This window comes from Psychrobacter proteolyticus (assembly GCF_039762275.1).
GTDB lineage: Bacteria > Pseudomonadota > Gammaproteobacteria > Pseudomonadales > Moraxellaceae > Psychrobacter > Psychrobacter proteolyticus_C.
This window is the reverse complement of record NZ_JBDLOB010000002.1, coordinates 576,713-663,569: the sequence shown is the minus strand read 5'-3', so window position 1 is coordinate 663,569 and position 86,857 is coordinate 576,713. Positions and strand designations below refer to the sequence as shown.

Annotated in this window: 71 protein-coding genes and 1 tRNA gene (1 of these 72 only partly in view); 36 read left to right on the top strand and 36 right to left on the bottom strand. The window is 42.6% G+C overall.

The genetic code is table 11. The annotated features are described in order from the left end of the window. Positions 1–833: 833 nt before the first annotated feature. The 4 genes from thrS (at position 834) to rnr (ending at position 7,362) form a co-directional block, all read left to right on the top strand. Positions 834–2,768 (top strand): threonine--tRNA ligase, encoded by a 1,935-nt coding sequence (gene thrS, locus ABFV72_RS05845; RefSeq protein WP_347162781.1) that lies wholly within the window; start codon positions 834–836, stop codon positions 2,766–2,768. Positions 2,769–2,791: 23 nt separating this feature from the next. Next, positions 2,792–3,295: a translation initiation factor IF-3 gene (gene infC / locus ABFV72_RS05840; protein WP_057762155.1), complete on the top strand. Its 504-nt coding sequence runs from the start codon at positions 2,792–2,794 to the stop codon at positions 3,293–3,295. Positions 3,296–3,701: 406 nt separating this feature from the next. Then, positions 3,702–4,946 carry a toxic anion resistance protein gene (locus ABFV72_RS05835; protein ID WP_347162780.1) on the top strand — a complete coding sequence of 415 codons (1,245 nt, stop codon included), beginning with the start codon at positions 3,702–3,704 and terminating at the stop codon, positions 4,944–4,946. A 139-nt stretch (positions 4,947–5,085) separates the two neighbouring features. Then, positions 5,086–7,362 carry a ribonuclease R gene (gene rnr / locus ABFV72_RS05830; RefSeq protein ID WP_057762158.1) on the top strand — a complete coding sequence of 759 codons (2,277 nt, stop codon included), beginning with the start codon at positions 5,086–5,088 and terminating at the stop codon, positions 7,360–7,362. Positions 7,363–7,479: 117 nt separating this feature from the next. On the opposite strand, the gene ABFV72_RS05825 is transcribed toward rnr, so the two are convergent. From ABFV72_RS05825 to hisA, 3 genes are all read right to left on the bottom strand, one after another. Beyond that, positions 7,480–7,761: a hypothetical protein gene (locus ABFV72_RS05825; RefSeq protein ID WP_134292657.1), complete on the bottom strand. Its 282-nt coding sequence runs from the start codon at positions 7,759–7,761 to the stop codon at positions 7,480–7,482. An 81-nt stretch (positions 7,762–7,842) separates the two neighbouring features. Beyond that, positions 7,843–9,516, bottom strand: a complete 1,674-nt coding sequence (locus tag ABFV72_RS05820) for a mechanosensitive ion channel family protein (protein WP_347162779.1) — start codon at positions 9,514–9,516, stop codon at positions 7,843–7,845. 65 nt (positions 9,517–9,581) lie between these two features. Then, positions 9,582–10,319, bottom strand: coding sequence for a 1-(5-phosphoribosyl)-5-[(5-phosphoribosylamino)methylideneamino]imidazole-4-carboxamide isomerase (gene hisA / locus ABFV72_RS05815; RefSeq protein WP_347162778.1), 738 nt, complete (start codon positions 10,317–10,319; stop codon positions 9,582–9,584). Positions 10,320–11,415: 1,096 nt separating this feature from the next. Here hisA and ABFV72_RS05810 point away from each other — a divergent pair. The 13 genes from ABFV72_RS05810 to ABFV72_RS05750 all read left to right on the top strand — a co-directional run bounded on the left by ABFV72_RS05810 (position 11,416) and on the right by ABFV72_RS05750 (position 26,398). Then, a complete protein-coding gene (locus ABFV72_RS05810) occupies positions 11,416–12,768 on the top strand; it encodes a Na(+)-translocating NADH-quinone reductase subunit A (RefSeq protein ID WP_347162777.1) in 1,353 nt (450 codons plus the stop codon). Between the two features lie 5 nt (positions 12,769–12,773). Next, positions 12,774–14,009 (top strand): NADH:ubiquinone reductase (Na(+)-transporting) subunit B, encoded by a 1,236-nt coding sequence (locus tag ABFV72_RS05805; RefSeq protein WP_057762164.1) that lies wholly within the window; start codon positions 12,774–12,776, stop codon positions 14,007–14,009. Further along, the gene (locus tag ABFV72_RS05800) at positions 13,990–14,892 is read left to right on the top strand and encodes a Na(+)-translocating NADH-quinone reductase subunit C (protein WP_057762167.1); all 903 of its coding nucleotides are present in this window, start codon (positions 13,990–13,992) and stop codon (positions 14,890–14,892) included. Before ABFV72_RS05805 ends, ABFV72_RS05800 begins: the two co-directional genes overlap by 20 nt. A gap of 1 nt (position 14,893) precedes the next feature. Next, complete coding sequence (locus ABFV72_RS05795; RefSeq protein WP_101204727.1) at positions 14,894–15,565, top strand: NADH:ubiquinone reductase (Na(+)-transporting) subunit D; 672 nt, start codon at positions 14,894–14,896, stop codon at positions 15,563–15,565. Further along, positions 15,565–16,173 carry an NADH:ubiquinone reductase (Na(+)-transporting) subunit E gene (gene nqrE, locus ABFV72_RS05790; protein ID WP_011281361.1) on the top strand — a complete coding sequence of 203 codons (609 nt, stop codon included), beginning with the start codon at positions 15,565–15,567 and terminating at the stop codon, positions 16,171–16,173. Before ABFV72_RS05795 ends, nqrE begins: the two co-directional genes overlap by 1 nt. Positions 16,174–16,295: 122 nt before the next feature. Beyond that, positions 16,296–17,531, top strand: a complete 1,236-nt coding sequence (gene nqrF, locus ABFV72_RS05785) for an NADH:ubiquinone reductase (Na(+)-transporting) subunit F (protein WP_102078341.1) — start codon at positions 16,296–16,298, stop codon at positions 17,529–17,531. 177 nt (positions 17,532–17,708) lie between these two features. Next, on the top strand, positions 17,709–18,509 hold the full coding sequence (locus ABFV72_RS05780) for an SDR family oxidoreductase (protein WP_347162776.1): 801 nt from the start codon (positions 17,709–17,711) through the stop codon (positions 18,507–18,509). A gap of 123 nt (positions 18,510–18,632) precedes the next feature. Continuing rightward, positions 18,633–19,787, top strand: coding sequence for an FAD:protein FMN transferase (locus tag ABFV72_RS05775; protein ID WP_347162775.1), 1,155 nt, complete (start codon positions 18,633–18,635; stop codon positions 19,785–19,787). 200 nt (positions 19,788–19,987) lie between these two features. Next, positions 19,988–20,233, top strand: coding sequence for a (Na+)-NQR maturation NqrM (gene nqrM, locus ABFV72_RS05770; RefSeq protein WP_057762175.1), 246 nt, complete (start codon positions 19,988–19,990; stop codon positions 20,231–20,233). A 394-nt stretch (positions 20,234–20,627) separates the two neighbouring features. Beyond that, positions 20,628–21,860, top strand: coding sequence for a CynX/NimT family MFS transporter (locus tag ABFV72_RS05765; RefSeq protein WP_347162774.1), 1,233 nt, complete (start codon positions 20,628–20,630; stop codon positions 21,858–21,860). A gap of 295 nt (positions 21,861–22,155) precedes the next feature. Continuing rightward, positions 22,156–23,019, top strand: a complete 864-nt coding sequence (locus ABFV72_RS05760) for an arylesterase (protein ID WP_347162773.1) — start codon at positions 22,156–22,158, stop codon at positions 23,017–23,019. 12 nt (positions 23,020–23,031) lie between these two features. Then, complete coding sequence (locus tag ABFV72_RS05755) at positions 23,032–23,751, top strand: ABC transporter ATP-binding protein (RefSeq protein WP_347162772.1); 720 nt, start codon at positions 23,032–23,034, stop codon at positions 23,749–23,751. Positions 23,752–23,770: 19 nt separating this feature from the next. Next, on the top strand, positions 23,771–26,398 hold the full coding sequence (locus tag ABFV72_RS05750) for an ABC transporter permease (protein WP_347162771.1): 2,628 nt from the start codon (positions 23,771–23,773) through the stop codon (positions 26,396–26,398). A gap of 141 nt (positions 26,399–26,539) precedes the next feature. Here ABFV72_RS05750 and ABFV72_RS05745 read toward each other — a convergent pair whose 3' ends face one another. The 3 genes from ABFV72_RS05745 to ABFV72_RS05735 are packed head-to-tail and all read right to left on the bottom strand — an operon-like array spanning position 26,540 to position 28,406. Next, positions 26,540–27,106, bottom strand: a complete 567-nt coding sequence (locus ABFV72_RS05745; protein ID WP_347162770.1) for a TIR domain-containing protein — start codon at positions 27,104–27,106, stop codon at positions 26,540–26,542. After that, positions 27,096–27,938, bottom strand: a complete 843-nt coding sequence (locus tag ABFV72_RS05740) for a macro domain-containing protein (protein ID WP_347162769.1) — start codon at positions 27,936–27,938, stop codon at positions 27,096–27,098. The genes ABFV72_RS05745 and ABFV72_RS05740 overlap by 11 nt, the downstream gene beginning before the upstream one ends. A 51-nt stretch (positions 27,939–27,989) precedes the next feature. Further along, entirely contained in the window at positions 27,990–28,406 is a 417-nt protein-coding gene (locus ABFV72_RS05735; RefSeq protein ID WP_058025252.1) for a DUF6530 family protein, read from the bottom strand. A 391-nt stretch (positions 28,407–28,797) separates the two neighbouring features. On the opposite strand from ABFV72_RS05735, the gene ABFV72_RS05730 reads away from it, so the two are divergent. Continuing rightward, on the top strand, positions 28,798–30,120 hold the full coding sequence (locus tag ABFV72_RS05730) for a valine--pyruvate transaminase (RefSeq protein WP_347162768.1): 1,323 nt from the start codon (positions 28,798–28,800) through the stop codon (positions 30,118–30,120). A 32-nt stretch (positions 30,121–30,152) separates the two neighbouring features. Then, positions 30,153–30,620, top strand: coding sequence for a hypothetical protein (locus ABFV72_RS05725; protein ID WP_201547571.1), 468 nt, complete (start codon positions 30,153–30,155; stop codon positions 30,618–30,620). Positions 30,621–30,642: 22 nt separating this feature from the next. Here the strand turns inward: ABFV72_RS05725 and ABFV72_RS05720 are convergent, their stop codons facing one another. From ABFV72_RS05720 to hisB, 3 genes are all read right to left on the bottom strand, one after another. Continuing rightward, positions 30,643–31,011 carry a hypothetical protein gene (locus tag ABFV72_RS05720; protein ID WP_347162803.1) on the bottom strand — a complete coding sequence of 123 codons (369 nt, stop codon included), beginning with the start codon at positions 31,009–31,011 and terminating at the stop codon, positions 30,643–30,645. A gap of 204 nt (positions 31,012–31,215) precedes the next feature. Continuing rightward, complete coding sequence (gene hisH, locus ABFV72_RS05715; protein ID WP_347162767.1) at positions 31,216–31,851, bottom strand: imidazole glycerol phosphate synthase subunit HisH; 636 nt, start codon at positions 31,849–31,851, stop codon at positions 31,216–31,218. Between the two features lie 175 nt (positions 31,852–32,026). Continuing rightward, positions 32,027–32,692, bottom strand: coding sequence for an imidazoleglycerol-phosphate dehydratase HisB (gene hisB, locus ABFV72_RS05710; RefSeq protein WP_347162766.1), 666 nt, complete (start codon positions 32,690–32,692; stop codon positions 32,027–32,029). 386 nt (positions 32,693–33,078) lie between these two features. Between hisB and ABFV72_RS05705 the strand changes: the two genes are divergently transcribed. Both ABFV72_RS05705 and ABFV72_RS05700 read left to right on the top strand, forming a co-directional pair. Then, complete coding sequence (locus ABFV72_RS05705) at positions 33,079–33,501, top strand: hypothetical protein (RefSeq protein ID WP_347162765.1); 423 nt, start codon at positions 33,079–33,081, stop codon at positions 33,499–33,501. Positions 33,502–33,624: 123 nt separating this feature from the next. Continuing rightward, positions 33,625–33,700 (top strand) — tRNA-Phe (locus tag ABFV72_RS05700). 124 nt (positions 33,701–33,824) lie between these two features. Here the strand turns inward: ABFV72_RS05700 and ABFV72_RS05695 are convergent. Next, positions 33,825–34,181, bottom strand: coding sequence for a hypothetical protein (locus ABFV72_RS05695; protein ID WP_347162764.1), 357 nt, complete (start codon positions 34,179–34,181; stop codon positions 33,825–33,827). A 206-nt stretch (positions 34,182–34,387) separates the two neighbouring features. Here ABFV72_RS05695 and ABFV72_RS05690 point away from each other — a divergent pair, with 206 nt between their 5' ends. Both ABFV72_RS05690 and ABFV72_RS05685 read left to right on the top strand, forming a co-directional pair. Beyond that, positions 34,388–34,888: a DUF4385 domain-containing protein gene (locus ABFV72_RS05690; protein ID WP_347162763.1), complete on the top strand. Its 501-nt coding sequence runs from the start codon at positions 34,388–34,390 to the stop codon at positions 34,886–34,888. A gap of 117 nt (positions 34,889–35,005) precedes the next feature. Beyond that, positions 35,006–35,689, top strand: coding sequence for a phosphoglycolate phosphatase (locus ABFV72_RS05685; RefSeq protein WP_347162762.1), 684 nt, complete (start codon positions 35,006–35,008; stop codon positions 35,687–35,689). A gap of 49 nt (positions 35,690–35,738) precedes the next feature. On the opposite strand, the gene ABFV72_RS05680 is transcribed toward ABFV72_RS05685, so the two are convergent. Continuing rightward, on the bottom strand, positions 35,739–37,319 hold the full coding sequence (locus ABFV72_RS05680) for a YifB family Mg chelatase-like AAA ATPase (protein ID WP_347162761.1): 1,581 nt from the start codon (positions 37,317–37,319) through the stop codon (positions 35,739–35,741). Positions 37,320–37,750: 431 nt separating this feature from the next. Between ABFV72_RS05680 and hemN the strand changes: the two genes are divergently transcribed. Further along, complete coding sequence (hemN, locus tag ABFV72_RS05675) at positions 37,751–39,244, top strand: oxygen-independent coproporphyrinogen III oxidase (protein ID WP_431192082.1); 1,494 nt, start codon at positions 37,751–37,753, stop codon at positions 39,242–39,244. 78 nt (positions 39,245–39,322) lie between these two features. Here the strand turns inward: hemN and ABFV72_RS05670 are convergent, their stop codons facing one another. The 3 genes from ABFV72_RS05670 to ABFV72_RS05660 all read right to left on the bottom strand — a co-directional run bounded on the left by ABFV72_RS05670 (position 39,323) and on the right by ABFV72_RS05660 (position 41,450). Beyond that, a complete protein-coding gene (locus tag ABFV72_RS05670; RefSeq protein WP_057762202.1) occupies positions 39,323–40,183 on the bottom strand; it encodes an SPFH domain-containing protein in 861 nt (286 codons plus the stop codon). Positions 40,184–40,199: 16 nt separating this feature from the next. Further along, a complete protein-coding gene (locus ABFV72_RS05665) occupies positions 40,200–40,679 on the bottom strand; it encodes an NfeD family protein (protein ID WP_347162759.1) in 480 nt (159 codons plus the stop codon). A 231-nt stretch (positions 40,680–40,910) separates the two neighbouring features. Then, the gene (locus ABFV72_RS05660) at positions 40,911–41,450 is read right to left on the bottom strand and encodes a porin family protein (RefSeq protein ID WP_201547565.1); all 540 of its coding nucleotides are present in this window, start codon (positions 41,448–41,450) and stop codon (positions 40,911–40,913) included. Between the two features lie 304 nt (positions 41,451–41,754). Here ABFV72_RS05660 and ABFV72_RS05655 point away from each other — a divergent pair, with 304 nt between their 5' ends. Both ABFV72_RS05655 and ABFV72_RS05650 read left to right on the top strand, forming a co-directional pair. Further along, entirely contained in the window at positions 41,755–42,987 is a 1,233-nt protein-coding gene (locus ABFV72_RS05655; RefSeq protein ID WP_347162758.1) for an 8-amino-7-oxononanoate synthase, read from the top strand. Positions 42,988–43,058: 71 nt separating this feature from the next. After that, positions 43,059–43,868, top strand: a complete 810-nt coding sequence (locus tag ABFV72_RS05650) for a methyltransferase domain-containing protein (protein ID WP_347162757.1) — start codon at positions 43,059–43,061, stop codon at positions 43,866–43,868. Positions 43,869–44,097: 229 nt separating this feature from the next. On the opposite strand, the gene dnaK is transcribed toward ABFV72_RS05650, so the two are convergent. Beyond that, entirely contained in the window at positions 44,098–46,038 is a 1,941-nt protein-coding gene (gene dnaK, locus ABFV72_RS05645; protein WP_057762214.1) for a molecular chaperone DnaK, read from the bottom strand. Positions 46,039–46,221: 183 nt separating this feature from the next. After that, positions 46,222–46,821, bottom strand: coding sequence for a nucleotide exchange factor GrpE (grpE, locus tag ABFV72_RS05640; RefSeq protein ID WP_057762215.1), 600 nt, complete (start codon positions 46,819–46,821; stop codon positions 46,222–46,224). A gap of 433 nt (positions 46,822–47,254) precedes the next feature. Here grpE and ABFV72_RS05635 point away from each other — a divergent pair, with 433 nt between their 5' ends. Continuing rightward, positions 47,255–48,667: an alpha/beta hydrolase gene (locus tag ABFV72_RS05635; RefSeq protein ID WP_347162756.1), complete on the top strand. Its 1,413-nt coding sequence runs from the start codon at positions 47,255–47,257 to the stop codon at positions 48,665–48,667. Positions 48,668–48,715: 48 nt separating this feature from the next. On the opposite strand, the gene ABFV72_RS05630 is transcribed toward ABFV72_RS05635, so the two are convergent. From ABFV72_RS05630 to fmt, 8 genes are all read right to left on the bottom strand, one after another. Next, complete coding sequence (locus ABFV72_RS05630; protein WP_347162755.1) at positions 48,716–49,849, bottom strand: metallophosphoesterase; 1,134 nt, start codon at positions 49,847–49,849, stop codon at positions 48,716–48,718. 86 nt (positions 49,850–49,935) lie between these two features. Next, positions 49,936–50,946: an epimerase gene (locus ABFV72_RS05625; protein ID WP_347162754.1), complete on the bottom strand. Its 1,011-nt coding sequence runs from the start codon at positions 50,944–50,946 to the stop codon at positions 49,936–49,938. A 289-nt stretch (positions 50,947–51,235) separates the two neighbouring features. Beyond that, positions 51,236–51,865 carry an L-threonylcarbamoyladenylate synthase gene (locus ABFV72_RS05620; protein ID WP_347162753.1) on the bottom strand — a complete coding sequence of 210 codons (630 nt, stop codon included), beginning with the start codon at positions 51,863–51,865 and terminating at the stop codon, positions 51,236–51,238. Between the two features lie 117 nt (positions 51,866–51,982). Then, complete coding sequence (gene dprA, locus ABFV72_RS05615) at positions 51,983–53,227, bottom strand: DNA-processing protein DprA (RefSeq protein ID WP_347162802.1); 1,245 nt, start codon at positions 53,225–53,227, stop codon at positions 51,983–51,985. 75 nt (positions 53,228–53,302) lie between these two features. Then, positions 53,303–54,400 carry a LysM peptidoglycan-binding domain-containing protein gene (locus tag ABFV72_RS05610; protein WP_347162752.1) on the bottom strand — a complete coding sequence of 366 codons (1,098 nt, stop codon included), beginning with the start codon at positions 54,398–54,400 and terminating at the stop codon, positions 53,303–53,305. 325 nt (positions 54,401–54,725) lie between these two features. Continuing rightward, the gene (thrC, locus tag ABFV72_RS05605; protein ID WP_347162751.1) at positions 54,726–56,147 is read right to left on the bottom strand and encodes a threonine synthase; all 1,422 of its coding nucleotides are present in this window, start codon (positions 56,145–56,147) and stop codon (positions 54,726–54,728) included. 45 nt (positions 56,148–56,192) lie between these two features. Beyond that, entirely contained in the window at positions 56,193–57,767 is a 1,575-nt protein-coding gene (locus ABFV72_RS05600; protein WP_347162750.1) for a transcription antitermination factor NusB, read from the bottom strand. Positions 57,768–57,832: 65 nt separating this feature from the next. Then, complete coding sequence (gene fmt, locus ABFV72_RS05595) at positions 57,833–58,903, bottom strand: methionyl-tRNA formyltransferase (RefSeq protein ID WP_347162749.1); 1,071 nt, start codon at positions 58,901–58,903, stop codon at positions 57,833–57,835. 326 nt (positions 58,904–59,229) lie between these two features. Here fmt and ABFV72_RS05590 point away from each other — a divergent pair, with 326 nt between their 5' ends. Further along, positions 59,230–61,983 carry a response regulator gene (locus ABFV72_RS05590; RefSeq protein WP_347162748.1) on the top strand — a complete coding sequence of 918 codons (2,754 nt, stop codon included), beginning with the start codon at positions 59,230–59,232 and terminating at the stop codon, positions 61,981–61,983. A gap of 105 nt (positions 61,984–62,088) precedes the next feature. On the opposite strand, the gene ABFV72_RS05585 is transcribed toward ABFV72_RS05590, so the two are convergent. The 8 genes from ABFV72_RS05585 to rpmH all read right to left on the bottom strand — a co-directional run bounded on the left by ABFV72_RS05585 (position 62,089) and on the right by rpmH (position 69,548). Beyond that, positions 62,089–62,763, bottom strand: a complete 675-nt coding sequence (locus ABFV72_RS05585) for a riboflavin synthase (protein ID WP_347162747.1) — start codon at positions 62,761–62,763, stop codon at positions 62,089–62,091. A 432-nt stretch (positions 62,764–63,195) separates the two neighbouring features. Further along, a complete protein-coding gene (ribD, locus tag ABFV72_RS05580; RefSeq protein ID WP_347162746.1) occupies positions 63,196–64,242 on the bottom strand; it encodes a bifunctional diaminohydroxyphosphoribosylaminopyrimidine deaminase/5-amino-6-(5-phosphoribosylamino)uracil reductase RibD in 1,047 nt (348 codons plus the stop codon). A 126-nt stretch (positions 64,243–64,368) separates the two neighbouring features. Next, positions 64,369–64,827 carry a transcriptional regulator NrdR gene (gene nrdR, locus ABFV72_RS05575; RefSeq protein ID WP_057762240.1) on the bottom strand — a complete coding sequence of 153 codons (459 nt, stop codon included), beginning with the start codon at positions 64,825–64,827 and terminating at the stop codon, positions 64,369–64,371. A gap of 86 nt (positions 64,828–64,913) precedes the next feature. Then, positions 64,914–66,302, bottom strand: coding sequence for a tRNA uridine-5-carboxymethylaminomethyl(34) synthesis GTPase MnmE (gene mnmE / locus ABFV72_RS05570; protein WP_347162801.1), 1,389 nt, complete (start codon positions 66,300–66,302; stop codon positions 64,914–64,916). A gap of 280 nt (positions 66,303–66,582) precedes the next feature. After that, positions 66,583–68,265 (bottom strand): membrane protein insertase YidC, encoded by a 1,683-nt coding sequence (gene yidC, locus ABFV72_RS05565; protein ID WP_160021025.1) that lies wholly within the window; start codon positions 68,263–68,265, stop codon positions 66,583–66,585. A gap of 215 nt (positions 68,266–68,480) precedes the next feature. Then, entirely contained in the window at positions 68,481–68,861 is a 381-nt protein-coding gene (gene yidD, locus ABFV72_RS05560; protein ID WP_347162745.1) for a membrane protein insertion efficiency factor YidD, read from the bottom strand. Between the two features lies 1 nt (position 68,862). Next, on the bottom strand, positions 68,863–69,234 hold the full coding sequence (gene rnpA, locus ABFV72_RS05555; protein WP_347162744.1) for a ribonuclease P protein component: 372 nt from the start codon (positions 69,232–69,234) through the stop codon (positions 68,863–68,865). A gap of 179 nt (positions 69,235–69,413) precedes the next feature. Further along, positions 69,414–69,548, bottom strand: coding sequence for a 50S ribosomal protein L34 (rpmH, locus tag ABFV72_RS05550; protein WP_007394757.1), 135 nt, complete (start codon positions 69,546–69,548; stop codon positions 69,414–69,416). A gap of 590 nt (positions 69,549–70,138) precedes the next feature. On the opposite strand from rpmH, the gene dnaA reads away from it, so the two are divergent. From dnaA to ABFV72_RS05525, 5 genes are all read left to right on the top strand, one after another. Further along, a complete protein-coding gene (gene dnaA, locus ABFV72_RS05545; RefSeq protein WP_201547546.1) occupies positions 70,139–71,578 on the top strand; it encodes a chromosomal replication initiator protein DnaA in 1,440 nt (479 codons plus the stop codon). A 160-nt stretch (positions 71,579–71,738) separates the two neighbouring features. Next, positions 71,739–72,914: a DNA polymerase III subunit beta gene (dnaN, locus tag ABFV72_RS05540; RefSeq protein ID WP_347162743.1), complete on the top strand. Its 1,176-nt coding sequence runs from the start codon at positions 71,739–71,741 to the stop codon at positions 72,912–72,914. A gap of 133 nt (positions 72,915–73,047) precedes the next feature. Next, complete coding sequence (gene recF, locus ABFV72_RS05535; RefSeq protein ID WP_347162742.1) at positions 73,048–74,259, top strand: DNA replication/repair protein RecF; 1,212 nt, start codon at positions 73,048–73,050, stop codon at positions 74,257–74,259. Between the two features lie 511 nt (positions 74,260–74,770). After that, entirely contained in the window at positions 74,771–77,386 is a 2,616-nt protein-coding gene (gene gyrB, locus ABFV72_RS05530) for a DNA topoisomerase (ATP-hydrolyzing) subunit B (protein WP_347162741.1), read from the top strand. Between the two features lie 126 nt (positions 77,387–77,512). Continuing rightward, entirely contained in the window at positions 77,513–78,136 is a 624-nt protein-coding gene (locus ABFV72_RS05525) for a manganese efflux pump MntP (protein WP_347162740.1), read from the top strand. Positions 78,137–78,242: 106 nt separating this feature from the next. Here ABFV72_RS05525 and rlmF read toward each other — a convergent pair whose 3' ends face one another. Both rlmF and ABFV72_RS05515 read right to left on the bottom strand, forming a co-directional pair. Next, complete coding sequence (gene rlmF, locus ABFV72_RS05520; protein WP_347162739.1) at positions 78,243–79,280, bottom strand: 23S rRNA (adenine(1618)-N(6))-methyltransferase RlmF; 1,038 nt, start codon at positions 79,278–79,280, stop codon at positions 78,243–78,245. Positions 79,281–79,367: 87 nt separating this feature from the next. Beyond that, positions 79,368–80,123, bottom strand: a complete 756-nt coding sequence (locus ABFV72_RS05515) for a LysE family translocator (protein WP_347162738.1) — start codon at positions 80,121–80,123, stop codon at positions 79,368–79,370. A gap of 229 nt (positions 80,124–80,352) precedes the next feature. Here ABFV72_RS05515 and ABFV72_RS05510 point away from each other — a divergent pair, with 229 nt between their 5' ends. Then, positions 80,353–81,153, top strand: coding sequence for a crotonase/enoyl-CoA hydratase family protein (locus tag ABFV72_RS05510; RefSeq protein WP_290176641.1), 801 nt, complete (start codon positions 80,353–80,355; stop codon positions 81,151–81,153). A 199-nt stretch (positions 81,154–81,352) separates the two neighbouring features. Here the strand turns inward: ABFV72_RS05510 and ABFV72_RS05505 are convergent, their stop codons facing one another. Further along, on the bottom strand, positions 81,353–82,171 hold the full coding sequence (locus ABFV72_RS05505; protein WP_347162737.1) for a hypothetical protein: 819 nt from the start codon (positions 82,169–82,171) through the stop codon (positions 81,353–81,355). Positions 82,172–82,537: 366 nt separating this feature from the next. On the opposite strand from ABFV72_RS05505, the gene ABFV72_RS05500 reads away from it, so the two are divergent. Continuing rightward, positions 82,538–83,698, top strand: a complete 1,161-nt coding sequence (locus tag ABFV72_RS05500) for a MalY/PatB family protein (protein ID WP_347162736.1) — start codon at positions 82,538–82,540, stop codon at positions 83,696–83,698. A 201-nt stretch (positions 83,699–83,899) separates the two neighbouring features. Here the strand turns inward: ABFV72_RS05500 and ABFV72_RS05495 are convergent, their stop codons facing one another. Next, the gene (locus ABFV72_RS05495; RefSeq protein WP_347162735.1) at positions 83,900–86,068 is read right to left on the bottom strand and encodes a YadA-like family protein; all 2,169 of its coding nucleotides are present in this window, start codon (positions 86,066–86,068) and stop codon (positions 83,900–83,902) included. A 694-nt stretch (positions 86,069–86,762) separates the two neighbouring features. Here ABFV72_RS05495 and guaA point away from each other — a divergent pair. Continuing rightward, positions 86,763–86,857, top strand: partial view of a glutamine-hydrolyzing GMP synthase gene (gene guaA, locus ABFV72_RS05490; RefSeq protein ID WP_347162734.1) — the 5' portion only. It continues 1,516 nt past the right edge of the window; 95 of the gene's 1,611 nt are visible here — the first part of the coding sequence; it begins with the start codon at positions 86,763–86,765; the stop codon falls past the right edge of the window.

Below are 86,857 nucleotides of genomic sequence, written 5' to 3'. Positions count from 1 at the left end.
ATTTAGCGAGCTGACCATCATATCATGTTTTAATAGTCTGTCAACTTCTTTTTTTAATTTGTTTCAACAAGTTAACTGGGTTATTTATATGTAATTAACATATAAGCTTTCCAGCTCGTCTTGATGAGGTGCGTATTATAGACGGTTTATCTTTTGTGTCAACCCGTTTTATTAATGTTTTTAATCTTATTTTAATAGATAAATAAATCTGTATTTCTTTCAATGGGTTATAAACTTGAGGTTGTTTATATTCTTAAATACTAGTGTGCAATATGATTTAGCTCACCAATTTTTAATAAAGGTAGGTTTTATTTAATCATAATAACTAGGCTTATTCATCCTGATCTTCTTGCATGTCCCTTCTAAGTAAATTATCTCTCATATTTCTCAATGTTGATATTCATATAACTAGCACTATATAGAAGCTAAGTTATTCGGGTTTATATGATGCTTTCAATGTATTGTTCTATATATTGCAGTATCTGATACTCCCTTTGTTATAAGATATGGCTCTTATATTAGTCGTCGCGCAATCTCTTGATATCTAGTGTTGAGAGACGGTTTTTGCTATAATAGGTATTCTGCTGCATTACTTATATATGTTGCCTGTTGTATTATTCATATAGCGAAATGCATTTTGCTGTAATGCTATTGATTAACTGGCTTTAAGCCTTACATCAGCTCTAGCTTATATAGTCATAGTACGACTCTAGGTAATGCGTCCCTTTCACAACATATCACGATGATTAGATATAATTGATGTGGTCTCACGGTTATATGATTGATGGTTGCAATCATCACTGCCAACGGACCCAATAATAGGCGAATAGATTATGGTAGCGATTACTTTACCCGATGGTAGTGTAAAAGACTTTGAAGGTCATACAACAGTCATGGAAGTGGCGCAAAGTATTGGGGCAGGACTCGCTAAAGCGACGGTTGCTGGACGTGTAAATGGTCATCTGGTAGATGCACATGATCCTATCATCGCTGATGCCAATGTTGAAATCGTAACGCCAAAAGACGACGACGGTGTCGATATTATTCGTCACTCATGCGCTCACCTATTGGGTCATGCTGTTAAACAGCTCTACCCTGATGTAAAAATGGTCATTGGTCCTGTTATTGATGATGGTTTTTATTACGATATCTTTAGTGAAACGCCATTTACGCCTGAGCATATGGAAGCGATTGAAAAACGCATGATGGAGCTGATCAAGCAAGATTATGACGTTATCAAAAAAATGACGCCACGTGCCGAAGCAATTGAGATATTTGAATCACGTAACGAAGACTATAAGCTAAAACTTATTAATGATATGCCAGGTGAAGAAGCCTTTGGTTTGTATCATCATCAAGAATACGTCGATATGTGCCGTGGCCCGCATGTGCCAAACACGCGTTTTTTGAAAGTCTTTAAACTGACCAAAATGTCAGGTGCTTACTGGCGCGGCGATGCGAAGAATGAGCAGTTACAGCGTATCTATGGTACTGCGTGGGCTGATAAGAAACAGTTAAAAGCTTATATCCAACGTATTGAAGAAGCAGAAAAACGTGACCATCGTAAAATCGGTAAAGCGTTAAACCTATTTCATATGCAAGAGCAAGCGCCAGGTATGGTGTTCTGGCATGCTAATGGTTGGACGATTTATCAAGTACTTGAGCAATATATGCGCAAAGTACAATACGATAATGGCTACGAAGAGATTAAAACCCCTCAAATCGTTGATCGCAGTTTGTGGGAGCGCTCAGGACATTGGGGCAACTATGCAACCAATATGTTCACGACTTCTAGTGAAAACCGTGATTATGCGGTAAAACCAATGAACTGCCCTTGTCACGTGCAAGTGTTTAATCAAGGCCTAAAGTCTTACCGCGATCTCCCATTGCGTATGGCTGAATTTGGTTCTTGTCATCGTAATGAGCCATCAGGTTCATTGCATGGTTTGATGCGTGTGCGTGGCTTTACTCAAGATGACGCACATATCTTCTGTACGCAGGCACAGATTCAACAAGAAGTTGCTGATTTTATTAAGCTAACGCTTGCCGTTTATGAAGATTTTGGCTTTGATAATATTATCATGAAGCTCTCTACCCGCCCTGAAAAACGTGTTGGTAGTGATGAGTCTTGGGACTTTGCAGAAAAAGCGCTAGCAGATGCGCTTGACAGCTCAGGGCTAGACTGGGATTACTTACCTGGCGAAGGTGCATTCTATGGTCCAAAGATTGAGTTTAGTTTAAAGGATTCATTAGGTCGTATTTGGCAGTGCGGTACTATTCAGGTTGATCCAAACATGCCTGAACGACTAGATGCTGAGTTCGTCAATGAGCAAAACGATCGTGAAGTACCTATTATGTTGCACCGTGCAATCTTAGGTTCGTTCGAGCGTTTCATTGGTATTTTGATCGAAAACTACGCAGGTTGGATGCCAGTATGGTTAGCACCGCAGCAAGTTGTGGTCATGAACATTACTGATAAACAAGCTGATGTATGTGAAAACGTGGTTAGCGAGCTTAAAAATGCAGGTTTGCGTGCTATTAGCGACTTGCGTAACGAAAAGATTGGATTTAAGATACGAGAGAAAACATTAGAACGTATTCCCTATATGCTAGTATTAGGGGATAAAGAAGTCGAATCGGGCAGTGTTAACGTCCGAACTCGCGAAGGTGAGAACCTTGGCGTGATGAGTGTTTCTGAATTTATTACATTAGTACAGACCGCTGTCAGTAAAAAAGGCCGACAGACCCCAAAAACAGATGAGGAGTAATACCTATTAAACAGTCCAACCGTTTGAACATCAACGAAGATATCAATGTCAAAGAAGTCCGTCTCGTTAAAGAAGATGGCGAGCAAATGGGCGTGGTTGATATCGCAACCGCGATGAAAGCGGCACGTGATGAAAATCTAGATTTGGTTGAATTAGTTCCTGAAGCTAAGCCGCCAGTGTGTAAGATCATGGATTATAAGCATTTCCTCTATGATCAAAAGCAAAAGGCTAAAGAAGCTAAGAAAAACCAAAAGCAGACTCAGCTTAAAGAGATGAAGCTACGTCCTAGTACCGAAGAGGCCGATTATCAGGTTAAACTGAGAAAAATCGTGAGCTTCTTGGAAGATCAAGACAAAGTTAAAATTAGCATCCGTTTCCGCGGACGTGAAATGGCGCACCAAGATATCGGTCGCAAACAACTTGATCGTATCATTGAAGATACTGCTGATATCTCAAACGTCGAACAGTACCCTAAGATGGAAGGTCGTCAGATGGGTATGCTGCTTGGACCCACTAAGAAAAAGTAATCTGCCCATTGGATTGCTTTGAGTGGTGGCTGTTAGTCTATATAGCTATTTATAACTCTAACCATCAATATGCTGCGGGATATTGATGGTTTTTTATTATCTAGGTTCAAAAACTGCTGTAATAAACATAGCTATATTGAACATAAATACCCTAGCATTATTGACTGACGCTATTTTACAAAATCTACCTTCTCAACTTTCTGATTACACGGTAATCTAAAGGTCTAGTGATATTTACTAGTCAGTATTAGCAGTAACTAGTGATTATTTGATAGAAATTAGTATGAGCTAAAGACAAATCTATAAATATATAAAAGCTAAGTGTATAAATAAAAACAATGTATATCACGGCTGTCAGCGTCGTTGACAAAAAACACTTCCCTTCTCCGATATCAGAGGATATTTCATGCAAGAATTGACGCCACCAGAAAACGCTACAAATCCCAGTATCTCTCTAACAGCACCTGAACCTGTCAAAGAAATACAGAAAAGTGAAGCAGATCAGATGGTCAAATTGGATGAAAGCCAAATTCCTGAGCTCGATGCCAAGGTTGATGCTTTTGTTGATCATGTGCTTACCAACTCTGTGCATAGCGATGAGTTTCGACAGAATGTGCAGTCTATTCATAATCTAGGTACCAAAGAGATTCGTGAATCTGCACAAGTATCTAACCGAATGTTAGATTTGCCCGCAAAAAGTCTGAATGACAGCTTATTCGACAACTCTCCTATTGCTAAATCGCTAACGGAACTACGTGGTATTGTTGAAGACTTAGATCCGAGCAAAAAAGAGCTAACCAGCTCACGCAAGCTGTTCGGTCTCATTCCATTCGGTAATAAAGTACAAGATTATTTTCGACAGTATGAGTCGGCACAATCACATATTAATGCGGTCGTTACCAGTCTCTATAATGGTAAAGATGAATTGCTTAAAGACAATGCGATGATTGAGCAAGAAAAAGTAAATATGTGGGAGCTGATGCAGTCTATTCGTCAGTATGTCTACGTTGGCAAAAAGATTGATGAGCAACTTGAGCAAAAGGTCTATGCGATAGAAGCAACAGATCCAGAAAAAGCGCGCATTATTAAAGAAGAGATGTTGTTTTATGTCCGTCAAAAAAACACTGACTTTTTAACTCAGTTAGCAGTGAATGTACAAGGCTATTTGGCGCTTGATACCATTCGCCGTAATAATTTAGAGCTGATTAAAGGTGTTGATCGCGCAACCACGACTACAGTGTCAGCTTTACGCACGGCTGTTGTTGTTGCCCAAGCAATGACCAATCAAAAATTAGTACTAGATCAAATCACTGCCTTGAATAAAACCACCAGTAGTTTGATTGAATCAACCTCAGCGATGCTCAAGCGTCAATCAGGTGAGATTCATGAGCAGGCGACCAGCAGTAGCATTGAACTTGATAAACTGCAAAATGCCTTCAATAATGTCTATGACACTATGGATATGATTAGTAATTATAAAATTGAAGCGCTAGAGAATATGAAGCAAACGGTCAATACACTGACCACGGAAGTCGATAAAGCACAAAAATACTTGGATAAATCAAATCAGACTACGGTATTAGAAGTCTCAAAAGAGTTGGATAGTAAAAAGATCACTAACCAATCGAGCAATGTCGATATTGATATTTGATTTATCCCTATAGCGGTCGCCAGAAAACTGACCGCTTCCTGCTACCGAATACACATAAGACAATTGACGCAAGATATTGCGACGTCGTTCGTGTTAAGATAGCCACTATTAATAATTTTAAAAATAGATACGGTAATTTATGAGTTGGAATGATCCAAACGCCTCAAGTGAGGCAAAAAAATATGACAATCCGATTCCTAGTCGTGAGCTGATACTCAGCACGATTAATGAGCATGGGGAAGTCACGCATCAACAATTGGCAAAAGCCTTTAACATTGATGATCCAGACCAATTTGACGCTTTGGGCAATCGCCTAAAAGCAATGGCGCGTGATGGACAAGTAAATCGTGATGGTCGTCCTTATCGCTATCGCACAGTGACCAAGCAAGATATCGTCTCAGGTACAGTTTCTGCCCATCCAAAAGGTTTTGGTTTTGTAGTGCTAAGTGATATGCCAGATTTGTTTTTACATGAAAAACAAATGCGCTGGGTATTCAATGGCGATACAGTAGCAGCTGTCGGCACTTCGACAGACAATCGTGGACGTACCGAAGGACGTATCGTTGATGTTGTCGAACGTCGTCAAAACAACTTTATCGGTACACTTGCTCGTGATGAAGACGGCTATTGTGTTGAGCTTGGTAGCCCAAACAATCATCAACCGATTACGGTTACTGATGACAATGTTCAGGCGCTAAATATTAAGCAAGGCGCTCCTGTTAAAGTCGATATCATTGACTGGCCAAACCAGCATGAATTTGCCACTGGTAAAATCACTGAAGTGCTGTCTGATGACAATGACCGTGAATTGATTATTGAGACCACCCTGCTCAACTATGATATTCCATCAGATTTTAGTGAAGCTGCGCTTAAGCAAGCTGATGATTATCAAGAGCCAACTGAGAAAGACATAAAAGGTCGTACAGATATACGTCATCTACCGCTTGTCACTATCGATGGCGAAGATGCTCGTGACTTTGACGATGCTGTATTTGCTGAAAAGCGTTCTGGTGGTAACTACCGTGTCGTGGTTGCGATTGCGGATGTCAGCTATTATGTGACACCGAATTCACCACTTGACCAAGATGCCTATGAGCGTGGTACTTCAGTATACTTCCCGCATCGCGTGATTCCAATGTTGCCTGAAGTGTTATCTAACGGTCTATGTTCATTGAACCCTAATCTAGATCGCTTATGTATGGTTGCTGATATCAAGATATCGCGCGCCGGTAAAGTGACTGGATATGAATTCTATCCGTCAGTGATGCACTCACAAGCACGTCTCACCTATAATCAAGTAAATGATTATCTTGTGAACCCGAATGATAAGAGACTACCTAAATCATTAACGGGTAATAAAGACGTTAAAAAATCTGTTGATACGTTACATCAATTGTATGAGCTACTGCTTAAAAAGCGTGAAGAACGTCATGCAATGGAATTTGAAACGGTTGAAACGTATATCAAGTTCAACGAAAAAGGCGGAATCGAAGCGATTTTACCACGCACTCGTGGCGACTCTCAGAAGCTAATCGAAGAATGTATGTTGCTTGCCAATACTTGTGCTGCAAACTTCGCACTTAAACATGAGTTACCAGTTTTATATCGTAACCATGATAAGCCTGATAATGAGAAGTCGATGCGTATTCATGAATATGCGAAAAACTTTGGCTTACCATTTCCAGAAGAGAACCCGACTCAAGCGGACTATCAGCGCATTATTGAAGCGACTAAAGATAGACCAGATGCCATCAGTATTCATAGCATGCTACTGCGTTCAATGATGCAAGCAAACTATGCACCTGACAATATTGGTCACTTTGGCTTAGCATATGACGAATATAGCCACTTTACCTCGCCGATTCGCCGTTATCCAGATTTGATGCTGCATCGCGCGATTAAAGCGAAAGTCACCAACAGCCAACAACCTGTCATGGACTTTTCTCTTGAAGGTGCTGGTACACAAACATCAGATACAGAACGTCGTGCAGAAAAAGCATCACGTTATGTAGAGTCTTGGCTCAAGTGTCACTATATGACCGATCATGTCGGTGAAGAGTTCGAAGGCGTTGTGACTACGGTTACTAGCTTTGGCCTATTCGTCACATTGACTGACTTATATATCGATGGTTTGGTTCATATCTCCAACGTTGGCGATGACTTCTTTGTCTACGATGAGCAGCAACAGCAGCTTATCGGTAAAGATAAAGGCACGCTATTTGGACTCGGCGATTCAGTTAAAGTGAAGGTTGCGGGTGTCAACATGGATCTGCTACAAATTGATTTTGATTTGAAGGCTAAATTGCAATCTAGTGCAATGAACCAAAGCAAAAAAGGTCAACCGAAGAAAGAGCAGCCTAAGAAAGCCCCAGCAAAAAGAAGCAGTAACCGCAGAGGTGCTGCCAAAAAAAGCTAAGTTTAGACTAATACTTAGATACTGGTGTTGTAATACAATAAAAAAGGCTAACGTAATCGTTAGCCTTTTTTATGCTGTGTACTTTTCAATTGTAGATAGCATAGCTACTTATTGTGCCTATTGCGCATCGTCCAATTGGTCTACACGGTCTTGCTCGGCTTGCTGTGCTTGGTCAATTTTGCTGGTAGCACTATCTACGATCGCTTTCGGCTGTTGACTAAGTGGCTGGCTAGTAATATCTGTATCGGAGGTAGCTACTGTAGAATCAGGCTGTTCAGCCGCTACACTACTGGTTGCAATCTCTCTATTTTGTTCGCGACTATTGCCATTGATAATGTTAAAGCCAAGCAATGCCACAATACCAATTATTGCAAAGATAATAACGTGTTTCATTTCCATAAAAAGCCCCGTATTTGAATAACCATCAAATATAGATTCTGTTGCACTTTTTATGCCTAAACTTTATTTAACATCTAATACCTATTCTTGAGGACTATTATTATTCAATAAATCCGTCTCATCTGAGCTTTGAGCAATCTCTTGCTCGACTTTTTCCATCAGCTTATCGTCAGGACGGGCGTCGAGAACCTCATTAGCACTGCGACCTTGCAAAATGGTTTTGGCTCGAGCCTTGGCTTGTTTTTTATCTTGGTCATCCGTATGACTCTCGCTGACCTGATTTGTTTCAGCAGGTTTAGGAATCGTCGGCGTAATCGTTATATCAGATTGAACATTATTAGTATTGTTGGCACTGCTCTGCATGTGCTCAAAGGCTTTTTCTAACTTGTTGTTGAAGCGCAGACGATAGATAGGCTCAGGTAAGCTAAAGCCTTTATCTTCTAGTGCGTGCTTGGTCTCACGAATGGCGATACTGCGTGCTTTGGCAAAGTCAGTCTCTGATTGATCTACCCAAACCTGAAACTCCAAAACAATATTAGAATCACCCACATTGGTAATGACCGCAATCGCCTTTGGTTCATTTAACACAAACGCTAACGTATGTATCGCATCCAGTCCGACTTTGATTGCTGCTAATGGATCATCATTGGCATCAACGCCCAATTCAAAAGTAAATCGGCGCTCAGGGTTTTTGGTGTAGTTTAGAATGGTACCTTTAAAGACTTCAGCATTAGGAATGCGCAGCTGATTACCATCCAGTGTCATCAGTATCGTCGCGCGCGAGGTCAAACGAACCACGATGCCCTCTTGTCCATTAATCACGATATGATCACGGGCACGAAAAGGTTGGCGAATGCTCAGCATTAATGAAGCGATATAATTCTCAATGGTATCTTTGACTGCGAAACCAACCGCAATACCAATGACACCTGCCCCACCAAGCAATGTACCTAAAATAGTCTCTGCACCTATCAGACTTAGTCCTAAAATCAGACCAAAGATAATAAAGATGACTTTGACCGTTTGTGACAGCAGCTCAGCGACAAATGGATTGGGCGTCAGACGTTGCCACATCTTTTTGCGATTAGATAACCAACTGCCAAACCATGCTACCAAGGCAAATATAACGATGCCAACTAATAGTAGTGGTAGCGCCTTCACTAGATTGGTCACCTGCGCTTTTAGACCTTGATAGACCGTTGAGACATTCTCTTGAACATCTAGTGTGCGGTTAATTCTATCTTCTACAGTGACGACATCTGTTAGTCGGTTGGTTAAGTTGATCGCTTGTTGTGCTTTTTTTTCGTTGGCTGTTTCTCCCGTTAGGGTAACGACCCCTTGGGTGACACTAACATTGACGGCTTGTAAGCCTTCGATTTCAGAGAAAATACCGCTGATACGTTGACGAATATCGTTGTCTTTTTGCGGTGTGGGTGTGGTCTCGATTTGTGCGTTATTAGTGCTTTCGCCACTGATTATTGGTGGCGTAGCTGGCGTTGGCAATGAGCTGGCAGGTTCTGTGACTTCACTGTCTGATGTCTCATTTTCTGATATAGCAGAATCATCGTTAGATACGCTTGCCTCTGTCGTATCTACACTTTCAGTTGTCTCTATACCTAGCGCTGCTGCGATACCAGAAATCTCTTCACTGGCAGCATGCGCTGAGGACGCAAAAAGGATGCTTAGTAACAACACTATTTGACCCCACGCTTTTATAAAACTGCGTACTATCGGACGGTCAATATAAGTGGCCATAAGCATCCTTAATTTTTTACGGATTTTTCTCGCTTAGCTTGTTGTTGGTAACTGGCTATCTGGATTTAGCTATCTAAATAAATCTGCGCTTCGCTCAAATTCAACGTGCCTTCATAGATAGCACGACCAGTGATGATACCTTCGATACAATCACCATAAGGCTTTAACAGCTCGATATCTTTCATATCGGTAACGCCGCCTGATGCAATCACAGGTAGTCCGCCTTCACGCGCCAAATTAACAGTTTGTTCAACGTTGACGCCTTGCATCATGCCATCACGCGCGATATCAGTATAAACGATTGATGATACGCCTACATCTGCAAAGCGCTTAGCAAGCTCGGTCGCTTTGGTATCTGTCACGTTTGCCCAGCCATGAGTGGCTACCATACCGTCTTTGGCATCGATACCGACGATGATATGCCCTGCAAATTCGCGGCAAGCTTCAGCGACAAAATCAGGATCTTCAACAGCTTTTGTACCGATAATGATATACGTCAAACCTGCGGTAATATACTGCTCGATAGTGTTCATGTTACGTACACCACCACCCAATTGAATAGGCAGGTTCGGATAGGCTTTGGTGATATCATTGACCACTTGTCTATGTACTGGCACGCCATCAAAAGCACCATTCAAATCAACCAAATGTAAGCGACGCGCGCCTTCATCTACCCAACGTGCTGCCATGGCAACTGGGTCATCAGAGAACACCGTATCATCTTCCATACGGCCTTGTTTTAAACGTACACACTTACCATCTTTTAAATCAATAGCCGGGATAATGACAGGCACAGCACACATATAGCATTCCTTATAAAGCACAAGATTGGCAATAAATTTAGTAAATTAAAATTTTGAGAATGAAACGTTATCAAAGCGTCAAATAACGAGAGAAAACGCTGCTTAAAAGTAGCATAAATTATGGACAGATCGAAAACTAAGACATCGCTAAGTTAGCAATCTGTTTGAATACAAATAAGAAAGACAGAAACTAGACAATCATAACCATAAGTTTTAGCACGTAGAATCACTACCAACAATCGTTAAATTCTATTACTGACTGGCAATTTTAGGTCAATTTAGCGTATAATCCTAGGTAAATTTTTATTTGTTTCTATGTGATAGTAACCATGTGTTACGCTTTTTGTTGAGTTGTTACAACTCACTAATACAGCATGGTGAGCAAGATGGATCGAGCAATCGCTTAATACGCCAATAAAATATTGGTCAAGAAATTGCCAAAAAGGACTATCTGAAAAAATCTCAACCAATAGTCTCTAAACCATCGATTCTGCGGTATTTAACCTTAATTAGATGTCTTGCAAGTCCCTATCACTAGCTAACTATATTAAAACCGTTACGATTAAAACTATAGCAGCTTATAACAAGCGAGGTTTGCTTATCAGTTGCTTAGCTAGTTTGTCTTTTAACCAGTATATCATCTACCTTAATAGATCGTTATTTGGCCACACTCTTATTCTACCGAATATCTTTAGACGATATTAGTGAACGAGAGATGGTCAAGCATACTGGTGTTACAAGTTTTAAATTTCAATGAAACGTGTGATAAAGCCATTTGTATTTAAACCAGTCTCTTTTAGCCATGTGCTGCGGTGATTGGTTTCGATAAAACGGTTTTAGCATACACCTTGGTAGCCAGTCGCCACTTTGGTAATTCGAATAAGACATTAACGTGTTGTTAAGGAGTCTAAGGTCAGCGTTAATACTCTTACTAGTAGTTATGATCATGTATTGTCTTCACAGAGCTTTCATCTCTATTTCACTATAAAGGAAATAGACGATTGAAGGCTTTGTTGAGTGATACAAACGTTCATGCTACCGATATACCAAACAGGACGTCTGGTATCGTTTTAGACTATGGACTAAGTTTTCGCTTATGATTACCATCAAAAAAGGTTTGGATTTGCCCATCACTGGTGAACCCTCCCGCGAGATATCTGAGCACCAACCGACACATGTAGCACTTGTTGGCTATGATTATGTGGGCATGAAGCCCACTATGAATGTCAAAGAAGGTGACATTGTAGCCAAAGGTCAGCCCGTTTATGAAGACAAAAAACGTGTTGGCGTAATCTACACTGCCCCTGCTGCCGGTAAGGTCGTCGCTGTTAAACGTGGCGAACGTCGAGTGTTTGAGAGTCTTGTGATTGCGGTCGACCCCAATGGTGAAGAAGTAGACTTTGAGCGCTATGACTCACAGCAGCTTGCTGACCTAGACTCTGAAGTCGTTGAAACCCAACTGATTGCCTCTGGTGAATGGACGGCGTTCCGTACGCGTCCTTATAGCCGTGCACCCGAAATCGGCGCTCGTCCACATGCCATCTTTGTCACAGCAATGGATACCAATCCACTTGCCTTTGACCCGATGCTTGTGATCAATGAGCAGCTACAAGCGTTCAATGATGGACTTGCTGTATTATCTACGCTTAGTCCAAAGACCTTTGTCTGCCATCGTGGCGATACCCAACTGACGCCAGTTACAAAAACTGCAGCAAATAACGTCACTGAGTATCATGGTTTTGCTGGTAAGCATCCAGCTGGTCTTGCTGGTACGCACATTCATTTCTTACATCCTATCAGCCGCGGTGTGACCGTATGGACGATTGGTTATCAAGACGTGATTGCAATCGGTAAATTATTCACGACAGGTCGTCTATATACCCGCCGCATGGTGAGCTTAGCAGGTCCTGCTGTCACCAACCCGCATTTGATTATGACTGAACGCGGTGCTGATATTACTGCATTGACCAAAGGTAAACTGGCTGCTGGCGAAAACCGTATTATTTCAGGTTCAGTATTGTCTGGTCGCAAAGTGTTTGAAAACATCGCCTATCTGGGTCGTTTTCACAATCAGATTAGCGTGTTGACTGAAGGCCGTGAGCGTCCTGCGTTCCATTTCTTTACTCCAGGTAAAAACCGCTTCTCAAAACTGCCTATCTATATTTCGCAGTTCTTTGGTGGTAAAAAGTACAACTTTACTACGACCAGTAACGGCTCACCACGAGCGATGGTACCAATCGGTGTCTACGAAGAAGTCATGCCACAAGATTACCTACCAACTCAGTTACTACGTGCATTGATTGTCGAAGACATCATTAGTGCCGTAGATTTGGGTGTGCTTGAACTGGACGAAGAAGATTTGGCACTATGCACCTTTGTATCTCCTGGCAAATATGAATTCGGTGATATTTTGCGTGATAACTTAACGCGCATTGAGCTGGAGGGCTAACCACGATGAAATTTTTACACAATATGTTCGATCGTATGGAGCCATCTTTCACCAAAGGCGGCAAACACGAAAAGTACTACGCTATTTTTGAGATGTTTGATACGTTCTTACGTCAACCAAGTTCAACCACTTATGCATCATCGCATGTACGTGACGGTATTGACCTAAAGCGTATTATGATTACTGTATGGCTATGTACCTTCCCAGCGATGTTTTGGGGTATGTACAACATTGGTCATCAAGCACTAACCGCTATCGCTCAGCTTGGCTTGCAGCCTGAAGGCTGGCGTACTGTAATCACTAGCATGGCAGGCTATAACCCGGACAGTATCTGGGCCAGCTTCGTCTATGGTGCGATGCAGTTTTTGCCTATTTATATCGTGACGTTTGCAGTGGGTATTCTCTGTGAGATTATCTTTGCTGTCGTCCGTGGACACGAAGTTAACGAAGGTTTCTTTGTGACTTCAGTTCTATTTGCATTATGTCTACCACCTGATATTCCTTTATGGCAAGTTGCCCTAGGTATTATCTTCGGTGTAGTCGTCGCAAAAGAAGTGTTCGGTGGTACTGGTAAAAACTTCCTTAACCCTGCCCTATCGGGTCGTGCATTCTTATACTTTGCTTATCCAGCCTATATGTCTGGTGACTCAGTATGGACGGCAGTAGACGGTTTCTCAGGTGCGACGCCTCTTGGCCTTGCGGCCCTTGGTGTGGTTCCTCAGGACTTCGTCGACGTCTATGGTAATGCCATTACGTGGAGTGATGCATTCTTAGGCAACATGCAAGGTAGTATCGGTGAAGTATCGACGCTAGCCATCCTAATGGGTGCTGCAGTGTTGCTATGGACGCGTATTGCTTCTTGGCGCATTATGGCAGGTTGTGTGGTCGGTCTGATTGCTACGTCTCTTGTGTTCAACATGATTGGCTCTGAAGACAACATGATGATGAGCTTGCCGTTCTACTGGCACTTAGTTATCGGTGGCTTTGCTTTCGGTGCTGTATTTATGGCAACGGATCCAGTATCAGCTGCACATACAAACAAAGGCCGCTGGGCTTACGGTATCTTGATTGGTTTTATGACCGTATTGATTCGCGTCATCAACCCTGCTTTCCCAGAAGGCATCATGCTGGCCATTCTATTCGCCAACTTATTTGCTCCATTGTTTGATTACTTTGTGACTCAAGCAAATATCAAACGCCAAACCGCTCGGAGGGTTCGCTATGTCCAAGCCCAAAAGTAATAACGCGAAAACCATCAGTGTGGCTTTGACGCTATGCTTGGTGTGTTCAGTGTTGGTTTCAGCAGTGGCTGTTGGTCTAAAGCCTGCGCAAGTCGAAAACGCACGTTTAGACCGTAACAAAAACATCTTAGTCGCGGCTGACATGTATGACGCTGAGTCTGATACAGCAGATGATGTTGCCGAACGTTTTAAAGACTTTGAAGTAAAAATCATTGATCTAAACGAAGGTACTTATCTCGATGACGACGCGCTAAAAACTGCTGGCATCCCTGATCGTAATGCTTATGACGCCAGTCAAGCGACAAAAAACCAAGCTCTAAGTGAAGACTTGGGTGACAACGATCCTGCTGGTATTGGTCGTAAGCCAAAATATGCCAAAGTCTATGTCAAAAATGATGACGCAGGTCAACCAGAAACGGTTGTATTGCCAATTCAGGGCTACGGTCTATGGGGCACTATCTATGGTTTCTTAACGCTCGAAAGTGACATGAATACCATCAAAGGTATCAGTTTCTACGAGCATAAAGAAACCCCAGGCCTTGGCGCTCGTATCGAAGAGCCAGAGTGGCGTGCAAAGTGGAGCGGTATCGAGTCTTATGACGAGAATGGTAACGTTGCCACTGGTGTAACCAAAGCTGGTAACCCAAAAGAGAACTGGGTTGATGGCATCAGCGGTGCGACATTGACTAGCCGCGGCGTCAGCAACATGATTCAGTTTTGGTTAGGCGAGCAAGGTTATAAGCCTTATCTAGATACGCTACGCGAAAAGAGCGGCCAAACGGTTGAAGGTGCAGACACGCAAGCAAATCAATCAAAGCCGGCAGCTCAACCTAAAACCGAATTGGCAGCCAAGCTACCAGTAGCAAACGGCAAGGAGGCATAACATGGCTGACACTAAAAGCATTTTAACCACGCCTATCTTTGATAATAACCCTATTGCCCTACAGATCCTTGGTATCTGTTCGGCATTGGCTGTCACCACCAGCATGGCTAACGCTATGGTCATGTGTGTGGCATTGACCTTGGTAACGGCATTTTCAAGCTTCTTTATCTCGATTATCCGTAAGCAGATTCCATCAAGCATTCGTATCATCGTACAGATGACGATTATTGCTTCGTTGGTTATCTTGGTTGATCAGGTACTAAAAGCAGTTGCTTATGACGTCAGTAAGGGTCTATCTGTCTTTGTTGGTTTGATCATCACGAACTGTATCGTTATGGGCCGTGCTGAAGCATTTGCTATGAGCAACCCACCAGTCCCAAGCTTTTTAGATGGTATTGGTAACGGTCTTGGTTACTCAGCAGTATTACTATTCGTTGCAACTATCCGTGAGCTATTGGGTGCTGGTACTTGGTTCGGTATTACGATTCTACAGCCAGTTACTGATGGCGGTTGGTACATACCAAACGGTCTATTACTGTTACCACCATCAGCGTTCTTTATCATTGGTTTGTTCATCGCTGTTGTCCGTATCTGGAAACCAGAACAAGTTGAAGAAGCTGAGTTTGTAATGAAGCCGCAGTCTAAAGGCATGGCACATGGAGGCGGTCACTAATGGGACATTATGTTAGTTTATTTATAACCTCAGTCTTTATTGAGAACATGGCACTTGCCTACTTCTTAGGCATGTGTACTTTTTTGGCCGTATCCAAAAAAGTCTCTACAGCGATTGGTCTAGGTGTTGCGGTTGTTGTCGTGATGGCAATTACCGTTCCACTAAACAATTTACTATTCCAGTTCATCCTAAAAGATGGTGCGCTGGCATGGGCAGGTTTCCCTGATATCGACTTGAGCTTCTTAGGATTGCTAAGTTATATCGGTTTGATTGCAGCCACCGTACAGATCCTAGAGATGTTCTTGGATAAGTTTGTACCGAGTCTATATAACGCGCTTGGGGTATTCTTACCACTAATCACCGTAAACTGTGCCATCTTAGGTGGTGTACTATTTATGGTTGAGCGTGACTATAACTTTGGTGAATCTGTTGTCTATGGTGTGGGTGCAGGCTTCGGTTGGGCACTTGCTATTACAGCATTGGCGGGTATCCGTGAAAAGCTAAAATACTCAGACATTCCAGCACCGCTGCGTGGTCTTGGTATTACTTTTATCACGGTTGGTCTTATGTCGCTCGGCTTTATGTCGTTCGGTGGTATGTCCATCTAAACCGCTAAGCTCAAAGCTTTCATTAGCTATTTGACTTATTTAATTCATTTATTCGGTAGAGGTTTGGCTACGGCATAGATTATGCCCCCACACCCCTACCCCATAGATTAAGGATACCTACCATGGATTACGCTACGGCGATTGGTGGCGTTGCTATGTTTACCTTGATCATCATGGGCCTCGTCGCTATTATTTTGGCGGCACGCTCAAGACTGGTCAGTTCAGGCGATGTCACTATCCATATTAATGATAATCCCGATAATGATGTGGTGACACCAGCTGGCGGCAAACTACTACAAACGCTAGCGGGCGAAGGTATATTTTTATCTTCAGCTTGCGGTGGTGGTGGTACTTGTGCGCAGTGTCGTTGCCGCGTTATTGAAGGTGGTGGTTCTATTTTGCCCACCGAAGAAGGCTACTTTACCCAAGGTGAAATTCGCAATCACATGCGCTTAGCTTGTCAGGTAGCTGTTAAGCAAGACATGAAAATTGAGATTGATCCTGAGTTCTTTGATGTACAGAAATGGGAATGTGAAGTTATCTCTAACGATAACGTTGCCACTTTCATTAAAGAGCTGGTACTAAAAATTCCAGAAGGCGAAGAAGTAAACTTCCGCGCTGGTGGTTATGTACAGTTGGAAGCGCCACCGCATGAAGTGCACTACAAAGACTTTGTGGTTGATGAAGAGTATAGAGAAGATTGGGAAAAATTCGGTATCTTCAACTATGTCTCAAAAGTTGATGAGCCTGTTATCCGTGCTTACTCAATGGCTAACTACCCTGAAGAGAAAGGCCTCATCAAATTTAACATCCGTATCGCAAGTCCACCGCCACGTGGTCCTGACGGTATTCCACCAGGCAAAATGTCTTCATGGGTATTTAGCTTAGTACCTGGTGACAAAGTGACGGTTTCAGGTCCTTATGGTGAGTTCTTTGCCAAGAAAACCGAAGCTGAAATGATCTTTGTCGGTGGTGGTGCTGGTATGGCACCAATGCGCTCGCATATTTTTGATCAGCTCAAACGCTTGAATACTGATCGTAAGATTAGCTTCTGGTATGGTGCTCGTTCTATTCGTGAGATGTTCTACGTTGAAGACTATGATCAGCTAGAAGAAGAGTTCGATAACTTTGAGTGGCATGTTGCACTGTCTGACCCATTACCAGAAGATAACTGGGAAGGTCCAACAGGCTTTATCCATAACGTATTGCTCGAAAACTATCTGAAAGATCATCCAAACCCAGAAGACTGTGAATACTACATGTGTGGGCCACCGATGATGAACGCTGCCGTAATCGACATGCTACACAGCATGGGCGTGGAAGACGAAAACATCATGCTTGATGATTTCGGTGGTTAAGTTAGATAATTAATCTAGCAAAGTAAGGTTTAAGAGTATAAAAAAGAGTCTCAACTGAGGCTCTTTTTTTGTGCGATTTTTACATATAGTCGTGGCTTCTTAGGCTACAAATCTAGCTAGTAGAGTTGCTTTATTATCCTATATTATGGACTATCTAAACATTGAGAAAGGATTCTTATGAAAACGAAATACAAAGATTTGACCATTTGGATTACAGGTGCTTCTAGTGGTATTGGGCAAGCATTAGCTGTTGCCTTCGCCAAACGCGGCGCTAGAATTATTCTAAGTGGACGTGACAGTGATAAATTAGAGGCAGTCAAAAATAGCTGCAAACGCGCTAACAAACATATTGTCGTTCCTTTTGATATCAGTGATGCCAACCAAACCAAAGAAGCTTATGCTGCTGCTAAAGCTCAGGCGGGAAAAATCGACTGGCTCATCAATAATGCTGGTATCAGTCAGCGTTCGCTCATCATGGATACGGCTGAAGAAGTTGAACGCCAAATCATGGAAATAGATTACTTTGCTCAGACGCGTCTTACCAGACTTGCGTTGCCTGATATGATTGCACAAGGCGGCGGCAAAGTCGTGATGGTTTCAAGTGTGGCAGGTTTGTTGGGTACACAATATCGCGGCGCTTATGGAGCAGCCAAAGCAGCGCTGCATATGTGGGCAAACAGCTTACGTGCTGAGCTACATGACCAAGGTATCGAAGTAGCCACGATATTCCCCGGGTTTATCCAGACTAATATCTCTATCAATGCGTTGACTGGCGACGGGAGCGCACAAGGTACGATGGATGAGGCAACCAATAATGGTCTGACTGCGACTGAGTTTGCCAAACAAGTCGTGAAGGCGCTCACCAAGGGAGAGGAATATATCATCGTCGCTGGGCGTAAAGAAAAACTGGCCACACGGGTCAACCGCGTCTCTCCGCCAAAACTCTATAAGCTCATACGTGAGTCACAAGTAAAATAATCTGCTCAACCGAACGAATTGTCGCTGAATGGTGCCTTCATTAGTATTTTTGGGTTCAAGGGGTGTAAAATAAGCGTGGCTTGTCTTACACCCTACTCATTTCTACGCCATACCGAAAATATTATGAAAAACACTATATACCGCTCATCTTCCAAAAAACCTCTGCACCTTACCTTAGTAGGTGTCGTCAGCCTTACTAGTACTTTAGGACTCAGCGCTTGCCAACAAACCCCAGACTATAACTATCTGATCGGTGAGACGATGGGAACGAGCTATCATATTAGCTATCAGTTGCCTGATGATGCGGATGAAGCTGCCATACAAGCTGCGGTAGACGATCGCCTGAAACAAATTAACGATAGCATGTCTACTTATCAAAACGACTCGACCATATCTACATTCAATCGTTTGGGCAAAGACAAACCTATCACTATCGATGCGGATTTTAGTCGTGTGCTCGATGTCTCACAAATTGTCTATCAGCAGTCTGGCGGTGCCTTTGACCCTACCGTTATGCCACTCGTAAATACATGGGGCTTTGGGAGTACCATGACGGTCGAGCGCCTACAAAGTCCACCGACTGCCGTTGAGATTGCGCAAGCCAAAGCATTGGTTGATTTTGAGAGCATCATAAAGAAAGATGATACCATCTATAAAACCAAAGACGGCGTTGGTTTAGATTTTTCTGCTGTTGCCAAAGGTTATGGCGTCGATGTCATCGCTGATGTGCTGAGAGATGATTATCAAATTCGTAACTATATGGTTGAAATCGGTGGTGAAATTGCCACCTCTGGTGTGAATAACCAGCAGCAGCCATGGCAAATTGCGATTGACGCCCCTATTGAAGGCAGTACTGTCAGTGAACGTCAAACCATATCTGCTATTCGCCAGCCAAAAAACACGGCTAGTCAAATGCATCTAGCGACCTCTGGCAACTATCGCAACTCTGTCATATTCGATGGCAAACGCTATAGCCATACTATCGACCCGACAACGGGCAACCCTATTGCAGGCGGCGCACCTTCAGTTACTGTCGCAGCTGATTCGGTTGCATTGGCAGATGCGTGGGCAACTGCCCTTACAGCGATGCCTTATCACAAAGCACTAGATCTCGCTAAAACGCAAAAACTGGCGGCTATGTTCGTGGTACTAGCTGACGATGTAAAAGCAAAGGGTTCTGATGATATGTCTAACGAAGCTGCTGATGATGATATTGACGATTGGCAAGTGGTACAGACACCAGCGATGAAAGCGTTACGTGCTGATAAAAAGCTCTAAACGTTCTTCAAGCTCTAGACGGTCTACTCTAAAAGCCACTGGTAAGTGATAGATGTGAAACAAGAGAATACGTTAACGTACAACGAGTCGCACTAAAATTTGCTATACTATTATACAGTTGTTATTAACCGTGTTTAGCTGTCATGAACTTAGACAACACCACTAATAACTGCCCTATTTTTTAAAATGAGGTTTCCTCTATGCTTAGCCAACTGCTTCCTATGCTTGCCATTACTTTCACCGTATTTGTCCTATTCTTTATTTTTATGGGCGTCGGTTATATGGTCAAAAAAAAGCCGCTTAGAGGATCTTGTGGCGGTGTTGCCAAATTGATGGGCGACGAAAATTGCTCGTTTTGTGGTAATGATCCCAATAAGTGCGATTCACTAATCGCTGAACAGCAAGAGAATGCATTAAGAGCTGCTCAATTGGGTAAATCGGTTTAATAGCCTATTGGTTACCATACGCTGGTAGCATTTACCTGACATATGTTCTTATAATAGCGTCAAGTCATTCAAAAGTGACTTGGCGCTATTTTTATTGTGCGATAAGACTGCTTATTTGAGATTCCTTATTATCGCCATCTCTTATCATCACGATTCTAAAGCCTTAACTCGAAGTAACCACAAATACATTTTGACTAACTTGCCTGCCAATTTAGCAAAGTCAGTTAAGCAAATTGTATGTCTTACGCGCTACATATATTTTTCGGTCTCATTTAAGAGATCGATTACCGTCTAGGTACGTTTAGGTAAATGCTCTCTGGTGTTATTTTATAAGCGGCAATTGCTTGACGCTGTTTAATAACGTGTTCTTTTTCGCTGTCATCGTTGTGCTGCTATGTCTACCTCGTCCAATCTATCTGCTTCATCTAGCCTGCCCTCCTCACGCTTTACCTTTTGGTTGGTTCTCTGTGCCATGATTCTGCTAGCCACCAATATGCGCGCGCCTATCGTCGCGCTAGGTTCTATCGCCCCAGTGGTAAAAGACGCGCTTGATATCTCTGAGTTTCAGATAGGCTGGCTAGGAGCAGTGCCTATGCTGAGCTTTGCTGTAGGTGCGCTGATTTCTCCAACCATTGGTAAGCGATTCGGGCTAGAAAATACACTGATTGCTATGATTGGACTGTTAACGGTAGGGATGATTATTCGTACCGCTATCCCGACGTGGTGTGGGTTTTTAATTGGTACTTTATTGCTTACCCTTGCCATCGGCTTCGCTAATACTTTAGCAGCGCCTGTTATTAAGCAGCGTACCCCGCAACATATTCCGTTGATTACTGGTCTGTTTAGTCTAACGATGACCACAGCAGCAGGTATCGTTGCAGGCGTCGTATTACCGTTATCTGAGCAAGTTGGTTGGCAGTGGGCATTAGGTGGTTGGACGATACTAGGTGTGTTTGCTTTCGTGATTTGGCTGTTCTTACGGGTTCGTTTGGGTTCATCCAACCATCAAGCGGTTATCCCTGCGGCCTTAGGTTCTTCTGATATCTCTATGTGGCGCACCACCTTTGCGTGGCAGATTGCTATTTTTATGGGATTACAGTCATTATTGTTTTACACCGTCGCCAGTTTTTTACCATCGATTTGGGTCAGTAAGGGACTATCTGCCGTCAGTGCTGGACAAATGGGTTCTGTATTTCAGTTTATGGCACCAGTCTCTATCTTAAGTTTAACTTGGCTAGTCAATCGCGGCCGCCCTATTCAAGCGCTAGCGGTATTTGCTGCTGTGCTAAATGTCGTTGGCATATTGGGCGTCAGCTATCTATCGACTGATTTAGCATGGTTATGGTCAGGCATGATGGGCATGGGCTGTTCAGCGATTTTCACTTTGAGCATGATGCTGTTCTCTATGCGCACCTATACGACCAATCAGGCAAGTGAGCTGTCTGGTATGGCTCAAGCAGTTGGTTATGTCATTGCGTTTTTTGGACCATTGGGTACAGGTTGGTTGCATGAGATGACTGGTAGTTGGAGTATGCCGCTGTTTATTATGCTGATACTGATGATTGTCAACGTCGTGATTGCTTGGCTTGTTAGTCGTCCAGTGATGGTCGATGGAAAATATATTTGATTGCTATAAGCCTTTGTTATTCATAAGGCCATAATTGCTAACGCGCAATAAAGCGGCCTTAAATTAACCTTAGGGCAATATAGGTCACTGTCTTATTTTGCTATAGTCAGTTCAATATAATTTCAATACTGAATATAAGCTGGATACTCAATATAATCCGGATAAAAAGACGGCATGTGAAAGTACTACCAATAGTAGACTGAGCGAGCCTGACGATTTATCCGACTAATACTGTATCTGGTTTAGATAGGATTTGACTATACCCTGGTTTGATTGCATATAGGACATAACACCCATGATGAAACTTCCCTCTCGTTTTGCTCAGCGCTTGCCTGCTATCGCCATGCTCGCGGCTGTAATGGCTGTCAGTGGCTGTCAAAAAGAAGCTGAAACGACATCTGCTACCGACACGCAGAGTACCAGTACTGAAGCGACTAACAGTCAAGCCAGCACTGCTCCAGTAGCCCCTGAAACCGCAGCAACAACTGATCAACAGGTCAAATCCTCATCACTTACTATTCTAGCGCTTGGTGACTCACTGACAGAAGGTCTGGGAGTGGACAAAGACGACAACTATCCTGCTCAGTTAGAAGATCGTCTGCAAGAGATGGGCTACGCTAACGCCAAAGTTATCAACTCAGGTCTAAGCGGTGAAACCAGTACGGGATTGGTCAATCGATTGGACTGGGTATCGCAAACCAAACCTGACATCACCATATTGACTATCGGTGCCAACGACGCCATACGTGGTATCGATGTGGCAACCATTGAAGCCAATATTCGTACTGCGGTTAAGCACCTACAGGACAATGGCAGTGTCGTCATCTTGGGCGGTATGTCGATCTATGACAATCTAGGCAGTGAATATGTTGCGGCATTCTCAGACATTTATCCTCGTATTGCGAAAGACATGAATCTAACGCTTATTCCGTTCTTCTTAGAAGGTGTTGGCGGTGACCGAGAGCTTAACCAAGCGGATGCGATTCATCCGACTAAAGAAGGCTACGAGATTATCGTTAACAACAATATCCTGCCTATTCTAGAGCCGAAATTAAATGAACTAGAAGAGCTAAAAGAGTTAAAAACAACCGATACCGATAATACAGCTACAACGGCTCAAGACGACACGACAAAAAATACGACAAACGAGACCATTTAACGAGACACTGTAATGACATCATCATCTTCGACTGCCACAGTAACGCTACCCGCAGACGCTAAGACACAAGCTCTACTGACCGCCTCACAATTAAATAAAACCGTGCAAGTCGGTGAGCAAAAACTGTCCATCATTAAAGACGTGGATATCTATGTTAATGCTGGCGAGTTTGTGGTCATCATGGGCAAATCAGGATCAGGTAAATCTACTTTGTTAGGTTTACTCGCAGCATTAGACTATCCCGATAGTGGTACGGTGTCGCTGGCAGGTCAAATGCTTAGCAGCCTCGACGAAGATGCGCTTGCCGTTATTCGACAGCAGGATATGGGCTTTGTCTTTCAGTCATTTCATCTACTTCCCACACTGACCGTCGCTGAAAATATCGCCTTTCCACTTGATATTGCCAGACGTCCAAATCCATCACGAGTAGACGCGCTGATAGATGCGGTCGACTTAGGGCATAGACGTAACAGCTTACCCAATCAACTATCTGGTGGTGAACAGCAGCGTACAGCAGTGGCGCGAGCACTAGTATCGCACCCAAAGATTGTGTTTGCGGATGAGCCAACGGGTAACTTGGATGAGCAAAACGCCGATCAAGTCATGCAGCTGTTATTGGATTTACGCCAACAGGTTGGCTCGGCACTGGTGGTCGTGACTCATGATCCTGCACTTGCCGAGATGGCAGATCGTGTCATCACCATGCATGACGGCCGCATTGTACCTACATGAATAACTGGATTGTATCTTAATGAATAGTAAGCCCACAGACAATAAATCGACTGATACAAAAAATACTGATACCAGTATGCATCAAGAGTCCAGTTATCCTAGCCGCATCCTTAGTCAACTTTTCACCAAAACACTAGGTTCTCAAGCACTCAGCCGTAGCTGGTGGCAGCGTTGGGTATACCCCGTGTTGTTTCTACTGACCTTGACCTTGTCTCTTGCAACCTACTTGACCCTCGACTCGGTGCAGCAGTCTGTCGATAGCTACATCAATGACAATCAGCGCGCGCTCGTTGGTGGGGATCTAATCCTAAACAGTAAACAAGACTGGCCAAGCGAAGTATTGTCACAGGTAGAAACTATCGCTGACACACAGACAGTGTATGACTACCAGTTTAGTGCCATGCTGGTCAATGATGAGCAAACCTTGCTTGCTAGCGTCAAAGCTGTCTCGCCTTCTTACCCTTTATACGGCACAGCGGAGCTTGCCTCAGGAAAGTCGCTGTGGGATCAGCTAACATCTGACAGTGTGATCGTCGCGCCAGAAGTGCTCAGTAGTCTACAGGCAGATGTCGGCGACCGCATCACCATTGGCGATGCGCAATTTACGATCGGTGATGTACTGACCAAAGAGCCTGACCGTCCGCTGACCACCTTTGGTTTTGGTGGGCGTGTGTTAATGAAACAAGATGCACTCCCGTCAACCAATCTATTGGGTCAACGTAGCCGAATAAACTATCGTATCGAGATGGCAGGCGACCCAGAACTGATAACCACGCAGCGTGACAAGCTTACAGATATCCTAACCAATTATCCTGATATTGAGCTATCTGACGCTGAGTCCGCAGACACTTCTGTCTCGCGTATCTCTGACAATGTGCTGATGTTTTTAAAATTATTGGTCATCGCGGTGTTACTACTATCTGCGGTCGCCATGTACGGCGTCATTAGTGCGTTTGTTGGCAAGCAGCAGTCTAATAATGCCATTCGTTTGGCGTTAGGCGAGCCGCTTGGCTCACTCAAACGTAGCTACTATCAGCTGCTTATCATCACGACCGTCATTGCTTGTGTCGCAGCGGTTGCCCTTAGTCTGGGCTTACTCAAAATAGGCCAGCCGTATCTGGTGGCTATCTTGCCTGCCGATGTCGGTCTAGCCATCAACCCAATCAGTGCCATCAAAACTATTGTGATTGCTTTAGCCCTGACGCTACTGATTGCGCAGCGTGGTCTAAGCGCACTTAACACGACCAAACCCGCTACCCTACTCAATCAAGGAGCGAGTACGCAAACGCAAAACTTGCCTTGGTATCGACGCGTGCCGCTACTATGGTATGGCTTGGTGCTGGCAGGGCTGTATGCCTTCTTCGCTTATGAAGTGGGTTCACTGTCCTTAGGCGCACAGCTATTGAGCGGTTTGATCGGCTTTGTAGCGATATTTTGGCTATTGGCCCGTGGGTGGTTGTGGCTGCTTAACAAGTTGGCAAGCAATACTAAGGTCAGTTGGATGCAGCGTATCGCCATCCATAACCTTGCACGTAAAGGCAACCAATCAGCGTTGTTCTTTGTCACCTTATCGCTATCGGTAGCAGTGCTGACGCTTATCACCACACTCAATCACAGTATCAATGCGCAGTTTATCAACGCCTATCCTGAAGATGCGCCCAATCTGTTTTTGCTCGATGTGCAAAGCGATCAACATGACGATATTGATGCAATCATTGAGGCGCCCGTCACTTATTATCCCGTCATTCGTGCCCGTGTGGAGACGGCTAATGATGTGGCGGCAAAAGATATCGTGCCTGCTGATGGGTTTGATGATCCTACGCGTGTCTTTAACTTGAGCTATGCAGATACGGTCATGGAGACCGAATACATCATGGAATCGCTCACAGAAGACGCGCTATATACCCCTATCGATGCGACAAATGAGCAAGTCAAACCTTTATCTATCTTGGACACTGCTGCAGGTATGCTCAATGTCGGTATGGGCGATCAGGTACGTTTTAACATTCAAGGTATCGAAATCATCGGGCAAATTACCAGTATTCGCACACGCTATGAGCGTGGCCCAAGTCCGTATTTCTACTTCTTGTTTGAGCCGTCCGTGCTATCTGCTGCCCCGCAGATTCAGTTTGCCACTGTGCATGTGCCAGAGAGTGACATTCCAGAGCTGCAAGGCAAACTGGTACGCGAGTTCCCTGCTGTCACTACGATCGATGGCACTGCTATTGCGAAACAAATCCAAGAGCTGGTGGTACAAATGAGCCGCTTGGTCTATGTGTTCACCTTGCTTGCCCTACTCACTGGGGTCATGGTGCTGATTAGCTCGCTGCTTTCTACTTCGCAAGACCGTATGAAGGACAGCGCATCCTTTAGACTGCTCGGTATGCAAAAGCGCGATTTGTATATGCTTAATATCTTAGAGCTGGGCGTGCTTGGGATTAGCGCGGCGACCTTTGCCGTCGTCATCGCTAGCGTTGGTGCATGGGCGGCAATCACGCAGTGGTTTAATCTACAGTTTAGTGTGCCGTGGACGAGCTTGGCTATTGGCGGTGTGGCATTAGTCGTATTGCTGTTTGCCATTGCCATTATTTATGTGAGACTGGTGATTGGACGTGGGATTATGGCAAGGGTAAGGGCGATGATTTAGGGTTAAAAGTTTAACAAGGGTTAGTTATAGCGGAAAATTTCTATCCACTATAACTAACCAGTCTAGGCGAAGTGGGTATTGTCATTTGAGTGTTTCCTGCTACCTTAATATTGTCTTAAAACGATATATTCTTAACATATACTATTCCCATGTAATATTAAAAAAATCATATGCATCTCTATTATAAAAACCTAAAGATTCTAACTTCTCATTGCTATGGATATGAAATCTTGGAATAGCATCTAAAACTGGTTTCTTTTTAAAAGGTATATGAATACACTGAACTTCTTCTTTTCTAATACCTTCGGCTAGAGCTAGAGGCCAATAATCTGAGTAATATTTTGGATTAAATATAGGTTGTCGTACTTTTGGATAGCATACAATAATTGGTAAACTCATCTTTATAGCTTTTTCTATTTCGTAGTTCAACATTTCTCTGTCATATCTAGTTTTTTCGGTTAAAATTAAAACCATATTTTTAGAGTTTTTCAGACGCTCTAAGAGCACTCTCTCTAGCGTATTCCTACTACTGGTGTCCCTAACTTGAGATGTTTTTTGATGGCTGTCACTAAATTTGAAATCAATTAATGATTTGCTACTTATATTTTTCCACATCTTGAGCATATTGAAGTACTTTATATCTCCAATTGTAGGGTTTGTAGTATCTAAACCATCAAACGCTACATAAGTCCCATTTCTATAAGCCATTGCCTAGTCCTTTAATGTCATTTAAATTAATTGCTTTTATTTTCTCAGGATGAATTATTATCGTAAGCCTAGCAGGATGTTTAAACCGCATTTCACTAATTTTAAAAGTCCAAAGCATGATTTTAAGTAGCTCTTCATCTGAAATAGTTTTATGCTCTTTAAACCTAGTAATACCACCACCAAATATAGGAACACTTACTGACCTTTGAGCGTATATAGAATTAACGTTATCCCAAAAATTGACTAAAAACTCTAAGTACTCTGACATAGTAAGCCTAGCTTCGTTTCTATCATTAAATTTTGTAAATGCAGTTAAAATATATCTATCGTCAAGTAGATAAATTGCTCCTAGCTTATATCGTTGTAACTTCCCTTCTGCTTTACGCTTTTTCCCTTTAGCTTTGTGTTCGTTCTCTACGCCGTTCTCAATGAGTACATCAAGTTCGTCAACTTCTTTACCAGTATGAATTAGATATGTGTCAATGAAAATTCCATTCAAAGATTTTTTAGATATTATTTTGTCGTCTACAACTGTATCAAAATATTCATTAAAACCTATAGCAATCAAACCTTCTTGTTCAAATAAATCACCTTCTTTAATTTCTACACTTGTTGAATCAATTTTTACTTTTACGTATTTCAATCTATTGGCTCTAAACCATAAAGCTAGAAACACTGTGAATATTGCTATAGATAAGACTCCTCCTGTAATAATCTTGAAATTATCAGAAGTAGTGATGAACAAGAAGGTAGTACTCGTTACTAGTCCTATAGCTGACAGGTATTTGTAAAAATCATTCCATAAACTTCTATCATAAAAATGTACTTTCATATTATCCGTTTACCTTAATTTCTAATTAAACCCGCAGCTTCTATAAATTGACTAATAACCTAGGTTTTTTAACAAACGTGATAAGCGTGTCAGAGGCTCATTTAAGTTATTTTTTACATATTCAGGATGCAGCTTTTGTTTTAAATTATTTAGCAAATCTGCATCATTACTTGTCGTAATACTAAACTTATCATCACTTAGTAGTATATCGCTTTGCGCATAGGATAAAGCTGAGCAAACTAAACTAGCCAAATCTAAAACTCGATGTAGTGGTAATTCTTCAGACATTCGAGACCACTTTTTGCCCGAATGACGCCAAACTTTAACTGATAAATCTTCATCACTCCACTGCGATACTCCAAGCGATAAACCTTGGACATCTGTATCATTTCTATATGCGCCATCAATTTTTGAATAGTTTTCCAGCTTTACGATCGGTTTGTGATTTAGATGAGTAGGTATATCCATATTTAGACCTTAGTATAGTATGTTGAAGTTTATGTTAGTACATTTTACTAACTAAGTTAGTAATAGATTTACTAACTTAGTTAGTAAAATGTACTGCTTTAAAAAACTATTGTCAAGAAATAAAATTTTATATACGACTTTTAATTGAGGACTCTCTTGTGCTTAGCCAGTAGGCTCAACATATGAACGAATATTACGATTGTCTAAAAACCTCAAACCACAACGCCTTCTATTCACATAGAGGGCGTTGTTGCTTCATAAGCTGTATAGACATATAAGTCAATATCTACCTCGCACTTTGCTTATTTTATACTTCCCATTTGCTATACTAGCCCCACTTTATCGGTTAAATACCCACTTATAACACCCTCCCAAACAGCATGGTAGCCTTATGAAATTCTCAAAGTTCGGTCAAAAATTTACCCAGCCCACTGGCATCTCACAATTGATGGATGATCTGGGCGATGCACTAAAAAGCGATCAGCCTGTCAACATGCTGGGCGGTGGTAACCCTGCCAAAATTGATGCCGTTAATGAGCTATTTCTAGAGACCTATAAGGCGCTGGGCACGGACAATGATACAGGTGAGGCCAATAGTAGCGCGATTATCAGCATGGCAAACTACTCTAATCCGCAAGGAGATGCAGGCTTTATTGATGCCTTGGTTGGCTTCTTTAACCGTCATTATGATTGGAACCTCACTTCAGAAAACATCGCCTTGACCAATGGCTCACAGAATGCGTTTTTCTATCTGTTTAATCTGTTTGGCGGTGCGTTCAAAGATGAAAAGAACGAGTCTATCGACAAATCCATTCTACTGCCATTGACCCCTGAATATATTGGCTATAGCGATGTGCATGTAGAAGGTCAGCATTTCACCGCTGTATTACCGCATATCGATGAAGTGACTCATGATGGTGAGGAAGGCTTCTTTAAATATCGTGTGGATTTTGACGCATTAGAGAACTTGCCAGCGCTAAAGGAAGGACGTATCGGCGCGATTTGCTGCTCACGCCCGACCAATCCGACTGGCAACGTGCTGACCGATGATGAAATGGCGCATTTGGCTGAGATTGCCAAACGTTATGACATTCCCCTTATCATCGATAATGCCTACGGTATGCCCTTCCCCAATATCATCTACTCTGACGCGCACCTGAATTGGGATAATAATACGATTCTGTGCTTTAGCCTGTCGAAGATTGGTTTGCCTGGTATGCGTACGGGTATTATCGTGGCCGATGCTAAAGTAATCGAAGCGGTCAGCGCGATGAATGCCGTGGTCAATCTAGCGCCGACACGCTTTGGTGCAGCGATTGCCACGCCATTGGTAGAAAACGATCGTATCAAGCAATTGTCAGATAACGACATCAAGCCGTTTTATCAAAAGCAGGCGACACTCGCGGTGAAGCTATTAAAAGAAGCCTTGGGCGATTATCCTTTGGTCATTCATAAACCTGAAGGCGCGATATTTTTATGGTTATGGTTTAAAGACTTGCCGATTAGCACGCTGGATCTATACGAGCGCCTAAAAGAAAAAGGTACGCTTATTGTACCAAGTGAGTACTTCTTCCCCGGTGTCGATGTTAGCGATTATCAGCATGCGCACGAGTGTATCCGCATGAGTATCGCGGCTGACGAGCAGACACTAACGGATGGTATTAAAGCAATTGGTGAAGTCGTACGTGAGCTGTATGATCAGGCTACTAGCTAATAAATATAGCTAACATATAAACCTAGAGTCTGATGGCTATGTACCCAATATTTTTACTCTATGGCATATTTATATTTTCAGCTATTTTTTTGGTGTGGATCTTAATAGCGATCATAACTGACTTTATATTTTTATGTTTTCCAAAAGTAGATTCAAAGGTTTTAAGCAAAAGAGTAGTGATTACTTCTGCCAAATTCTCTTATCTGGATGATGTGCATGAGCTTTTTATTAAGTATCAATATGAGTTCGAAGGTGTCATCTATACCAGCACATTACTGAATGCTTTTGGAGGGGTGCGTAGTTTTGGTGAAAAAGGAGTTAGAAAGGCAGTAGCGAATTCGATAACTTCAGAAGACAGAATAGCTGTCTATGTCTGCCCTTTTTACCCGAAGCTGGCTTATGCTTTGCCGTTTGGATGGAGTAAATTTTTGGTGTTGCCGATAATTGCTGTGGTATTAGCTTTGTTCCTCTCCTCAAGCAACAAACTAAATATTTTTTGAGGTACAACAAAAAACGGACTTATTAATAGTCCGTTTTTTTATGGCGTTTGGTCAGTGAAGTCGATTTATTGGTTGGTCGAAATATAGTCGTCCACTTATTCAGCGCAAAGAGCACATACGGCAGCATACAGGTATTAATCAAATCACGGATACTCGCAAGTATTTGATCACGGCTCAAGCTTGCCAAGCCAAGCGATTCAATCGTATCTCGATTGTCTAAATACTCACCCAACAGCGCAATGCAAGTCACGACGATCAAAGCGATAAATGATCGAATACCTTGGCTTTTGATGATAGGACGCAGCGCAACCAGACACAGCAGATAAACACCAACACCGACATAGATATGTAAGGCATCTTTGGCAAGGCCCGTTGTTTCCACAACATTCATTTTAAAGGCAGTAAAATCCACTGAGATATTCCAAGTATAAGCAAGTAGAAAATAACTGAGCGTATCACTAAACCATGATGGCTAAACTATAATAGCTAAAGAATGGCAGCTACAAAGTGATGGCTGAGCATAAAAAAGGCAGATTATACAATTGATAATCTACCTTCTACTAAATTAAATATTCACTTCACGTTTATCAACTACTTACACATTCCACTCTACGAAGTTCTTGAGCAGTTGCAAGCCAGCAGTATGGCTCTTTTCTGGATGGAACTGGGTGGCAAATAGATTGTCTTGGATCACACTAGCGCAGAACGGTTGCCCATAGTCACATACCGCCGCCACTTGTGAGCTATCGGCAGGCTCACAGTAATAACTATGCACAAAGTAAAAGTGCGCATTGTCTTCGATACCGTGCCAAAGCGGATGGTCAAAATCCATACCGCTAATGGTATTCCAACCCATATGCGGTACTTTTATCGTTGCGCCCTGCTTGTCTTTCCACGTAGGGTCAAACGCTTCTACAGTGCCGTTTAAGACGCCCAGGCAGTCCGTGCCACCATTTTCAGCTGACTGCTCAAACAACGCCTGCATGCCCACACAGATGGCCATAACGGGCTTATTAAACACTGCATGGCGTATCACTTCATCAATGCCCGCCTCGTGCATGCCAGCGATACAGTCACGCATCGCACCCACACCAGGGAAAACGATTTTATCAGCCGCCGCGACGACTTTTGGATCGTTGGTGATAGAGACTTCTGCCCCCACTACCGATAGGGCTTTGCTAGCAGAATGTAGGTTGCCCATACCATAATCTAATAGTGCTACTTTAGTCATCGATTGGTTCTCATTTTTAAATATTTTGACTACTGTACTATTTATATTATTGACCATTTATATTGTTGGCTATTACTAAGGTGTAGATAAGGTTTTGCTACAAGGAAGTCAAGCGCAGGCTGTACAACTAGTACGCCAAGCTTGACTGACACCGTAGAAGAGCCTTAAATGCGCCTTAGAAAGCTTCTTTGGTCGATGGCAAGGTGTTCAACGCACGCTCATCATACTCACAAGCCATACGTAACGCACGAGCAAAGGCTTTAAAGGTTGATTCGATCTGATGATGACTGTTTTTGCCCTTTAGATTGTCTAAATGCACCGTCATCCATGAGTGATTGACGAACCCGTAAAAGAACTCACTGAATAGGTCAACATCGAAACGGCCGACGTGCGAGCGCGTAAATGGGATATCCATATGTAAACCAGGACGCCCTGACAGATCGACGACAGCACGGGTCAATGACTCATCTAGCGGCGCATAAAAGTGCCCATAACGACGAATGCCTTTTTTGTCACCCAATGCTTTGTTGAATGCTTGACCAAGGGTAATACCAGTGTCTTCGACGCTATGATGGTCATCAATAAACGTATCACCGGTACATTTGATATCTAAGTCAAACAAACCGTGACGCTTAATTTGATCAATCATATGATCCAAAAATGGTACGCCAGTGTCCACCACGCCTTTACCCGTACCATCCAGATTGACGGTACAAGTGATTTGCGTTTCGGCTGTATTACGCTCAACAGTCGCGATACGTTCAGGGCGACCATATAGGTTTACGTTTTTTGACTCAGTTTGCTCAGGTGTGGCAGCAGTCGTCGTTGCATTGGCTGTCATGGCTACTCTCTATCAGTTTTTATCAGTGAAAAGCGGTCAATAAATAAGGCGAAAACCTGCCCAAAATATTTTACTAGTGTCTGGGTCAGACCTTAGCAAAAAATGTATTAGGAAATGATATATACAAAAGATATCAACATATTAGGGATTATACATACTAAATATTATATAGCCTCATCATAGCAAACCCTAACATTTACTGCCACGACCAAGCGGTAAACCACGCACAAAATCACCTCATTCTGCTAAAATAGTGTGTTCAGTATTATCAATCATGACTTGCGCCGACTTTGAAGACCTTTACTTACGGCACTACACGCTATGACATCGTGCTGTCTTATATTGCTAATTTATACTATAGAAACCCTCTATTTATAGGAACTGCTATGCCTTTAGAAGCGATCGCCATTAATAGTTTGGATGCGCCACTTATCAAAAAACCTGCTCGCGACAATGAGCTAGTAGAGCGTTTGCAGGCGTTGTACGATAGTGATGATGCGCAGCCTGACGGTATCGAGGTATTAAATATCGTTGAGCAAGGGTTTAAACGTGGACAGTACCTGTATGTTGGGATGTTCAATGATAAGCCTATCGCTGCGGTCGCCTGCTTTGATGACGGGCAGACCAATGCTAAGCGTCTACAATATCTCACTGTGCATCCAGAGAATCGTAAACGTGCTATCGATGCCAAGTTTATTAAACTGGTCTATGATTGCGAAGTTAGAAAAGGCGTACGTGAATTTGTCCCCGCGGACGCCGATATTCACCGTATCATGAGTGAGTACGAACTGTTGCGTGTAAAAGACTAAACTGAGCGCTAAAATGGTTAATTTTGCCAATATCTAATTATTTATCGTCTTTTATCAGATATAATGCAAAAACAGCTTGACAGAAGCGCGTATATTTAGTTTAATAGCGACCTCAACGAAGACGGCTCGATAGCTCAGTAGGTAGAGCAACGGATTGAAAATCCGTGTGTCGGCAGTTCGATCCTGCCTCGAGCCACCATTCGTTAATAGAATTCTAAAAAGCCCTGAACAGCAATGTTTGGGGCTTTTTTTATGTTTAAATTTTACCGTACTCTTTAGCTTTCATTCTATTCATGCGTCGCTTTCATTCGTAGAACCGACCACTATTCGTACAACCGACCACGCAGTAGTAAATTGCAGCGCTCACGCGAATCCAAGTCGTATATAGTTGCGCGGTAATCAATACCGTGACGCCCCTCAAAGAATATCACTCGGTCACCTACTGCCAAAAAACAAGACGTACGCGCATCATAGATAAAGCCGTCTATCACAAATGCCAAATCGCGATCTATCTCGCGCACTGTGTAGGTCTCACCTTGCGGAATCAAACGTTCAAACCATGCGCTATGGGCAGTCGTATTAGCCAGTACGCTTATCGTTAACAATAGCCATGCCACCAGTGTATTTTTGGGCAATCGCAAACGGCTGAGCTTATTTACACTTATCTTATTTCTCAACATAACATTTCTCGTAGCATTGTATTTATCATACTCATAGCCTTCATACGTCTCACAGCTGACTTTACCATAACCATTTCTACTTAACGCTCTTGATGTTAAATACCTACTGTCACGGTTGCATAACATTTTTGTGCTTTTTTCTAAACAGCTTGGCTAAGTATACTCAATAACCATATACGAATAGATAAAAATAATAGGTCATAGATATGAGAGAGTTTGATTACGACTTGGATTATAAGAGTTTGGATTTGCGCGCTCAGCCTGAGTTGTACCGTGTCGGTCGCGGTGAGCAAGGCGTATTACTGGTAGAGCCTTATAAGTCTGAGATTTTACCCCATTGGCGTTTTGCGACTCCTGACATCGCCCGCGAGAGTAGTGAAGTTATCTATCAGATGTTTTTAGATTACTTGGCTGACGATGACTTCGTCGGTGCAGATATGGCGCGAAAATTTATCCAAATGGGCTATACCCGTGCTCGTCGCTATGCCAATCATAAAGGCGGCAAAAAATATAAAGGCGCGGTACCTGATGATAAAAAAGGTCAAAGCGGCGCCCATGGCCGCGAAGAATTGCCACGACAAGAGGAAGACCCAATCAAAGCAGAATCCGCACGAATCTTTAAAGTTAAATGGGATGAGTGTCGTGAGAATGAAGACTATTTAAGAATGAAAAAAGAGCATCGTGAACGCTATAAAAATGTCGAATAGTTGCTAATACTCAAGACATTCAGCACAACAGGCAACTAAATTGACTGGTCTCGAAATACTACTGTGCTAAGGTATGGCCAATATAATAAATATAACGATTTTTAATAGTGAGGAATAATGAATAAGCAGCTTTTAATTTTTGATTTTGATGGAACACTCATTGATAGCGTACCCGATTTGGCCGACGCAACCAACGCCATGCTAACCACATTAGGCAAAGATACTTACCCTATCGAGACAATACGTAACTGGATAGGAAATGGTTCACGCCTGCTCGTAGAGCGCGCTTTGGTTGGTAAAGTGGAAGTAGCAGAAGGTGAGCTAACGGTCGAAGAAGCCGATCACGCAGAGCAAATATTTTTTGAGGCTTATAAGAATCTTAGTGGTAGTAAAACCGTTGCCTATCCAGATGTCGATGACGGACTCAAAAAACTGCACGCAGCTGGCTATACGCTTGCTTTAGTCACCAACAAGCCTATTCGATTTGTACCGAAAATATTGCTGTCGTTTGGCTGGCAAGACTTATTTAGTGAAGTGATGGGCGGTGACAGTTTGCCTGTCAAAAAACCAGACCCAACGCCCCTACTACACGTCTGTGAGACTCTCAATGTCAGTGTCGAGCAGTCAGTGATGATTGGGGACTCTAGGAACGATATGTTGGCTGGACAGAACGCCAATATGGACACGCTCGGCCTGTCTTATGGTTACAACTATGGGCAAGATATTCGCGAACTAAATCCGACCGAAGCGTTTGACCACTTTTCTGACTTGGTTGCTTGGATTATGAAAGATAAAGCCTAGTCTATATAAAGTCTATCAATCATCACAGTGTAACTTACTCAAACAGAGATTACGCTTTACTGCGATAGCTCAGCGCCTCAGATACATGGGCGCTGTTGATATCTGTACTGTTAGCCAAATCTGCGATTGTACGTGCGACTCGCAATACCCGATGGTAGCCACGAGCGGACAGATTCAAACGCTGCTGAGCAAGTTGCAATAGCTGCTTTTCATTGTCGCCTAGCTGGATGTATTCATCGATTTCGCTAGGGCTAAGCTCATTATTAACCTTTTGCTGGCGCTGCATTTGATGCTGATGCGCGACCACTACGCGAGCCCGTACTTGCTTGGAGGTTTCACCTACCTGACTATTTTGCAGATCGGCAATCGGTAATGCAGGTACAGTGATATGCAAATCAATACGATCTAAAAGAGGCCCAGATAGTTTGTCTTGATAGCGTTTGATCTGCTCAGGTCGACAGCGACAACGTCCTGATGTATCGCCATCATAGCCACATGGGCAAGGATTCATCGCAGCAACCAGTTGAAAATTCGCCGGAAAGGTCATTTGAGAGTTAGCGCGACTAATAGTGATTTGTTTGGCTTCTAGCGGCTGACGCAATACTTCCAACACACTCCGATCAAACTCAGGTAACTCATCTAAAAACAACACGCCTTTATTAGCAAGTGTAATTTCACCCGGTTTTGGCCGTGAGCCACCACCGACTAGTGCCACAGCTGATATCGTATGATGTACTTGTCTGAACGGCCGCGCCCCATAGTCGTAGTCGCTGTCTGCCACCGAATAGGTACTGGCAACCTCTAGTGCGTCCTCATCACTCAAGTCTGGCAATATCGTTGGCAGTCGTGATGCCATGAGCGTCTTGCCAGAACCTGGTGGCCCTGTAAATAACAATGAATGACCACCTGCAGCGGCAATTTCTAGCGCGCGCCGAGCATGATGTTGTCCTTTGACATCGGCTAAGTCCACTTGATAGCCAACATGCTGCGGTGCTGGATTAGGCTGCACCACTGACAAACTCTCATAGCTTGCACTTGGGTCAACGAGCGACTGCAGATGGTCGCAAACTGCTTTTAGACTCTGAGCAGCTAGTATCGTTACGCCATCAACGCGGCTGGCCTCACGACCATTATCAATCGGCACGATCAGTTGCGGTGTTGTCGGCGGCGAGGTATCTGAATTATTTTGCTCTTGGTCACTCGCTGCTACCTGAGACAACGCTATTGCCAATTTCTCAGCTTTGATTGCTCGTGCGACTGCCAAACTACCCGTTACTTGTCGCAATTGACCATTGAGCGCTAACTCGCCGATAAACTCAAATCCTGATAGCACCTCTGGCTCAAGCTGTCCGCTTGCTGCCAGTATACCGATAGCAATTGGTAAGTCTAAACGCGCCCCATCTTTTGGCAAATCAGCAGGGGCTAAATTAATCGTGAGGCGGCGGTTAGGAAACTGGAAACCTGAATTGAGAATGGCGGAGCGTACCCTGTCTTTACTCTCACGCACGGCGGCTTCAGGTAGCCCTACGATGGTCAATGCAGGTAATCCTTGCGATAGATGCACCTCAATGATGACCTTTGGAGCATGCAGACCAACCACCGAACGGGTATAGACTTGGGCAAACGACATCAGCATCTTCCTAATACAGAGTGTCATTGATAATAAAGTATTATTTACCAACGCGCAAACGTCGTGTTTTATTGCTGGTGTAGAGAGAATCACCACAACCTCAGCTTCGTTCTGAGGTTTTTTATGTGTAAATGATAACTCTATTCTAATATTTAAGAATACTCACCGACCACCCCACTGCTAACAAGGATTTGTTATACTATCTATTATACATTTAGCGATACATACTGCTGTCGATGACGTATTCGAATCTTATTATTAATCATTGATACAAGCGAAAAATAAACACCAAACCCAAAATCATTGTTAATCCAGAAACCAGCAGTATCTAGAGTAAAGACGAGGAATATCGCATGACAGACTATTCAGAACAAAACACTCAGCAGCCCTACAACCGTGCGGACGAGCCGCCCACGACTGTGCGCCCTGTTATGCAATCTGACAACCCTTATGCCAGTACACGTGGCAGCATTACTAGCAAGCAGCTACCAGCATTTGATGAAGCAATCATCAATAAGTACAATCGCTCAGGGCCACGTTATACCTCTTATCCAACTGCTCTAGAGTTCGCGCCAATACCAGATAACCTTGAAACAAACAGCTTTGAGGCTATCGGTCTTGAGACGAAAATCCTGCAGAAACGTGAAGAGCGTGCTCCCTTATCGCTATATTTTCATATTCCGTTTTGTCGCCACCTTTGCTACTACTGTGCTTGTAATAAGATTATTACCAAAAAAAATAGTGATTCTGGCGATTACTTGCAGTATTTAATCGCTGAAATTACTCATAAGCGCCGTTTGTTATCTGCGCCAGAAGGCAGCGACAAACCCTTAGTCAAACAGCTACATTTGGGCGGTGGTACACCAACGTTTTTGCGTGACGAAGAGATGGTGCAGTTGTGGGAGTTTTTACAAACTCAGTTTGAGTTTTTGCCAGAAGCTGAAGGTGACTACTCTATCGAAATTGATCCTCGTGAGCTGAGTGAAAACACTCTAAAGATATTACGTAATCTCGGTTTCAATCGTATCAGCTTAGGTGTGCAAGATTTAGATGAAACGGTACAAATCGCCGTTAATCGTGTGCACTCATCAGAGCTTATTGAAAGCGTGCTAACAGAAGCACGTGAGCTTGGTTTTCGCTCTATCAATATTGATTTGATTTATGGTTTGCCGCATCAAACACCTGATACTTTGGACAAAACTGTAAATCGTATCATCGAGATGTCGCCAGATCGCCTGTCAGTTTTTAACTATGCGCATTTGCCTGAGCGATTTAAAGCTCAGCGCCAGATAAAAGATGAAGACTTGCCTAGCCCAGCTACCAAACTGACGATGCTCGGTAGTACTGGCAATACATTGACCGAAGCTGGCTATCAATATATCGGTATCGATCATTTTGCCAAACCTGATGACGAATTGGCTGTCGCACAGCGTGAAGGTAAATTACATCGTAACTTTCAGGGTTACACCATCATGGGAGATTGTGACTTATTAGGTTTTGGTGTCTCATCAATCAGTCAGATTTCTAATGCCAATACGCGCTATATTTTGCAAAACGATACTGATCTACAGAGCTATCAAGCCAAGATTGATATGGCGAAAATCAATCCGACTGTCATGCCTGCGGTAAAGTATATAAAAACCTCTATCAAAGACCGCTTGCGTGAATATGTCATCATGAACCTTCTATGTCATGACTATCTCGATTTTAAAGATGTGAATCAAAAGTTTGGTATCGATGCCATCACCTACTTTATTAATGAGATTCAGCAGTTGGGCACTATGCAAGACGACAGGCTGATAGATATGGATGCAGCAGGTATTCGCGTCTTACCCAGAGGTCGCTTGCTTGGCCGTAACGTCGCCATGGTATTTGATGAATACTTAGAAAAGAAACACCAAAACCGCTTTTCGAAAGTTATCTAAGTTAGCGAGCCATTCATCCAATTATTAAATATAAAAAAGACCTCAAACGAGGTCTTTTTTTATTATTGCTGTGGCTTTTTACACTTTTAATTTATCACCGACCATACCTTTTACGGTACTTAAAATATCTGCTGGTAGTACCACCATTTTAGAGTTGTCAGATTCAGCCAACTCTCGTATCGCTTTAATATATTGCTCACCAAGTAAGTATACAATCGGCATCTCTTCCTCACCCATTGCGCTAGTAATCAAACGAATCGACTCTTCAGAACCTCTGGCTAGTACCACTTGCGCTTCGGCATCACGGCGTGAAGCCTCCAAGCGACCATCCGCTTCTAAGATAGCAGCTTGCTTTTGACCATCAGCACGGGTCACGGTTGCACGGCGTAAACGCTCTGCCGCTGCTTGCTCTTCCATAGATGCTTGCATGGTCTGCGAAGGGTTAATGTCTTGAATTTCCACTGTCTTAAGGGTAATACCCCAATCTGCAATGTCTTCTGAAATTGCATGTTTTAGCTTGGTCTTGATCTCGTCGCGACTAGACAATGCGCTATCAAGATCCATCTCACCAATAATCGAACGTAGCGATGTTTGCACCAGATTACGGATACCGTACTCATAATCTTCGATACCATAGACTGCCTTGTCAGGACGCACGATATTAATATAAGCGACAGCGTTTGCAATGATAACGACGTTGTCACGAGTAATGACTTCTTGTGACGGAATATCGAGTACGATGTCTTTGGTCGTTACCTTATAAGCCACATCATCTACATAAGGGATGATGAGGTTGAGTCCTGGCTCTAGCGTTTGGCTATATTTGCCCAGTCTCTGCACTACCCATTTATAACCTTGCGGTACAATACGTACGCCTTTAAACACAGTGAATACCACCAGTGCAATCAATACCACCATCACAATACTAAAGCTTTCCATAACTCATCCCTTATTATTATACCTGCATACTTTTATGCATCGCTGCCTGCGCTTTTGTACTGCTCACAATCAGCTCGTTACCAACGATATCAGTCACTACTACCCTATCGCCGATTGCCACTTGCTCCCCTCTCGTACGGCACATCCATTCAGCCGCACCAACGATAGGAACACTAAATCTAACTGTGCCAGCTTTATCTAGCTGCGGTGACACGATAATCATCCCCACTTCACCAACTATGACACTACCGCCCAGCCCAGCTTTGGTACGATCTACTGACAACGGTTTGATAAACTTGAACCAAGCTAGCAAAAACACAGCAGAGAGCACTAACCAGACGATAATCTGAACAGAGACAGAAATAGGTAGCAGCCATGATAGCGCTGCAACGATGATGGCAGCGGCACCAAACCACAGACTGGCAAACGTCAGTACAAACATCTCAACGATTAGTAATGAGAAGCCTAATACTAACCAATGCCAAGGTTCAATCATCCAAAGTATCTCCATCCTTGCCACCATTCCTATCTTTATCATTCCAGTTTTTAATGTAGCACATTTTTAAGGATAACAACGCTCTAACGATAATGATATATTACTTATTAGCTACTCATAAATTACCGTCCTAAAAGCTTCTGCATAAATTTTAAGCAAAAAAAAACGACCACTTAAAGTGATCGTTTCTTTATTATAGCTATTTAGCTAAAAGCTTATTTTTCTAAGTCATTAGAATTTTAGCTGTGCACCAACAGTCATAAGGTCTGCATCGCTACCTAGCATGTCGTATTCAGCTTCAACACTGAAGTCAGAGTTTACTGCGTAACCAAGACCTACACCACCAGCAATGTTAGTGTCGTCGTCTGAGAAATCAGAAGCACCAGCAAAGTTAGTGTTGTTAGCTTCTACTTCAGTTTTTGCAACACCTAGCTTACCTTTTGCGTATAAGCCGCTATTTGGGAATGCATAACGGTAAGTACCATAAGCGCCGTATGTCTTAGCATCGATGTCGCCGCCTCTATAGTCAGCATCATCTGAACCTACGTATTCTGCTTCGATACCGAAGTTAGGATCAAAGTTATAACCAGCAGTTACACCGTATGCAGTTGGGTCATCAGCGCCATCAACATCTAGATCGAACTGACCAACTTTAGCAGCAACATATGGCTGACCTGTGTAGCCGTTGCCATAGTTAACAGCAGCTTGTGCACCTACAGAAAGTAAAGAACCAGTTGCTAGTGCAAGTATTGTTTTTTGTAGAGTTTTCATTATTAGCTCCTTGAAAGAAATTTGGACAAACAAGTTATTTATTTATATTGGCCTTGTGGCCCTATCGCCTTGTCTGCTAACGATGAATACATAGTAACAAACTATTTCAGACACTCTGTCAGTGTTTAATGGTGTGAGAGTTAAGAATTGAAAGCGTTTATCAGTGTGTGGGTTACAAAGGCCTAGATATGAAACCTTTTGTTACATCCACCCAGTTTATGCAATAATCCGTACTCATTTCACAGTTTTCTTGCTAGACAAATCAGCTAAATATGGCTGATATAACAATAATTAGAGAGAAAAAATGCAAAATTCTATCACTGAACGTTTGCAAAGCGCACTTGCAGACTTAAAAGCAAAGCAGCAGTATCGTCAATTACCAAACTTGCAGCACGATGGACGATACGTCGTTAGTGCAGGTAAGGCTTTACTAAATATTGCGAGTAATGATTACCTGGGTTTAGGCGGCGATACCGAGATGCAAGCTGAGTTTCTTACTCAAGTGGGACAGCTTTCTGTTACACACATTCCTAAAATGAGTGCCACTTCCTCACGCCTACTCACAGGCAACGATATACAGTTAGAAGCTCTAGAAGAAGAACTGCAAAATTGGTATCAAAGCGCCATAGAAAAACAGAATTTAACCGATTCAAAGTCGGTGTTGGTGTTGAACTGTGGCTATCACGCCAACCTAGGTATCTTGCCAGCATTGACAGCTTTGCCAGTCAAGACACTCATTTTGGCTGACAAGCTAGTACATGCCAGCATTATCGATGGGATGCGCTTGAGCCAAAGTAAACTTGTTACCTATCGTCGTTACCGACACAACGATTACGAAAATTTGGCCAAGTTTATTGAACAAGCAGACGAGACGGTTGAACGCATCATTATTGTCACTGAGAGTATATTTAGTATGGATGGTGACCGTGCCGACTTGCCTCAACTAGTACAATTAAAATCCAAAGATGCTCGTATTGAGCTGTATGTCGATGAAGCACATGCTGTTGGAGTGCTTGGCGATACAGGTCTAGGATTGGCGGAAGAAACGCATACCTTGGCGGATATTGACTATTTGGTGGGTACCTTTGGTAAGGCATTTGCTTCAATGGGTGCTTATATCATTTGTGATGAGGTCGTCAAACAATGGCTGATCAATGCCATGCGTCCGCTGATTTTTAGTACCGCACTCCCTCCGATAAACCATGCATGGACAAGATTTATCTTAGCAAAAATGCCGACCTTAACTGACCAACGTGCGCATCTAGCACAGCTATCTACCACGCTTAGTCAAGCCATTGACCCACGGCACCGTGTATCGCCAACTGTAGAAGATATAGATTATCAATCTCCTATTATTCCTTATATATTAGGCGATAATACGAGTACCCTTGCCAAAGCACAACAGCTACAAACCGCTGGATTTTACGCGCTGCCTATCAGGCCGCCTACTGTACCTGCAAACACTGCCCGTATTCGCTTAGTTATGAATGCCAAACTGACTAACGAAGACTGCGAGCGATTGATACAGCAGTTGTAACTTTATCGTTTGACACAAACTTTATTTCTACTATTGATAGATAACTGGCGCACTTGGACATAATAAAGCCTATGACAACACTCAACACAGCTAATGACCTCAGTGTTAGAAAACAAACCATCGCTCGCCACTTTGCTAATGCAAGCGACTATGACCAGCATGCCAATGTTCAGCAGATCGTTTGTCAGTACTTATTAGACAGTATTGCTCATACCAAGCAAAGTAGTGTGCTAGAAGTGGGTGCAGGTACAGGTCAAATGACGCGCCTACTCGCTGATCATATTCAAGGCCAGTACTGGCTCATCAATGAGTTATGTAATGAGCAGAGTGCTACATTGCAGTCAATACTGCCAACCGCTAATGTAATGATTGGTGATGCTGAAACCATAGATTTAGCAGAGAATCATAGTTTGATAGTCAGCGCCAATGCCGTGCAATGGTTTGATAGTCCGTTGAGTTTTGTCACGAAATCAGCGCAGCGTCTACAATCTAGAGGACAACTGGTCTTTAGTACTTTTACGCCAAATAACTTTTTGCAAATTAAAACTCTCACGGGTCAAGGACTTCACTATCCAGATATTGATGAATGGCAATTAGCATTAGATAGTGCTGGCTTTAAGAATATCGAACTTTCTATTAAACGCTTTGATTTACCATTTCCTACTCCCTACGCTATCTTAAAGCATATGAAACTCACCGGCGTATCGACCAATCAAACTCAGATTACGTCAGATGATACTCAAACCTTTGTATGGACAAAATCGCGTCTACAGCAATTTGAGTCAGACTATTGGCAGCAATTCTCAGAAAAGAATGGCATAGGACAGCTCGTGGTTAATTTAACCTATGAAGTGCTCATAGTGAGCGCGTTTAAACCATAAGCACGCATCTTATTAAGAAAAATAATAGCTAGCAGAAACAGTAGCCGATAGGAAAAACAGCCATAAAAAAAACGCACCCCGAAGGATACGTTTTTTAATTTAACTAGTTATCGATTTGTATCGACTATACCATTTTCAAAAACTTGAGTAGCAAGGAAAACGGGCGTAAGTACTACATTAAGTAGACTAAGCGAGTTTGACACAGCTAATCGCGTTTTTGGATTTGGTATTACTTCTTGTCTTCGTCTACTTCAGTGAACTCAGCATCAACGACGTCGTCATCAGCTTTGTTGCTACCAGCATCGTCAGCACCTTGTTGGAACTGGCTTGGATCCATACCTTCTGCACCAGCGCCGCTATCAGCGTAGATTTTTTGGCTGATTGGCAAGAATGCATTGTCTAATGCTTCAAGTTTGGCTTTGATTTCGTCATGGTCATCTTCTTTCGCTGCGGCTTCAAGCTCAGTGATAGCAGATTCTACTGTTGATTTTTCTTCATCAGTGACTTTATCTTCTGCTTCTTTTAGCGCTTTTTGTACGGCATGAATACGACCATCTGCTTCGTTACGAACTTGCGCTAGGTTAGCGAATTTCTCATCTTCAGCAGCATTGGCTTCTGCATCGCGAACCATTTGTTCGACTTCTTCGTCCGACAAACCAGAATCCGCTTTGATTTGGATACTTTGTGCTTTACCAGTACCTTTATCGGTTGCAGAGATGTTCATGATACCATCAGCATTGATGTCGAAAGACACTTCGATTTGCGGTAGGCCACGTGGTGCTGGTGGAATATCCGTTAAGTCAAAACGACCAAGCATTTTGTTTTGGTTAGCGATTTTACGCTCACCTTGATATACCTGAATCGTTACAGCTGGCTGGTTGTCTTCAGCCGTTGAGAATACCTGTGATTTCTTAGTAGGAATCATGGTGTTTTTCTCGATAACTGGCGTCATAACACCACCCATCGTTTCGATACCTAGGGTCAATGGCGTTACATCAAGTAGCAATACGTCAGTTTTGTCACCAGACAATACGGCACCTTGAATCGCTGCACCAGCTGCTACTGCTTCATCAGGGTTCACGTCTTTACGTGGCTCTTGACCGAAGAAATCTTGTACTTTTTGCTGTACTAGTGGCATACGAGTCTGACCACCGACCAAGATTACATCGTTGATGTCGCCAATTTTTAGGCCAGCATCTTCAAGTGCAGTCTTACAAGGACCCATTGTACGTTGTACTAACTCTTCAGTTAGGCTCTCTAGTTTAGAGCGACTGATAGTTACAACCAAATGCTTAGGACCACTGCTATCAGCAGTAATATATGGCAAGTTTACTTCAGTGCTTTGTGCACTTGATAGCTCAATCTTCGCTTTTTCAGCGGCTTCTTTTAGACGCTGCATCGCAAGAGAGTCACCTTTTAGGTTCACGTCTTGCTCTTTCTTGAATTCAGCAACTAAGAAATCAATCAATGCTGAGTCAAAGTCTTCACCACCTAGGAAAGTATCACCGTTGGTCGCTAGTACTTCGAACTGTTGCTCGCCGTCTACGTCTGCGATTTCGATGATTGAGATATCGAAAGTACCACCGCCTAAGTCATATACAGCAACAGTACTATCGCCTTGCTTCTTGTCCATACCATAAGCAAGTGCAGCAGCCGTTGGCTCATTGATAATACGTTTTACATCAAGACCAGCGATTTTACCCGCATCTTTAGTTGCTTGACGCTGTGAGTCATTGAAATAAGCAGGTACAGTTACAACCGCTTCAGTCACACTCTCACCAAGATAATCTTCTGCTGTTTTTTTCATTTTTTTCAAGATTTCAGCAGAAACCTGTGGTGGCGCAAGCTTTTTACCATTGATTTCTACCCATGCATCGCCGTTATCTGCTTTAGCGATTTTATAAGGAACCATACCGATATCTTTTTGCACGACTTTGTCATCAAAACGACGACCGATCAAGCGCTTGATCGCAAACAAAGTATTGCTTGGGTTGGTTACTGCTTGACGCTTAGCTGACTGACCAACAAGCGTTTCGTCATCTTTATAAGCGACGATTGATGGTGTTGTACGAGTACCTTCAGCGTTTTCGATGACCTTAACTTTGTCACCTTCCATTACTGCTACACACGAGTTAGTAGTACCTAAATCAATACCAATTACTTTACCCATAATCAATTGCTCCTAATTTGTTTTTAACTATAAATACTTATTTATCCAGACCGTAGTCGGTCACTTGTTGCTATATATCGGTTTACCCGTTGTATTTTTCAAGGCGATAATCACGCAAAAACTGTGTTTCATGTCATTTTTTGTGAAAAACCTTCATATTAGTAGGGTTTAGCCCTAAAAATATTACTGACCAACACGAACCATGGCCGGACGTAATAGACGGCCGTTTAGGCTATAGCCTTTTTGTAAGACCGTACCAACTGTGTCTGCCGCTGCTTCTGGGTCAATACCCACTGCTTCATGGAAGTCAGCGTTGAATTTTTCGCCTTGTGGATCGACCACTTCTACGCCGTTTTTGGTCAATACCGCAACCAATGCTTTGTGCGTTAATTGCACACCCTCAGCGACTGGATCATTGGCATCGGCATTTTCGATAGCGCGCTCTAAGTTGTCAACGATGTCTAACAATTCTTTAGCAAATTTCTGTAGTGCAAACTTTTTGCTCTTATCCGCTTCTTGCTCCATGCGTTTTTGCGCATTGTAAGCTTCAGCATTAGCACGTGCAGTACCTTCTTTGGCTTGTTTTACTTCGCCTTCTAGCTCAGCAATACGCGCTTTGAAAGTATCAAGGTTGATTTCGTTTTCGATAGTCGTTTCTTCACCTGAATTATTCTGTGGATCAAACTCTTTCATGGTTTCTTCTAAGATACTGTCATTATGATCAATATTCTCATGTGCCACATTTTGGTCAAGATTTTCGTGGTTCGGGTTTTGCTCGCTCATGATAGCTCCTTGGAATTTCAATAATGAAGATTAAGAGACGGCACAGTAGACCGAATAATTACTGGTCCTACTATGCCATTATTAAATGCTCGATGTTTCTGACTCATTGTTTTTTTAATACGCTTCAATAGCTGCTTGATAAAGGTGATAAGGACAAATTTCAAGCCTAGAGCAAAGGAATTTTTACCATTTATGACAAATATTCGTGAAGTGTCATTAATACGATGCGTCAAACATTTTTGTTCCATGTCAACAAATCTCAATATTCGCTCACAAAAAGAACAGAAAACCGCTATTTATTCCAATTACTTTACGCTTATTAATCAAGCTATTACCAAACGATACCCTATTATTCTGCTAGCTATTTTATCATTGCTATAAATATTATTGCCCACACTCAAATGCACGCTAAAAATCATTTATGAGAGCTGTTATGTCTAATTCAAAAAATTTATCTATCAATACTTTGCTTAATAAAGCATTGATGACATTGCACTTAGCGTCAAAAGAACATTTAGCGTCAAAAGAGCCATCAAATCAAGATACAAAAGCGTATGACTCATTAGAAAAACGTCTGAGCGTTAAAGAGAAAATACTCGCTTATAACCCTGTAGCAAACTATCAGCCGCATACATTGCATTACGCAATGAAAAGTCTCGGCTACTTACCAGACCCTATTTTAGAAGGGGTGATTGGTTACCTTAAAGGCCCTAATTCAAAACAGTATCTGCATGCAAACGCTCATCTGCGTCTCATCCTTGCAGTAAACAGTTACCTCAAAACGCCGTTAGAATTAACTCCAATGTCGGAATTGCGTGAGAGATTTACTGCTGATGCGGTAGCCATGCAATCACCTAGAGTATGGCAGCAAGCCAATACGACTATGCTAGGCAATATAAAGCCCTTCACTAAAAAAAGTGACTCACCTGTTAGTTGGAAAGATGAAACGATTGCCAATGCTGATGATGGCGACATGACTGTCCGTTGTTATAAAGCAGGCGGCAAAAAATCTAGTTTCAGAAGAAAACGTATCCATAATCCCGATGAAACAGTCATGCTGTTCTTTCATGGCGGCGGGTTCTGTATTGGTGATGTCGATACACATCATGAATTCTGTCATGCGGTCTGTGAGCAGACTGGTTGGTCTGTGGTTAGTGTCGATTATCGCTTAGCGCCTGAATGTCCTGCTCCCGCAGCCTTAAAAGACTGTATCACTGCGTATGCTTGGTTAGTTGATCACTGTCACACATTGGGCGCGTTACCTTCTCGTATAGTCTTGGCAGGTGATAGCGCAGGAGGTGGTCTATCAACTTTAATTGCGCAGCAGCTGACCGCACCGAGCAAAAGCGCATGGGCAGACCTAGGGTTAGATGGACAGAAAATGTTTAGTCTATTAGAAAAACTACCCGAACCTCTAGCGCAGATGCCTTTATATCCAGTCACTGATATTGAAACGGATTATCCTAGTTGGGAGCTATACGGCGAAGGTCTACTATTAGATCATGCTGATGTAGCAGTATTTGATGCTGCTTGTTTGGAAAATAGCCTACTGCCTCGCTTGCATATACTGAATTCACCTATGCTGGGTGATAATAGTAAAGTTTGCCCAACTTACATTGTAGCTTCTGAGCTCGACGTATTACGTGATGAGGCGTTTGCTTATGCAAAGCAGCTGAAAGGTTACGGCGTTGCTGTAGAGACCTATACTGTGCTTGGTGCACCGCATGGCTTTATTCACTTTATGAGTGTTCACCAAGGCCTTGGACAAGAGACAAGCAATATTATTCATGGGTTTAGCAGCTTTGTACGTGAAATCATCAGTACACAATCCCAGTTAGCTGCGTAGACCGTTAATTATTTAGTTAGCCAGCCAATTATTGATTTGTATAACTAACTAATTTGCATCGCCAGATAGCGTAATCAACCAAATCTCTGAGCGCGATCCCAATCGAAACGGAATGCCCCAAAAACCATAACCAGAGGACACGACGAAGTGTCCTTTACCAATCTGCTCATAGCCATAGCCTAATCTATTAATAGCATTGACGATGAAATTAGCGGGAAATACTTGACCGTTGTGAGTATGTCCTGAGACTTGTAAATCAACAGGTAATTGACTGTGATTATCTATGTCACTCGGTCTATGGTCTAACAATATCACTGGCTGCGATGTATTTACTTGCGCAAGCAAATCAGTAGTCGCTACACGTTGACGTTTATGATTATCAAAACGTCCAACTAACCACACTGGTTGACCCTCGTGCTCGATATAGAGCACCTCATCGTTCAACAGTTGTATACCTGCATTTTGCAGCGCTTCGCTAATGGGTCGCTCATGACCATACAAATCATGATTACCCAATGTCGCATAGACACCACGTGGCAGACTACTGCACAATTCTGCTAGGTTTTGCTCCATACGATATTCATTAAAGGCATCTGTATTATCATCCATAATATCCCCTGGCATCAGCAGCATATCTGCACCAGAGCGAATCATAAGTTGCTGCAATCTATCTATGGCTTTTACACCAAATAATCGCCCTATGTGCAAGTCACTAGCGACTGCAATGCGTAGCGGCTTGGTTAAAGGTTTATCTATCTTAATAGACAGCTTGCGTATAACAGGGGCGTAGGCACTATATAATGAATAAATAAATAGTCCTACAAATAGGAATAGCGCTAGTACTCTTAGCCCTATAGCCATCTCATTCGATTGGTGCAACGTACTACCTGACAAAGCAATGACCAGCAGATACCCTCCGTAGAGTAGACTCACTGCCAACGCCGTCAGTATCATAAAATGCATGACTAGCATCCAGCCGCTGACCCAGCGATAACTGTTAGCAAATGCTCTTTTTACGCTCAATACTAATAGACCATTAGTAATAATAAATACACTGACCCATATCATTGTCTGTAATGTTGGCTGTATCCAAGGCTGGAGCCACCACTGTATGCTCAATACTGTACCTAGGCTAAACAATTGTAATAGCAGAAAGATGGTAAAGAAAAATGCGTAACGCATGGACTGCCCTTAGACATAAATACGGTTAGATAAGCGATTATCAGAAAATAAGTTCCAATGTTTCACATGAAACAACTGCCATATAACTATTCTTGGTTTTCTAACGCTTGCTGGAGTGTCGAGTGTTTGAACGAATAACCTGCATCCAATAGCGCTTGTGGCAGCACCTTTTGACCATCAATAAGTAACGTGGACATTTCGCCAAACATCAGCTTAAGCAAAAACTCTGGTAAAGTAAAAAACGTAGGGCGATCTAGCCACGAACCAAGTGCTTTGGTAAAAGTATGATTGGTCACAGGATTCGGAGCAGTAAGGTTATATACGACTGCATTTGTATTATTTGCGGTACTGTTTGCAGCCTTAATAGTGCTATCATTAATAGGTGCATTGTCTTGGGCTAAGCTTTCAATGTGATTAACGTCTGATTCTTTAGTAAGTTTGAGCTGCTGCTCAATAATAAAGATGACCGCATTGACCCAATCTTCACGGCTGATCCAGCTCATGATTTGCTGTCCATTACCCAACTGACCACCGACACCAAATTTAAATGGTAGCAACAATTTAGCCACCATACCGCCCTCAGGATGGATGACTACACCTGTTCTGACGATAGCTACAGGAACATCATGATCGGTAGCTTTAAGTGCTAATTGCTCCCATTCATCACATAATGTATGAGCAAAGTCCGTCTCGTAATCGCTGTTTTCAGTCAGTGGCTTGTCGCCTTGCGTGCCATACCAACCGATTGCTGATCCGCTTACCAGTAACTTAGGTTTGGTGCTAGCACGTGCGATAAAACCCAATATCAACTGAGTAGGTTTGATACGGCTCGCCATCAACTGCTCTTTACGATCATCGCTCCAACGAGAGTCAGCGATACCAGCACCTGCTAAATTCAATATGACATCAAAGCTCATATCAGACATCGCAAGCTCGTCATAAGTCATCATATTAATATCATCGGGATGTGGTTGACCGCTATTACGAGTTAGCCAAGTAATCGTTACGTCTTTATTTTGTGCGCGAGACCGTGCCATTAGCTCTCGACTAAATGTACTTCCCAAAAACCCTGAACCGCCACTAATCAAAACATTCATACCCTACTCCCTATATGCCTTAAATATCGCCACTATGACTTATCGTTGAGTTACTTATTGCTGAAGTACTTATCGTTCAATAAAAACCAGACCGTTATAACCATCGTCTGCTTTTTTGTGGTTTTTATCAAAATGACTTTTACATGCTTTTGGTAAAGGAAAGTAGAAAAATAGACAAGCTAGCAAATGGTTAATCTATGAATGCTCAAGTAAGTAAGGCGCAGCGACACCTATCACTTTGCATTGCAAGCAATCACTTCTAAAAAGTTAAGAGTTTTAATAGACAATGCTATCGAACGACGAAACCTGTCGTTGCGTCACGAATTTGGCTAGGCAAGGTATAACCTAAAGTATCGCCCTGCAAATAACCAATTTGCTCATCAAAATAAGCATAGGCGGCCTCAAAAGTGCTAGCAGGCGTTTGCCCTGATGGGTTGCAGCTTGTAGAAACCAATAGACCAAATGGGTTCTCTTCACTGACCATCTGTTGGCAAAGCTGACGAACTGTAGGGTGCGAGATAACTCGAACAGCTATAGTCTGATGCTGACCGGTAATCCAAGTAGGTACAGTGCTCGCAAGCGGCTGAGGAATCGGTAATAACCAAGTATGTGCTTGGTTATCGTGCTGTTCATCTCCGCTATCGTCTGTCTGCCAACTATCAATAACCTGCTGGCGCTGAACATCATCTAAGGAGGCTAGTAAAGGGGCTGAGCGAGACACACTATCAGTGACGACTATCATGCCTTTAGCTTGTGGACGTTGTTTGATATCCAAAATACGCTGAACAGCTGCTTGGTCATAAGGGTCGCAACCAATACCCCAAACGCTTTCTGTAGGATACGCGAGCAGTTGCCCTTCTTTTAGCCACTTAGCAGCTTGAATGGCAGAACTAGTAATAAGAGGTGTAGGTTGGCTCATGACTTAAATGGTTCGTAGAAGTAAATTCTAATAATACCACAAGAGAGATATTGTCTAGGAGAGTCTATAACTAAGGGCTATCTATGCCAGTGTCCAATAAGGAATGTTTGCAATATTTTAAATGCGTAAATATCGTCCACCTTGTTCGCTGATAAGACCCATTAACTCAAGCTCCATTAGCTGACCAATCAACTGCGGCGGTGCAAGCTTGGTTGCACTAATAAGCGCATCTAAATCCTGCCCATGCCAGTCAAGCTGCTCATAGATTGCAGCTAAATGCTCAGGCACAACGACTGTGCTGCGCGCAGGCTTTATCTCAGAGGATAGTTGCTGGCTAGTAGATTTGATTGAGTTTGTCTCTATCGCATCAGAAGTCTGATTAATAGTAGAGCGATTGCTATTAGAATTAGTAGCGTTTGCTGTTCTATAAGCGCCTTTATCGTAATCAAGCTGACCATTGACGTCCTCTAGTACTTGCTGAGGATGATAAGCCAAGGTCGCACCTTCACGTATTAAATGATGGCAACCCTCTGCATTACTGTTATCAATATGACTAGGAATAGCAAAGACCTGTTTACCTTGTTCAGACGTGAGACGTGCTGTGATAAGCGAGCCGCTTTTGATGGTCGCTTCCGTCACAATGGTCGCGAGACTCAGCCCAGCTACCAAACGATTGCGACGCGGAAAAGTATGTTTATGAGGCTGCGTATGCGGTAGTAGCTCACTAATAATGCAGCCACCTTGCTCGATAATTTGAGTAAATAATTGATCCCGGTGATTGGGATAGTTTACATCGATCCCCGTACCCATTACACCAACCGTACGTCCCTGACAGTCAGGGTCTGCCTGTGCTAGCGCGCCCAAATGTGCGCGTTTATCTACACCCATAGCCAGACCGCTAGTAACAATATAACCTGCTTGCGCTAAGTACTGCGCCATATCAAACGTGATTTTTTGCGCATGCGCGGTGGGTTTTCGGCTACCTACTATAGCGATTTGTGCTTGATGTAGGCGTGCGCTATTCCCACGATAAAATAATAAAGGTGGCGGGTCGTAGATTTGTGAGAGTTGGGCAGGATAATCGGCGTCATCAGCGAACAGCAAACCATAACGCCCCTCTATCAATGCTTGCTGAATCTTATCGATATTGGCGAGTGTTTGCTCTGTCTGCTCATGACGTTTGAGATGGGTATGATGAATACCGAGCTGCTTCCATGCCTCTACTTTGGCTTGCCAAGCAAGCTGCGGATAACCAAAAGAAGTGATCAGTTTGTGATAAGCAGATAACGACGCATTCACCTCGTACCACAGCGCTAGGATAGCGCGCTGATTGTCGGATAAAGAAGAGGTGACTGCCGTCATTGTCATCTGTCTCGTATAGGCAAGCTTAGATTAGTATTTGGTTTAATATATTGCTTAATACAGCCTTATAGCTATTTATAGATAAGGAGGTGGCAGTAACTGATCACCAATATTAAGTGGTAACTCAGAATCAAGTACATAAGCATAGCTGATGTGGTCAAAGGTATTAAAAACCATCACCATACCGCTAGGCTCGTTTGGTAGACGGACTGGTGTGTCATTATCTTTAGTATCACGTACCAAAGGCCCTTTTTGATAAACCGTCAGCACATCACCTGGTTTAGCACCTTGTAAGCTACCCAAATTGATGGCGACCACACTACCCTTCGCAGCTGAGCTGATAGAGTCCATCACACGTACGATCATACCGCCGCGACTGACACTTGCAGGCGTTGGATAGAAGACGGGAGGAATAGCGTTATCTAACTCTACGAATACGCGATCCCCTTCACGCACTTCTTTGCCATAACTATCAATAAGCTGCAAGCTAGTCACACCATTACTTTCTGTAGAAGTTACTAGTCCTGTCGCTACCTGCGTAACTTCTAAACCTATCACTTCTTGAGTTTTGGGGTCTACATATAGCTCACCCTCACGGTAGACGCCGTAACGCTGGCCTACGATAAGCGGTACGCCTTTAGCATAGACTTTATCACCGCTCGCAGTAATCAAGTTACGGTTTTTAGAAGCCAAAATATAAGGCGTGGTATTAAAGTCTTGAGGATTCACGATAAGTGTTTTATCAAGCCAATGCTGGATAGCCGACCACGGAATAGGAGGAATACTATTGGCCGTCGAGGTAATCGCGATCGTACTTGTACTTACACTTCCAGTAAGCTGCTTTTCAACACCAGCACAGCCTTCACCAGTATCAACGCCAATCAGTGTTTTTCCTTGAATCACACAAAGGATAAGAACGTCATTGGGGTAGATAAGGTTTGGATTTTTGATTTGCTTATTGGTTGCCCAAATTTCTTTCCAGCGCCAAGGACTGTCTAGATAGCGACCTGAGATATCCCATAAGGTATCGCCTTTTTTAACGATATAACGATTGGGCGCATCAGCTTTGATAGTTGGCGGCGGATTGTTAGCTTGAGCCGTGCTCATCAACATGGCACTACTAAACGTCGTAATTAACAGTGCTTTTGCTATCTTTTTTAAGCTCATCTTCATCGTTATATCCACAATATGTACCACTATGTTCGACGCAAATAACTGTACTTAATTCATTACTGTAAAAATCTCTTAAATTAACAAAAAATGAAATTTATCAGTAACTTGTTAATAAAATTCTCATGGCGACTATAGGGTAACTGTTCAGTGTAATTGGCTAGAATAATTCCTAAAAAAGCGCCTAGCACGATGATGACTTGCTGACGCTGTTTCTAATATTACAATTATATCTACCATAACACAATCATAAACACTTTATTACAATGGTGTAACTTTTACGCGGATACTTTTCCTCGTTGATGATAAGCATAAAGACCGTAATTACTTAAGCAGGATTCGGCGTAACATGTTGGCGGATTTGTTCAGCGACCAGTTCAGCCTTGTTTTCCAGTACTACTACGTGCTGTGGTAAATCTTCTAACCCTTCAGTGTGCGCTGGACGAGCGATATCTATCTGACCGATAGCCTCAACAATAGTGTCCGCAAACTTAACGGGTAATGCTGTCTCTGCACAAACGATGATTTCGCCATCTAGCTGTAGCTCTTTGGCAACTTTAATGCCGTCTGCGGTATGTGGATCAACCAATTCACCATGCTGTTCATAAAGCGCTTTGATAGTCTGCAAGCGGTCGCTATGAGTAGATTTACCAGCAGCAAAGCCATAGCGATTATTAACTGCTTCCATTAGCTCAGATAAGTCAAAGCCTCGACCAGATTTCACCCCTTCAAATAACTCATGAACGCGTACGCTGTCTTTTTCTAATAGCAAATAAACAAAACGCTCAAAGTTAGAGGCTTTTGAAATATCCATCGACGGACTAGAGGTTACGTAGGTTTTTTCAGTCGGACGCGGCTGATAAGCACCTTGATTAAAAAAGTCATTCAGTACGTCGTTTTCATTGGTTGCGACAATCAAACGGTCAATTGGCAGTCCCATTTCACGAGCAATATGACCGGCACAGATATTGCCGAAGTTGCCTGATGGTACGCTAAAGCTGACTTTTTCATCGTTGCTCGTCGTGACCGCAAAGTAAGCTTTAAAGTAATAAACAATCTGCGCTAGGATACGACCCCAGTTAATAGAGTTTACCGTGCCTAGGTTATAAGCGGCTTTAAACTCAGCATCTTGCTGAAGTGCTTTGACGATATCTTGGCAATCATCAAACATACCATCGATAGCGATATTGTGAATATTAGCATCCGTCAAACTATACATTTGCGCACGCTGGAACTCACTCATTTTGCCATGTGGGGATAGCATAAAGACTTCGACGTTTTCTTTACCTCGCAATGCGTATTCTGCTGCACTACCCGTGTCACCACTGGTCGCACCAATGATCGTAATACGTGCATCTTTTTTCTTAAGCACATATTCAAAGGCGTTGCCCAGAAACTGCATGGCAACATCTTTAAATGCCAATGTCGGACCGTTTGATAATCCTAGAATATATAAATTGTCTTCGAGCTTGCGGACAGGAACAATCTCTTCAGAGCCAAACACCTCAGCGGTATAAGTGCGCTCGATAAGGTCTTGCAAATCAGCCGTAGGAATATCAGTGGCAAAACACTGCATAATCGCCATCGCAAGCTGCGGATAGCTGAGCGTACGCCATTCATCAAGGGTTGCACTATCGATATTTGGATAATGCTCAGGCAACATCAAACCACCGTCTGGGGCAAGACCCATCAAAAGCACATCACTAAAATCCATCGGCGCTGTCTGACCACGGGTACTGATATATTTCATTAGATTGTCCTGTCTACAATAATGTTATTCAATAATTAAAACGGTTTATTCAGCAGTTTTTTGTAGCAATGCATAATAAAAACCATCACCACTCGCGCTATCAATGGGTAAGCACTGACGACCGATTGCTTGTTCGATACCCCAGTTACAATCTTCAGTAAACTCGATCACTACTGCGTCATTATGATGAGTGATAAAGTCCTGCATTTGCTCGACGTTCTCTTGCTTTAAGATAGAACAGGTCACGTACAGCAGATAACCACCAGCTTTGAGTTGTGGCCATAAGTTATGCAAGATGTCTGCTTGCAACAGCGCCGTCTGTTCGATGTCTTCTTCGGTACGCAGGATACTGATATCAGGATGACGGCGAATCACACCAGTCGCAGTACAAGGAGAGTCCAATAATATCGCATCAAACACGGGTTCATTGGTAGCCGCTTTTTTGTTTTTGCCATGCTGCCATCTGGTCACATCTGCACAGACAATATTCAATGCGATGCTGTTATCCGCTTGCTGCAAATCATGCTGACTTAAATTTAGGCGCTGTAAGTTCTCACGAATACGCTCGATACGTGGTGCTTCATTATCGATAGCTGTTACTTTGATATCAGTAATCGCAGGTGACGTTTCATTATTGTTTTGTTTCACGTGAAACAACGATGACTCGTCACCAGCACTCATGAGCTCTAACCAATGGGCAAGCTTGCCACCAGGTGCCGCACAAGCATCTAGAATATGTATCTCATTATTCGTATTTTCCGTATCAGATTTTTCAGCACTAAGCTTAGCCATCAATGCTTTATTGATAATCGGCGCAGCTAACTGAGCATGCATATCTTGAACACTAGCTGTTCCTAAAGCAAAATCAGGCAAAGCGTTAACGGCAGTGCTTTGATGTAGTCTAAGACCTTTGGTTGATAGCGTGGTAGAAGTGGCAGACCCTGATGAGTTTGCTACCTTAAAACCAGTCGTTAGCTCAACGATATCTGCATCAATTTCTGCACCATCCAATGCATGTTGATAATCTTCTACCGAAATAACCGCCGAATTCACTCGTAAAAACATTGGTGCCGCTTGGCGTAAGCCTTGTGTCAGCTCATCATACTGCTCGCTCCAATCCTGCTTAAGCTGGTAAGCGAGCCAATTTGGTAGACTATGCTTTTTATCGCATTTCTTACGGAATTTGCTTGGATTCTTAGCGACTTTACGCAAAATAGCATTCACCAAACCAGTCGAATGAGCAAACTCAATTTCTTTGGCTGCTTCAACGGTTTCATGAATTGCAGCATGGTCAGCCACTTCTAAATATAGCAACTGTACTAAGCCGACTTGAATGGTGGTACGCACTTCAACTTCGTCGATAGGGTTGTCTGCTAAGCTATCGAGCAAACGTGCCAGTGCGTGCCATTGGCGCAATGTCGTGAGCAGTAACGCATGAGCAAAGCCTTTATCGCCATCGTGCAGACTATTCAGTAACGGGTCAAGGACGCTTGAGAGCGACTGACCATTTTGAATAGCCAGTAAGGTACGAATCACACGCACGCGTACGCTGCCATTCATAATAAGATTGCTTGATGGTTTGAGCTTATTGTTTCTAGGCGCAGTACTGTTTTGTCTCATTAAATTTCATTTCCTTGACGTATGATCGATAGCGTCTTGTGCAAGTAGGTTAAATATAAGTAACGTTATTTTGTTTCTGACGTAAATTGATCGCCGTCATTTAATTGGTTGCCATGGCAAACTTGTTCAGCAGTCATCGGCTTACCACCCGCAAACTGTAAATGAGTAATGGCTAAAGTAGTGGCCGACGACTCGGTATCATTATCCTTACCACAAGCGACTAAGATCGCTTTTCGTCCGACACTGATAACTGTTCCAGCAGGTTCATTGGTTTGCTGCGATGTATTTACAGGTAAGCTAGCCAACACTTTGACGCGCTGCCCTGCTAGGAAAGTATAAGCACCCGGCCATGGTGTCAGCCCACGAATTTGGCGTTCAATAGCGGCAGCAGGCTGCGACCAATCAACTTCGCCTTCCGTTTTGACCAGCTTTTCAGCATAGTTGGCTTGACTATCATTTTGAGCAATAGCTTGAGCTTGATAAGCAGCTAAGTCTTTTAGCACCGTACTAATGGCTGTCGCACCAAGTGCAGCCATCTTATCATGTAGGCTAGCAGCGGTATCATCAGAGGAGATACTTTCGCTGACTTTATAAAGCATATCACCCGTATCCAGACCTTTGTCCATCTGCATAATGGTAATGCCGGTCTCATCGTCTCCGGCTAAGAGTGCACGATGGATAGGTGCAGCACCGCGCCAGCGTGGTAACAGTGAAGCATGAATATTCAAACAACCATGAGTAGGCGTCTCTAATACACCAATAGGTAGAATCAATCCGTAAGCAGCAACAATCATCACATCAGGCTGATAGGTGCGCAGAGTTTGCCTAGCAGCTAGCCCTTCTGCGCTAGACTTTTTAAAAGTGACTGGCTGCTCTACAGCGATATCATTTGCCAATGCAACTTCTTTTACCGCAGAGGCTGACAATTTTTGACCACGACCTGCTTTACGATCAGGCTGCGTGTAAACAGCGACTATTTCTATATTCAGCGCTTCTTGCTGATTAATTAACGACTCAAGGCTGATAGCAGCAAATTCAGGCGTACCCGCAAATACTACCCTTAATCGGTTAGTAGTTGGGTTATCATGGTCAGTAAGCGAGTTAGATGTATCAAAGGTAGGAGCAGTTGTAGTCATAATCATGCATTATATAAGGTTTATTTGTTCATTATAGGTGAGTTTACGGCGCAGTGCCATGATTGTAATGACCTCACTTCATGATAACCAATGACATTATTTGTCTTTATAATATCAAGAACATCAACCGTTCTATTTATATTTTTTACAAAACAATTTGGTGTTAATAACCACTCTCTGTAAACAGTAAGCCGTTATTCTGCTATAAATAGAAGGTAGCACTAGAAATGTTAGACAATTCAGCTGTCGTATAATTCACCTACAATATGTAGAAACCTCATTTTAATTTCACTATATTTTTTGTGTCGAGATAGGGCCACGCTTTCATGCAACAGTTTCAGTCCTTACAACGCTTATTGATTTTTTATGCCTTGTCTCTCACGGTTATGTTACTGCTGTACTATGTCACAATGTTTGATGGGATGAAAAAACATAGTGAGCAACATAGCATAGATACTTTTTATACCCTACAGCACAGTATTATTGAGCATGCAGCGCCTGTAGATAGTGAAATAAAAAAAATCTTAGAACAACCTACTTTTGATCACCTTAGTTATCAGCTGATTTTGATGATGCCTTCTGGGCAGACCTATATTCATCATAATACTCGTCCCAATGAATCTGCTTTTTCTACTGTTGCTTTCCCTACCATCGGCACTACCACTTTTAGCAGTAATAATCATAGCTCTTATACCGTCAATAGCAATGAACTAACAGGGATCATTAATCTAAAAAGCGGACATCAGATTTATATCGTATTACGCCATGAGCCTTTTGTTGTCGACTGGATATCTTACCGTTATTGGCTTCCTTTGATGGTCGCCATCGTACTATTCTTCATGGCATTGCTCTATATGCTCAATCGTCGAACCAACTGGGAGCAATTACTGGTTTATACGGATAATTTGAGTAGCCGCGCAAAAGAATCTTATACGCCGCCGCCATTTCTACAAAAGAAATCTACTACCGAGTTTATGCTGTTAGGTCATGCGCTAAGTCGCGTAAGCTACCAGCTACATAATGACTATCGGCGTATAAAAACATTGACTCATCGGTTAGAACGCTTGGTTGATCAGGCACCCTTACCAATGTTGATGAGTATACGACATGGTCAAATTAGTTTCTATAATCAACGCTTTGAGCAAGTATTTACCCCTCCTACCCAGAGTGAACAGAGCTATGAGCTGACTGATTTCGTTGAAGGGAAAGATGAGGCCACTCAAATACTGTTAAAAACCATCTCAAGTTTACGCGTTACTCGCACGCTTATAGTATATGGCTTGGAAAACAAACAAGCCTACCAACTACACGTAACACCATGGTTCGGTGAACATGGGCAAGTTCACGGTTTTACTGTGATTTTTAATAATATTGATGAAATTTTCCATCAATCTGAACAACTACAGCTGCACAACCAACAACTGCAATTACAAATTGATGAATCAAACGAAGCTCAAGCATTTATAGGTCGTAAGTTAAGGATACCACTAGAGAAGATAATTGATTCGTTGGAACCCATCGACCCTTCAACATTGACGGCTCAAGGCAAAAAAACTCTAAATACATTGATTACAACCAGTCAAAGCATGTTGACTGTGCTCAATGAGACGCTAACAACAGAGGAAGTTGAAGTCCGAAAAACACGTCTAAGTATCGAAACGGTTGATATTTATAAGGTAAGCAAAGAGGTTAGCAATTTAGTCACACAAGAAATAAGACAACAAGGGTTAGAATTGATCTATTTCTTTGCACCGGACTGTCCTCGTTACATCGAAACTGATTACATTCGACTGCACCATATCCTATTAAACCTGTTGAAAAACGCTATTAGTTTTACAACATCAGGCTATGTCGCGCTCACTGTTGATCGTGTACCTGAAGATAAAGTAACGCGAATAAGTAATCAGCCTTTAGCTTCTAACAATGACACTACAATGCCTGCTCAGACATCTTATTGGATTCGGTTTAGCGTAAAAGACACTGGGGCAACTATTACTCCTGAGAGAAAAAATCAATTAGTCAATATCTTGAATCAAAGCAATCATAACTTAGTTGAAGACAGTAATATTGGCTTGAGTGATGCCAATAGCTTTGCTCAGTTACTCGGCGGTTTTATCGAACTAAGTAATACGGTGGATAAAGAGACTATATTTAGCCTCTACCTTCCTTATCCTCATACCACTTATCAATCGGTATATCATCGTTGTTCGCAGCTGCCCCATATTCACCTTATCGCTATCATCAATCAGCCTCTAGTTGCTGAACATTTACAACGTTTGTGCGAGTACTTAACGATATCCGTGACTATCTACAGCACTTTAGATAGAGCCACTGTACAGCAGCTAAAAAACAAATTAAAACAAGATGAGCAAACCGTCATCCCTGTCTTGTTATTAGATTATGAATACAGCGAATTTATCACCTTACCAGCTAATGCGAGCAACAAGTATAGCGAGCAACAAGAAGTGTTAAACGACCTAGTCGCTACGCCTTCACTACCGAAGATATTACTTAGCATGAAACTTGAAAGGCATATCCCTTCTACTTTACTAGGCCAATACGATGGATTTTTGACCAAACCCTTGGACGCAAGTTTATTACTTTCTGAATTGCTACGTTTAACCTTATTTGCAAGGAAAACGCTAAACATACTGGTCAAACATCAATATGACAGCAGTCTATCTTTTGTAGAAGATATACCTAAGAAAGAAATCTTGCCTCCACTGATTTTGGTCGTAGAAGACAGTCCTACTAACCAAAAGATAGCCTGTAAGATGTTAAGTAAACTTGGTTATCGTAGTATCGTTGCAGAAGATGGACAGCAAGCGCTCGAGAAACTCAAAAGCCAACGTGAAGAGATCTCTTTGATTTTGATGGACTGCCGAATGCCCATTATGGATGGCTTACAAGCCACACAAGTGATTCGCTCGCAAGGTGATAAGATACCGATTGTGGCGCTAACTGCGAATAATACAGAAGAAGATCGCGAGGCTTGTATGCAAGTAGGTATGGACGAGTTTTTATCCAAACCCATTAGTAAGAAAGACTTAGAATCCGTTTTGCAGAGTTTTATACAATAAATCTCTAGTGCAAATAAAAAATACCCTATTGATATCACTTAATCAAAGTAATATCGATAGGGTCAAAAACTTGGTACGAAGATAATATTTCGGTAAGCTTAATTGTTATTTCATAAACCCATTATCGGCCAAAAATGCTTCTGTGATTTGGCTTTGAGGGCTTGACGCGTTCATACCGCCAGTTTGAGATTTATTTAATAGACGCTCTAGATAACGGGCAACGATATCTACTTCAATATTGACTTTGTTACCTACTAACCAATGCTTAGCAATGTTCGTCACTTGAGCAGTATGCGGAATGATATTTAGAGAGACAATATTGTCACGCACTAAATTGGTCGTTAGGCTAATACCATCTACTGTGATAGAGCCCTTGGTCGCTGTATAGTGCGCTAGCTCTTGCGGTACCTCAATCTCAATATAGATAGAACGGGCATCTTGTTGTAATTTACTAACTACCCCTACTCCATCTACATGACCAGCTACTATATGACCACCAAAACGAGTTGTCGGTAGCATGGCTTTTTCTAGATTGACCGTATGACCTGCTTTTAACCCTTCTAATGCTGTTCTAGCAATAGTTTCACGTGAGACATCAACAGAGTAGTAGTTGCTTCCGAGCTCCACCACGGTTAAACAAATACCATTTGATGCAATAGAATCGCCTAGCTTCACGTCACTGAAATCCAAGTCATCAGACTCTACTGTCAAACGTATATCACCGCCTGTGGCCTGCATAGATTTAACTTTTCCAACGCTTTCTATAATTCCAGTAAACATATTATCCTCATCTCATTACAGTATTGCCGTTATAGGCGATATGTTTTAGTTTATCAAATCAGCTATCAATTCTTTATCACAATTTGCTCAAATAGCTGACAGTGAAACATCGTTAGATTTGACCTTCAATAGGATAGATTGTGGATAAGTAGGGATAAATCAATAGAGGTATAGCTATAACCCGCTATAAATACATAGTTATCCACAACGAATGCAAATTTCACATGAAGTATACTTACCTAGTAAAAAACCAATAAGTTATTGATTTTAAATAATATCCAATAAAAAACTCAAGATAAATATATCTTTTCCGTTTCATGTGAAACAAAGTTATACACAGTTCCATGTGAAACACGTAAATCAATGATAAATTTATCCACATTCTAAGCTTATTTTTATAGTTTGTGGACAACTTACTTATACGAAGAATATTTATAACGGTAGTAAAGTTAATTTGAGATCTGGGCCAAGCTGCTGATGACTTTCTATATCAAACCGTAACTGCTGAGCAAGGGACATAGGATTGAAATCAACCATTGGACGAGCGTCATCACCAAGTAAGCAAGGTGCTTGATATACGATTAACTCATCTACCAACTGTTGATTCAAAAAACTACCTGCAACGCTAGCACCCGCTTCCACCAATACATCATAGCAATGGTGTTCACTGACTAACTTAGCCAACAACGCCGGCAAATCATCTTCATGCCAATATATAGTATCTGGATGCTGACACAGCTGATAATCAGACTGTAGGCTGTGCTTTAAACGCTGACGCCTATCAAGTATGACTATTTTGGGATTAGGTATTTTCTCAGGCGGTACGTCCAGTTGTCTTGAACGCACATTGAGCTGTGGGTTATCAGTTATTACAGTTTCACTACCTGTAATAATCGCACCACTTTGTGCTCGTAGTTTTTGTACATCTTCGCGGGCAGCTGTCGAGGTAATCCACTTTGATTCACCAGATGCCATCGCTGTACGGCCGTCTAGACTGGTCGCTATTTTTAATCGTACATAGGGCATCTGAGTGCGCATAGCTTTTAGAAAACCACGGTTTAGTGCCTCTGCCTGCTCTGTTAGGACACCGACCGTTACCTCAATACCAGCTTGCTCTAATAGTTTCACACCGCGACCTGCGACCTGCGGATTTGGATCCAGACCTGCAATCACAACACGCTTTACCTTCGCAGCAACCAGCGCCAACGCACATGGCGGCGTACGGCCCGTATGACTACATGGCTCTAATGTAACGTAAGCAGTTGCCCCTGCTACCTGTGTAACAGCCTCGTTCAGCGCAAACACTTCTGCATGTGGTTCGCCAGCTTTAGGGTGAAACCCTTGACCAACAATCTGCTCTGCCTGAACAATAACGCAGCCTACTGTAGGATTCGGTCTAGTAGTATACAAACCGCGCTTCGCTTGTTCGATAGCAAGCATCATAAAGTAGCGGTCTTGAGCATGGCTTTGAATAGACATAAGGCTAGGCTTAATAAATGATTGATAGTTCTATATAAGAAAATAGGGTTTGAAAGCTGATTGGTAATTCTGATTAGTAATTGGGAATCACTTATCAACTAGGGCTTACTTAAAAGCTTGCTTCGCTTATTTTTCATTTGGACGAATATTGGCAATTTCCTGATGAAATGCATCGATATCTTGAAAGTCGCGATACACACTAGCAAAGCGTACATAGGCGACGTCATCCAAAGTTTTGAGTTCACTCATGATGATTTCACCCAAGACTTTACTACTGATTTCTCGCTCACCCATCTGCCTAACACGCTTTTCAATACGACTAATCATCGCCTCTTGTTCATCGATAGTAATAGGACGCTTTTGTAAAGGTAGTAAAATAGAACGGCGCAGCTTTTCATTATCGTAAGGTTCAATCTTGTTGCTCGATTTGATAATCCTTGGCATGACAACTTCTACCATCTCAAAAGTCGTAAAACGTTCTTGGCAGCTGTTACACGAACGGCGTCGACGCACTTGTGCCCCTTCCGCAGCAAGACGTGAGTCAATAACCTTGGTCTCTGACGCATTACAGTACGGACAGTGCATAGCATTTCCTTATTTTACGATTGAGAATAAGAGCAGTGTTTTCAAGATAGCTAATTCATTAAATAATTAAGAACACCGTTTACTAGTTATTTACCAATACAAAAGCTGCCGAATATCTTACCCAATAAGTCATCAGCGCTGAACTCACCTGTGATTTCACCCAAGCTCTGTTGGGCCTGACGTAAACTATCAGCAACTAATTCACCCGCTTCGAATACCGTTAATTGCTCATGAGCCTCTACCAAGAAATTAGCAGTTCGTCTAAGGGCATCTAAATGTCTGGTACGAGCGATTAAGCTATTTTCTGGTGGATGAAAGCCTACTTTCTCACATAATGCTTCGACTAAATCATCAATACCAATACCTGTTTCACATGAAACGTTAACTTGCTGATAACCTCTGTTCTTGATCTCAGCTTGGGTCATAGCAGCACTTTTTTCACTACTATTATCGCTCAATAAATCGCTCTTATTAGCAATGATAAGTAAGCGTTTAGCTTCTGGCAATTCACCAAATAACTGTTCAGCAAGCTGTAACGGTGTGCTCTCTTCTTCAACATCGCGAGTCACATCATAGACCATCAGTAGCATATCAGCCTGCGTGATGGCAGTACGGGCACGCTCAATTCCGATACGTTCCACAGTATCTTCTGTCTCACGTAGGCCTGCCGTATCGGTCAGATGTAGTGTCAAACCATTGAGTACAACTGTCTCTTGCAGCGTATCACGTGTAGTACCAGCGACATCAGTCACAATAGCACGCTCTTGCCCTGCAAGGCGGTTGAGCAAGCTAGATTTACCTGCGTTTGGCCTACCTGCTAGCACAACATGGATACCATCGCGCAAAAGCTGACCTTGCTTTGCCGTTGATAAAACTTGTTGTATCTTATCTTGCGTTTGCTCGAGTTTGCTTTGTATGACGCCATCAGACAAAAAATCCACGTCCTCTTCGTCGGGGAAATCAATCGCTGCTTCAACATGTAAACGAAGATGAATGAGTTGTTCTAATAACTGGTTAATCTTCTGTGAAAACTCACCGCTTAGTGAGCGAATTGCACTACTGGCCGCGGCAGCACTGGTCGCATCAATCGCATCGGCAATTGCTTCTGCCTGCACCAAGTCTAACTTATCATTATCAAAGGCACGGTAAGAGAACTCTCCTGCACTCGCTTGCTTGGCACCTAGCTCAAAAACTCGTGCAAGCAACTGGTTTTGTAAAATAACGCCGCCATGCCCTTGCAGCTCAATCACATCCTCGCCTGTGAATGAATGCGGACCTTTGAAAAACAAGACCAATCCCTCATCGATGACAGTGCCATCAGCCTGATAAAAACGACAAAAGCTGGCCATTCGCGGCGTAAAAGCAGACTTACCTGTTAGAGCGCATGCCATGTCGTAAACACGGCTCCCTGATAGACGTATGACACCCACACCCCCTCGCCCGAGCGGCGTTGCAATCGCAGCAATTGGGGCCAATCCAGATGTATTAGACTTTTCAGAAGAATTAGGTACGGCTAATGCTGTCTCTAAGGAATCCACAATGACTCTCAATGTTTAAAAGCTCCATTATAGACGTCTGGACTCATACTGACAAAGCAAACTTTGAAAGGTAGCCGCATCAGACATATTTTCGTTTTAATATTTATAAACTATGGATAATGTTGATAAGCTGTGGATAACATTTACCACTTATCCACCACCTATAAAAAAACCACCGCTTGCGCGATGGTTTTTTATATTTCTGACAAAGAATTAATTAATCGACTACTTTTACCGTACGACGCTTCTGCTCTTCATCTACTTTCTTATTGACGATATATTGCTGAGTCATACTAAACAAGTTGTTGACTGTCCAATATAAAACCAAACCTGCTGGGAAGAATAGCATGAACGCAGTAAAGATAATCGGCAAGAACTTCATGACTTTTGCTTGCATCGGATCTGCTGGCTGCGGGTTCAACTGCTGCTGTACAAACATCGACGCACCCATTAACAACGGCAAGATAAACCATGGATCCATCGCTGACAAATCTTGAATCCACAAAATCCATGGTGCATGACGCAGCTCAACACTCTCTACCAACACCCAATATAAAGCTAAGAAAATAGGCATCTGCATCAAGATTGGTAGACAACCCGCCATCGGATTGACTTTTTCTTCTTTGTATATCGCCATCATCTCTTGCGACATTTTCATACGATCATCGCCATGCTCTTCTTTGAGCACTTTGAGTCTCGGCGCAATGGCACGCATTTTAGCCATCGAGTAGTAGCTCTTATTAGAGAACCACATTAAGGCAATTTTTACTAAGATAGTCAGTAAAATAATTGACCAACCCCAGTTACCAACAACCTTATGCACACCTTCCAAGATAGCAAATAAGACCTTTGATATTGGCCATAGCAGACCATAATCAACTGTTTTGTTAAGGCCTACCGCAACGTCTTTTAGCTCAGACTGAACTTTTGGACCTGCATACAGCGTTGCATTTAAAGTAACTTGTTTGTTTGGTGCTACGTTCACTGGTTGGCTATTGAAGCCGATAAAGTAATCACTACCTGTTTCACGAGTGAAGAATTTGCCAGTGAAGTTTTCAGGCGTCCAAGCAGATACAAAGTAATGCTGTACGATACCAACCCAGCCTTTATCGCTAGTGGTCGTCAACTCGCCGTCACTAAAATCACCAAATTTCAGCTTATTATAAGGATCATCCGGTGTACCCCAAGCGCCGCCTAGATAAGTCGCCATGCTCAGTGCGCCTTTATCAGACATACCAGGGTCTTTACTATCATCACGCTTTAATTGCGCAAACATCTGACCTTGCCAAGCATTGGTAGACGCGTTTTGAATCTGATAGCTAATATCGATTGGATATTTATTTTCAGTAAAAGTGAAAGTCTTGGTAATCGTCACGCCGTCTTTCTTGTAAGTAAGTGGCACTGACAACGTTTGCTGTCCATCTTCCATCACATAATTGTTAGCAGTATGGTTATAAGTCGCTCTACCTTCTGCTGTATCAATACCGTTCTGACCAATAAGTCCAGATTGAGCCACATAAACACGGTTACTGTTGTTTTCTAACAATACGAAAGGCTTATCGCTATCGAGCGTTGCGTCATACTGCTTGAGCGCAGCATAAACAATATCACCACCTTCTGGATTGATTTTTATATCATAGCGATCAGTTGTTACCGTGATTAGACCAGCGTTTTTCGCAGGAGTCGCTGTCACAGCACTATTATCCACAGGTAATGTCTGTACCGGGATATCACCTGCTGCACCAGTAGTAGAAGGAATGTCAGCACCTACCGAACTCGTAGTTTCTGGCACCGCATCTACCGCTGGAGCATCGGCATAATCATCTCGCCATGCCAAAATCAGCAGATAAGCGGTAATTAGCATCGCAATGATGATCATCACCCGAAATATCTTTTGCATAAACCTTTCCTAGATTAAAAAATTAGGGAATGAAAAATTAGGGCATGTGTCATGACTGTACTACACAGCTGTCCTGTCACATTGCAACTGAATTAGTAGTCATTTACATAAAATGTGCATCATTTTACTAAAAATCTGTCTCAAATGATACCAAGAGTGTGGATAACTTGTGGGTAACTCAACAGAGTATCTATCTGAGACTAGAGAAAGCGACTTTATGTTGATTTCATCAAATGATTAAGCTGTGAAACATAGCTATTATTGTCTCGATAGACACCTAAACCCTGATTATCAGTATTTAATACATCAGTAAAAGATATGTATTGATAGTTATAAGAAGCTAAGGGTAAGGGTACAAAGTCTATGCCATGCCCACCTAATGGGTGACACCTGCTAAGACGTTTTAAAAGCAACCAACCACCCTTACGAGCGCCATGCCATGTTAAAGCTTGTTTGCCATAATTAGAGCATGTCGGATAATAACGACAACGTGCAGGTATTATAGGACTAACTATTTTTTGATAAAAAATTATTAAATTAAAAAACATATTATAGAAAATTTTATTTATATTTTTTATTTTAAAGAAAAATTTCATTTTATTTTTTTTCTATTTTTTTAAAGATATTAATTATTTGGTTTTTTAATTCTTCATTACCTATATCTTTAATAGATTTTTTTACAATAAAAACGATATCTTTATTTTCCATTTTAAAAGCTTTGGTACGGAACTCTTCACGTACATATCTTTTGATCAGATTACGAGCGACAGCAGTAGGTACTTTACGTTTAGTAATAGCCATACCGACTCGCGGCTGTGCATGCTCGTTGGCGCGTACAAAAGCCATTAAATGACTCTGATGAATCTTGCGCTCAGGTGCGTCAAATACTTCACGAAAGGCTGCAGGGGTAAGCAGGCGTTGCTGTTTAGTGAAACTAGCTGCAGGTGTATCTGATAGAGTATTGGACATAGTACAACCTAGTAGAATAACGATAGAAGAAATGATAACAAATTATAGAGACAAAAAAAGCGCCGATGCGGGCGCTTTTAATATATGGCTAAGTGTCAGTTGTGATGATTGACTATCGCAATCTATAAACAATAGGAACACAACAAGCACTATTAGCCATGCTTATCGCAATCTACTGATTATACAGTAAGGCGATGACGTCCTTTAGCGCGGCGACGAGCTAAGACCTGACGGCCTTTTTTAGTTGCCATACGAGCACGGAAACCGTGAGTACGTTTACGCTTGATCACGCTTGGTTGGAATGTACGTTTCATAACTCACCTATCAAAATAATGGACTAAATTCGTAATAACGGAGGATTATACCATTCAGTATAGTTTTGGTCAATAAACTAATTTGCTTTGTCCCCAAATATGAAATACCTCATACAAATCTAGTAAAGATATTTCCTTAAAATCTATTTCTAGTTAACCAAATTTTATAGTTATATATTCTATAATTTACAAAGTTATCCACAGGTTAGTTCAAACACTATAATAATAATTAATTAATATAAATATAGTATTGTTATTATTGGGGCCATGATTATCTGTGGTTAAGCCTATTTTCCTTTTTATTATCAATTTACTAGCCTATGGGTAAGCCTGTGGATAAACTGTGGGTTAAATATGGATAACTAGCTTGTGAAAGTTATGCACAAAACTGTCCACAGTCTTATCCACAAAAAACAAGGTTTTATCCACAGGGTATCTGTGTTAAATTAGGCGCTACTTGATATACACCTTCGTATAGGATATCAGTACGAACTCTTTGGTTAGCTGTTACGTGTAATATCGAGGCTTAGGTAGCAATTTATATTGCTAAAAAATAACTATTATTTCAGATTACAAGGTCAGTACTTTTCATGATAGACACAGCAAATATTTGGGATAAATGTCTAAACGATTTGCGTTATAACGTCAAAGACAACGTGTTTACTATGTGGCTGAGACCTCTGTCAGCTCATCAAGAAGCACAAACTTTGATTATTCTTGCTCCCAATGATTATTTTGTGACGTATATCAAGAAGAATCATCTTCAAGATATTCAGCAGTTGGTGACCAAACACAGTCAAGGTAGTATTGAAGAGGTCGTCGTACGTGTTGATAATGCTGGCCGCAATGCAGAAGATAACAGTCAATCAGGTTCTTTGTTTGTAGAAGACGAGGTCTCCCCTACCCCAACCGAACATAAATTTGAATCTATTCATCACAACAACGCAAAAGCAGATATCGAAGCGAACATGCGTCATACTGAGGCAGTTGAGTCTGCTGATACAAAATCATTAAGCTATCTGAACCCCGAATTTACTTTTGAAACCTTTGTTACAGGCAAGTCCAATAACTTGGCTTATAAGGCTTGTTATGAGCTTGGTAAGCGCCAATCAAAAAATCGTCACAATCCTTTATTTATATATGGCCCTTCTGGCTTGGGAAAAACGCATTTAATGCATTCTGTAGCTCATCGCTATTTAAAAAATAATCAAAGTTTTTATTATTTCACCTCTGAAAAATTTATAAATCAATTAGTTTATTCATTAAGAAATAATAAAATAGAAGATTTCAAAAAGAAAATAAAAAAAGTAGATTTATTAATTGTAGATGATATTCATGTATTGGCAGGAAAGACTAAAAGTAGTAATGAGTTTCTAACATTATTTGCAGATTTTACTAGTGGTGATAAACAGTTAATTTTGGCCTCTGATCGACATCCCTCCCAAATGACGGAATTTGATGAGCGATTTAGATCACGATTTTCTTGGGGGTTGACAGTCGCTGTTGATCCTCCTGAAATTGATACTCGAGTACAAATTCTGCAGAAAAAAGCGGCTTCTTACGGTATGGTATTGCCCAAAGAATGTGCGCTATTCATTGCGCAAAATGTGGTGTCTAATGTCAGACGTTTAGAAGGTGCTTTAAATCAGGTATTTGCCAATGCTAACTTAACAGGAGCACAGATTACTCTTGAGATGGTGCAATACGCACTAAAAGATATTGTTGCAATGCGTGTGCAGGCAGTGAATATGGATAACATCCGTAAGATAGTTGCTGAGTACTATGATGTCACGGTCAAAGATATCATGGGACGTAAGCGTACGCGTAGTATTGCAAGACCACGTCAAATAGCTATGGCTTTGTCGCGTGAATTAACAGGCGATAGCTTCCCTGAAATTGGTCAGTCGTTCGGTGGACGCGACCATACGACGGTGATGCACGCTTGCGATAAAGTAAATGAGTTAAGAGCAGCAGATCCTGCATTTGATAAGGATTATAAGACCCTAGCTCTGATGTTACAGGCAGGATAAAAGCGTTAGATATCGTTGTATTCTAGTAGATACAGATGGTATATAATATCGAAAACACAAGTGCACAGATGCTCTGTAGATTATCGTTAGCAGACAAGGTATTATTGAGTCATTACGACAAATTTTTATAAAAGAATCATTCAAATAAGAGTAACTAAGCATGCAATTATCGATCAATCGAGAATCGTTACTAAAAGCTATCAACTTGATCGCCAAAGCCGCTGATAAACGCCACAATATGGTTATATTGGGTAATATCAAGCTACAGCTATCAGAATCTGAGCTTATCTTAACAGCATCAGATTTAGAGGTAGAGCTGACATCGATATTGAAATTGCCTGCTGGTGCTTGTGTTGAAGCAGGTACAACGACGCTTCCTGCAACCAAGCTAAAAGATATTTGTAAATCGCTACCAGCGCAGGCGCAAGTTAATCTAGCAACTCAGGTAAATGAGCGTTGCTTGTTAACTAGTGGTAAGAGTCGTTTTACATTAGGGACACTACCAAGCGAAGACTATCCTAGCTTGGGTAACCCTGAAAATATCACACCTCTGACCATTAGCCGTAATCGTCTGACAGATTTGATTCATAAAACGCAGTTTGCGATGGCAATTCAAGATGTACGCTATTATTTAACAGGTATGTTGTTTGATGTTTCACAGCAGCAACTGACAACGGTAGCAACAGATGGTCATAGACTGGCATTAGCCCGTAGTGTGATCAATGTAAGTGCAGATCTCAATATGCAAGCTATCTTGCCACGTAAGGCAGTGATCGAACTTGAGCGTTTAGCTTCTGAGCTTGGTAAAATGCTGGGTGATCAGGACAACGCAGTTACCCTAAGTTTTGGCCGAGAGTTTTTACAAGTAAGTTTGCCATTTGGTGATGTTGATAGTGCAGGACAGGTCAGCCAAGATCTAATGGTGACGTTTACCGCACGTTTGATTGATGGTAAGTTCCCTGATTATCGCCGTGTGATGCCGAGTAATACTGATAAATTGGCTTTATTCAGTCAAGAAAAAATGACAGACGTACTACGTCGTGTTGCTATCTTGAGTAATGAAAAATCTCGTGGTGTGGTCTTTAATTTTGCCAGCGATGGTATGGTCGAAGTACGTGCCAACAATGCTGAGCAGGATGAAGCAGTCGAGATGATACAAGCTAAGTATCAAGGTGAGCCGATGGAGCTGTCGTTCAATGCTGCGTATCTGCAAGATGTATTAGGCGTCATCCAAGGCGATTTACAAATGCATATGAGCCAATCTAATGCCTCTGTATTGGTCAATCAACTAAATGATGAGTTCCATCAGTATGTCATTATGCCAATGCGTATATAGTGTGTTTTCTTTAGAAATAAACAAATTTGAATAAAGGCAGAACGTTTCAAAGAGTTTTTTTATACTGAATATTGATTTTTAACAAACTTTTGCCTGCCAAAATAGCAGGCTTTAATGGGCGGCTATCGATACCATGATTGAACGTCTACAAATATCTTATCTTAGAAACCTTACTCAAATTAGCTTAGAGTCTGCTGTTTGCAACATCATTATCGGTGCAAATGGTAGTGGTAAAACCTCGTTGCTCGAAGCTATATTCTTGTTATCAAGAGGTAAAAGCTTTCGTCATCACCAGCCAAAACGTTATATTCAGCATCATCAGAATAATACAACTGTTCATGCTAAGCTCAGTGATGGTCGTACTTTAGCTATTCAAAAGCAAGCAGATGCTACGACCATTTTACGCCTCAATCAAACCACTGTTTACAACCAGAGTATCTTAACAGAGCAGCTACCTACATTGCTGATAGATCCATCGACAATGGATATATTGGAGCAGGGAAGCGCTAGCCGTCGACAGCTGTTAGATTGGTTAGTGTTTCACATGAAACAAGGGTTTCATCCACAATGGATGGCTTACCAACGCCTCCTAAAACAGCGCAATAGTTTGCTAAAAAGCACTCGTCATTTAACTCAATTACAGCTTACTGAGCTAAAATCATGGGATAAAGGGTTGAGCAACCATGCTGCTTTGATTCATCATTATCGCGAGCAAGTATTTACTGAATGGCAGCCTTATTTTGCCAAGAGTATTGTACAGCTATTGCCTTCTTACGCTGAGCAACTGAGCCTGAGCTATAACGCTGGTTATGACACCAGTGTCGCGCTAGATGTGCAGCTTAATGAGCGGTTAGAGCAGGATTTGCAACTGGGATATACCCGTATAGGCAATCATCGTGCTGATATTCATGTGCATTGGCGTTCTGATGAGTCTATAAGCGACCAAACGACAGATGCCAGAACAGCAGCTTCAGCACATAGTGTTCAAACCAAATTACCGACTTTAAAAGAACAGGCAGCAAATGTATTGTCTCGCGGTGAAAAAAAGCTACTTATCACTGCACTGCGCCTATCGCAACTACCACTGTTGCTAAACGATGGGGAGCGCAGTAACTCACTCAATGATGAATTATCATCGAGAGCGACACCTGTTGTACTCCTAGATGATATCACTGCAGAATTAGATGATAGAGCTATAGAAATACTGCTATCGACCCTAGCTCAACTCCCTTGCCAAGTATTTATGACCAGTCTGACAGATGATATTTTACCTTTAGTTAATAAACTTTGGTCACAGCCGAATACGTTTCACGTGAAACAAGGAAAAATCTCATTTACTAACTAATATTTCATTCTTCTGCTTATACTTTTGATGATTACCCATCTACTTTAACTTCTCATTATTCAATACACTAGCCACTACTATTTGTCCTAACCGTTACTATGTTAAGACGACCTTTCACAGACCGTAAAACTCTCAGTAAACAGTGACTTAGAAGCAAAAAAATGTTAAAATGACCCTTTATTTTTGTCCTGTGCTCAGCAATTTATTTGATAGCATCATAGAAAAGATTTCTATTTTTTCATTATCTATAAGTCTTTGATAATTATGTATTTTATTTATTTCAATAGTTTTAACAACGGTTAGAAAAACAAAGACTATTACTAATAAATAATTTACTAATTTTATCTCTGTGCGGCCTTTTTTGAGGCTAACGGTGGTTAGTGGTTTAGCTGCTCATATGCACTTTAGATTATGAATAATAGACGTTAATTTTAAGATGCCATTATGTAGCGGACTTTTTATAAGTGCGCTAATCGTAAATGGCTGATTATGGCTAGATTAAGGAATGTACATGAGTGATTCATTACCTATTGACCACGAGCAATTGATAGACGACAGTGCTACTGAAGCCGCCGTGCCTACTGTAGTTTCAGAAGTATTGCCTTCTGATTATAGTTCTAAAGATATTCGCGTATTGCGTGGGTTAGAGGCCGTACGTGTGCGTCCTGGTATGTATATCGGTGATACCGATGATGGCACAGGCTTGCATCATATGGTCTTTGAGGTAGTGGATAACTCTATCGATGAGGCGCTGGCTGGTCACTGTGATCAGATTGATATCGTTATTCACGAAGACGAATCTGTCAGTGTGATGGATAATGGTCGCGGTGTGCCTGTTGATATCCACCCAGAAGAGGGTGTATCAGCAGCTCAGGTTATTATGACTGTCTTGCATGCAGGCGGTAAGTTCGATGACAATAGCTATAAAGTATCAGGTGGCCTGCACGGTGTAGGTGTATCAGTAGTTAACGCTCTGTCTCAAAAGCTTGAGATGAATATCTGGCGTGAAGGCTATCATTATCATCAGACTTATACTGATGGCGTACCTGATAGCGATATCCAACAGATGGAAGCAACCGATCAGACGGGCACACAAATCCGCTTTTACCCTAGCAGTGATGTGTTTACTGGTACGATCTTTGAGTACGACATCTTAGCAAAACGCTTACGTGAGCTGTCATTTTTGAACTCTGGTGTGCGTATTGTTTTGACTGATGAGCGTATTGATAAGCGTCATGAGTTTGAGCATAAAGGTGGCTTGCTAGAGTTTGTTAGTTACATCAATGCTGGTAAAGACGGTATCAATGAAGTATTCCATTTTACCAGTCAGCAAGACGACGGTATCAGTGTCGAGGTTGCGCTGCAATGGACTGATACTTACAACGAAAAAGTGCTGTGCTTTACCAATAATATTCCGCAAAAAGATGGTGGTACGCATCTATCAGGTTTCCGCTCAGCACTTACACGCGGCTTAAATAGCTATATGGATCGCGAGAACCTATTCAAAAAAGAAAAGGTTGCTGCGACTGGTGATGATGCTCGTGAAGGTTTGACGGCTATTGTCTCGGTGAAAGTGCCGGATCCGAAATTCTCAAGTCAGACCAAAGACAAGCTAGTCTCAAGCGAAGTGAAATCTGCTGTTGAATCAGCGATGCATGATAAGTTCAATGACTATCTGCTAGAGAATCCAACGGCGGGTAAAGCCATTGCTAATAAAATTATGGAAGCAGCAAGGGCGCGTGACGCCGCTCGTAAAGCGCGTGAAATGACCCGTCGCAAGACAACTCTAGACATCGCAGGTCTGCCCGGTAAACTTGCTGATTGCCAAGAAAAAGATCCTGTACTATCTGAGCTATATATTGTGGAGGGTGACTCTGCAGGTGGCTCAGCTAAACAAGGTCGTAGCCGTAAGACTCAAGCGATTTTGCCACTGAAAGGTAAAATTCTAAACGTTGAGCGTGCGCGCTTTGACAAGATGCTATCGTCTGCTGAAGTGGGTAACCTGATTACGGCATTGGGTTGTGGCATTGGCCCTGACGAATATAATCCAGATAAAGTACGCTATCACAAAATTATCATCATGACCGATGCCGATGTTGATGGGTCACATATTCGTACCTTGCTGCTGACTTTCTTCTTCCGCCAAACGCCTGAATTGATCGAGCGTGGTTATATTTATATCGCTCAGCCACCGCTTTATAAGGTGAAAAAAGGTCGTCAAGAGCTATACCTAAAGGATGACGAAGCGCTTAAAGCGTATCTATTGTCATCAACGATTGACAATACGAAGCTACACATCAGTGCTGATGCGCCTGCCATTACTGGGCAAGCGCTTGAGACGTTGCTGAATGATTATAACCAAACGCAGTTGATCAAAGCGCGTTTGCAGATTCGCTTCCCAGCGGTAATTTTGGACGCATTGACGCATACGCCAAAACTTAGCACTGACATGACTTATGATGAGTCTGCCATGCAGGATTGGAAAGCATCGATGCAGACTAAGCTTGATCACTTCGGTAGCGATCTAAGCCCTGAGATTGAACTGGTTAATATCCATGCGCCGCAGCCAAAAAATATGGATGCAGCCGCAGCAGATCTATTGGGTATGACGCCAGTAGTAGGTACTGAAGACGGCGAAGCGTCAGATAGTGAGGCTTTATCTGCCAAGGCTCAATGGCTACCACGCGTCACGGTATACGTGCATCAACTGGCACACCATTACCTGTTAGATGCTAGCTTTATCAACTCGGGTGAGTATGGCAAACTGCTACGTTTATCAAGTGAATGGAATACGTTGCTTGAGAGCGATGCCTTTATTCGCCGTGAAGCAAGTGCGGGCACAACGAAAGATATCCCAGTGCGTGACTTTGATTACCTATGGCAACAAATGATGCTGGATGCACGTCGTGGTCTAGCTATCCAGCGTTACAAAGGGCTAGGTGAGATGAACGCCGACCAGCTGTGGGATACAACGATGGATCCTGAAAACCGTCGTATGCTACGCGTCACTATCGAAGATGCTATCGCCGCTGACCATATGTTTACCTGTTTAATGGGTGACCACGTTGAGCCGCGTCGTATCTTCATTGAAGAAAATGCGCTAACAGTATCGAACTTAGATATCTAAATTTGAAATTGGTTACTGACAATTTATAAAAATACCGCTTTGATATTCAAGGCGGTATTTTTGTTTCACGTGAAACTCATTTGTTAGCGTTACTATTACCTAATAATTATAATCTGTGGAAATCAAATGGTTGAAGTAATTTTACTCGCTATTGCTTTAGCAATGGATGCGTTTGCAGTGTCAATAGGGTTGGGTGCTAAGGCTCAAAAATACAGTCATCAATATGTACTGCGCTTGGCTATCTATGCTGCGCTTTACTTTGGTATCGCTCAGGGTGTCATGCCTCTTATCGGATACTTATTAGGTGCGGCAATGTTGGGTTGGTTGGCCGCTGCCGCACCTTGGATTGGCGGTACTATATTGATTGCTCTAGGTGGCAAAATGCTTTACGAAGTGTTTACTGCTGATGAGTCAGATGATGACAGTGATGATCTAGACGTCAATGATGATATTAACACTGATAGTGATACAGTAACAGCCACGAGTAAGCATGGACATATCAATCATCGCACTATGTTTACGTTAGCAGTTGCAACCAGTATTGATGCAATGGCAGCAGGGTTTACGCTGAATTTATTGGCACTGAACGCGTGGTTAGCCTGCCTTATTATCGCTATAGTAACCGCTATATTTGGCTGGCTTGGGATCTATTTGGGACGTCGCTCAGGTACATGGCTAGAGGATAAGGCTGAAGCATTGGGCGGTATCGTGCTTATAGCGATTGGTCTAAAAGTGATGTTCTTCAGTTAATTTATTTAGTTTTTTACTAAGTATTTATAAAAAAGCACCGCTTTGGATATCAAAACGGTGCTTTTTTGTTTCACGTGAAACTTAGACTATTAATTTTACTTATCGATTATTCTTCGTCAGTGTCGAAGCGCCAAGCTAGTACGCGAGTGCTTTTTTGACCTTGGCTCATTTCAATAATACGCATTTGAGCGACGTTTAGCTGCTTTAATAATAATTGCAATGGCTTCACGTTTTCAGATTTTGATACTAATGTTGTGAACCAACCAACGTGTTCTGCAAAGCTCTGGCTTTCTTTAGCCATTTTGGTCAAGAACGCAATTTCGCCACCTTCACTCCATAGCTCTTTGTGCTGACCGCCAAAGTTCAGGTTTTGCGCAGCGTTGCCTGATTTGGTTGAGCTACGGCTGATTTGCTCGCTTTCATTCTTACCACGATGGCGCTGCAAATTGTGCTGCTTTCGGCTATTGGCTTCCATTGCTTCTTCTAATGAAGCATGAAACGGAGGGTTACAAACCACGACGTCAAAATAATCTTGACGACCAATGATGTTTTTAAAGATAAACTTAGGCTCAGGCTGCAGCTTTACTTTGACCGCACTTTTCAGCTTTGGATTGGCTTCACAAATCAGCGCTGCGGTATTGACCGATATAGGATCAATGTCACTTGCCGTGAAGCGCCAGCCATAGCTCTGACTACCAACGATAGGATAGATCGCACTCGCACCAGTACCGATATCAAGGGCGTGAATTTCCTTACCCGTTGGCGGTGTGTTATCGGCATTTACGTGAGTGGTTTGCGCCAACAAGTCCGCGATATAGTGAATATAATCGGCACGTCCAGGAATAGGCGGGCATAGATATCCTTCAGGAATATCCCAAAATTTAACACCGTAATAGTTCGCCAACAGTGCTTTATTTAGCACGCGAACAGCCTGATGATCCGAGAAGTTAATCGTCGACTCACCTTTAGGATTGGTAATGGTATGGTCAGCAAGCTCGGGTAAGGCACGAGTCAGTACCGAAAAGTCATAACGACCTTGGTGCGGGTTGCGTGGGTGCAGCTGACCGAGTTTCTTTGCGGTCGCAGGAGATCTGTTTCTGTGTTTACTATTTGCAGGGTTACGGGTCATGGGCTTACTTGTCATAATGTCAGGCTACGATATATGGATATAAGTAACCAGTGTAGCAGATTTCGCAGGTTGCTAATTGTTTATCCGCGCTTTATCGGTCGCTTATCGATGGCGCAATATCAAGTTAAGCCCTAATACGATCATCGCAGTACCCAATACGCGGTCGATCCAATGCTCAAATCTTTGGAAGCGTCGATGTACCGCAGGGATAGAGAGTAGCATGACGACCGTACTAAACCACGACATCTGTAACACCATCATCCATACACCATAAATAGCCAATTGCCAAAGCGGTATATCAGGCGACAATACAAGAGTAAAAATAGCTACAAAATAGACAGGCGCTTTTGGATTAAAGACATTACAAAGAAATCCGCGACGTAACGTAGCAAAGGTAGATTCACCATTGCTAGGTAACTCTTGGGTAGAGATATCTTTGGCTGCAGGTGTGGTCTGGCTAGTAAGCAAATCTTGTGAAACGTGAGTACTTGGACCCACTTGTGAGTCTGCTTTTTCTAAAGGATGTGTTTTTTCTAAATGATGAGCTGTGTCTAAATCCGCTGGCTTTTTAGGCTTAGCTTGGATACCTTGCCAACCTAAATAAATTAGATAGCCGCCACCTAACCATTTAATAGTAGTCAATAACGGCTGCGAATGAGCAATGACAGTCGCCAGTCCTAATACAGAATAGATAATATGAACGGCAAGACCCAAGGTAATACCGAGACTACAAATCAAACCTGTGCGTCGACCTTTTGCTAATGTCTGCTGCGAGACTAAGACAAAATCAGGGCCAGGTGAGGCCGCAGCCAATAGATGTACGCTAGTGATGAGTAAAAAACCGTGCCAAAATTCCATAAAATACTCTGAACCATACTTAGACCTGCAACATAGTTGCACTTATCGTAAATAAGGTCAACTTTTATCGATTTTTGCACTATGCGAGTCATCTCTATGGCTTGTGTTATAGAACGAGGGTGTCTATATTAAAGGTGACTTATTACTCAATCTCTACCGATAAATTATCGAGATTTGACTATATAACTATTTATCAAACGCCAATGATTATTTTAACAAGGATGGAACCATGACTACGGATAGTAACGCCACAGAAAACCGCATCACTTATAACACGCAAGGCCATGTTTGCCTTGTCGGGCTAAACCGTGCCAATAAACGCAACGCCTTTGACAGTCATATGATTGCTCAACTGTCTGACGCCATGACCCGTTACGAGGCGGACGATAACTTACGCTGTGCGCTGATATTTGCCCATGGTGATCACTTTACCGCTGGGCTAGATTTGGTAGAGCTACAAGACAAGCTAAACGATGGCGTGTTTGAGTTTAATGACGATCAAATCGATCCATGGGGAATTAGTGGGAAACTACGTACCAAACCCGTGGTCGTCGCGGTAAAAGGTACTTGCTTCACGGTAGCTATCGAGCTGATGTTAAACAGCGACGTGGTGATCGCTAGTGATAACTGTAACTTTGCACAGATGGAAGTCCAGCGCGGCATCATGCCATTTGGCGGGGCAACGGTACGTTTTGTAGCCGCTGCTGGCTGGCAAAAAGCCATGCCGTATCTACTCACTGGTAAAGCATTCGATGCGCAAACGGCTGATAGACTGAATTTGGTCAGCGAAGTCGTGGCAAATGGGTCTGAATATGAGCGTGCATTGACGCTGGCACAAGAGATCTGTAAAGCCGCGCCTTTGGGTGTGAGAGGGGCGTTGTCATCAGCACAAGATGCCAGCCGTAATGGCGCAGCAACGGCATTGGCCAATATCCATAGCTATCTGCCGCCGCTGTTCCATTCAGAAGATGCCAAAGAAGGTGTGATGGCGATGGTTGAGAGACGTGAGGCTGAGTTCAAGGGCCGTTAATATTAATACAGTTTAAGAGTTATTGCTCATACACAAAAGATAAAAGGTCGATATGTGGAGTTATCTTTTAAACTTTCATAAAAGTCCTATTTAGTCGAACATACCATCCAAAAAAACCTCGCAATCGCGAGGTTTTTTGTTTTATCGAGTATGACTGGCTATAACGACACCAGCGGCAGTGTTAACTGCCCAACTATAATTATTTAGCTTTTTGGTAGTAATCAACCATCATCGTACCTAAAGTGCCGTTGTCATCGATTGTGACGATTCTGACCGTACCTGATTGTGCTGCGGTACTCGACTGGACTTGTCCAGCGTTACCTAAGACGACTTGGTTGTCTTTAGACGCCTTTGCCTCATTACCAATAGCGATGCTGTTCATGCCGCCTGCCATAGATTTATTACCGACTGCGACCGAGGTTGCGCCTTGTGCCATAGCTGCTTCACCGACAGCGGTAGAGCGCATACCACTTGCATTGGCTAGGTGACCGAATGCTTGTGCGCGTTCAGCGGTAGCTTTTGACTGCCAACCGATAGAGGTTGATCCTAGACCAGCAGCATTGGCTTCACCGCCAACGGCAGTGGCTGAGTTTAGACCTGCATTGGCTTTATTACCGACAGCAACCGTATCGTTATTTCCACCTGCCATAGCTGCTTCACCGACAGCGGTAGAGCGCACACCACTTGCATTGGCTAGATGACCAAAAGCTTGCGCACGTTCGGCAGTGGCTTTTGATTGCCAACCGATAGAGGTTGAGCCTAGACCAGCAGCGTTCGCTTGACCGCCAACGGCAGTAGCTGAGTTTAATCCTGCATTGGCCTGACTACCGATGGCAACGGTATCATTGGTGCCGCTAGTCGTGGCAGCATTGCCGAGAGTGATAGCAGTGCTGCTAGTTACGTTTGCAGTTTGATGGTCAGTTCCTGTTGCCATAGCAGTGCAAGAAGCGGTTGCGGCAATGGCAAAGGTAAGGGCACTAATCTTTAGTACTGATTTCGGTAAAAAGTCCATTTTCATTCTTCATTCCTTTTTGTTAGCCTTGATGGCTTATTAGATAGTTTGGGTAGATGTTGATAGATTATAATCATGGCAACATCAGCGCACTTTGGCATAAATAACTTTATCATAGATAGAGTCCGAAACCTTAATGTAGCATTAATTTTTAATCATTATTGAAATAAAGTTTACTTTATATCTTTGACGGTTATTTAAGCCGATAAATGGATATTTAGGGTCTAAAATCACTTTAATTCTTTGTGAAAAATTGAATGCGCCTTAATCTACTAGAGCAGATAGCGTAGCGTATATTGATAATACAATGCATATATTGTGCTGTGTTTTTGACGTTCCAAACCATTATTATTCCAAATAAGAAGAGTACCAATGCAATATAACTTTGATGAAATAATCGACAGACGCGATACCGGTTCACTCAAGTGGCACTATAGCGATGACACGATTGCGCTATGGGTAGCAGATATGGATTTTAAGGCTGCCACACCGATATTAAGTGCGGTTGAGCAAGTCATGCAGCATGGCATCTTGGGTTATACCAAACCTACTGACGCTTTATATGACTCAATTATTAACTGGCATGGCAGTCGTTATGACTTGCAGTTAGAGAAGCAAAATATCTTGTTTTCCCCTGGTGTCGTGCCAAGCCTAGCGCTGATGATGAATGTCTTTACCAAGGTAGGCGAAGCAGTATTGGTCAACGATCCTATCTATACACCCTTTATGAGCAAGGTTGAGCAAAATGGTCGCAAGCTTGTACTTTCTACACTGAAGGAAGTCGAAGGTAAATATCATCTGAACTTGGTTGATATCGAAGCTAAAATCATCGAGCATGAGGTTAAGCTTTATCTACTGTGCAATCCGCATAATCCTGGCGGGCGCGTATGGACGAGGGACGAGCTAGAAGCGCTACTTGCGATTTGCAGAAAGCATAATGTGGCAATTGTGAGTGATGAAATTCATCAAGATTTAACCCTGACTGGTCATACTTTTACGCCATTTCTGACGCTGGCAGAAGGCTATGAGCACAACGTCGTCAGCCTGACTTCGATGACCAAAACCTTCAACATCGCAGGTATCAAAGGCTCGATGATATTTGCTAAAGATAAAGCGCTAATCAGAAAAATCAGTCAGCAGCAGCAATTAAATGATGAGTACGAGCTGAATTTATTTGCATATACAGCCATGCGTAGTGCTTACGAGCACGGCGGTGAGTGGCTAGAGCAGGCGCTTAGTTATATCGAGGCCAATATTGAATTGACCGTGCAGTTTTTAAATGAGTATTTGCCTGATATTAAAATCATGCGCCCAGAAGCATCGTACCTAATTTGGCTAGATTGCTCAGCGTATAGTCAAGACGATCAGGCGCTGTATGATGCGCTTAGAGCTGCTAAAGTTGAGCTAAACGCTGGTATTAAATATGGTGAGGAAGGACATTTAAAAATGCGTTTAAATGTGGCTTGTCCTAAAGAGATATTGATAGAAGGGTTGAATCGTATGCGTACAGCCTTTAGAGATAGCCTTAAATAGAGCATCAAACAGATATAAAATGTGAGTTAGATATTTGCACTTATGCACTAGTCTGAAAGTTAGATTAGCTTTCTCCTTATAGGCTTGATTATATCTAAGTAAATAAAAACCCCGCAATTGCGGGGTTTTTGTTTGGCTTGTTTTAGTGGTCTTTACTTTGTTTGTATAAACCAATGGTTTAAGCAAATACTTATAAATTACTTACCAAGCAAAAGTAACACCGCCACGTGCGCCTACTTTACCAGTATCAGTACCAAAACCAGCGCCTGTCGAAATGGTAACACTGTCACTTACTCGTCCAGCAAACGATGCGCTGATCGCAGTGCTACTATTGTAGTAGCCCGTACCGATAGTCATCGCATATTTCTTACCTGAAGGAATAACCGGTGTTTCCATCGACAATGCCATGGCTATACCGTCTTCTGCTTCATCTAAACGATCTTCTTGACGATTGTACTGACTACGCAAATCGTTGAACTGTCTGGCACTTGCAAATGAGTCTATACTACTGGTACCTAATGTACCGTTTGCATCCGCTGTCACGATACTGGTAGTACCAGATTGTGACGCAGTGCTCGCCTGTAATTGACCTGTACTGCCCAAGACGATTTGGTCATCATTTGCGGCAGCGGCTCCGTTACCGATAGCAATACCATTTGAGCCACTAGCAGTTGATTGGTTACCTAGGGCGATAGATCCTGCACCTTGTGCCATTGCGGCTTCACCAACAGCGGTCGAACGTACGCCTGTTGCAGAAGCTAAATGACCAAAAGCTTGCGCACGTTCAGCACTAGCGGTTGATTGCCAACCTATTGCGCTAGCTCCCGCTTGTGTTGCTTGAGCTTGAGCACCAACAGCAGTTGAAGAGGTACCAGAAGCTGTAGTTTGACGCACACCGCTTCTATCCCCACCGATCGCTACACCATCTAAACCTGAAGCTACCGAGTTATTACCAATCGCGACGGCATTATCTGATTCGGCGCTAGCTGCTTCGCCTACTGCTGTTGAGCGTAGACCAGTCGCTGATGCTAAGTGACCAAAAGCTTGCGCACGTTCACCAGTTGCTTCTGATTGCCAACCTACTGAAGTAGACCCTAAACCTGCGGCGTTTGCTTGGCCACCGACTGCGGTGGCTGAGTTCATACCAGCATTGGCTTGGTTACCAATCGCGACTGTATCATTAGTGCCACCAGCGACTGATTCGTTACCTAGTGCCACCGAGCGTTCGCCTTGTGCTTGCGCAGCTTCACCTACGGCGGTTGAACGCACACCGTTCGCTTGAGCCAAATGACCGAATGCTTGCGCACGTTCAGCATTTGCGCCTGATTGCCAACCGATAGCCGTTGCTCCTGGACCAGTCGCTACTGACTCGCCACCAACTGCCGTAGTAGAATTGCCAGTTGCATTGGCTGCATCACCTACTGCTAGAGCATCCACACCGTTAGCAATTGATTCGTTACCGATAGCGGTAGCGAAGCCAGATTGCGCGTCAGCGTTTTCACCAATGGCTAATGATCGCTCGCCTTGGGCGGTTGCTAGATGACCAAATGCCTGCGCACGTTCGCCAGTAGCTGCTGACTGCCAGCCTACGGAAGTAGACCCTAAACCTGCAGCATTGGCTTGACCGCCGACTGCGGTGGCCGAGTTCATACCAGCATTGGCTTGGTTACCAATGGCAACTGTATCATTAGTGCCGCCTGCTATTGCTGCCTCACCCACTGCGGTAGAGCGTTCGCCGTTCGCTTGGGCCAAGTGACCGAAAGCTTGAGCGCGTTCAGCATTTGCGCCTGATTGCCAACCGATAGCGGTTGCTCCTGGACCAGTCGCCACTGATTCACCGCCAACTGCCGTAGTAGAGTTGCCTTGCGCACTAGCACCAGCACCGATTGCCACAGCGTCATTACCATTGGCATTTGAACCAATACCGTCTTCGTCTAAAGTACCATCATTATTGACATCGTTATTACCGCCAATCGCGATTGCACCATTGCCTGTTGCGCTTGCATCTTCACCAACAGCAACTGACTGAATACCGATTGCAGAGGTCTGATGACCTAGTGCAGTTGATCGATTGCCTTGAGTAACTGCTTGCCATCCGATAGCCGTTGCACCGGCACCATTTGCTGCTGACTCGCCGCCAACTGCCGTAGTAGAAGGACCTGTTGCAGCTGAGTCTGTACCAACAGCAAGGGCATCCACACCTGTTGCAGTAGAATCAACACCGCATTCTAGAGCAGTGGTGTCAGTGCCTGCATTACAGTCTGGCGTTGCATCAGCAAATGCAGAGACTGAGGTTAGTGTTGCTGCGGCAACCGCCAAAGTGAGTGAGCTAAGCTTAAGTGCTGAGCGTTTCGAGAACTCCATTTCCATAATTTTCATCCTTTTTTAAGGCCCTAAAGGCTCTAGGTTGGTTAAGCGAGTATTAAAAGGGGTGTTTGCACTATCCGTCAGTCTAAAATAACTTTACTGCCAAATAATTTAACAATTGACCGTACAAATTTTTGTTAAACAGTTATTAATAAAGTCACTTTTAACTACCGTCAGAACAATGCAACTTTGTATCTAAAAGCGCGATTTGTATCTGCATTAGTAAGAACTAATTAATAATGTACACTGCTCCGTAATAAAAATCGATTAATATTTTTCCATTGTTTCAATATGATATGGTATTAAAAAGATGTCCTTCACGAACCTTGAAGAGTAAGTGTTAATTCAAGTAGTTGTATCATGAACTAGAACGATTAAAGTGATTCCGTAAAGTCTTATAGTTGCAGTATTTTTAGATGATTGTTCACTAATCACTATCCTGGATAAGGTTGTACTATAACTAAGCGATTGAAATTGAAGACTAGTGCAAATTTTATAGGCTGTTTGCGTAATTAGTAGAAAATTGCTAGTAAAAAATGAACGCCTATCAGGCTAGTTAGGAGTATTCGTAAGCTTGATTAGGCAGTTTCTGATAAAAAATCTATTGAATAACGAAATTTTGCGGAGGAAGTAACCCTTATAGTGCGTAAACTTGTTAAAATAGGGCACCAATTTATCTATTGATGGATATCGATTTATGACCACTGCTGCTGCCACTCCTGCAATCAAAGAAGATCGCATCTTAATCCTCGATTTTGGCTCGCAATATAGCCAGTTAATCGCTCGCCGTGT

Bases quoted from the DNA above. Each gene is read 5' to 3' on its own strand.
- ABFV72_RS05630 (WP_347162755.1), bottom strand. From the start codon at position 49,849: ATGCGTTACGCATTTTTCTTTACCATCTTTCTGCTATTACAATTGTTT.
- ABFV72_RS05600 (WP_347162750.1), bottom strand. From the start codon at position 57,767: ATGAGACAAAACAGTACTGCGCCTAGAAACAATAAGCTCAAACCATCA.
- ABFV72_RS05515 (WP_347162738.1), bottom strand. From the start codon at position 80,123: ATGGAATTTTGGCACGGTTTTTTACTCATCACTAGCGTACATCTATTG.
- ABFV72_RS05805 (WP_057762164.1), top strand. From the start codon at position 12,774: ATGAAATTTTTACACAATATGTTCGATCGTATGGAGCCATCTTTCACC.
- ABFV72_RS05665 (WP_347162759.1), bottom strand. From the start codon at position 40,679: ATGATTGAACCTTGGCATTGGTTAGTATTAGGCTTCTCATTACTAATC.
- ABFV72_RS05825 (WP_134292657.1), bottom strand. From the start codon at position 7,761: ATGGAAATGAAACACGTTATTATCTTTGCAATAATTGGTATTGTGGCA.
- ABFV72_RS05725 (WP_201547571.1), top strand. From the start codon at position 30,153: ATGGCTATGTACCCAATATTTTTACTCTATGGCATATTTATATTTTCA.
- ABFV72_RS05775 (WP_347162775.1), top strand. From the start codon at position 18,633: ATGAAAAACACTATATACCGCTCATCTTCCAAAAAACCTCTGCACCTT.
- ABFV72_RS05590 (WP_347162748.1), top strand. From the start codon at position 59,230: ATGCAACAGTTTCAGTCCTTACAACGCTTATTGATTTTTTATGCCTTG.
- hemN (WP_431192082.1), top strand. From the start codon at position 37,751: ATGCAATCTGACAACCCTTATGCCAGTACACGTGGCAGCATTACTAGC.
- ABFV72_RS05635 (WP_347162756.1), top strand. From the start codon at position 47,255: ATGTCTAATTCAAAAAATTTATCTATCAATACTTTGCTTAATAAAGCA.
- ABFV72_RS05670 (WP_057762202.1), bottom strand. From the start codon at position 40,183: ATGGAAAGCTTTAGTATTGTGATGGTGGTATTGATTGCACTGGTGGTA.
- thrC (WP_347162751.1), bottom strand. From the start codon at position 56,147: ATGAAATATATCAGTACCCGTGGTCAGACAGCGCCGATGGATTTTAGT.
- ABFV72_RS05800 (WP_057762167.1), top strand. From the start codon at position 13,990: ATGTCCAAGCCCAAAAGTAATAACGCGAAAACCATCAGTGTGGCTTTG.
- ABFV72_RS05750 (WP_347162771.1), top strand. From the start codon at position 23,771: ATGAATAGTAAGCCCACAGACAATAAATCGACTGATACAAAAAATACT.
- ABFV72_RS05585 (WP_347162747.1), bottom strand. From the start codon at position 62,763: ATGTTTACTGGAATTATAGAAAGCGTTGGAAAAGTTAAATCTATGCAG.
- ABFV72_RS05690 (WP_347162763.1), top strand. From the start codon at position 34,388: ATGAGAGAGTTTGATTACGACTTGGATTATAAGAGTTTGGATTTGCGC.
- nrdR (WP_057762240.1), bottom strand. From the start codon at position 64,827: ATGCACTGTCCGTACTGTAATGCGTCAGAGACCAAGGTTATTGACTCA.
- rnr (WP_057762158.1), top strand. From the start codon at position 5,086: ATGAGTTGGAATGATCCAAACGCCTCAAGTGAGGCAAAAAAATATGAC.
- thrS (WP_347162781.1), top strand. From the start codon at position 834: ATGGTAGCGATTACTTTACCCGATGGTAGTGTAAAAGACTTTGAAGGT.
- dnaK (WP_057762214.1), bottom strand. From the start codon at position 46,038: ATGGGTAAAGTAATTGGTATTGATTTAGGTACTACTAACTCGTGTGTA.
- yidD (WP_347162745.1), bottom strand. From the start codon at position 68,861: ATGAAATTTTTCTTTAAAATAAAAAATATAAATAAAATTTTCTATAAT.
- ABFV72_RS05505 (WP_347162737.1), bottom strand. From the start codon at position 82,171: ATGAAAATGGACTTTTTACCGAAATCAGTACTAAAGATTAGTGCCCTT.
- fmt (WP_347162749.1), bottom strand. From the start codon at position 58,903: ATGACTACAACTGCTCCTACCTTTGATACATCTAACTCGCTTACTGAC.
- ABFV72_RS05695 (WP_347162764.1), bottom strand. From the start codon at position 34,181: ATGTTGAGAAATAAGATAAGTGTAAATAAGCTCAGCCGTTTGCGATTG.
- rnpA (WP_347162744.1), bottom strand. From the start codon at position 69,234: ATGTCCAATACTCTATCAGATACACCTGCAGCTAGTTTCACTAAACAG.
- dprA (WP_347162802.1), bottom strand. From the start codon at position 53,227: ATGACGGCAGTCACCTCTTCTTTATCCGACAATCAGCGCGCTATCCTA.
- hisH (WP_347162767.1), bottom strand. From the start codon at position 31,851: ATGACTAAAGTAGCACTATTAGATTATGGTATGGGCAACCTACATTCT.
- ABFV72_RS05705 (WP_347162765.1), top strand. From the start codon at position 33,079: ATGCCTTTAGAAGCGATCGCCATTAATAGTTTGGATGCGCCACTTATC.
- ABFV72_RS05755 (WP_347162772.1), top strand. From the start codon at position 23,032: ATGACATCATCATCTTCGACTGCCACAGTAACGCTACCCGCAGACGCT.
- rpmH (WP_007394757.1), bottom strand. From the start codon at position 69,548: ATGAAACGTACATTCCAACCAAGCGTGATCAAGCGTAAACGTACTCAC.
- ABFV72_RS05495 (WP_347162735.1), bottom strand. From the start codon at position 86,068: ATGGAAATGGAGTTCTCGAAACGCTCAGCACTTAAGCTTAGCTCACTC.
- ABFV72_RS05525 (WP_347162740.1), top strand. From the start codon at position 77,513: ATGGTTGAAGTAATTTTACTCGCTATTGCTTTAGCAATGGATGCGTTT.
- rlmF (WP_347162739.1), bottom strand. From the start codon at position 79,280: ATGACAAGTAAGCCCATGACCCGTAACCCTGCAAATAGTAAACACAGA.
- ABFV72_RS05620 (WP_347162753.1), bottom strand. From the start codon at position 51,865: ATGAGCCAACCTACACCTCTTATTACTAGTTCTGCCATTCAAGCTGCT.
- ABFV72_RS05735 (WP_058025252.1), bottom strand. From the start codon at position 28,406: ATGGATATACCTACTCATCTAAATCACAAACCGATCGTAAAGCTGGAA.
- ABFV72_RS05835 (WP_347162780.1), top strand. From the start codon at position 3,702: ATGCAAGAATTGACGCCACCAGAAAACGCTACAAATCCCAGTATCTCT.
- ABFV72_RS05765 (WP_347162774.1), top strand. From the start codon at position 20,628: ATGTCTACCTCGTCCAATCTATCTGCTTCATCTAGCCTGCCCTCCTCA.
- recF (WP_347162742.1), top strand. From the start codon at position 73,048: ATGATTGAACGTCTACAAATATCTTATCTTAGAAACCTTACTCAAATT.
- gyrB (WP_347162741.1), top strand. From the start codon at position 74,771: ATGAGTGATTCATTACCTATTGACCACGAGCAATTGATAGACGACAGT.
- ABFV72_RS05500 (WP_347162736.1), top strand. From the start codon at position 82,538: ATGCAATATAACTTTGATGAAATAATCGACAGACGCGATACCGGTTCA.
- ABFV72_RS05720 (WP_347162803.1), bottom strand. From the start codon at position 31,011: ATGAATGTTGTGGAAACAACGGGCCTTGCCAAAGATGCCTTACATATC.
- ABFV72_RS05730 (WP_347162768.1), top strand. From the start codon at position 28,798: ATGAAATTCTCAAAGTTCGGTCAAAAATTTACCCAGCCCACTGGCATC.
- dnaN (WP_347162743.1), top strand. From the start codon at position 71,739: ATGCAATTATCGATCAATCGAGAATCGTTACTAAAAGCTATCAACTTG.
- nqrE (WP_011281361.1), top strand. From the start codon at position 15,565: ATGGGACATTATGTTAGTTTATTTATAACCTCAGTCTTTATTGAGAAC.
- hisB (WP_347162766.1), bottom strand. From the start codon at position 32,692: ATGACAGCCAATGCAACGACGACTGCTGCCACACCTGAGCAAACTGAG.
- nqrM (WP_057762175.1), top strand. From the start codon at position 19,988: ATGCTTAGCCAACTGCTTCCTATGCTTGCCATTACTTTCACCGTATTT.
- ABFV72_RS05820 (WP_347162779.1), bottom strand. From the start codon at position 9,516: ATGGCCACTTATATTGACCGTCCGATAGTACGCAGTTTTATAAAAGCG.
- grpE (WP_057762215.1), bottom strand. From the start codon at position 46,821: ATGAGCGAGCAAAACCCGAACCACGAAAATCTTGACCAAAATGTGGCA.
- ABFV72_RS05810 (WP_347162777.1), top strand. From the start codon at position 11,416: ATGATTACCATCAAAAAAGGTTTGGATTTGCCCATCACTGGTGAACCC.
- nqrF (WP_102078341.1), top strand. From the start codon at position 16,296: ATGGATTACGCTACGGCGATTGGTGGCGTTGCTATGTTTACCTTGATC.
- dnaA (WP_201547546.1), top strand. From the start codon at position 70,139: ATGATAGACACAGCAAATATTTGGGATAAATGTCTAAACGATTTGCGT.
- ABFV72_RS05680 (WP_347162761.1), bottom strand. From the start codon at position 37,319: ATGTCGTTTGCCCAAGTCTATACCCGTTCGGTGGTTGGTCTGCATGCT.
- ABFV72_RS05625 (WP_347162754.1), bottom strand. From the start codon at position 50,946: ATGAATGTTTTGATTAGTGGCGGTTCAGGGTTTTTGGGAAGTACATTT.
- ABFV72_RS05780 (WP_347162776.1), top strand. From the start codon at position 17,709: ATGAAAACGAAATACAAAGATTTGACCATTTGGATTACAGGTGCTTCT.
- ABFV72_RS05745 (WP_347162770.1), bottom strand. From the start codon at position 27,106: ATGGCTTATAGAAATGGGACTTATGTAGCGTTTGATGGTTTAGATACT.
- ABFV72_RS05740 (WP_347162769.1), bottom strand. From the start codon at position 27,938: ATGAAAGTACATTTTTATGATAGAAGTTTATGGAATGATTTTTACAAA.
- ABFV72_RS05685 (WP_347162762.1), top strand. From the start codon at position 35,006: ATGAATAAGCAGCTTTTAATTTTTGATTTTGATGGAACACTCATTGAT.
- ABFV72_RS05660 (WP_201547565.1), bottom strand. From the start codon at position 41,450: ATGAAAACTCTACAAAAAACAATACTTGCACTAGCAACTGGTTCTTTA.
- ABFV72_RS05510 (WP_290176641.1), top strand. From the start codon at position 80,353: ATGACTACGGATAGTAACGCCACAGAAAACCGCATCACTTATAACACG.
- ABFV72_RS05650 (WP_347162757.1), top strand. From the start codon at position 43,059: ATGACAACACTCAACACAGCTAATGACCTCAGTGTTAGAAAACAAACC.
- ABFV72_RS05610 (WP_347162752.1), bottom strand. From the start codon at position 54,400: ATGAAGATGAGCTTAAAAAAGATAGCAAAAGCACTGTTAATTACGACG.
- ABFV72_RS05760 (WP_347162773.1), top strand. From the start codon at position 22,156: ATGATGAAACTTCCCTCTCGTTTTGCTCAGCGCTTGCCTGCTATCGCC.
- ribD (WP_347162746.1), bottom strand. From the start codon at position 64,242: ATGTCTATTCAAAGCCATGCTCAAGACCGCTACTTTATGATGCTTGCT.
- ABFV72_RS05655 (WP_347162758.1), top strand. From the start codon at position 41,755: ATGCAAAATTCTATCACTGAACGTTTGCAAAGCGCACTTGCAGACTTA.
- yidC (WP_160021025.1), bottom strand. From the start codon at position 68,265: ATGCAAAAGATATTTCGGGTGATGATCATCATTGCGATGCTAATTACC.
- ABFV72_RS05795 (WP_101204727.1), top strand. From the start codon at position 14,894: ATGGCTGACACTAAAAGCATTTTAACCACGCCTATCTTTGATAATAAC.
- hisA (WP_347162778.1), bottom strand. From the start codon at position 10,319: ATGTGTGCTGTGCCTGTCATTATCCCGGCTATTGATTTAAAAGATGGT.